The organism is Methylotenera sp. (assembly GCF_030653755.1).
Lineage (GTDB): Bacteria > Pseudomonadota > Gammaproteobacteria > Burkholderiales > Methylophilaceae > Methylotenera.
The window spans coordinates 1-107,673 of record NZ_JAURYU010000049.1; the positions used below are offsets into that span (position 1 = coordinate 1).

Here is a 107,673-nt window from a genome sequence, read left to right on the forward strand (position 1 = left end):
CCGTCGACTTTAACGAACTCGAATTCAACCTGATCACCAATCTTTACTGTGTCCAGCAGAGCCTTGCCAGCAACGTTAAAAAACATGGTCATACCAGGCCATTTAAGCTCCGGAACAGCGTCATGCTTCAATTTAACCTTGCTTAATGCACTGTCCATGGCAACGACTTCACCTTTTGCTGAATAACTCTTTTGATTATCTGTAGCCTGATGGTGTGCATCGTTGGCGTAGACTGGAGCAGCAGCGATACTCAATACCGCAACGAACATACAAATTAATAACTTTTTCATTTCTTTGATCCTTTAATGTTTGATTGAATCTGGGCGGGACGTTGCCCGCCCGATTCACAAATTAATGCTTGTGTGTATTGTCAGTTCCTTTGGACATACAGTCCATTTCACCTGACCCTTTAGACATGCCACCCATATTCATCATCATGTGATGCTCGTCCATCATCTGGCTCATCATTTCATCCATGAGTTTCTGATGCTCGCTCATCCATTCTTCATGTTCCTGCATGGTCATGCCTGACTTCGGTTTCATAGCCTGCATTTTGCCCATGTTGTCATGCATCATTTTCATGTGTTCGCCCATAAGTTTTTTACGCTCATCGCCTTTGGCGGCCTCAGCTGCTTTAAGCTTCTGCTTGGCTTGCATAACTTTTTGAGTCATCTGCCTTTGAAATTCATCCTGCGCAGCAATCGCGGACACAGATAGAAAGCTGATGCTACAGACAGCAAGTGTTGCAATCATTTTGTAAATGGTTTGATTCTTCATGATAAATACTCCTAGACAATTTATAGTCACTGCAATTGCATAGAGGTGGTTCAGCAGTCGTGCGCGGTTATGTATAGGCGTAAACAGCCATACGCTAGACCTCGAACGGATATAAAACCACCGCCGGGAATACGTGCCGAAGAAATAGAAGTGTGTTGGGTACGATCAAGTACTCAGATAAGCATCTGAGTTCGAGAGCCGTTTAAAACAAGACGACCTTCGGCACTATGCGAAGGTTTGTCTGGGGGGATGAAAAAGTGAGGGTGGAACGGTATCCGGAACTTCAGATATATCGGTGGAGTACATAGGTAATGCACCACTAAATTCCAGAGGGGTGTTAAATGGAATAATTGCCTGTGCTACGCTTAAATGGCAGGGCAGGCATTTGTCACATGTTACATTTTTAGCTGGTTTTGCACTGTCATGGTGATCGCAGTGAGCCATATCATCCATATTGCTCATGTCAGCATTCACCTGCATTTGCTGGGTATCATGCATCTGACAATTAGGCATAGCTACTGCTGCCATGCCTTCTACAGGGAGGCATATCAGCATAATGAATAGCGTAATGAATTTAATTATTTTGGACTTCACGGATCAATTTTACGCTTAAAAAAAACTCTTTGCAATTACTTGAACGTACTATGTATGATAAAAAATAGAAATGATAATTGGAACTCATTTTGAAAACGTTATTGATATTCGCATTTTTACTGGCTTTGTCCGGTTGTAGCAGCATTCCAAGTGGTGGTCGCGACAATTGGATAGGACATACCGAATCGGGAGAAGCTTCTTTCTACGCTGATAAATTTCAGAATCGAAAAACTGCTAGCGGAGAGCGGTATAACCATAGTTTAAAAACAGCGGCTCATAACAAAATCCCTTTCGGTTCAAGCGTAAAGGTAACGAACAAGAATAATGGCAAAAGCGTCGTTGTAAAAGTAAATGATCGTGGCCAATTCGCAAAAGGCCGAGTTATTGATCTTTCAAAATCTGCATTTATTAGTATTGGCAACCCATCTTCTGGTGTGATAAACGTTAGTATAGAAGTTGTTCAGTAGCACATGACGATTCCTTCATGCGTGACGCCGCTTCGCGGCACAGCTTAATTCAGACATTGAACGTCCGCTTTGGGCTGTGATCACAGTCGGTTAGCTTCTATAGTTGACCGTCAGCTTTGCGGATTTATCTGTCATTTGAATATGAGATATACACAGCAATTTCGGAGTTACGTATTTATTAAAATGATCTGCCAAAAAATAGTGATGCATTGCTCGAAAGTTACGTATTTTCTGACGTAACATTAAATTCTAGTCAAATTTGAATGGCTCTAAACCGTGACATCAAGTTACGTATTTATTCTCGTGAAATAAATCAACCTTAACTAGATTACAAAATAGTAAGTCATTGAGTTTGTCAGTTAATTCATACAAAAAGCCTTAGTGGTTACACTAAGGCTTTTTTATTTACATGCTTAACGCCAACTCAAGATGAGCCCAACACCTCACTACAAATGCACTACATGATGAATCGCACGGATATGGAGTTGTAGGATATGGATGTAAAAACTTATTATCTTCAATCCCGTCCTCATATCGTATTGATAGATACGATATGAGGCACAAGGGCATTAGTAAAATCACCCCTTCAAACTTTTACTTACCACCTCAAACACATCGTTAGAAAGCTTCGGGGTATCCATAATGGCTTGCAAGGCTTCTTTCATATACACCTGTAGTGCAGGGGTATAACGTTTCCATTCGCGCAATGGTACAACCTGACGTGCGGCAATTTGTGGGTTAATTTCATTTAGCTCAATAATGACATCCCTTAACAAGGCATAACCTTGGCCGCTTGGGTCATGAAACTTCACAGGGTTATTGATGGCGAATGCTGAGTACAGCGAGCGCACGCGATTAGGATTTTTAATATTAAAGTCTGGATGTTGACGTAGCTTGGCAAAGTCATCGAATATTTCACTTCTGTTCGCAATCGCCTGCAGTGAAAACCATTTATCCACTACTAATGGATAGTCTTTAAATCGGCGATAGAAATCAGCAAAGACCACCTCCCGCTCGGCTTGGGCGCTGTCTGATAAACAAGATAACGCTGCGACAATATCGGTCATGTTGTCCGCTTGGTCATAATGCGCTTTGGCACGTGTAGCACAGCCTGTGCCGTTACTCACAGTCAACAATTCAAGCACTGTATTTTGCAGCGCTCTGCGCCCCATCGCCTCTGGTGAGATAGAAAACTCACCCGTGTTTCGATTCTCTTCATATAAACGCACAAGCGCGTCTTTATGTGTACGCTTAATTGCTTTAAGTATATGTGTACGTGCTTGATCTATGGCAGCAGGATCAATCACTGCTTGCGTTTGTGATATCACCGCAATTGCAGGTAAAGTAAGGGCCCGCGCCAGCAATGCTTTGTCGCTTTTCCCACCAAGACCTTGGCTAATAATGACACCAAAGTCGTCCACATATTGAGAGATATCGGCTTCATTATCTGCCATCACGCGCTCAATATTGCGCAGTGCTAGCGTTTGACCTGCCTCCCACTTATTGAAGCCATCGGTATCTTTTAACTGTAATAGACGAAGGTCATCATCGCTCAGGTCTGTGATTAATTTCACAGGGGCAGAAAAGCCGCGCAAAATAGACGGCACTGGGCGTGTATTGACATCGTTGAAAGTGAAACTTTGCTCACGTTCGGTCAACTCAAGAATTTTTGTTGCGTGCGTTTCAACCCCCTCTTGACTCAACAACCCAACCGCAACGGGAATATGTAATGGCTTTTTATCGGTTTGCCCTGAGGTGTCAGCCTGAGATTGTTTCAGTGTAAGCGTGAATGTCTGTTCCGCCAGATTGTACTGACTTCTCACTTTTAAAGTGGGCGTACCTGCCTGCTTGTACCATAAAAAGAATTGGGACATATCGCGCCCAGATGCATCGGCCATGCATTGCACAAAATCATCACAGGTAACAGCGTGCCCATCATAACGCTCAAAATAAAGATCGGTCGCTTTGCGGAATGTATCTTGTCCCAGCAACGTATGTTGCATGCGGATAATTTCCGCCCCTTTTTCATACACGGTTTTAGTGTAAAAATTGCTAATCTCAATAAACTGATCTGGCTGCACTGAATGCGCAAGCGGGCTAGCATCTTCTGAAAACTGCAAGCGACGTAGAGAGTTCACATCATCAATACGCTGCACAGCACGCGAGTTCATGTCTGCACTAAACTCCTGATCTCTAAACACGGTAAAGCCTTCTTTAAGAGAGAGTTGAAACCAGTCGCGGCAAGTGACGCGATTTCCCGTCCAATTATGAAAATACTCATGCGCAACTACGCCCTCAACACTCATAAAATCTGAATCGGTTGCGGTTTCTTGATGGGCAAGCACTAGCGCTGTATTAAAGATATTAAGTGAGGTGTTTTCCATTGCGCCCATATTGAAGTCATTCACGGCGACGATATTGAACAAATCAAGTTCATACTCACGGCCGTATTTCTCCTCATCCCATTTCATGGATTTTTTAAGCGATTGCATGGCATGATCGCACTGTTTTTCATCACCAGCGCGAACGTAAATATGCAGATCAACATGGCGCCCAGACATGGTCTTGAACGAATCTTCGATTCTGACAAGGTCACCAGCAACTAAAGCGAAAAGGTAACAAGGTTTTGGGAATGGGTCATTCCAAACCGTAAAGTGGCGCCCGCTCGCAAGCTCGCCTGAATCGGTTAAATTGCCGTTAGATAACAGTACTGGATAATTACTTTTATCCCCCTCAATGCGCACAGTAAATGTGCTTAGCACATCGGGTCTATCTTGAAAGAAAGTAATACGGCGAAAACCTTCAGCTTCGCATTGAGTGCAATAGGTTCCCTGAGACTTATACAGCCCTTCCAGCGCAGTATTAGAAGCTGGATCAATTTCCGAACGAATCGTCAAAGTAAACTTATCACCCGCATCGGTGATTGTCATTTTATTGTCAGCCACTTTGTAGCTATGAAATGGAATATTATCAATCTCAACAGAAATAATCGTTTGATCTTGTCCATTTAAAACGAGAACTGTTGAGTCGCTATCTGGGTTTTTAATATATTGCACCTCTGATTGCACGATTGTTTTGTCTTCTAGCAATTCAAAAGAGAGATTAACGTGTGCTACTTTATAGGGAGCAGGCGTATAGTCTTTTAGGTAAATAGTCTTGGGCGTCACGCTAGTTTCTGGGCTCATCATCAAAAATCTCTTTTAATTATTGTTCTGTTACTCAACAGTATAAATAGATTGTATTTAAGTTGAATAGTTTTATAAACGTATGTTTAAAATTGGATAGCATTTATATTTAAAGTTTAGGCTAAAAACAGATGAAACCATCACGTCAAAAATAGGCTTACTTCTTACGCTTTATAAATGGACTAAAAATGGGTGAGTCTGAATCTTTCACAGCACATTAATTTTTTAACTAACCAAAAACTAAAAATCTGTTAAAATACGCAACTATGTTGCAAAGACTATTCATTCACTTAACGCTTATCCTTGTATTTGCTTTCACGCAGATAGGCGTTGCTACGCATGAAATCAGTCACATCACTGATAGCACCAAGCATTCGCAGAATGATGAAAACTCGCAACAAAAAAACACGGCTGCCGAACAATGTGCGCAATGTATTAGTTATGCAAAAATCGCCAGTGGTTTATTGTCAGCCATTCTGACAGCACAAATCAACCAGACTAATTTAGCTTCAACGCTGAGCCAGCACATACCTTTTCAACAATATTCATCAAGCCCCTACGCAGCAAGAGCCCCACCTCAAATAACGAGCATTTAATTTAAAAATCACAGCAGACTTAATATCGCCTGCTGGTTACTCGTTTTAATTTTTGAGGTTATCAATATGCATTACTCCCCTAATGTACAAGTGCTTAACACATTTGTGTTTAGACCTATATTTATTGCTGTAGCAATGACACTTGCATCACCATCCATGGCAGCAGACGCCAATACGGCGATAGACCTACCAACCGTGCCAGTAACAGGCAACCCTTTAGGCGTCAGTTCTGACGAGTTAGTGGTGCCAGTATCAGTGCTTAGCGGACGCGAGCTATCGCTGAAACGCGAAAGCACATTGGGTGAAACACTTAACGGTATTCCTGGGGTCAGTGCGACACAATTTGGCCCCAATGCATCACGCCCAGTGATTCGTGGATTAGATGGCGAACGCGTACGCATTATGCAAAACGGGGTAGGCATTTTAGATGCATCAAGCTTAAGCTTCGACCATGCGGTAGGTATCGACCCACTCATTATCGAACAAATAGATGTAGTTCGTGGGCCAGCAGCATTACTATATGGTGGCAGTGCAATGGGCGGCGTGGTCAATGCGATTGACCATCGCATCCCTAAAGAACAGTTAAACGGTGTGACTGGTCGTGCTGAAACAAGATTTGGCGGTCCAGACAACACTCGCAATGGTGCAGCAGTCATTGATATCGGCAACGGACAAATTGCGATTCATGCCGACGCATACACCAGAAAAACCAGCGATTTAGATATTCCAGGTTATGCGGTATCTCGCAGAAAAAGCGAACAACCTGACGGCCCAGCCCGTGAAAACCGCGGAAAACTAGTCAACAGCAGTGCTGACGGTGACGGCGGCGCGCTAGGTGCAGCTTTAACCTTTGATAATGGTTATATTGGCGCTTCTTTTTCTACCTTGAACAATAATTACGGTGTTGTTGCAGAAGAAGATGTTCGTATCGACATGCAAAGTGATAGATGGGATATCGCGAGCGAATTCACAGACTTAGGTGGCCTCATTAACCGCGTTAAATTTCGCATTGCCCATACCAACTACGAACATCGTGAATTAGAAGATGGTGAAGTAGGCACCACTTTCAAAAACAGAGGCTTGGAAAGTAGCATTGAGTTAGGCCACAGCCCGATTGGACAGTTAAATGGCGTAGTAGGCTATCAATTTAGCAATACCAATTTCGAAGCATTAGGCGATGAAGCCTTTGTACCTAGCGTCAACACACAAAACCAAGCGGCCTATATTTATGAAGAATTAGCCATCAATCAACATAAAATAACTTTTGGCGGACGCTTAGGTCACACGACGGTGGACGCCAAAGATAGTGCCAATTTTGGCGTAGGTCAGAAAAACAGCTTTAATCCAAATAGCTTTGCACTAGGCGGCTTATACAACATAGATAGCAATTGGTCACTTACGGGCAACTTATCGCATAACGAACGTGCGCCAAGTTATTTTGAGCTGTATGCTAACGGTGCTCACGTAGCCACTGGTCAATTTGAAGTAGGTAACGCTGACTTTAAGAAAGAACGCTCAAAAGGCATTGATGCTCAATTACGTTGGAAGGATGCAAAAAACTCATTCAGTATCGGCACTTATTACACAAGGTTTAGCAATTTTATCGGGCTTTTTGAAACAGGCAATGAGATTGATGTTGACGGCGAGTTTTTACCTGAAGCACAGTTCAGAGCAGTTCCCGCTACATTTAAAGGCTTAGAAGCTGAAGCTAAACTTAGCATGACAGATCATCTAAACTTGAACTTACTGGGCGACTACGTGCATGCTAAAGACAAACGTAATAATGAGTATTTACCTAGAATCGCACCATTGCGCATAGGTGCAGGACTACATTACCAACACAACAGTATTGGTGCAAGATTAGATGTACTCAAAGCATTTGGACAAGACAGAACCGCTGAGAATGAATTAAAAACTGATGGTTACACCAATGTCAGCGCACTAGTGTCTTACAAACTACCAACTAAATTGAATTTAGAGTTATTTGCAAAAGCCAATAACTTGCTTAACCAAGAAATTCGCGAGCATACATCGTTCCTAAAGGATATCTCGATGCAAGGTCAACGATCCATATTGTTTGGACTACGTGGGGATTTCTAGTCAACTTTAGCACACCATAAAAGCGCAAACATAATCTAAATTTTTATCACTTATGTTTGCGCTTCTTTAATTGATTAAGCAAATAGTACCAAACCCCAAACCACCGCCACAATCAGCAAGGCAATAAATACCGCAGCACTACCAATGTCTTTAGCCTGCTTTGCAAGCGCATGATGCTCAGTAGATGTATGATCCACCGCCGCCTCAATCGCAGAGTTAAGCAACTCAACAATTAATACCAACAGCACACTGGCAATCAACAAAGCTTGCTCAACTGGACTCTTGCCCAAATACACAGCAAGCGGCACCAAAACAATCGCCAGAAAAACCTCTTGGCGGAAAGCATCTTCGTGCACAAAAGCCGCTTTAAAGCCCTCAAGCGAATATCCAAATGCATTAATCAATCGACGGATACCAGTTTTACCCTTAAAAGGGCTGGTGGCTAAATGCTTTGAAGCTTGCGAGTGGTCTTTAGGCTTACTTGAAGGTGTTAACATCATAGACTTTCTAAAAAATTGATCATGTAACATTAAATTGTTAATAGTTTAATGCATAGATTTTAACATGCGCTATCATAACGGTTTAAGCAATCACGATTAGATTAAACAAAGGACAATCATGGCACGTACTGTTAATTGTATTAAATTGGGTAAAGAGGCAGATGGATTGGATTTCCCTCCATACCCAGGTGAGTTAGGAAAACGTATCTACATGAGTGTATCAAAAGAAGCTTGGGCCGTATGGTTAAAGCAACAAACTATGCTCGTGAATGAAAATCGCCTGAGTTTAGCAGACCCCTCAGCACGCAAATACTTAACAGAGCAAACTGAAAAATACTTTTTTGGTGACGGCGCTGATACAGCAAGTGGATACGTACCACCGAAAGATTAACGACACCAGATGGTTCGTGATGGTTTCGTACAACGCTCCCATCACTTAAACCCATAAAAAACGCCAGTCAATGACTGGCGTTTTTTGCCTCACCAATGCGCTAGCATCCAAACCCTCTACCGCTAAATTGGTTAGCCACTAACAAACGTCCCAAGAGAACCTGCCTCGTTATTTTCTACCCATTTCCGAATACGATTTGCATCACCAATTCTTGTAAGCTTGCCTGCTGAGTCTAACAACACAATAATGACTGGCTGACCTGAAATATCAGCTTGCATCACCAAACAGCGGCCAGCTTCATTAATAAAACCCGTTTTTGATAGACCAATATCCCACTTACCCCCACGAACTAAAGCATTCGTATTGACAAAGCTAAGCGGGTTCTGACGTCCATACAATGTAATTTCATGAGACGGTAGCGTACTTACCTGACGGATTTCAGGATAGTGATAAGCAGCATCCACCATTTTCACAAGGTCTTCAGCGGTGGATATATTATTGCTATCCAAACCTGTTGCATCAACAAACCTTGTCGAATTCATGCCCAATAATCTTGCTTTTTGGTTCATCGCTTTTACAAATGCATGAGCACCACCAGGGTAATTACGGCCTAAAGCTGAAGCAGCTCTATTTTCTGAGGCCATTAAAGCTAATTGCAACAACTCACCACGCGTCAACATTGTGCCAATACTTAATCTTGAAGTGGTGTGCTTAAGATAATCTACATCTTCATCAGAAATATAAAGCAAATCATCCATTGGCAAATGCGCATCCAACATCACCATCGCAGTCATCAACTTAGTCACCGAGGCAATTGGGGTTGGTAAATGAGTGTTTTTAGCAAACAACACCTCACCCGTCAGCTGGTTAATCACCAATGCTTTGGCTGAGGCTAATTGTAATGGAGTTGTACCGTCATAATGATCAACGGAAGCAATCGGTTTGCGAGCAGGCAAGCGAGTTTTGACTCGAGTAGAATTAGGCTTATATTTGACAGTACTATATTTGTTTGAAGACTTCGTCTGCTTATGATTTTTTTCAGTCGCGGCGCCAACGGCTACTGGGGCCAAGCTAAGCGCCAAGCTGACGTAGAGCAGAATAAATTTTCGCATTGTGGTTTTCATAATAGCTTATATCTCATAGAGTTACAGCACAATACTATATAAAAACTTTAGCTTTGTCATCATTATTTTTTATGATATTTCAGTTATCTATTACAGCGATTAAAAATAAATCAATTTCAACGCAATTTACGTTAAAATTTGAACCAATATCAATTAAAAAATCATAGAGTCACTAGCATGCAAACACCACAATCTTTGTTATTCAGCCCTCAACATTTGTGGATAAAATCTACAGCAGATGGCCTATGGGAAGCTGGAATTACCGATTATGCACAAAACCTACTTGGTGACATTGTATTTGTTGAAGCGCCGACTGCAGGCACTCGCTTAACCGCGGAGCAACCATGCGGACTAGTCGAGTCAGTCAAAACTGGCTCAGATTTACATGCTTTGATTAATGGAGAGGTGGTTGAGGTGAATCAATCAGTCGTTGACTCACCTGAACAAATTAACGACAACCCTTATAAAGCTTGGATATTTAAGTTTAAAGCTGACAAAGACACCGATACGGAAAAGCTATTATCTGCTGAAGCTTATGAAGTGCTAATTAAATCTTAATATTTAATCTAACCAACTTAATGTCTATTATTACAAGTGGATTACTCGTGATGTATCCATGCCGAATTGGACATAGCGTGACAACTTAAAGCTAAGAAAATTAGGGTGTAGAGAACACCAAGCGCACAGAATCAACCACTTTCCCAATTTCAGCCCTGATATTAGAAGCTAATTCACGCTCTAATCTTGGCATCTCCACTGACAGCACCTCCAGTACTTTATTGACCAAAGCCTGCTCTGTACTAGGCAACTCTGCATTTAAGCCCTGTATAAACTCATTTTTAGCGCGCTCTGCGAGTGCAACAAAGTCTGTTTTTAGCGTTGCTGTTAACTGATTAGACAGCTCTTCATAAAGCGCAGGGAAGGTATCTCCCAGTTTCTGCTGTAGTGCTTGCTGAGACTGCAACTGAATCGCATCCAAATAAATACTTAACTCAGACTGCGTGTGTTGCGTAAGCTCTTTATAAATACCAGCCAACTCCTGCGCCAAACTGGCTTTATGCTGCGCAAGTAGATCCTCATGAAGTCGCGAGATTTTATCCTGTAACTCATGTGTAGCATTTTCAACCGTCGTTTTTTCTAAATTTTGCAATGATGCCTGTAACTCATCGGTTAAAGTCTGCTCAAGTTTAGGCAATTTAGCGGTTAAGTTTTGCTGCACATCAATCACCACTTGCGATTGCATTTGCGTTAAGCTTTGTGCCAAATCCGCCTTAATGATATCTACATTGGCGTGCACCATCTTTGGTATTTCTGTTGCAAAATCAGCGCGTGTTCTATCCACAAAAACAGATGTTTGCTCCATGATTGCTTGCTTCGCATTCATCAGTTCCACATCTATTTGGTCTTTCAACGTCAGCTCTGCGTCTTGTTGCGACTGTAAAACTTGCTGAATAAATTGATTATTCTGCTGCGTTAATTCACTCAGTACATCTGCCTGAATTACTTCTATACTAGCTGACTGATTTGGCAAATGCTCTAGCAATGCTTGTCGCACATTTTCTTTAATCTTTTGCGCAATTGACGCCTCTACTTCACTCACGATTTGTGGCCTGATTTCGGCTGCAATCGCTGCAATTAAATCTGGTGTGACATTAAATGTACTAGCCAAAGCCTGCGCTGGCAAAGCATGTACCTCTGTTAACAGTGGAATATCATCATGTTCTTGCATGTAATTTAATGTCCTCTCACCCACACTTATTCGCTAGCAATTAAGCAGCAGATTCATCAGTCGACTTAATCTGGTAGCCGCGATCTCGATAAAACTTATACCGAGCTCTGGCAGAAGCTTTATCTTCTTCATCCACACCAACCAGCTCAACCAAATACTTAAATCGACTGAAAAATGGCGGATGCTCTACTTTTAAGTTAATCAAAATATCATCTTGCAAAAGCTGCTCTCCATCTTTATCCAAAACAATCGAGACATCATGCTGCTCAGGCGCCCCTGAACGAGCACTCGGCAAAAAGCTAGTCGCCGAATGCTGCCAAAGCCGATCCTGAATGCGCATAGACATTGCATCATCTGGGGTAAAAATAGTGAGCTTACGTCCTTTAACAACAGCTCTACTACAAATATCTGCAACTTTGGCCAACTTGTCTGGGACGTTAAAAAAGAACTCTACTTTAGTCATGTTTAAGGGTTATGTTTTAATATTTTGCATTGATCGACAATTAGCGCTTCTAACGTGTGCGGCCAACTAAAAACTCCGTCAACATAGGCACTGGGCGACCAGTACCACCTTTTTCCTTACCTGATTTCCACGCGGTACCAGCGATATCCAAATGCGCCCAATCATACTTTTTAGCAAAGCGAGACAAGAAGCAAGCCGCAGTGATACTACCTGCCGCACGACCACCAATGTTCGCGATATCAGCAAAATTGCTATCCAATAGTGGCTGATACTCATCCCACATTGGCATATGCCATGCACGATCCAACGCTTGCTCACCCGCCTGCAACAGTTCTTTAGCTAAGCTATCGTTATTACTGAATAAACCAGTCGCATGGTGACCCAATGCAATCACACATGCACCTGTCAGCGTTGCAATGTCCACCACTGCACTTGGCTCAAAGCGTTCTGCATAAGTGAGCGCATCACATAAGATCAAGCGGCCTTCTGCATCGGTGTTTAGCACCTCAATAGTTAAACCTGACATGCTTGTGAGTACATCACCTGGCCTTATTGCACGGCCGTCTGGCATATTCTCACAGGTTGGAATCACACCGATGACATTCAACGGCAAATCCATTTCTGCGATTGTTTTGAACAAGCCGAGCACCGTCGCGGCACCACACATATCGTATTTCATCTCATCCATTTCAGCACCAGGCTTCAATGAGATACCGCCAGTATCAAAGGTAATCCCTTTGCCAACCAGCACGACAGGCTTTTGATCTTTATTACCTTTTAGGTGTTGCAATACAATTAACTTAGGCGGCTCTTCACTACCTTGCGCAACGCCTAGGAACGATCCCATGCCTAATTTTTGCATAGCTTCCCGCTCAAGCACTTCAACACCTAATCCGTAAGTTTTAGCCAATGCCTGTGCTTGCTCTGCAAGATAAGTTGGCGTGCAAACATTAGGGGGTAAATTACCTAAGTCTTTAGTCAGACTGACACCAGCCCCAATCGCTTTGCCATCTACCAAGCCAGATTTAGCCTCATTGAGGTCAGCAACATCTGCAATTTGGATACTAAATGCTTTAACACCTTTTTTCGGCTCTTTTTCTTCTACCGCATCTTTTTTACGTTTAATCGCATCAAAACGATAAGTGGCATCTAAGCTTGTTTCTACAAGATGCGATACTTTTTTACGTGTTGTCATTTCACCAACAGGTAAGCCAGCTAACATCGTCAGCACATCATCTGCACTGATTGCGCTCAGGGCTTTTACAGACGCCCGCACCGCTTTACAGTATTGTTTTTCACTAAATTCAGCTTTTTTGCCTAAGCCCACCAACAAAACACGATCAGCTTGTACACTTGGCACTTGATGTAGCATCAAAGTTGATTCTAGCTTACCTTCTAAATCACCATGCTTAAGCACTTTACTCACATAACCATCTGACAACGCATCTATTGATTGTGCAGCATCTGACAACTCACGCCCCTCATACACACCAACAACAACACAATTATGATGCTGTTTTTCCGCTGCGCTCGTTTTTATGCTAAATTCCATAGTATTACATCCTTGATATTGTTGTGATTACATTAAATTATTTGCCGAAAATGCAGATTCAGCGCCGCATTAAAAGTTAACTACTCTACAATAGAGTTTTAAAAATCAGCATAAATTCAATCAAATATTAATTAAATCATCAATCATGTTAAGTTTGATTAAATTATCGCGTGTTTTACACGTAATTCATAGTCGTAAATAAATTGGTTTTCAGTGCATCTTATGCTTTTTAGGCTCTCATTAATAAAAGAATTAATTTCAACGGCAGCAGGAGCCTTCCTGATTTTAATTGGAATCGTTATCGCTCAGCGTGCTGGACACCTTGTGCGCCTTGCTGCCAAAGGAATTCTGCCTAACGATGCCATCACCACCATGCTAGGTTTTAACATGGTGAAATTTCTGCCCATGGTGCTCTCACTCGCATTGTTTTTAGCTGTATTAATGACACTATCACGCTGGTATCGCGATTCAGAAATGGTGATTTGGTTTAGTGGCGGCCTCAGCATTAACTACTGGATTCGCCCAGTACTCACATTTATTTTCCCAGTCATTCTGCTTATTTTGACACTTAGTCTTTTTGTAATGCCATGGGCGACCAGTAAAGGCGAACTCTACCGAACGCAACTTGAATCCCGCGATGATCTGGCAACCATTAGCCCTGGTGTATTTAAAGAATCGGGCAATGGAGAACGGGTATTTTTTATGGAAAGTTTTGACGAACTAGGCAATGTCGTCAAAAACATTTTTGTGCAAACATTACAGCATCAAAAACTAGGCGTGATTGTTGCTGCCGAGGGTAGCCGCTACACTGAGAAAAACGGCGATAACTTTGTGCTGATGGAAAATGGGAAACGTTACGAAGGCTCAAGAGGTAGCGCAGAGTTTTCGACAACTGCTTTTGAGAAGTACGCTATTCGCATTGAAGCGAATGAAGCAAAAGAAAGACCTCCAAGTACACAATCAAAACCGACACAGGAGTTATTTACATCTCACAACAAAACTAACAATGCAGAATTACAATGGCGTATTGCAATCCCAATCTCCGCATTGATTTTATGCTTACTTGCCATTCCATTAAGTGCTTTAGACCCACGAGCAGGGCGCTCTGCGAATTTTGTACTTGCATTAATCATTTACATCATTTATAACAATCTGTTGAGCATTTTTCAGGCTTGGGTAGCTCAAGGGAAACTTAACACCCTTATCGGCTTATGGCCAGTGCACTTTTTCTTTTTAGTGCTAACCATTTACATGTTCTACCGACGCGGTCGCCAATTACCGATACTGCCAAGCTTGCTTTCAATGCAATGGCTAAAAAAACCCCCTCAATCGGCTTTATCAAGTTAGCCAGTTCCCTTTTATGAAAATCATTACCCGTTATTTACTCAAGGAAATCACTGTCAATGTGTTGCTCATTACATTAGCGCTCATTGCTATGTTCTCTTTCTTTGACCTAGTGCAAGAGCTTGAAAGTCTAGGCCAGGGCAGTTATGGCCTAGGTAAAGTGATACTGTTTGTGATGCTCAGCGCACCTGGCCATGTGTATGATGTGATGCCAGTCGCTGTACTTGTTGGCTGTATGTACAGCCTAGGGCAACTTGCACGACACTCTGAGCTAGTCGTATTAAGAGTAAGCGGCATTTCGCTTTATAGCCTTGCCACTACGCTACTAAAAGTAGGCTTGATATTTACACTCATCACGTTTCTTATTGGCGAGCTTATTACCCCATTCAGTGAAAAAACAGCACAGCGTCTACGTATCAGAGCGACTGACTCTGTGATTGTGCAAGACTTTATGTCTGGCCTATGGGTCAAAGATGGGCGTAGCTTTGTTAACGTAGAAGAAGTGTTAGCAGATACAACCTTATTGAACATTCATATTTATGAGTTCGATGATAAGTTCAACCTACGCACCGTGAGCCACGCAGAAAAAGGGCTATTTGAAGATGAACAATGGCATTTAAAATCTGTGTCACAAACGCACTTTGAAAAAGACAATAACTACGTAAAACATCTTGATAAGGCGACATGGCGCTCGCTTATTCGTCCAGAATTATTGAATGTTTTATTGGTGCTCCCCGAAAAAATGTCTGCCTGGGATTTATACGCGTACATTGATCATTTATCGATTAACAAACAAAAAACAACCCGCTATAAAATGGCCTTGTGGGCAAAACTGGTTTATCCACTTGCCAGCCTTGTCATGGTCATTCTTGCGCTCCCATTTGCATTTATTCAGCAACGTGCAACAGGCGCCAGCACAAAAATATTTATCGGTATCATGCTTGGGGTTTTGTACCAGATTCTTAACCGAACCTTTGTTCATCTGGGCTTATTAAACGACTGGGCACCTGCATTTAGCGCGATTACACCAACAGCACTATTCCTGCTGGCTGGTCTGGTAATGCTGCGTCATGTCGACCGCAGGTAGGCAAAGGTCATCATGCCCTATCAAATCTCGAGGGGCTGGATTGCTAATTTTAAGCAATGATGATCTTGCACTTAAGCAATCGATCATGCAAAAACAATCGATTTTTATCGACCAGTGCCCATAAAAAACCTAGCCCAAATAGCACTAAGCTTAAACTGGCTAACACATAGCGCACCAACGCCATCTGGATAGAGAGTGACGCATTACTTTGAGAAACCATCTTTAAATGCCAGGATTGCATAGCCAGCGTCTGGCCAGTTTTAGTCCAACACCAGACATAGTAGGCGCCTAGAATCGTACACAAGAACATTTGTTGCGACAAGCGCTTGATTCCTTCTGTCGCATCTCCAAATACGCCATAAAACAACCCTGCAAACACAATGCACAATGCAACAATGGTAAGTAGCTCATAGACCAAGCACGCCAATAGTTTAAGTAAACTTGGTAAGTGGTCTTTTGACAAAGGGATGGGGTGTTTTTGAGGGCTCATACAATGATTATCTCAGCACTATTTTTTACAAAAATAGTGCTAAATCTTTAATGCAAGTCTGCGTCAGTATAGGCATCTGGAGATTCAGCACGCAACCTAGCACGCTCTGACTCAGACAGCTGTTGATATTCTAGCCACTTCTTGCGCAGCTCGCTTTTCTTATCTGCGGATAAAGCATTAAATTGCTGATGCCTTTTTCGTGCATTTTCACGCTCATAAGGGGTCATTCGACTCCAATTAGTCAGGCGTTTCTTTACTAACGCCTGCTTTTCCGCACTCATCTTTGGATAGTCACCAGCAATGTCCAGCATTTTCTCGCGTTGCCACGGACGTAACGTATCCCACTCAGAGGCTAGCGGATTTAACACTTGTCGTTGTGCATCATTCAACTCTGCCCACGTCACATCAGCCGCTTTCACGACTGAAATGCCACAAATAAGTAACACACACACACAAATTAAATTTTTAGACCTCAATTGGTATCCAGCCATGCAGTAAATCCCTTGTCTGCGTATGCTTCAGGTGGCAAATCAGAGGCCAGCAAGAAAGCATCGCTATTTTCTATTTGATGATTAACACTAAACTGTTGTACAGCGAAAAAGGTTAACAACATTACACACACCACCAATAAGGTAGAAAAAATGCGATGCTGTTCAAAATAATGCCCGAAATGCCCACCAAACCACTGCAACGTATTCCCATTTTGGTGCAATCTATGGTTACCTGCTAACTGTGCTTCCTGGCCCACTAGCCTGCCTATCGCCAAACTGCGTGCCTCGGCTAAGCGCGCTGAATGCTCATCAGATAGCTTCTGAGCGCGACTATCCAGCAAATCAACGATATTGCGCGCTATTTGATCTTCAACATTTGCATCTAAAGATATTTGTTGATCTGTATGACTATTATTGTCGTGTCTATTTTTATCGGTTTTCATTGCTCGCTCCAATTTTTTCGAGCCATTATCTAGGTCCATTTAATGTAGCGTTAGATAAGCCCAGCTTATCTAAACCTTGCTTACGTAGCTCCAGAGCCAAGGCATGCACGGCTCGTGAGCAATGCGTTTTAACGCTACCATCTGAGCATCCCATGATTTCTGCTGTCTCTGCTACGTCCATTTCCTCCCAATAACGCAACACAAATGCTTCGCGTTGACGTGCTGGTAGTTTTTCTAAAGCACGTTCGATTAATGCGATGGTTTGACTACTTGCAATTTGAACTGAAGGCTCCTCACTATCATCGCCCACGTCTATTGTATCAAGGGGATCACGGTCTTCATTGTCATCAGCACTGCCGCCGAATGATGATAAAAGTGTCGTCCATAGATTACGCACTTTTTGCCGACGCCAATAATCGCGCATCGTATTTTGTAAAATACGTTGAAACAGCATGGGAAACTCTGAAGCTGGTTGAGCACCATATTTGTCGGCAAGCTTCATCATGGCATCTTGCACAATATCAAGCGCAGCATGATCATCTCTAACCGCGTAAGCAGTCTGCTTAAATGCACGTCGCTCTATCGCTGCGAGAAAGTCAGAGAGTTCCTTGGGTGTTGCCATGTTAAAAATTAAACGCCATATTGAGATTGATATTTTATACTGTTACACAAATAACATGCTTTAATTGAGTAGCATACTCAGGGGCACAGTATATCAGGTTTATATTTTCAGCTGAATTTGCAACTTAACGGCGCTAAGGCTTAGCTTTCAACGGTAATGTATAAGCAAGTTAGTTCGTTAGCAAAAAATCATCAAGATAACGTTATTAATCAAATTGGCATTAATGTCAGGTCGCTTAGCATTGAGTAAACTTACGCTGATTAAAAATCAAACGAACCCAGCGCTTTTAGTTACAATCTATATTTATTATTTACATACGAGCATCTTTAGATTATGTGGAAGTTAATTTTTTTGGGTATCGTCATTTGGTTAATTATTAAGTTGGCTAAGTATGCGTTAAAAGCCAATCAGAATAATTCCCCAGAGGTTAAAAGTTCGGAAGAAGCTAATATCGAAAATATGGTGGAATGTGATCAGTGCCATGTGCACTTGCCACGCTCAGAGGCCTTTTTGGTAGATGGTAAATTTTACTGCACAAAAGCGCATATTAAATCGGATGCACCCTAGCTAAGATGTCCTCTCAATTTTAAAATTCATACCAATCTAATAAAACATCAATGGCCGATAATACGCTATTTCAAAATCTTACTGCGCAGAGCGAACTATCCCTCCAAGCGCGTACGATTCGTATTATTAATGTTTTTAGGTTCCTATTAAGCTTAACATTTGTACTTTTCTCCTTATATACAGGTCAGGAGAACTGGGGTGACAATCAAGCAGCATCCTTGTTCTTTAGCCTTTCCTTAGCATACTCACTTTTCAGTCTAACCTTACTAATTGTTGCGCCGCTAAAGTCTTCCGCACTGGTCTTTTTTAATCCAGTACAAATCATTATTGATATATTTTTTATTATTTTAATTATGCATGCGATGGGCGGCATACAAAGCGGCTTAGGCCTATTGCTCATTATCACCATTGTTACAGCTAGCTTGGTTAGCAACGGTCGGCTAGCGTTATTTTATGCCGCCATTGCAACGATTGGTTTATTGCTTGAGCAAAGCTATCAAATAGCAAAATGGGACTTGCCAATTTCAGTCTACAGCCAGCCTGCCATGCTGAGCTTAAGTTGCTTTGCTACCGCTTGGCTGGGATATAGCTTTGCTAAACGAATCATGCAGAGTGAAGCACTTGCTTCCGCACGTGGTGTCGATCTAGAGAATCTAGCCCAAGTTAACGCACTGATTACGGAAGAAATGCAGGATGGTGTCATTGTCATTGATCAGTCTTTGAATATCCGCCACTACAATTCACAAGCAATATCGCTACTCGCCTTAACCAAAAATAATAGCGATGAATCGTTTCAATTGAGTGGTGATGTTACGGAAATAGGTCAATTATTTGCACGCTGGATGCATGCAGAAAGCATCAATGAGAATCTCATTATTTCTATTAATAATAAAGAGTTAAAACTAAGATTCGAACCAATTAACCAGGAAAATCGCCTTCATGGCGCCGTTGTATTTATTCAGGACTGGAGCCTAATGCAGTCAGCCGCACAGCAATCTAAGCTGGCAGCTTTAGGAAGGCTGACCGCTAACATCGCCCATGAAATACGCAATCCACTTAGTGCGATTAGCCATGCTAACCAGTTATTGCAGGAAGAAAATTTTAGTCCGCAGAATAAGCGCATGTTAGAAATTGTTGCGGACAATATTCAACGCATCGACCAAATTATTAAAGACGTACTAGAACTTAATCGTCGCGACCGCACTAACCAAGAGAAATTGCCCCTTAACCAATTCATTCTTGATTTTTACACGCAATTTTGTGCTGTAGAAAAGATACCCCCTTCACATTTTCAAATGTCATCATTTAAAGACTCATTATTTGTTACCTATGACCAACGCCATTTAATGCAGATTCTATGGAATTTGTGTAAAAATGGCTGGGAACATAGCCATAAACAAATGGGCAGCTTAAAGTTAAGTTGTACAAAAAATGGACGCGCTGGTTTAAACTTAGAGGTTATCGATGATGGTGAAGGTGTTGCAGAAGAAAATCGCAACAAGCTCTTTGAGCCTTTTTACACAACCAAGACAACAGGGAATGGTTTAGGCCTTTATATTTCACGCGAGCTTGCCGAAGCTAACGGTTCGCGCCTAAGCTACCAGAAGCTAGATTCAGGTAGTGCATTTATACTTCAATTACAAACGATCAACTAATACCACAATCTATTAAGGGCCATATTTTAGTATGCAACAAAGACCTAGCTGCTTAATTGTTGATGACGAAACAGATATCCGTGAACTACTAGCCATGACACTAGAGCGCATGGATGTTGAAACATACAGTGCTAGTAGCTTTGAAGAAGCTAAGACCATGCTCAAACTACGCACTTATGCCTTATGCCTAACCGACATGCAAATGCCGAACGGTACCGGTCTAGACCTTGTTAATTATATTAATGAATTTCACCTAGGCTTGCCAGTTGCTGTCATCACCGCTCACGCAAGTGCTGACAATGCTGTTTGTGCGCTCAAAGCTGGCGCTTTTGACTACCTCGCCAAACCGATATCACTCAAACAACTACGCCCCGTCATTGAGTCTGCGCTTAAGCTAAGCGCAGGGTCTGGTCAAATTACACCCAATACCTTAGAAATGATTGGTAATTCTGAGCCAATTCAACATGTGCGTAATATGATTGCTAAAGTATCACGTAGCCAGGCCCCTGTTTACATCAGTGGCGAATCTGGCAGTGGTAAAGAATTAGCAGCCAAACTGATTCATCAAAACAGTTCACGTGTTGATGGTGCGTTTATCGCCGTCAATTGTGGGGCAATTCCTGAAAATTTAATGGAAAGTGAGTTCTTCGGATATAAAAAAGGCGCTTTCACAGGTGCAAATCAAGATAAAGAAGGGTTATTCCAAGCCGCCAATGGCGGGACACTCTTTTTAGATGAAGTTGCTGACTTACCGCTTGCGATGCAGGTAAAGCTACTAAGAGCGATTCAAGAAAAAAAAGTACGAATGGTAGGTGGTACCAACGAAGATGCTGTGGATGTACGCATCATTAGTGCAACGCATAAGAACTTAACGGAGATGATGGATGCTGGTCAATTTAGGAAAGACTTGTATTACCGTCTGAACGTGATTCAACTCAAAATGCCAGCGCTACGTGATCGCCCAACAGATATCCCGTTACTCACCGAAATGTTACTCAACAAACTTTGTCAGGCTCAACATATTGCAACCCCTAAGATTGATACCAAAGCTCAGGAATACATTTCAAGCCTAACGTTTTCGGGCAATGTACGTGAACTAGAAAACATGTTGGAACGTGCGCTTGCATTATGTGATGGCCAAACCATTAACGTTGAGGACGTGCTGACTGATGGCAGCACACATACAGAGGGCAATGCTTCACGTGCGGTGTTTGACAGCAGTCATTCTGGTGAAGTCAATCTAACTGATTACCTTGAAGAGGTAGAAAAAAAGGCAATTATTCAAGCGCTGGATAAAACCAATAACAACAAAACTGCGGCGGCTAAACTGCTCGGCGTCACCTTTCGGACATTACGTTATCGACTTGCGAAACTAGGCCTCTCAAAGGACAGTGATATAGATGATTTAGCTGATCCTGAAGATCAAAATAACTAGCAATCCGCAGAACTAAAGATCAATAGAACTAATTCTAACTTTAGCAAATCACACAGCTGATGCTGTGGTATTTATTCACAGCATCATCAATCAAAAGCTTAAGCGAATACTAGCACCAGATAAGTCACATAAATGGCACCATTGACTAACAAGTGCCAAACACGCAAACCACCTTTATGTACCAAATAGCGTAGCCACATCGCAGCAATAAGTGTTAATACAATCCCTAGCAATACCTCACGACGTGGCACCCAAGGCGTGAGCATGATACCGATTGCTGGTAATAATGTACCCTGAAACACCATTGCACCTGTAATATTACCAAAGGCCAGTGTGTCCTTACCTTTGCGTATCCATAAAATACTATTTACTTTTTCAGGGAGCTCAGTCGCTATGGGAATAATCAATAGAGAGAGTAACAAGGCTGAAATACCAAGTAATTGAGATGCATCTTCTACGCCATGAATAAAGCCTTTAGCACCGCCTACTAGTAATGCTAAACCCAAAAACAATTGTAATGAGATGACTACCATATTGTTTGGAAGTCCTAGCTTGCATAAAAACATATAGCCACCAGCCTCAGTAGCGTGTCCTTCTTCAACCAGTGATTTTGATGCGCGCAACGTCAACATGACATAAACAAAGTAAATCATCACCATGCAAAAGCCCAAGCCATAACGAACAACGGCTAGGCTATGTGGTACAAACATGGCAATAGCAGCAAAACTAAATGCAATAATGAAAAAGTTAAGGTCACGCGCAAGCCCAGTACGCTCAGGTCTTAAATGTCCATGTGTACCTCTGCGGTGCCAAACTGACACAGCCATGAGGCAAATAGAAAGCGTTGCTAACATCAACGGCGCACCCAAAATAGCACCTACACCTATCTCTTCATTGGTCGCTGCATTTTGCGTACCTGCTAGCAATGCTAGTAAAGGCACAGAAGTTTCTGGCAGTGCTGTGCCTACCGCCGCAAATAGAGAACCCGTCACGCCTTCTGAAATACCTAATTTTTCACCTAAATGTTCAAGCGCATTGGTAAATACCTCTGCGGCAATCAAAATCACAATTAGCATCACTAACAACTCTAAAAATACCATGTTGGCTTTCTCTAATTCTAAGTATTACTTCATTAATGTTGGCATTTTAAACTGAACTCAGCATAAAATTAGCAATCATGGAAAATTACGTTATCAATAATGATGGTTTCGTGGCGCAAGCGCAGCAAATTGCGTCGCCTAATTTTGACGCACGACCAGAAGAAGAGGTCAGCTTAGTTGTGATTCACAACATCAGCCTACCTCCTAGCCAATATGGAGGTAATGGCATTATTGAGCTATTTACCAATCAACTTAACCCCGATGAACACCCTTATTATGCTGGCATTTATACACAGAAAGTGTCCGCACACTTTCTGATTAGACGTGACGGTACATTAATACAGTTTGTATCGTGCCTGAATAGAGCTTGGCATGCTGGCAAATCCAGCTGGCAATCACGTGAACGTTGTAACGATTTCTCGGTCGGAATAGAGCTTGAGGGGTCTGACTATGAAGCTTTTGACGAAGCGCAGTACCAAACCCTCAATAAATTAGTGGCTTGCCTTAACAGTAGCTATCCGATTCAAGCTATAGTAGGGCATTCAGATATTGCGCCAGACCGAAAAACTGACCCTGGCCCATATTTTGACTGGCAAAAATTAACACACCATCATCATTAAAAATTACCAATTTATGCAAAGAATTTTTAGCCTGACTTTATTAACCTTGTTCTCTAGCATACTCTTCGGCTGTGGGGCAAGCGATGAAAATGCGCAAGCACCTAATAAAAATGGACCAAAGCCTACATTAGTAACGGTTGCATCAGTCCAAGACGCACCTGTTGAAATAACGGAAGAGGGAATCGGCTCGCTGGAAGGCTTAGTCGACCCCACGCTTAAAGCAGAGGTTGCCGCACGTATCATTAAAGTATTTGTCAGCCCAGGTGATACGGTAAAACAAGGGCAACTTATCGCGACACTAGACCCTACAGCTTTTAATTTACAAGAGCGAGAAGCGCAGGCTGAGGTGGCACGGATTGAAGCACTTCTGAACAATCAGTCAAAAACTGTTGCTAGAAATCAAGCCTTAGTCGATAAAAAGTTTATCTCACAAAATGCTGTTGATACCAGCTTGGCTGATCAAAGTGTACTTAAAGAGCAGTTGGTTGCAGCCAAAGCACGCATCAATACGATTCGTAACAGCACTGGAAAAACAAGAATCTTTGCACCCACGGATGGTGTAGTGGAAAATAAGATTGTAGACACTGGCGAGTACGTGAATGTTGGAGATCCGATAGTACAAATCATTTCAAATAAACTATTGCGTGCTTATATTCCTTTTCCAGAGCGTGTCGGCACACAGTTAAAAGCAGGCTTAAAACTAAGACTCACCACACCTACAAGCAACACCGCTGTTGAAACCGTCATTCGTGAACTTAAGCCATTAATTACGGCAAGTAATCGTACAATTATTGCAATTGCTGACGTGAAAAATGTAGCAGGATGGCAAGCTGGCGCTAGCGTCAATGCCAGTGTCATTTTGGCAGAGCGCGCTTCTGCAATCATGATACCTGAGCAAAGCGTGGTATTACGCCCAGCTGGGCAAGTCGTCTACGTTGTAAAAGACAACATCGCTCATCAGGTAATTGTTACAACAGGTTTACGGAAAAATGGCTTAGTTGAAGTGACTGATGGTATCAGTGAGAACGATGTCGTTGCTGTAGATGGTGCAGGCTTCTTAACCGATCAGGCAGAGGTCAAAATTGCCAGTAAACCATAACAATATCACCATAAATATTGATACTTTTACCCCATGACGCTACCTGAACTCTCTATTAAACGCCATGTGCTTGCCTGGATGTTATCTGGCGTCATCGTGCTATTCGGCATTATCTCGTATAACCGTATTGGTGTAGATCGCCTCCCTGCGATTGATTTCCCAATTATTATGGTAACGACTACATTACGTGGCGCTAACCCTGACGTCGTTGACACCAGCATCACGAGTATTATTGAATCTGCTATCAACACCACACCTGGCATTGAACATATTCAGTCATCTTCTTCTCCTGGTGTTTCTAGCATTAGCATCACATTCTCTTTAGACAAAGATATTGATGTTGCTTATAACGAAGTACAAGCTAAAGTAAATCAGGTGTTACGACGCTTACCCAACGACACCGACCCGCCATCAGTGCAAAAAGTGGATACCAATGCTGCCGCTGTGATTTGGCTAGCCCTAAGCGGTGACCGCACCATCCAGCAGCTCAACCTGTACGCAAATAATGTGTTAAAGAAGAAATTTGAAACCATTAACGGCGTAGGCGAAGTCTCTATCGGTGGACGTCGTGATCGTGTGATTCGTATTAATGTAAGCCCCGAACGTATGGCCGCTTACAAGCTTGCAGCATCGGACTTAATCAGCGCATTTAACCGCGAGCATATTCAATTACCAGGTGGGTTTTTAGTAAGCTCACAGGCGGAGCAGCTATTAAAGCTAGACCTTGAGTTTCATGACATTAACGATTTATCCAATTTAATTATCACCACTAAAGACGGCGTGCCAATTCGGCTAAAAGATGTGGCCGATGTCGAAGATGGCCTCACCGACAACCGCCAAATTGCCCGATACAATGGCAAGCCTACTGTCGGCTTAGGGATGGTTAAGATTGCCAATGCCAATACGGTTGAGATTATTAAAGAAGTAGAGCGCAGGCTAGAACAAGATATTCGCCCCAACCTGCCACCTGGCCTCAACCTAGAAATCTCGACCAATGATTCTATCTTTATTAATCAAATGGTCGCATCACTCAAAGAGCACTTAGTTGAAGGTACTTTATTTGCCGCCTTAATTGTGCTGATTTTCATGCGCTCGTTCAGTTCCACCCTCATGATTTGCCTAGAGATACCAGTATCACTATTAGGTGCAATCGCAGTGATGTATTTTGCAGGCTACACCTTCAACAGCATGACCTTACTTGCACTACTACTGCTGATTGGCGTGGTGGTCGATGATGCAATTGTGGTACGTGAAAGTATTCTGCGGCATATGTCGGGAGAGGTGGGTGAGGTACTAAGCCCTGCTGACCTAAAGAACCCTAGTAAAGTGGCATTATTCCGCTCTCAGGCCACCAAGAATGGTAGTAACGAAGTCGTGTTTGCTGTACTGGCATCATCATTATCACTGGTATGTATATTTGCACCTGTGATTTTCATGAACGGTGTGATCGGGATGTTCTTTAAATCTTTTGCGGTTGTTGTGACATTTGGTGTACTCGTTTCGCTATTCGTTTCACTCACACTGACACCTATGCTTTGCTCGCGCTACTTAAGCGTCACGCATAAGGAGAATGCTGCATACCGCGTCACTGGGCGCGGGTTGGACTATTTAGATACACAATATAAAAAGCTACTAAAGGTAACACTGAATCATCGGGGGGTTGTGCTCATATTCACCGCAGTATTTGTGGTGGTATCAGGTTATCTATCCCTTAAATATGTAGAAAAAGACTTTGTGCCAGAGTCAGATGAAAGCAGCTTTAGTATCAGCCTAAAAACACCATTAGGCTCTAGCATTGATTACACCGATTCTAGACTCCAGATGGTTGAAGCGATATTAAAAAATCATCCTGATGAGGTAGATAGCTACTTTTCATCGATAGGCACAGGCTCGCGCGGTCAAGTCAATGAGGGACGAGTTAACGTACGCCTAAAACCCAAAGAGTTGAGAGTAAAAAGCCAGCAAGCGTTAATCAAAGAAATTAAAGTTGAACTCGATCAGATTCCTGGCGCACGTGCACTACCTGCACCCGCATCAGTGGTGCGTGGGCAACGTTCTGAGAAACTCCAGTTCAATTTAACAGGCAACAACCTGCAAGAACTGGGACGAATATCTAAGTTATTGCAACAATCACTGGGCAATAATCCAGAAATGGGTAGGGTCGACTTAGACGTACAGCTAGATTTACCACAGCTCAATGTAGAAATTGATCGTGCACGTGCCGCAACACTAGGGCTCAATGCACAAGAGATTGCTTCGGCGGTCAGCCTATATGCTGGTGGCGTTAATGTTGCAAAATACAATGAAGCCTCAGGTGATGGGCAACGCTATGACGTGCGTATTAAAGCCGCCGAAGGGGATTTAACTAACATCACTGATTTAAGTAAAATTTACCTGAGAAGTGAAGGTGGTGAGTTAGTGCGCCTTGATGCCGTTGCGAAATTTAATCAGGAACTTGGTCCTGCCGTGATTGGTCGCTATGACCTGCAATATGCAGTTAATTTTTATGCTAACCCCAATATGCCACTGGGTGAAGCCGTTGATTTAGTAAAAACAACAGCAGCCACTATCGTACCGCCTGAGTACACCCTAAAACTCACAGGCCAGGCGGAGGAATTTGGTAAGACGTTTAAAAATATACAGTTTGTATTTCTACTTGCCTTTGTTTTACTGTACATGGTGTTAGCAAGCCAGTTCAACTCATTCGTTCAGCCTTTACTTGTGATGCTGGCACAACCACTGGCCATTATCGGTGGCCTGATTGCATTGCTTATCTCAGGAGACAGCCTCAACATGTATTCGATGATTGGCTTGGTTCTGCTCATAGGCTTGGTGGCCAAAAATTCGATTCTCTTGGTAGATTTAACCAATCAGCTGTTAGATAAAGTAAGAGAAAGTGGTGAAGTGATTAACAAAATGCGTATTAATGCAGCACTGAGCGAAGCTTGCCCTGTGCGTCTGCGTCCAGTATTAATGACTTCTCTCACCATCATCTTAGCGTTACTGCCTGCTGCAATGGGCTTGGGTGCTGGCTCTGAAACAAACAAGCCGCTATCTGTTGCCATCATCGGCGGCATGATTTCATCCACACTACTCACTTTGGTGGTTGTCCCAGCTGCCTATTCCTTGCTCATCGGCTGGATCAGCCAGCGCAACTCTGGCCACCACAATACAGAGCAAAATTCTTAAAGACAGTAAAATTGCTGGCACCGCTGTCTTAATTTAATTCGCCATGCAAGCATAAATCTATCATATAAATTATCATTAATTAGCGACTTTTATCTTTACCATTCAATAAGTTGAATGCTACTATTTGACCGCCATTTGTATTACTTGCTTATGAAAGTGATCGGTTTAATCAAAAGATTAAGCATGTGTCCATATAAAAAATAACCAATAAGGGAGCATCAATGTCAAATCGTCAAACGCCTGTTGTATTCACAGGCAGAGCAGGTGAGTACTTTGGTATTTGGATTGTCAACTTACTATTGTCCATCGTCACTTTAGGGATTTATTCCGCATGGGCAAAGGTACGTCGAATTAAATATTTCTATAACAACACACTGATTGACGGTGTGGGTTTTGATTATCATGCAAGTCCGATTGCGATTCTTAAAGGGCGCATCATCGCAGTGATACTGTTTGTACTTTATCAAGTACTTGCTGGTTTTAGCCCAATCGCAGCAGTTATTCTATTGATCGCATTTTTATTTGCTTTACCTTGGATTGTGATACGCGGACTAACATTTAATGCGCGTAACGCTAGCCATCGTGGTTTAAGGTTTGACTTTGATGGCAGCTACCTTCAGGCAGCCCTCGCATTTATTGTGTATCCAGTTTTAGTGGTCATCACATTAGGGCTTGCTTTACCGTTTGTTGCACAACGCGTTAATCAATTTGCATTTAATCACCACAAGTTCGGCCTGAGCCGCTTCCAGATGCAAGCCTTAGTAAAAGACTTTTACATGGTTTATCTGAAACTAGCCGCTGTTATATTGGCGATTAGTTTAGCCATCTATTTAGGCATTAGTAGCTTAGTCAGCAGTGACAAACATGGCACTGTCGGCGTTAAGCAACAACAGCAGTTACTACAAGCACATACCAATATGGCAGGCGCTGGCTTTGTCAAAGTAGCTGATACTGGTGAAACACCAGTAGAGGAATATGCCAATGAAGCATATGTAGCAGAGGACCAGTCTACAACAGACTTCCTCAAAGACTTGAGCCCAGAGGATCGGGCTGAATTTGAGGCGCAAATGCAAGCATACGAAGCACAAATCCAAGAGGCTGAATCCAAAGCGGGTGAAAGTGTTAAAAAAGAAAATCCGATTGAGAAAATGTTTGGCCCGTATGCTGCAATGCTAGGGCCTATGATATATGCTATTTTTCTGGGTATCGCCTTACTTTATATGTCCATGATTTTCTTAATCACCGCTTACATAAAATCCAGAATTACCAACCTTATCTGGAACAACACTTCGCTTGAACATATTTCGTTTAACAGCAATCTACGCATGCGCGACTTAGTATGGTTGTATTTCTCCAATACGATTATTCTTTTCCTAACATTAGGTTTAGCAACTCCTTGGGCACAAATCAGAATGGCACGTTATCGGGCTGAGCGCTTAGCATTAACAGGCGAAACAGACTGGGATAAATTTGTGGGTGAGAAAAAAGAAATGTCACGCGCTATGGGCGAAGAAATTGCCGAGATGTTTGATGTAGACCTTTCCTTTGGTTAATTCGCAATACATGCAATTTGATGCAGACTATTATGATGGCATCAGCCCTCGCGCTCAGCGGGTGCTGGTGACTATCGCTGATAATGCATTTACTTTTAGTACAACTACGAGTAGCAGTGACAATGCCCCTCACATTTTTTACATATCAGATTGCCACATTCAAGCCAAGCTTGGAAGAGGTAAACGGCTTATCGATTTACCTGATGGAGGCCGACTAGAAACTGACTTTCAAGATTTAGAACATCATCTACCGAAAAAGTCGGCACATTTATGTTGGCGCGCAATCCACTATGCAGAATCACACCTGTTTATAGTCATCTTTGCACTAATTGGAATCGTGCTATCAAGCTTATTGCTATTGAAATACGGTGTGCCAGTCGCGGCAAAATTTGCGGCGTTAGCAACACCGCCAAGCATTGAAAAAGATCTAGGCAAACAAACACTTGAAGCTTTAGACCATCAAAAACTAGGCTATTTCACCGCATCAGAACTCTCTGATGCAAAAAAATCAGCAATCCAAGAAGCATTGAAAGATTTATGTTTAAAAACTGGTGATTGCCCAAACTACCAGCTTAACTTTAGAAAAAGTCCTACCATTGGCGCTAATGCATTTGCATTACCTGGTGGTTATTTAATCATGACAGATGAATTAGTGGCGCTAGCGAAAGATAACAATGAAATTATTGCAGTGCTGGCTCATGAGCTAGGCCACGTAAAAGGCCGTCATGCGTTAAGACAAACGTTACAAGGCACCATCTCGGGCATTATCGTCATCGCTATCACGGGCGATGTAAGTAGCATTGCCGCTGGCCTACCAGCAATAATGCTCAACATGAGCTACTCGCGTGACTTAGAACTTGATGCAGACCACTATGCACTACAGTCACTCAAAACGGCATGCATTCCAACCCAGTCGTTTGCCACTTTGTTACTAAAACTAGAAAAAAGTCACGGTAGTGCAGCCGCACCTGAAATGATTTCATCGCATCCGAATACCAAACAGCGGATTATGCCGTTTTTGAGCAAACCGCATCAGCAGTGTCTATCTTAATCTCTTAGGCCTTTACTCTCAGGCAATGAAGAGGCGACAGCAGCGAGTTTTAAAGCTGCGTTATCCTGTAGCACCTTATTTGTAAGCTCACAGGTTTTGGTCGCCACCTCAAACCCCATCAGTAAGGCACAAAATAAATGATCATGACTTAGCGGATAATCTTTTAATGGTTTAATCTGGTCAATATTGAAATCAAAATGTTTCCCCATCCACACAATTGCAGGGATGTGCGTTTGCTCTTTAGGGGCAATCATGTACGGTGCAGCATGCAGATACATACCATGCTCTCCCAGTGATTCACCATGGTCACTCGTGTATACCATCGCCGTTTCGTACTCACCATCATATTGCTTCAGGAAGTCAATCACCTTTGATAAAAAGTAATCTGTATACAAAATCGCGTTATCGTATGCATTATCTATTTCTTGCTGGCTACAATTTCTCAGTTCATTGCTTTTGCATGCAGGCTTAAATCGCTCGAACGCTTTAGGGTATCGACGATAATATTCAGGACCATGATTCCCCATCTGATGCAGCACAATTAAAATATCTTTGTCAGACTTAGATTTAATATAGGCATCTAAACCACCCAACATACCAATATCTCTGCATTCAGAATCACACGCGGTATTCATGGTTGGGCTTTTAAAATTTTCATAGCGCATCCGTGTTGCCACACCTTTGGAGTCAGAGTTATTATCGCGCCATAAAATCTCGACGCCATTTCGTTGAAGCACATCCAGTGCATTTTCCATATGTAAGGCTTTATCTCGGCTGAAGTCTTTGCGGTTTAATATAGAGAACATGCATGGCACAGACTCTCCAGTAGAGGTACCGCATGAAGAAACATTGCTAAAGCTGACCACATTTTGTTTTTTAAGCGCAGGGTTAGTTTCTTTTGCATAGCCATTCAGTGAAAAACGATCTGCCCGTGCAGTCTCGCCAACCACTAATATGATCAGTTCATTTTTATGTTTAGGTTCAGTCTCAAATGCATCCATCGCCACAGGTGTTAGACTGGTCAGCTGCTCAGTGGTGATATGCTCTTTAATGTATTTAAGTAAAGAATAAGAAAAATAAGTAGGATTAAGGTAAGCCCTTGTGATTTTATGCTCACGTATAAAAGACGCGTACCCTGCAGAGAAAGGCACACTCACCACCAACATCGTCATAATGCAAAGTAACAATATGGTGAGTTTAGACTTTAACTCTGATCGCACATCATGAACAACTGGTGCATATTTTAGGATGATCCAAGCGGGTAAAACACCAAAAATAAATAGCCTAATGAACAGATTAGCATTCAGTAATCCTAAAAATTCTTGGGTGTCTGTTTGTGCAATATTGTCAATCATCACAGTATCGATAATCACACTGTACTGATCCATATAATAAGCAGCGAGTGACGCTGTAATAAGGTACAGCGCCATCAGCCATTTTGCTGATTCTCCGTGACAAATCAGTAGAAAGAATGCCACGTTTGCCATCGTAAAAAATACGCTAACTGACAATATAAATAGCATATTGTCTAAACTAGGTGGGTAAATTTCAAGAAAATGACGGAAGAATGAATAATTCCCCGTCAACATGATAAATAATGAAACCAGAACGATGGTACGATTTTGTGCAGTAAAAATTTTTGTCATTAGTATTTGGAATTAGGCCTAAAAATAGTCAGCATTTATTGCTCACACCCTTTAAGGCAATTCACATGCCACCGTCATATTGATATGACGTAACAAATACACGCAATACTGCTTATCTGATAATTATCAATTGGTTGCTTACCATTACATTCCAATTTAAAAAAATTCCTCCACACGATATCAATCACAAGCCCTGCATCATTTGCAGTATGAAGACCTGATTTTCACAAAAGTTGCAGGAAAACCTCTGCAATTTTTGTGAAGCGCTTATACGCCAGTTAGATAAAAAGTATTCATTGTATTTTCAAAACCTAGCCACTGGTTTCATTGATACTCGCAATCAACTGTTTCTAATCATAATTTACATACCCACCTTACCTTCCATTCGTTAATCGAAATTGATGGCACATACATTGCGTTATCTAAAATATTTACGTATCAGGATTAAGCAATGCCACTCGAGTTTTCTAGTAAATATAACGATCAACATGCAATACAGTATTTTGATAAACATCAGGATGGTATTTGGCGCAAGCTCTCAAATTGGCGTGACCACCAAATTGCAAGTGCTGCATTACGAGCAGCTGGCAACCCTCTGGAAGTGTTAGATGTGCCATGTGGTACGGGGCGATTTTGGGATGTGTTGATGGAACATCCAGACCGTAAGGTCTATGCTTGCGATTATAGCCAGAGCATGATCAATACAGGACTAATGAAACGCGATATCAACATTACTAAAAGAATTAAAACGCTAAACGGCTCTGCTTTCGACTTACCAGTACCAGATCAATCTGTTGATAATATTTTTTGCATCCGCTTTATTCATCATTTAGGTCAATCAGAAGATAGGTTAAAGCTATTAAGAGAGTTTCAGCGCGTTACTAGAGATAGCGTCATTATCTCAATGTGGGTAGATGGCAACATCAAAGCAGCAACACGTCAGGCGCTTGAAAAAAGACGTCCACAACGTGCATACCAAAATCGCTTTGTTATTCCTGCAAAAACCATTGAAGCAGAGTTTTCCCAAGCGGGATTTGAGATTGTCGAACAAATCGACTTCTTAAAGTACTACCATATGTGGCGGACATATGTATTAAGAAAGACCAAGTAGTAACATAGCATCCATTATAAATACCTGATTAATACAATAAGCCGATGTTATGTATTCGTATTTAGCGACTTAGGTGTTTGTAGTGTCATTTTTTGCACGACCAAGCTGCCCACAATATCGCCCTGCACATTAACGGTGGTGCGCAAAGTATCTAATAAGCGGTCAATAGGTAGCAAAATCGCAATAGCTTCCGCTGGCAATCCAACAGATTGCAGGACTAGCACCATCGTCACCATTCCAGCGCTTGGAATGCCAGGTGCTCCCATTGCAGCAATCATCGCTGTAAAAAACACAATCAATTGCTGCACAAAGCTCAATTCTATTCCCACTAGATTAGCGATAAATAACGCAGCAATCGCTTCATACAAAGCGGTACCATCCATATTAATGGTTGCGCCTAGTGGAAGCACAAAGCCAGCAATTTCTGGTTTTACGTTTAGCTGTTGCGTGGCACAACGCATACTGACAGGCAATGTCGCTGCACTTGAGCTTGTTGCAAATGCTGTTAACAATGCCTCACGGTTACCACGAAGTAACCACCAAGGTGATTTTCGTGTGAATAGATATAACACTAAGGGCAACACAAGAAAACCATGTAACAACAAAACACCTACGACCACCACAACAAACTTGGCTAAGGTGGTCAGTATCATGACATCTTGCACTGCGATTAATTTAATCAATAGGGCCATAATGCCTAACGGTGCTAAATACATAACCCAGCGCACTATTAACATCGTCACATCTAAAGCCTCTTGCAGCAATGTACGTAAATGATTAAAACGCTCACCGCCTATCACTAATGCAATGCCCAAAATAAGCGCAAACATCACCACCGCTAACACATTCCCTTGGGCTAATGCCGCAAATGGATTCACAAATAAGCCATGTAAAAACTGTGCAAAGAATTCAGGCAATGGAAGTTGTTTAGCCTCAAAATTTTGCATAGCATCTGCAAACATGGTGATTTGCAAGCCGCTACCAGGCTTAAAGTAATTGGCAGCAAGCAAAGCCAGTGTAATCGCTATCATCATCGTCCCAACGAAGTAAATAAGCGTACTTATCCATACCCGATGCATTTGATGATGTTGACGTAAGTTAGCAATGCCCACTGAAATAGAACAAAATACTAGTGGAATTAAAATCATTTTGAGTAAATCAATAAACAGCGTACCTAGTAGGCCTGAAGTATAAAGCCCACCCTGCACAAGTTGGTGCTGAGGGCCTAATGTCTGAAAATAAAACCCCAAAGCAACGCCAATAATGGCTGCAAATAATATCTGGAGATTGAGGCTAGGTAATTTCATCGAACAAGGCCTTTGTAAAATGCATACAGATATTAAACAACACTAAACTTACAGAGCGTTTAGAAACGATCCTATTCTATAAAAAGCCCACTACTGTAGAAAGCATTGGTAATTATCTGGTTTGAAATTGAGTAGCAGCATGCAATTTCTATCCACAAAACGCAGATTAATGATTGATTAAAGTAGCGCTTGCGGCTGCTGAATAACAAAAAGGTAAGGTTTTTTAAACCTTACCTTTACTTTTTTACGCTTTCACTGCTTTTGTTTTTGCCACACTAGTTTTTACTGCTTTTGGCTTAACCGCTTTAGGCTCATTTTTAGCAGCGGTCTTTTTAACCTTCGCTTTTACAGGCGCATCTTCTATGGCGCTTATTTCAATCACACTTTCTGGCGCCACCATCACATCAGCTGTTTCTTCTACTGCATTTTCCTCAACTGGCGCAGTGGTGTTAGCAACACTTGCAATATCTAGCTTCTCAAAAACCGCGGCAAAAAATCCGTCTGTTTGATGTAAGTGCGGTAATAACTTCAAGTAGTCTCCAGTATCAAGTTCAATTTGATACTGCGCTAAAATCTCTGCGGCATTCACTAACTTAAAGTCAGGGTGTGATGCTAAGAACTGCTCCGCAATTTTCTCATTCTCGTCTCGTAACAAACTACAAGTTGCATAAATCAAACGCCCGCCCACTTTAGTCAGCTTAGCTGCGCGCGCTAAAATATTGGTTTGTTTAACATTAAGCTCGGCAACATCTTGTGGCGTTTGGCGCCACTTAAGATCAGGGTTCCGACGCAGGGTGCCTAGACCACTGCAAGGCGCATCCACCAGCACGCGGTCAAACTTACCATTTAAGCGTTTTAGTTTAGGATCAGTTTCGCTACTAATCACTTGTGCGTTCAGGTTGCTTAAACCTGAGCGTTTTAAGCGTTGCCCTAAATTATGCAAACGCTTTTCAGACACATCAAATGCATACAAACGGCCAGTATTACGCATGAGCGCACCAATCGCTAAGGTCTTGCCGCCAGCACCCGCACAGAAATCTGCCACCATCATGCCACGTTTAGCTGCAACCAAATGTGCCAATAACTGGCTACCTTCATCTTGCACTTCAATCTTGCCTTCAGTAAACAAAACGTGACGGCCAATATTCAAACGATTGGGCATACGAAGGCCAATCGGTGAGTAAGGGGTTTTAGTCACATTCATTTCGCCTGAGGTATTTTCAGCAATAAATTTTGCCATCACTTCGTCACGCGTGCCTTTAATCGTATTCACACGCAAATCCAGCGTTGCTTGCTCATGCATGCTACGTGCAATCGTTAACGCCTCAGCCTCACCATATTGTGCAACTAGCTTGTCCCACAGCCAGTCACGCACGTCAGCTTGCACCGCCAAAGGTAAATTATCTGTAGACTTGGCTTTAATGAGATGTGCCCATTCTTTTTGCTGCTCGCTCAACATTGGCTCTAACTCACGAATACTCATGCCTTGTACGCGCAATAGCCAAGCTAAAATCAACTTACGTGCATCATCTGGGTCATTTTCATCGTTAGCTGTCACCGTGCTTAAGAAGCGCAAGCGACGCAAAACGCCATAAACACTTTCAGCCACAAATGCACGCTCTTTGGTACCTAAATCACGATTATTACGGAAAAATTCACTTAACTTCGCATCAGCAGGGCTACTAAAAGTTAGTAGATTAGATAAAACGATTGCAGCTTGCCGAATTAAATTAGGCGTCATATTGATTCTCTTTGTGTTGTTTTCTGTTGTTACTTAAAATGTTGTTTCTTAGTGATATAGCTACTTAGTTATTAGTTGCTTGGTATATGAGTTACTTAAGTACATAGTGCAGTCATTATGCTCACTATTCGATACGCAATTGCGTTATGGTTTGCTCTAGCTTATGACCGTCATCATCAATCATCACTATACGTACTGGCACATAATAATGCTCTGTTGCCAACCAAAGCTCTTTGGATTCTGAGCCATCGTTCTCTGTCGATGCTAAATGCAGGGTTTTATACTTCACGCCCGCACCATCAATGGGTTTTTGCTCAGGGTTCACTTTATACTGATACTGCTTTAGCCTCTTACCTGTTGTGAGTGGCACAGTAATTGTGTTTTTTAACGATGCCCGCATAAACATAAATTGGTAAGCGTAGCTCGCTAAATCCTGAGTACCTGCTTTAAGTTCAGCCGTTTCCTGCCTACCCTTAACCGTCATCACTAGGCTACGCTTTGACCAGTCAAAATCGGCTAATAATGATTTCTTTTTTTGGTTACCTTGGTGTAATTCAAAATGCGTGGGCTGCAAACCTTTTGCTGTGATTACACCAACGCTACTTAACTTACGCTCGCCTAGTAAGGCGTAAACACCTAGCCCTTTAGTTGTACTTTCTACTGTGTAGGCATTTTTAGTAATGACAAACAGCTCATGCACATTAGCAAATGGCTCACCATTTTTAGTCACTTCATAAGTAGCCTGAATACGTTTAGGCAAAGGGGTGACTGAAACAGCCTCTTTAGAGGCTTTCGGTTTAGAGAAAGCAACTTGCGGGGTAAGCGCTATGGCACCAATTAACAAACTAAACAATAAGCTCCATGCTTTGATTCGATTCATCACTAAAATTCCTTAATTTTAAGACACATCACGCTCAACGCATCAGACCTACTTTTGCTATACAAAATTTTTGTTATACCACAAGTCGCTTTTTCTAAAATTGGTTAAATCGCCATGTAGACTAAACCACAATTGTTGGCGCTTCACCTGCATTTTGTGCACGAATGTGACCGATTTCAAACACTGTCTCACCCGCAGCTTCTAGTAATGCTTTAGCAGCCGCAGCGTCTTCTTTCGCCATGATAATTGCCATACCAATACCGCAGTTGAACGTTTTATACATTTCGCTCGGCACGATATTGCCTTGTGCTTGCAGCCATTGGAACAACGGTGGCAATTCCCAGCCAGATGCTTTAATTTCAGCCGTTAAGCCTTCTGGCAATACACGTGGGATATTCTCGGTAATACCGCCACCTGTAATGTGCGCCATGCCTTTTACTGACATTGCTTCAATCAGTTTTAACAAAGATTTCACATAAATACGGGTTGGTGCCATGACCACATCTTTGAATTTTCTACCGTGAAAGTCAGACTCAAAATCAATGCCTGATTTCTCAATCAATTTACGAATCAGTGAGTAGCCGTTTGAGTGTGCGCCACTTGAAGCCAAGCCTAACACCACGTCACCTGCGGCAATAGTCGTACCGTTAATCAAATTAGCTTTATCTACACAGCCTACTGCAAAGCCTGCCAAATCGTACTCACCCGCAGGGTACATGCCTGGCATTTCTGCAGTTTCACCGCCAACTAATGCGCAGCCAGATTGCTCACAGCCTTCAGCAATGCCTTTAATCACTTGTGCCGCAACACCAACTTCTAATTTACCGCATGCGAAATAATCTAAGAAGAACAGTGGTTCAGCGCCTTGCACCAAAATATCATTCACGCTCATTGCCACCAAGTCGATACCTACGGTATCGTGCTTGTTTAGCTCAAACGCTAACTTAAGCTTTGTGCCTACGCCATCAGTGCCTGATACTAAAATCGGCTCGTTAAATTTCTTCGGCACGGCAAACAGTGAGCCAAAACCACCAATACCACCTAGCACTTCTGGGCGCATCGTACGTTTGGCAAACGGTTTAATTTGTTCAACTAACGCATCGCCCGCTTCAATATCAACACCAGCATCGCGGTAGCTAATTGAAGTTTTATCTGAATTATTGGCGCTCAAGGGGGTTCTCGCTTTCTACAAAAAGTGTGTTCTATCGTTATAATGTTATTTTAACCGAAATGCTTAGTTATCTGAAATGTTGAAAGCCTGAAAACACAGGCTTTTCCAAATCAGCCCCACTTTACTGAAAGCGCAGAATGAACAAACACACAAATACCGTTTGGCTGGTGGCTGTTTTATCGGTTTTCGGCCTTATTTATCTGCTGGGTCCAATACTTACGCCTTTTTTAATTGCGGCAATATTGGCGTATATCGCCAACCCATTGGTCAACAAAATTGAAGCCCTTCAATTAGGCGGCGATCAAAGCAAATTTTCATTTAAACCAAGTCGTAGCATTGCCACATTACTGGTACTTTTGTTGTTGCTAGCAGTTCTAGTCATCATTATATTAATCATGATTCCGTTATTGCAGCATGAGTTTGTACAAATTTCACAAAAAATTCCCGTGTATTTAAATGCGGCCAAAACAAACCTTGAACCTTGGTTACAAAAGAATTTTGGCGTCAGTACCGACATTGACCCAGCACAGATTCAAGCCATACTGACTGAAAACTGGAAAACAACAGGAAACTTTGCCAAAAACATTGCACTTAGCTTAAGCGATCACGGCATGGCGGTGATTGGTTGGCTCGGCAACCTGATACTTATTCCACTGGTGCTATTTTATTTGCTGCTGGATTGGAACATCTTCATGCAGAAAATAAGTGCATTACTGCCACGGCAACTCATTGCCAAAACACAAGAAATTGCCAACGAGATTGACGCTGTGCTGGCTGAGTTTTTACGTGGGCAACTCACCGTGATGGTATTAATGAGCATATTTTACGCTACTGGCTTATGGATGGCGGGGCTAGAGTTTGCACTGCCTATCGGCATATTATCTGGCTTGCTAGGTTTTATTCCATACTTAGGCTTTGGTTTAGGCTTAACATTAGCTGTGATTGCTGGTGTTTTACAATTCGGCAATTTCGCGGACCTTATGCCAATGTTAGTGGTATTTGGCTTGGGGCAACTGCTTGAGAGCATGGCACTTACCCCGTGGCTAGTAGGGGATCGTATCGGCCTTCACCCGCTTGTTGTGATTTTTGCACTAATGGCTGGTGGCCAGTTATTTGGCTTTGCTGGAGTACTACTAGCACTGCCAGTATCAGCAGCAATTGCCGTTGGTTTTAGACACGCAAAACAACAATATCTTAGCAGTAGCTTTTACCTAGGTTAACCGCATGAACAGCACGGATCTTCATTACAAATCTCCGACCAAGCAATTATTGCTCGACATTCAACCTTTGGCACCGCCAACGTTGGATAACTTCATCGTAGGCCAGAACGCTGAAGCACTGCACAGTCTTAAGCAAGCACTTACACACGCAGAAGAAGCCCGCTTTATTTACTTATGGGGAGCACAGGGCAGTGGGAAATCACACTTATTGCAAGCATGCCAACGCATTGCGGCACAATCTGGCTTACCTCTATTTATTGCAGATGACACACACATTTTAAATGAAGATGCACAAATCGCACTGTTTGATCAGTTCAACCAACTGAGGGCTTCTGGCGGCATCCTTATTTCAAGCGGCATTGCAGCGCCCACACAAATGAACCTGCGTGATGACTTAGCTACTAGACTTGCATGGGGATTGGTTTACCAGCTGCATCCACTTACCGATGAAGAAAAAGCCCAAGCACTTAAAACACATGCAAAAGAGCGTGGCATGAAATTGCCAGACGAGGTGGTTGATTATTGCCTACGCTACCTGCGTCGTGATTTACCTACATTGATGGCTGTATTAGATGCACTAGATGTTTGGTCGCTGACTGAGAAGAAGCCTGTGACCGTGCCTATGCTAAAAAAATTATTACAATTGAATCTTGAAACTTAAGTCTCATGGATATTATATAGCAGGCGATTATCAGCGCTTTATCGCTTAATCCAATCTCCTGTAAAATCTCACTATTGGCAGATAAACACTCCCCTTATTAAAGTGACCACATATGTTACGCATTACTGAAGTCAAACTCCCGATTGAAAACGCACAATCGCTTATCCACCAAGCAGATGAAATTAAAGCAGCATTGCTTAAGCGTTTAGAAATTCCAGAAAGTGATTTGATTCACTTCGATATATTTAAACGTGGCGTAGACGCACGTAAATCGCATGCAATTTTATATGTGTACAGCCTTGATGTAGAAGTCAAAAATGAAGAAAAAATATTAGCGAAGTATCGCAAAGACGCGCACATTAAACCTGCGCCTGACACCAGTTATCAGTATGTTGCGACAACTGTATCTACACCCGAATTAAGACCTGTCATTGTGGGTTTTGGTCCAGCAGGCATCTTTGCTGCACTAATCTTGGCGCAATCGGGTTTTAAACCGATTGTATTAGAGCGTGGAAAAGAAGTACGTAAGCGTACGCAGGACACATGGGGTCTATGGCGTAAAAGTACACTTAACCCAGAATCTAACGTGCAGTTTGGTGAGGGTGGTGCTGGCACTTTCTCAGACGGTAAGCTTTACAGCCAAATCAAGGACCCCAAACATTATGGTCGCAAGGTAATTCAGGAGTTTGTGAAAGCAGGCGCACCAGAAGAAATTATGTATGTAAGCCACCCGCATATCGGCACATTCCGTTTAGTGGGAATGGTTGAAGAAATGCGCAAAACGATTACTGAATTAGGCGGTGAAATTCGATTCGAGAGTCGTGTTGACGATATTGAAATTGAAAACAACCAAGTGAAAGCCGTCGTATTGCAAACAGGTGAGCGCCTTGCAACCAATCACTTGGTGTTAGCGGTAGGCCATAGTGCGCGTGACACGTTTGAAATGGTATATAAACGTGGCATTTATATTGAGGCCAAACCATTCTCAATTGGCTTCCGGATCGAGCACCCACAATCTCTCATCGATAAGGCACGATACGGCAAGAGCTACAGTGAGGACTTACTGACAAAGCTTGGCGCAGCCGATTACAAACTCGTGCATCATGCGAAAAATGGCCGTTCGGTTTACAGTTTCTGTATGTGCCCTGGCGGCACGGTAGTTGCCGCGGCATCTGAGCCTAACCGTGTAGTAACTAACGGCATGAGCCAATATAGCCGCAATGAACGCAATGCCAATGCGGGGATTGTGGTCGGCATTACGCCTGAGCAAGACTATCCAGACCATCCGCTCGCTGGCATGGAGCTACAGCGCCAATTAGAAAGTCAGGCGTTTATCGCAGGTGGTAGTAATTACAATGCGCCTGGACAGTTAATTGGCGACTTTTTACTTAACCAGCCATCTACTCAGTTTGGTGAAGTGACACCTTCTTACAAACCAGGTGTACATCTCACCAATTTGGCATCTGTACTGCCAGAGTATGTAATTACCGCTATCCGTGAGGCTATCCCTGAGTTTGCTAAGCAAGTAAAAGGTTTTGATTTGGCTGACGGTGTACTGACAGGCGTTGAAACACGCACCTCTAGCCCTATCCGTATTAAACGTGACGATGACTCACTGCAAAGTATCAACACCAAGGGCTTATACCCATGTGGTGAAGGTGCAGGCTATGCTGGGGGGATTTTATCAGCAGGAGTTGATGGTATTAAAGTGGCTGAGGCTGTAGCGCTTAGCCTCTCTGATAGTTCTAGCTAATCCAAACTCAAAACCTACTCACCAATAAATATTTGAGTACATTTTCATATTAACCTAGCCACTTTCATACACAACAATTTGAGCGTACACTGGATTTCCTGACTTTTCAGTTAAGGTCGCTTATATAGGAGCTACATGATGAAAGCAAACATTGGTGGAATCGACCGCACAGTAAGAATTGTTGCAGGACTTGCGTTAATCGCATGGGTATTATTTGCAAATGGTCCAGTTTGGGCTTGGATTGGTGTTGTACCGCTAGCAACGGGACTTATTAACTTTTGCCCTGCTTATGGTTTACTTGGCATTAGTACCTGCAAAACCAAAAACTAATAAAAAAGGCGGCTTAGAGCCGCCTTTTTACTGTGACTTATTTTATTGCCTAATCAAATAATCAAATGCACCAAGTGAAGCTTTTGCACCTTCACCCATTGCAATAATGATTTGTTTGTATGGTGTAGTTGTCACATCGCCAGCAGCAAACACGCCAGGTAGCGATGTTGCATTGTGATGATTCACTTCAATTTCACCATATTTACTCAAGTTCAACGTACCTTTTAACCAATCACTATTTGGTACTAAGCCAATCTGCACAAACACACCATCTAACGCTAAGTGCTTAGACTCACCAGTGACACGATCTGTATAGGTCAGCCCGTTCATTTTTGTACCATCGCCAGTTACTTCTGTGGTTTGCGCACTGGTAATAATGGTCACGTTACTTAATGAACGTAGTTTTTTCTGCAATACAGCATCGGCTTTTAACTCAGTATCAAATTGCAATAATGTCACATGCCCAACAAAATTAGCTAAATCGATAGCAGCTTCCACGCCTGAGTTACCACCACCAACTACAGCAACAGGCTTGCCCTTAAACAATGGTCCATCGCAGTGTGGGCAGTAAGCAACCCCTTTACCGCGATACTCTTTTTCACCTGGTACGTTCAGCTCGCGCCAACGCGCACCAGTGGCAAGAATCACCGCTTTGCTTCTTAAGGTTGCGCCACTTTCCAACTTCAACTCGATTAAATCATCGTTTTTATTACCGTGTTTACCTGGCTCGGTTAATGAAACAGCACGCTGTAAATTCATGATGTCTACATCATAGCTTTTGACATGCTCTTCCAATGCCATCACTAGTTTTGGCCCTTCGGTTTCTTTCACTGAAATAAAGTTTTCAATACCAAGCGTATCCATCACTTGACCACCAAAACGCTCTGCCACTATGCCTGTACGTATGCCTTTACGTGCGGCATAAATGGCTGCTGACGCACCCGCTGGGCCACCACCTACCACCAAGACATCAAAAGGGGCTTGGGCATCTAATTTTTTCGCCTCACGCGCAACTGCACCAACATCAATTTTTGGCAAAATCTCGTCCAACTCCATACGACCCGCACCAAACACTTCACCATTTAAGTAAATGGTTGGCACAGACATAATGTCTCTAGCTTTTACTTCATCTTGATATAGCGCACCATCAATCATCACATGTGTAATGTTAGGATTAATCACCGCCATCATATTCATGGCTTGCACGACATCTGGACAATTATGGCAGCTAAGCGAGATATAAGTCTCGAAATGGAAGCTACCTTCAATTGCTGCGATTTGTGCGATCTTTTCAGCCTCTAGCTTCATCGGATGACCACCCGTGTGAAGTAATGCTAATACTAAAGAGGTAAATTCATGGCCCATTGGAATACCAGCAAATCGCACCCCTACCGCTTTATTTGCCTCGGTATGTGTTGCACCACGTTTTACAGCGAATGAAGGTTTACGCGCGTCATCTTCCATGGTCAGTGTAATTTTGTCCGACATGCTCGCGATTTCTTCCAACAGTTCGTGCATCTCTTGCGCTGCTGGTGTTTCATCTAATGATGCAGCCAATACGATAGGCTCACGCAACATCTGTAAATAGGTTTGCAATTGGGTTTTAATACCAGTTTCTAATGCCATGATTGCTCTCTTCTTTAAATTCTTATCTGCCTGTGACTTAACACAAGCATCTTTACCTAAAATAAAGGCATTATCTTTTGAATAATGCCCTTGTTATTTCACTGCGCTAAGAGATGTTTGCTCGTTAGCGCAGCATTACCTTGCCTAATACAATTACACCTTACCGACCAGATTAAATCTTACCTACAAGGTCTAATGATGGTGTTAATGTTTTAGCGCCTTCTTGCCATTTAGCCGGGCAAACTTGGCCTGGGTTAGCCGCTGTAAATTGTGCAGCTTTCAATTTACGTAGTGTTTCTTTTACATCACGAGCGATTTCGTTGCTGTGTACTTCAACAGTTTTAATCACGCCTTCTGGGTTGATCACGAAAGTACCGCGTAATGCTAGACCTTCTTCATCGATATGCACGTCAAATGCGCGTGTCAATTGGTGTGTTGGGTCACCCACTAATGGGAATTGTGCTTTACCAACTGCTGGTGATGTTTCGTGCCAAACTTTGTGTGAGAAGTGTGTATCTGTTGTCACGATGTACACTTCAGCACCTGCTTTTTGGAACTCTGGGTAGTTATCTGCAGCATCTTCAACTTCTGTAGGGCAGTTAAATGTAAATGCAGCTGGCATAAAAATAACAACTGACCATTTACCTTTCATGCTTTCATCAGAAACTTCAACGAATTTACCGTTATGAAAAGCCTGTGCCTTGAATGGTTGTACTTGTGTATTGATTAATGACATTGTTCTTTCCTATCTAATCGTTAAAAGAGTGGTTTAAAAAAGCTATAAATTCAAGATTTGAATTATAGAGGGTTAAAATAATAAATCCAATATATCATATAAATGATATTGATAAGTATTATTTATCAACAGATCATGCAGACTAAGCTCGATATACTGATTTATAAACAAACATCCTAAACTGAATTGAGATGCTTTGCCATCTCAAGCTTGTGTCACTGCAATACTTTGCGTGGCCGTTTCACCCAAATTATCATGCCATGTCACTTCAACAAGATCGCCTAGCTTGGCACCTTTTAATCTAAAGGTAAGATATGGATTTTTAGCAATCCCTGTGCCCCATTGCGCCTCTATGACGAGCTGACCATTTAAAGTAGCAGTCAATAACTGTACGAAATGCGCAGGGACTAGCTGATCAAAGTCGTTTTTTCTACGCCCCGTCTCCATTGGGTGGCTCATCAACACTTTAACCTCAGTGTAGTCACCTTTAAGCTGAGCGCGCATTTTCATGCTTTTATCCATGCTGACTCCTTTTCACATCGCCAAATTACGCTTACAGGCAAGTTATAAAAACCACAAATAGACTACAGCGCTAAATCTGGCAATCACTGGTTACCATAAGCGAACTAGCCACAGCCATTTTCCAACACCGTAATGTTTTTAGCATGCGTAAAATACTGATTACCCACTTTAACCACCACTTTTAAATCAGAAGTCTCGGCCATTTTGATACGCGTTACCACAAACGGCTCAGCACCATGACTAAACATAAAATTAGCGATGAGCGGGGTTGGATTGTTCTCCACCAAAATAGCAATCGCCTCAGTACCGTTAATATTGCTTCTCACCTCAACCTGTACAACAGCGCCATTCTCCGCACGTTCTGGCGCAACAATCAGAATGTCGCTACTTGGTATTTCCTCACTAACATTCAAGTGTTGCGTTACATCCTCAATTTTCACAGCTTCAAAAGCAGGGCGATTCCACAGTGCTGCCAATACTTTGATAGGCGCTAACGCAACCAAAGTGAGTATTCCCAATAAGAAACTTCTACGTTGCATAATACCTCCTAAGATTTAGGCTTTTTATTATCGCCCATCATTAGCCTTAGCTGCCTTAAACGCGCTTCAACAATAGATTGCTGATAAAAATCACCGTCATTGGCTTTTGCGGCTAAATCCATTTGTTCAATGGCGCGAGCAAGATCATATTTCCGATAATAGGCCTCACTCTGCGCTTGGTGGCTAAGCAAAGCTTTATTTTGCATATTGTAAGCCTTAGCTAATAAGTCATACATATAAGCATCATCAGGATAAAAACCCTGCTTCATTTTAATTAGTTGAATCGCTTGAGTGGCTTGTTTTGTGGCAAGGTAATGTTCTGCATACCCATGAATTAAGGCGCGGTTATCTGGAAAAGCCTGCAATCCAGACGCATATTTCTCGGCTGCCTCGATAGGCTTATTTCTGGCCACTTCAAGCCGCGCTGCTAAATTTTCTATCATAGGGTGGGATGACGCATTTTTCTTAAGCCAAGCCAGCTCGTATTCGACTTCTGTCCATGCGCTCTTTCGCAATAAAGCGACTGCTAAACCATAATGCTCGGCGGCAACATTTGCATAACGTTGTTCACTAATATTTTGCTTAAACAAATCAATCGCTACTTGAGGAACGCCCAGCATCGCGCGTAACTTCGCTTTCACATATTGGAACTCAAGACCATCTGCTACCTGTTTATATGGCATTTGCTCAACACGATTAGTGACATCAGCAATCCGCTCAGAAGTCAGTGGATGGGTACGTAAAAAACTAGGTGCGCCACCCTCGGTGAAACGAGAACCGCGCTGTAAAGTTTTAAAGAACTGTGGCATCGCCCTCACATCAAAACCACCAGAATCTAATATCTGCAAACCAATACGATCCGCTTCACGCTCATAATCACGGGTGTAATCCAATTGGTTTTGCACACCGATAGCAGATGCTGTGGTCATAGCACCTGAGGCCAACTGCGGGTTAGATCTTGCGACCAGTAAAGCCAAAGCAATACCTGCTAAGTTCTTAAACGTGTCATATTTTTGCGAGGCAAGCATTCGTGCTAAATGTCTTTGTGTAACGTGACCTATTTCGTGACCAAGCACACTCGCAAGTTCCGACTCAGTATTGGAAGCCAGAATCAAACCTGTATGCACACCGATTACACCACCTGGCATGGCAAACGCGTTAATTGAAGGATCTTGCACCACAAAGAAATTAAACTTTTGTCGCTTTTCTGGCCCATTTTCCACCAAGCGTGCGCCTAGGCTTTGCAGGTAGTCAGAGACTTCCGCATCACTTAGCACATCATCACTGACGGCAACCTGACGCATAATCTGCTCTGCGATTTCCTGCTCTTGCAATGGCGACATTACCGTTGCTGATACATCGCCTAAGTCTGGCAATTCATTTGCAAGCGCTTGATGTGTGAATACGAGTGAAGCAGCTACTAGTGTAGTGGCAACTACCGAGGTCGAAACTATTGGCGTCGAGACCAGTGAAGTCGGAATAATTGAAGCAACTAATAATATAATGGGGGATAAATTTAATTTCATTATTACTATGATAACGTTTGCAGTCGAATGTTTCATAATACTGCGTAAATTATACCGCACCAACCTAAGCAATTTTTACACTTAAATCCAACACGCTGAGAATGACAATATGACAAACCCACTTACCCACTTTGATCAAAACGGTCAGGCCCATATGGTTGATATCGGCGAAAAAGCCGAAACACACCGTATAGCAGTTGCAACAGGGTACATTAGCATGCTGCCTTCAACGCTAGCACTTATCCAATCTGGAAGCAGTAAAAAAGGGGATGTACTTGGTATTGCCAGAATCGCCGCGATTCAGGCCGCAAAAAAAACATCTGACCTTATCCCGCTGTGCCACCCGATTTCACTCACGCGCATTGCCGTTAGTTTTGATGTAAATGAAACATCGTCTAGCATCAGCTGCTCAGTTACCACCGAAACTTACGGAAAAACTGGCGTAGAAATGGAAGCACTAACCGCAGTAAGCGCTTGCCTACTCACCATTTACGATATGTGCAAAGCGGTGGATCGCGGAATGACTATCTCAGAGATTAAGCTACTAGAAAAACACGGTGGGAAATCTGGTGATTGGTTAGCAAACAACTAGCCTATTACAATCTCAGTATATTTTTCGCATGATTACATTTTGATAACAGTCCAATATGTAATCACAGAGCTTAGCCATTGATGACTAGTTTTTCAAAACTCTCAACATCTGTAGGCCTGCTAAAATAATAACCTTGGAAATAATCACAGCCAAAACTTCTTAACAGCTCGTATTGCTCAACCTGCTCAACACCTTCAGCGACGATATCGCAATGGATGGTCTTACCAACGGCAAGTATCATTTGAATAATCGCTGCATCATTTGAATCTGTCAGTACATCATGCACAAAGGATTGATCAATTTTAATTTGGGTGACTGGCAACTTTTTGAGATAGACCAATGATGAGTGCCCAATCCCAAAATCATCCAGAGAGATTCTGACACCCATCTGCTTCAATACTTTCATCTTATTGATCACATCATCAATATTATCAATCACGGCCGTTTCGGTAAGCTCTAACTTAAGCTGGTCTGGATTAATCGCGGTATTCGCTAATATTTCACGCAACTCTTGTACAAAGTTGATATATAAAAACTGCTTCGCACTAATGTTAACTGACAGCTTGATTTGACTTAATATTGGGTCTGATTCCCATACTTTCAGTTGCTGGCATGCCTGTGCCAATACCCAATGTCCTATCTTAATAATGTGATTCGTCTTTTCTGCAATCGGTATAAACTCGACAGGACTCACATTACCAAGCGTTGGGTGGCTCCATCGCAATAACACTTCAGCCGCAACCACTTGCTTATCCACATTAACAATCGGCTGGTAGTTAAAATATAGCTCATGATTAACAAGTGCCACTGAAAGCGCGGACTCTAACGCAAAGTTTTTTTCTATGCTTTCTTGCGTTAATTGATCATAAAATCGATACGTGTTACCACCACTTTCTTTAGATAAGTACATCGCAGTGTCTGCATGCCTCAAATGATCTTCAAAAGTCAGTTGATGGTCATTAAACAAGGTAATGCCGATGCTGGCACTGGTAGCAAATTCAAACAAACTTAAATAATAATTTTTATTAAGCTCCGCCAAAAGCTTCTGGGCAACCTCGCTCACCTGTTGATAAGCGACTGTTGCACTGGAGTCTAAGTTCTCTAATATCACCACAAACTCATCTCCACTGAGTCTTGCAACGGTATCTCCAGACCTCACCGTATTCTGTATTCTTTTAGCCACTTCTATCAGCAACTGATCGCCTACATCATGGCCTTTGGTGTCATTGAGTGTTTTAAATTTATCTAAATCAATAAACAATAAACCACAGTAAGTGCCTACCCGTTGCGCAATTAAAATCGCATGCTGATAACGATCAATCAACAAACGTCTATTAGGCAAAGCCGTCAGCGCATCATAATAGGCAAAGTTCTCGATCTCCTGCCTAGCTTTTTTCTGTTCAGAAATATCACGTATAAATCCAGTGACCAACCACAAATCAGCATCTCTTAAAGCAGTTAGCGTTAACTCTATCGGAAACTCACCACCATCTGCACGCATTGCAACCATTTCAATGCGTTGGTTAAAAATATGCTTAACACCAGACTTAACATATTGCTGGTGCCCCGCATGATGGGCAGTTCGGTATCTTTCGGGAATAATCAATTCCGACATCGGCTTCCCTAAGACGTCTTCCTTTTTATACCCAAAAATACGCTCTGCTGCTGGATTAAACTCAACCAACAGGCCTGCTGCATCAATCGTTAAAATGGCATCGAATGCCCCATTAATCACAGCGCGTAGCTTCTTATCGTGTTTTTGTATGGTCTTAAGTGCTAAATTTCGCTCAGCTTGCAAGGCAGAAATTAACAACATGGTCACCACCAATGCCACCATAAAGGTCCACAGTGAGAAGACTCCTTCACTTATATTATGACTATAAAAATTACCAGTACCCTGCGAAGTAAGCCATACAGCAATGCTGGATAAGATAATGACAAAGAAAGACCCGCCGACAATACCAAAGCTCATTGAAGCCCATATGAGCATGGGCAAAATCACAAACATAGATAAAATAAATTGTTTATTTAAATCAGGAACCGAACTCACGATAATGAGCTCAATGCACACAAACAAAACAATCCATGCCAGCAACTGGTGGCACTTATCATCACAAGAGAATGTGCCTTTTCTACCGATATTGAGTACTAAGGGCAGCGCTAATAAAACACCTAAGCTATCGCCTAGCCACCAAATAAACCAAATATTGAAAAGATTTCCCTCATTTGCTAACCCAGTGAAATATAAGCTAGATATAGCGCCTGTGGCACAAACCAACATGCCAATCATCGCCACCAATATCATCAGTAGAATATCTTTTTGTTTATATAAATGATGATTAAAATGGAATTTGCGCAGGAGATATGCTGAGAGCATAGGGCCTAGCGTGTTTGTAACAGCGATTAACACACTTGTTAAAGAAGGTAACACGGTAAGCTCTATCGCAAATGATGCAATAAAAACTGCGGGGATACAGATGCGTCCCCAGCGCATAATGGCACCCACAGCAATTCCTGTAGGGAGCCACATCAAGGTAGCCATAGACTCTTTATAAGGCACCATCAGCCCAAGTTTGGCTGTTACAAAATAAGCCAGTGCCACTAAAACAAAAGTCATCAACTTTGTTTTAAAAGTTGATGACCGATATTGAGTGGCAATGTTTTTCATCACATGCTCTTAGCTGACATCAAGTCCATCTTGTACCAACTCTGCGGCACGCAACACTGCACGCGCTTTGTTCTGTGTTTCCATCCATTCACTTGCTGGAACAGAGTCAGCCACAATACCAGCACCCGCTTGCACATAAAGCATATTGTTTTTGATCACACCAGTTCGAATAGCAATCGCCACACCCATGTCACCATTAAAACCTAAGTAACCCACCGCACCTGCATAAATGCCACGTTTGCTTGGCTCTAACTCATCGATAATTTCCATCGCACGTACTTTAGGCGCACCACTGACTGTGCCAGCAGGGAACGTTGCTTTAATGACGTCAATCGCATCCATTCCTGGTTTCAGCTTACCTTCTACATTACTCACAATATGCATCACATGAGAGTAACGCTCTATCATCATATTGTCAGTCACACGAACAGAGCCAGTCACGGCAACTCGACCCACATCATTGCGCCCAAGGTCCATTAATTGCACATGCTCGGCACGCTCTTTAGGGTCAGCCAACAACTCTTCAGCCAGTGCAATATCCTGTTCACGAGTTTTGCCGCGCGGTCGTGTGCCAGCAATTGGACGTGCTGTCACCGTACCATTCTCAAGGCGCACTAAAATCTCAGGTGACGCACCTACCACATGGTGATCGCCCATATCGTAGTAAAACATATAAGGTGATGGATTCAAGCTACGTAACGCACGGTAAAGCGATAACGGTGGTGCTAAAAATTGCTGTGACATGCGCTGCGACAACACTACCTGCATAATATCGCCGTCTAAAATGTACTGCTGAGCACGCTTAACTGCTGCTTTAAAATTATCTTCACCAAATTCTGAAGTCGCCACAGTTTTATCAGTAGCAATTGATTTTGGAATCGTGACAGTATTTCTTAATTTTTGCACTAACTCACTCAAGCGCTGTTTAGCTTGTTCATACGCACCAGCCTCAGCTGAATCTGCGTAAACAATAAAGTAAAGTTTACCGCTTAAATTATCAACCACCGCCAATTGCTCAGACACCATCAATAAAACATCCGGGACATTGATCGCATCAGGTTTTACAGCATCAGCTAATCGCCTCTCAATATAACGGACGGTTTCATATCCAAAATAACCAGCTAAACCACCAGTAAACCTTGGTAAACCTTCGTAAGGTGGTGTTTTAAAGCGCGCTTGGAAACTTTTTACGAAGTCTAATGGATTTGTATCCTCTACCGACTCCACCACCCTGTCGCCATCTAATACCTGTACTTTTCTACCGTGCGCAACAATACGCGTTTTTGCAGGCAGTCCAATAATTGAATAACGACCAAAACGCTCTCCACCCTGCACAGACTCAAGCAAGTATGAAAATGGCTGATTTGCCAGTTTTAAATAGAGTGATAACGGTGTATCGAGATCTGCAAAGGTTTCAAGTACTAGGGGAATGCGGTTGTAGCCTTGTGCTGCCAAGGCGTTAAATTCATCTTGATTAATCGTGTTTAACATAAACTTCCTAAAACTTTATCATCGTGTTCTTTAAAGTGGAGCAGCTTAATCACCTATGATTGACGCTGCTGCATGACTATTTAATTAGCTTTGCCAAGAGCATCGCCAACTGAAAGGGCCACTAAGAATCTGATTGTAAAAATGATCGTCTGTTACGTTCATCATATTTGAAGTTATGTATTAGTAAGAGATTACTAGGTTAATAAATTAAGTAAATCGGGTAAATCAGCAATCGTGGCATCCACCATACGCTCGTCAATTACTCTACCTTGATTATATCCATAAGGTACGGTGACAATATAACATCCTGCGGCATGCGCTGCTACAACATCTGTTTCAGAATCGCCCACCAGCATAGACTCAGCTTCCAGCACGTTAAATGTTTTGCAGATATGATGCAATTGCATCGGGCTAGGTTTCTTTTTTGGCAAAGTATCACCAGAAACAACTACATCAAAAAAATCTGCCAACCCTGTCGCATCGAGCAAGGGGTGCGTGAATCTTTCGGGTTTGTTTGTCACACATGCTAACTTAAAACCTTTACCCTTTAAGTGGCTTAAGGTTTCTAGCACACCCTCATACGGTTGGCTACGTGTGACATTATTAGCATAATGCTCAAAAAATAAAGCTTGTGCATCATGAAGCAAATCATCATCAGGTTCAACACCTGACTCACTCATCACACATCGCTTAATCAGCATTTGCGCACCCTCACCAATATAACGCTCTATCTGTATTGGCGATTTGTTTGGCAAATCTAACGAATCCAACATTTGATTCGCCGCAAAAGCAATTTCTGGCGCAGTGTTAACTAATGTGCCATCAAGATCAAACATGATGGCTTTGACATTAAACCCCATGGCGATTTACTTTATTTCAAATTTACGATGGATTAAAACACAGCCATCCAATCGCCTAGCGCCATAAATAATGTCACTAAGCGATTAATTGGCTGTATTTATTTTACAGTAGCCAAAGATGCGCGCATTTCAGCCACAACAGTGTTGTAACGGTTTGCATCAGTATCTTTAGGTGAGCCAAAAATCGCTGAACCAGCCACAAATGTATCCGCGCCAGCACGTGCAATTTCTGCAATGTTTTGTGCGTTTACGCCACCATCTACTTCAAGCCAAATTTGACGGCCTGTTTTTTCGTAGTATGCATCGATTCTAGCGCGTGCTAATTTTAGTTTTTCCAATGTTTCAGGAATAAATTTCTGACCACCGAAACCAGGGTTCACTGACATCAGTAAAATCATATCTACTTTGTCCATCACATGATCAAGGTAGCTTAATGAAGTAGCAGGGTTGAACACCAAGCCTGATTTACAACCTAAATCACGCACCATCGCCAAACTACGGTCAATATGCTCTGAAGCTTCTGGGTGAAAAGTAATGATGTTTGCACCAGCTTTTGCAAAGTCAGGAATAATACGGTCAACTGGTTTAACCATTAAATGCACATCAATCAACGCTCCTACTTTTTTTGCAGTTTCGCGAATTGCATCACACACCAATGGGCCAATGGTTAAGTTAGGCACGTAATGGTTGTCCATTACGTCAAAATGCACGATATCTGTGCCTGAGGTAATCACATCTTCAATCTCTTGACCAAGTTTGGCAAAGTTCGCAGAAAGAATACTTGGGGCAATTCTAAAAGTTTTATCCATGGCAATATCCGTCAAATTAAATTTATTAATCAGTTTAAAGCGTTATTTTAACCTTATTTCACACTAATAAGATGATGCTTCTTGCTTAAGATAGGCCAATCCCTCAAAATTACACTTATGCAGTTATATGTTATAGGCGTGAACCACACAACCGCCCCCATCCAAATCCGCGAGCATGTTGCTTTTAACAGCGATCATCTTGGTAGCGCCCTGCGCGATCTCACCATGAATAACGCTTCCGAAGCTGCGATTTTGTCTACCTGTAACCGCACAGAACTTTATTGCAGCACAGATGATCCGCAAAAAGCACTGGCTTGGTTATCGCAATATCACAAAATTGAAGCAAACGAGATCGCCCCCTACATTTACACTCTGCCAGATGATGAAGCCGTTAAACATGCGTTTAGAGTGGCTTCTGGCTTAGATAGCATGGTGTTAGGCGAGCCACAAATTCTTGGTCAATTTAAGCAATCGGTTAAAATTGCACAGGATGCAGGCACCTTAGGCACACTATTACATAAGTTATTTCAACGCACGTTTGAAGTCGCTAAAGAAGTGCGCACCAATACAGATATTGGTGCTAATTCTATTTCAATGGCAGCAGCGGCAGTCAAGCTCTCTCAGCGTATTTTTGGTGACATTAGCGAACAAAAAGTACTATTTATTGGCGCTGGAGAAATGATAGAACTTTGTGCAGACCATTTTGCCGCACAAAAGCCAAAGAGCATTACGATTGCCAACCGTAGCATTGAACGCGGCTCAACGCTTGCGCAAAAAATTAATGGCGAAGCGATTTTACTCAACGACCTGCCTACATACTTTGCAAACTTTGATATCGTCATCACTTCAACAGCAAGCACCTTACCCATTATCGGCTTAGGCATGGTAGAAAGCGCCATTAGAACACGCCGCCACCGTCCGATTTTCATGGTGGACTTAGCTGTACCGCGCGATATTGAACCTGAGGTGGCAGAGCTGGACGACGTATTTTTATATACTGTCGATGACTTAGCGCAAGTGGTGTCTGATGGCATTGAAAACAGGCAAACGGCAGCAGTTGAAGCAGAAATAATTGTCGCGACGCGTGTTGAAAACTTTATGCAGTGGTTTAAAAAGCGCGATGCAGTGCCCACCATCAAAGCCCTGCGCGACCAAGCCGAGCATATGCGTAAATCTGAACTGGAAAAAGCGTTAAAACTACTACAAAAAGGTGAGCGCCCTGAAAAAGCCTTAGAGGCACTTAGCGTGGCACTCACCAACAAGTTTCTTCATGCCCCTAGCCATGCACTGAATAAAACACATGGCGACGAGCATGCGAAGCTCGAAGAAATTTTAAAAGATTTATATCAAATTAAAAGTTAAGCCGTATTACTTATTCCAATTCTAAATCATTCGTGCCTAGGCGACGAGGCGAAGACAGTGCTGTAGCACGGCGAGCCGAAGACAACAACGACACGAATGATTTAGAATTGGAATTAAGCAATAAAACCTTGAGAAACACATAATGAAACCAAGCATGATTACCAAACTCGCCAACTTGAGCGAGCGCCTAGATGAAATTGACCGTTTGATGAGCAGTGAGGGCATCACTAACGATATGGACAATTATCGCAAACTCACACGAGAACATGCCGAAATCACGCCTATCGTAGAGCAATATCGTGCCTTTGTGCAGGCTGAAGCTGACATCAGTGAAGCGCAAACCATGCTGAGCGACCCAGAGATGAAAGCGTTTGCTCAAGAAGAAATTGAAACGGGCAAAGCAAAACTAGAAGCCATTGAAGCTGCGTTACAAACATTGTTACTACCTAAAGACCCTAATGATGAGAAAAATATCTTCTTAGAAATCCGCGCAGGTACAGGTGGTGATGAGTCAGGTTTATTTGCTGGCGATCTTTACCGCATGTACTCTCGCTATGCAGAACGCCAAGGCTGGAAAGTTGAAGTCATGTCTGCCAACGAAGGCGAAATGGGCGGCTACAAAGAAATTATCGCCAAAATTGAAGGCTACGGCGCTTACTCAAAACTGAAGTTTGAGAGTGGCGGTCACCGTGTACAACGTGTACCTGACACCGAAACCCAAGGTCGTATTCATACTAGCGCATGTACGGTAGCTGTATTACCAGAGGCTGATGAAATTAACGACGTAGCCATCAACCCTGCGGATGTGCGTATCGACACCTTCCGCGCGAGTGGTGCAGGCGGGCAACACATTAACAAAACCGATTCAGCCGTACGCCTAACGCACGCCCCTACAGGCATTGTGGTGGAATGCCAAGAAGGCCGCAGCCAACATGCGAACAAGGCGCAAGCATTTGCCGTATTGGCCGCACGCATCAAAGCCAAACAAGTGGACGAGCAACAAAGTAAAATCGCTAGCGAGCGTAAAAGCTTAATCGGTAGTGGTGACCGCTCAGAGCGCATTCGCACCTACAATTACCCACAAGGCCGTATTACCGACCACCGCATCAACCTGACCTTATACAAAATTGATGCGATTACAGAAGGTGATATGGATGAGTTGATTGGCGCATTGTCAGCAGAGCATCAGGCTGACTTACTAGCCAGCTTAGGCGACGACAACTAATTGACGCGGACTGTACGCACCGCTTGGATAGAAGCGCAGCAACGCATCATTGAGCAGCTATCGCTAGAGGCTAATGAGGCGAAGTTTGAAGCGCAACTGTTACTACAAAACGCGTTAAACGTTAATCGTGCTTGGTTAATAGCGCACGAGAGTGACGCACTACAAGACAATGTAAAGGCTAGCTTCGAATCCCTACTTGCGCGCAGACTACTAGGTGAACCAATTGCCTATATATTTGGTTACCGTGAATTTTTTGGTCTGAATTTAATTGTGTCGCCTGACACACTCATCCCACGGCCAGATACTGAAACTTTAGTAGAAGCTGCCTTAAATAGAATCCCCACCGATGTACGCTATTCAGTGCTAGATTTAGGCACAGGAACGGGTGCAGTCGCACTGGCAATCGCCAAACATCGCCCAGAAGCACAAGTGATGGCAATTGACGCATCAAGCACAGCACTGGACATTGCCAAGCGCAACGCGACACAATTAGCACTCACAAATATTGATTTGCGCTTGAGTAACTGGTTCTCAGCACTGGAAGGTGAAAGATTTCATCTGATTGTCAGCAACCCACCCTACATTGAGCAGCATGACACACACCTCACGCAAGGGGATTTAAGATTTGAACCCATATCAGCACTAGCCTCTGGTGCAGATGGCCTTGATGACATTCGGGAAATCATAGATAACTGCCTATTACACATGCAACCCCAAGGCTGGCTGATGTTAGAACATGGCTATAACCAAGCACATTTAGTGACAGACCTAATGGCACAGACTGGACTGGTGGCGATAGAAACCATTGAGGATTTTGGTGGCAACAATCGCGTAACCATCGGTAAAAATCCACTCATCGTGAGCACCCATTGGGACTAACGCTACCTGAACCAAGTCGTAACGCTTTTGTCAGATACTGAACGTAACATTGTCGGAGAGCGCTCAATGCCAGAAGCAAATCAACTCATACTAATCGCTTACACTAGCGTTGCAACGCACCAAATGTCGCACGACGAATTATTAGCACTTCTTAATCACGCACGCACCTGCAACCAAAGTCAAGGCATCACCGGTATGTTGCTCTATATGGATGATTGCTTCTTTCAAGTACTGGAAGGTGAAGAGCAGTTAGTGGATGATTTATATGACAAAATATGCCTAGACCAACGAAACCACCACGTTGTTAAACTTATTAGAGAGCCCATTACTGAGCGTAGCTTTACAGAATGGACCATGAGTTACGAACATGTATCTCGTGAAGACATGGCATCCTTCACGGGACTCACTGACTACCTTGACCAAGATCACCCAGGCTTTAACGGCATGGCTACAAGTCGCGCACGCAAACTCATTGAGTCATTTAAGCACGGGCAATGGCATCGCCATGACTTAACCCAACAAAAATTTATACACATCGGCACATAGCGCATAAGCAACATCAACATTTGCAGTTGCTCATAGTATAATCACCGCATGTCTGAAAATAACTCTATCGGCATTGTTGCCCCAAAAACTGCATCGTTTAGCGAACCGCTTGTCCTAAAAAGTGGCGCAGTACTCACGCAATTTGACCTTGTTTACGAAACCTACGGCACATTAAATGCCGACAAGTCCAATGCAGTTCTGATTTGCCATGCACTCTCAGGTACACATCATGTCGCTGGCAAATACTCAGAACAAGACAAATACCCAGGCTGGTGGGACAACTTAATTGGCCCCAATAAACCACTTGATACCAAGAAATTTTTCGTCATCGGCGTTAATAATTTAGGCGGCTGTCATGGTAGCTCTGGTCCTGTCAGCACCAATCCAGCAACTGGTAAACCATGGGGGTCCGCTTTCCCGATTGTCACAGTGGAAGATTGGGTAAACTCCCAAGCACGCTTATTGGATTACCTAGGCATCACTCAACTAGCGGCTGTGATTGGCGGCAGCTTAGGTGGCATGCAAGCATTGCAATGGACTATCGCTTACCCTGACCGCGTACGCCACGCGCTGGTCATTGCCTCTGCACCCAACCTCACCGCACAAAATATGGCATTTAATGAGGTTGCACGCCAGGCCATTATTACAGACCCGGAATTTCATGGTGGCGACTATTACGAACATGGCGTGGTACCTCGTCGCGGCTTGCGTATTGCGCGTATGCTTGGTCACATCACTTACTTGAGCGATGACGCCATGGGTGAGAAATTTGGCCGCAAACTTAAGGATAACATCAAATATAGCTTTGATGTTGAGTTTGAAATGGAGTCTTACTTGCGTTACCAAGGCGATAAATTCGCTGGCGAGTTTGATGCCAACACGTATTTGCGCATGACGCGCGCATTAGATTATTACGACCCTGCGCTTGCTTTTGGTGGTGACCTCAGTAAAACACTGAGCCAAACCAAAGCAAAATTTCTAGTACTGTCATTCACTAGCGATTGGCGCTTTTCACCTGCACGTTCACGCGAAATTGTGAAAGCGTTACTCGATAACGAAAGCACGGTCAGCTACGCAGAGGTAACCGCAGCACATGGCCATGATGCCTTTTTAATGCCTGACGCACATTACCACGCTATTTTGCGTACTTATTTAAGCAATATTGAAGTTGGTGGCAACCATGCAGAATAATGTAAATATTACAAAAAATGTTGCGCAATACCGTCAAGATTTTGCGATTATCGCAAATTGGGTGAAGTTTGGCTCTAAAGTGCTTGATTTAGGGTGTGGGGACGGTGAATTATTGCAATTTTTACATAGCGCACTTGAAACTAAAGGGTATGGCGTAGAAAAAAACGATGCCAATCTACTTGCTTGTATTGCAAACGGCACAAACGTCATCCAAATGGACCTTGAAGATGGTCTGTCAGGCTTTGAAGATCAGTCATTTAACACCGTGATTCTTTCGCAAACGTTGCAAGCCATGCACAATACTGAAGAAATTGTATTGGAGATGCTGCGCGTCGGTAAGGAAATTATCGTCACATTCCCAAACTTCGGCTACTGGCGCAACCGCATGCAAATTACGGCAGGGCGCATGCCAGTCTCTAAAGCGTTACCATACCAATGGTATGACACGCCCAATGTACACCTTTGCACCATTAATGATTTTGACGAATTTTGCCATCATCACAATATTGAAATATTAGAACGTCGCGTGATTACAGATGGCAAAGAAGTGAACTTCATGCCCAACCTGCTTGGTAGCCTAGCAATGTACCGCTTAAAATCCAAGTAATGACTTTGCAAACAATAGCACCACCCACCATCAGAGAATCACTTATGAGCAAAAAAATGCTCATCTGTGTATTTACAGGCTTTAGCTCGGGGCTACCTCTCTTCATACTCATCAGCCTACTACCAGCTTGGCTACGTTCTGAAGGGGTAGATCTTAAGTCAATTGGTCTGTTTGCATTAATCAGCCTGCCATTTACATGGAAATTTCTGTGGGCACCGCTGTTTGACCGCTTCACCCCACCACTCGGTCGCCGCCGCGGCTGGCTGGTCATCTGGCAAGTATTATTACTATTATCGATCCCAGCTTTTGGTGCATTTAACCCAAAGTTTGACATTTGGAGCATTGCATACCTAGCCACGGTTGTGGCCTTCTTTAGTGCATGCCAAGACATTGTATTGGATGCCTACCGACGAGAGTTACTAATAGATGCTGAGCTAGGCCTTGGTAATGCCGTGCATGTAAATGCATATAAAATTGCAGGCTTAGTACCAGGCTCGCTATCACTGATTCTTGCAGACCACATGCCATGGAGTAGCGTGTTTATCATCACGGCACTATTTATGTTGCCAGGCCTCGTTATGACGTTATTAGTCAAAGAACCTGCCTTAAGATACGGCGCACCAAAAACTTTACGTGCTGCGATTGTAGAACCATTCAAAGAGTTTATTGAGCGTAACGGACTAAAATCCGCTCTATTCATCTTGGCGTTTATTTTTCTATATAAGTTAGGGGATAGCATGACCACCGCGCTGGCAACCCCATTTTATTTAGACATGGGTTACAGCAAAACTGAAATCGGCTTAATCGCCAAGAATGCAGGCTTATGGCCCAGTGTGCTAGGTGGCCTAATCGGTGGTCTGTGGATGATCAAGCTTGGTATCAACAAATCGCTATGGGTATTCGGTGCAGTGCAGATGGTCGCTATCTTAGGCTTTGCTTGGCTTGCGGATGCAGCAACCAACCCTACATTATTCAGCTCATTTTTTGAGTTACAAATCTTCGGTGCCAGCTTTGCCTTACAAGAACGTTTAGTGTGGCTAGCAATGGTCATTGGAGTAGAGGCACTGGGCGTAGGGCTAGGCACTGCCGCTTTTGTTGCCTATATTGCTAAAACTACGCACCCACTTTATACCGCCACCCAATTCGCATTGTTTACCAGCTTGGCAGCAGTACCGCGTACATTTGCCAATGCCGCAACAGGCTACATGGTAGAGAGCATGGGATGGCGAGACTTCTTTATTCTGTGCTTTTTGATTGCCATCCCTGGCATGGCGCTCTTATTAAAAATAGCACCATGGAATGAAACTGCAAAAGACATCCAATATAACAACTAAACGCTATTGATATTCCACAATTAAGGGTGCATGGTCACTAAAGCGCTCATCTTTATAGATGCTACTGCTAACAGCTTTATTCGCAAAATCAGTTGTCGCAATCTGATAATCAATACGCCAACCCACGTTTTTAGCCCACGCCTGTCCGCGATTGCTCCACCATGTATAACACGCATCGGTAGTTTCTGGGTGTAACTTACGGTACACATCCACCCAGCCAACATCATCAAACAACGCAGTCAGCCAAGCACGCTCCTCAGGCAAAAATCCTGAGTTTTTGCGATTACCTTTATAGTTTTTAAGATCAATTTCTTGATGCGCGATATTCCAATCACCACAAATCACCACATCACGCCCACTATCTTTAAGCATTTTCAGGTGTAGCATGAAGCGCTCCATCACACTAAACTTAAAGGCTTGGCGCTCCTCCCCACTTGAGCCAGAAGGCAAATATAGCGACACCACACTTAAATTGCCAAATCTTGCCTCGATATAACGCCCTTCTCTATCAATATCAGCAATACCCAAGCCTACTATAATGCTATCTGGCTGCGTTTTTGAGTAGATACCTACACCGCTATAACCTTTTTTCTCTGCGTAATGAAAATAGCCAAAATAGCCATCTGGATTGAGCATTTCATCGCTCATATCGCCAACTTGCGCTTTGATTTCTTGCATACACACGATGTCTGCATCTTGTTTTTTTAACCATGCATACAGACCTTTATTGGTTGCGGAGCGAATGCCATTTAAATTTAACGATATAATCTTCAAAACTTAATTCCAAATAATGAACAGAAGCTATTATGACTCAATCACTCGATCAATTCAGGCAAGATTTTATCGCATTTGCGATTCAAAAAGAGGTTTTAAAATTTGGTGAATTTAAAACCAAAGCAGGGCGACTAAGCCCTTACTTTTTTAATGCTGGTTTATTTAATGACGGTGAAAGCCTGATGAAGCTAGGCGAATTTTACGCTAAGGCCATTAAAAACTCTGGTATTGAATTTGACATGCTATTTGGCCCAGCCTACAAGGGCATTACATTAGCGGCAAGTATTGCGATTGCACTTGCCAAAGATGGTCACAATGTACCCTATGCATACAACCGCAAGGAAGCCAAAGATCACGGTGAAGGCGGTGTCATTGTAGGGAGCCCACTTAAGGGTCGAGTTCTCATCATCGATGATGTAATTTCAGCAGGCACGTCAGTACGTGAATCTGTTGAACTCATCAATGCCAGCGGCGCCAGTGCTTGTGGCGTGGCAATTGCTATCGACAGGCAGGAGAAAGGCCTAGGCGAGCTTTCAGCAGTACAGGAAGTGATCAACACCAACAAAATACCCGTGTGCGCTATTGCTAATCTAAATGATTTATTGACTTATTTACATGACAAAACTGAGATGGCGCAAAATTTGCATGCAGTTGAAGCGTATCGACAAAAATATGGTGTCATTTAGTTAACTATAGAAAATTTGCTACAACATGCTTCCTGATCAACTGGATTCATAGCTAATGTAACAACCAGAAAGGTTACCCACATCAACATGGCAAGATTGTTTGAACCGTTACAAAAGCCAATCTTATCGGCTTCAGCAGCAACCAATCCGCTTGCCACCAGTGTGATGTGGACATTAGGACTATGCCTAATGCTGTGTTCAATCCAATATGCACAAGCCGAGAGTTCAGGCCGCATATTAAAATGGAAAGATGAAAAAGGAGTCACTCATTATGGTGACTCCATCCCCACCCAATACATCAACCGTGAAAGCTCTCTAATTAACCGTCAGGGCATCACCGTTAAACACAATAAGCCAGCCGCAACTCAAGACAATACAGTTGAGCTTGCAAAAATAGAATACGCCAAATCTGAACAAGCTAAAAAAGATAAAGCATTACTTGGGGCATTTACTAACGTCAACGAAATTGACCTAGCACTGGAGCGTAATATTCAGCTAGATAAAATTGCACTAGAGAATTTACAGCAAGAAAAAGCTAATCATCAAAAAAATCTTATTGCAAAAGAGACAATGGCGGCCAGCTTTGAAAAAAGAAAGAAAGTGACGCCTAAAGAGCTGAAAGCTGATATTGCAAACGAGCAAGAGCAGATTGCTAGCTTAGATGAAAAAATAGCAGCACGAAATACAGCGATTAGCGCCACTCGAAAACGTTTTGATGAAGATAAAAAACGCTACCTCTTACTTAAGAGTCAGCCTGGTAAAGAAACGCCATAAATTACGAAGTAAACTTTCGTTTAATAATTGCTCACAATCAAACCCGTAAATCTAAATTACCAGCCTAAAATTAAAAAAGCCTTATGGGTCACCGCAAGGCTTTTATCTTAAGACTCTCTATTTAATTACTTACAAAAACTAAACTGACATCAGTGTTAGGGTTTAAGCACCTAGCTTTTTCTTCAACACTTCATTCACTTGAGCAGGGTTGGCTTTACCTTTTGAGGCTTTCATGGCTTGGCCGACTAAAGCGTTAAAAGCTTTTTCTTTGCCTGCCTTAAACTCTTCTACCATTGCGGCATTGGCCGCCAACACTTCATCAATAATCGCTTCTATTGCACCAGTATCTGATACTTGTTTTAAGCCTTTTGCGTCAATAATGGCATCAACCTCACCTTCGCCATTCCACATCGCCTCAAACACTTGTTTGGCAGCATTGTTTGAAATAGTGTTGTCTGCAATACGTTTTAGCAGGCTTGCCAAACTCACTGAACTGACAGGTGACTCAGCTAGTGATTTTTCTTCAGCATTTAGTTTTGCGGAAATAGCACCCATTACCCAATTGGCGGCTGGTTTTGCTTCTGCACCCGCATCAACGGTTTCTACAAAATACTGAGCTAGCTCACGGCTTGCTGTCAGGCTTGCGGCATCGTAGCTGGTTAAGCCAAATTGCGTTTCAAACCTTAACTTCATGGCCTCTGGCAATTCTGGCATTTGCGCTTGTACGCGGGTTTTATCTGCTTCTGTAATTTCTAATGGCAACAAATCAGGGTCAGGGAAGTAGCGATAGTCGTTCGCTTCTTCTTTACTGCGCATGGCGCGTGTTTCGCCTGTGTCTGGGTTAAACAATACGGTTGCTTGCTGGATGGTTCCACCATCTTCCAGAGTTTCAATCTGCCAGCGAGTTTCGTACTCAATCGCCTGTTGCATAAACTTGAATGAGTTCAGGTTTTTAATTTCACGACGTGTGCCTAATTTTTCAGTACCTTTTGGTCGCACTGATACGTTAACGTCACATCTAAAACTACCTTCTTGCATATTGCCATCGCAAATACCAATCCATTGTACTAACTCATGCAGTTTTTTTGCATAGGCGACTGCTTCAGCCGCTGAGCGCATGTCTGGTTCTGTCACAATCTCTAACAATGGCGTACCTGCACGGTTAAGATCAATACCACTCATACCTTCAACCGCACCATGCACAGATTTACCAGCGTCTTCTTCTAAATGTGCACGCGTGATGTTAATCACTTTTTCATAAGCAGCATTTTTGCCAACGGCTGGCACTTGTATCGTGACGGCACCTTTGCCCACTACTGGTAGCTCATACTGGCTGATTTGGTAGCCTTTTGGCAAGTCTGGATAAAAGTAGTTTTTACGCGCGAACACAGAGCGCGGGGCAATTTCTGCATTAACGGCCAAACCAAACTTAATCGCGCAATTAACCGCTTCTTTATTCAACACAGGCAACACGCCTGGCAAGGCAATACTCACTTCACACGCTTGCGTGTTAGGCTCTGCACCATAAGTGGTAGAAGCCCCTGAGAAAATTTTAGTATTTGTTCTAAGTTGGGTATGCGTTTCCAACCCAATGACGACTTCCCATTCCATTATGCGCTTCCTTCTGGCTTATCCAAGGTTGGTGCTTGAGCATGCCAATCTGTCACTTGTTGATACTGATGCGCCACGTTCAACATACGCGCCTCATCAAAATAGTTACCAATAATCTGCAAGCCTACTGGCAATGGCTTACCATCTGCACTTGTAGCAAAACCAGCAGGAACGCTCATGCCAGGCAGACCAGCCAAATTAACCGCTATCGTATACAAGTCCTCTAAGTACATAGCTACTGGATCATCAGCCTTTTGACCCGCTTTAAATGCAGTAGATGGAGCGGTTGGTCCCATAATCACATCACATTTTTTGAAAGCTTCTTCAAAGTCTTGTGCGATTAAACGTCGAATCTGCTGCGCTTTGAGGTAATATGCATCGTAATAACCAGCACTTAACACATAAGTACCAATTAAAATGCGGCGCTTAACTTCTGCACCAAACCCCTCAGCACGGCTCTTACAATACATATCCATCAAATCAGTATATTCTGACGCTCGGTGACCATAACGCACACCGTCGTAGCGTGATAAATTGCTTGATGCCTCAGCAGGTGCTAATACATAGTAGACTGGTATAGAAAGACTAGAGTGAGGTAGTGATATTTCAATAAGTTCTGCTCCTAGTTCCTGATACTTTTGAATAGCCTTTTCAATTGGATCTTTTGTCGACGGATCTATTCCAATATCAAAAAATTCTTTCGGCAAGCCAACTCTTAAACCTTGTAACGGCTTATTCAAATCACGGGTGTAATCTTCTTTTTCACGATTCAAACTTGTTGAATCACGCTCATCAAAACCAGCCATCACATTCATCATCAAGGCACAGTCTTCAGCAGACTTAGCCATTGGGCCTGCTTGATCCAAGCTAGAGGCAAAAGCAATCATACCGTAGCGTGAAACCACACCATAGGTCGGCTTTAAGCCAGTAAAGCCACATAAAGAAGCTGGTTGGCGAATTGAGCCGCCAGTATCTGTTCCAGTAGCCGCAGCACATAAACGCGCAGCTACTGCTGCCGCACTGCCGCCACTACTGCCGCCAGGTACGCGGCTGAAATCCCAAGGATTTTTTACACCGCCAAAATAACTGGTTTCGTTAGATGAACCCATCGCGAACTCATCCATATTGGTTTTACCCAAATTCACCGCGCCAGCATGATCAAACTGCGTAATCACGTGCGCATCGTATGGTGCGATAAAGTTTTCCAACATTTTTGAACCACAAGTGGTTTTCCAACCTTGTGCGCAGAAAATATCTTTTTGTGCGATAGGAATACCTGTGAGCGCAGTTGCATTGCCAGCCGCGATGCGTACATCCGCCGCCTTAGCTTGGGCAAGCGTTCTATCATGGTCTAATGAAATGTAAGCATTAATCTCTGGGTTATACGCATCAATCCTGTTCAGAAAAGTTTGCGTGAGTTCTACGCTAGAAATTTCTTTATTAGCCAACATTTGGGCTAATGTTTTTAAGCTACTGTTGATCATATTGCGATTACTCGATTACTTTAGGGACAAGATAAAGACCGCCATCCACTGCGCGCGCGTCGGAGCCATTGCCAACTGCTGGCGAGATTTTTTGAAATGCCTCACGCTGATTGGTTTTAGTCACCACATCATCTCGCAACCGTTGCACCACGTCTTGAGAATGTGACATCGGCACAATGCCGTCAGTATTCACCGCTTGCATTTGCTCGATTAGGCCTAAAATCCCAGTCAGTTTTGACAAAGTTGCATTAGCGTCACTATCACTCACCTCAATACGGGCAAGATGCGCTATTTTTTTTATATCTTCAGTACTAAGTGCCATACTTCTAATAATCCGAAATGGTTAGTTGAGTGGGTAGGTTAAACACCTATTTTTCAATATTTTGTTTGTCAATTTAAGGACTGTGTAAGTAATACGATTGCCATTAGGCTTACGTCATACTCTTAAAACTATCCTTATGCACCTTAATTTTCTAATGCATCTTAATTTTCAACAAGATATACGGTATTATAACCTGATTTTACGTGCGCCTTAATCGTGCCAGTGACGATTACCAAAGGATTAGTCAAGTAAACGGTATTAAACAAGCTCCACACCACAGGAAAAACATAATGTTCGGTTCTATTAGTAGTTATTTTTCAAATGATCTTGCCATTGACCTAGGCACAGCAAACACCCTTATTTACTCGCGCGGCAAAGGTATCGTACTTGATGAGCCATCAGTCGTTGCTATCCGTCTAGAAGGCGGCCCTAATGGCAAAAAAATCCTTCTAGCCGTTGGTGCTGAAGCCAAAGGTATGCTGGGTCGAGCGCCTGCCAATATTCAAGCCATTCGCCCAATGAAAGATGGCGTGATTGCAGACTTCACCATTACAGAGCAAATGCTCAAGTATTTTATTCGCCGCGTGCATGATTCACGGTGGTTTGCGCCAAGCCCGCGCATTATCATCTGTGTGCCAGTGGGTTCTACCCAAGTAGAGCGTCGTGCTATTAAAGAGTCTGCTGAGCGCGCTGGTGCTAAGCAAGTATTCTTAATTGAAGAACCAATGGCGGCGGCTATTGGCGCAGATATGCCAGTATCAGAAGCAACAGGCTCTATGGTGGTGGATATCGGTGGCGGTACTACGGAAGTCGGCGTTATCTCACTTGGCGGTATCGTTTATGCTAAATCAGAGCGTGTTGGTGGCGATAAATTTGACCAAGCGATTATCGATTACATTCGCCGCAATTACGGCATGCAAATTTCAGAACCAACCGCTGAAGCCATCAAGAAGAAAATTGGCTCTGCATTCCCAGGCTCAACCGTACTTGAAATGGAAGTGACGGGGCGCAACCTTGCAGAAGGTTTGCCACGTAAGTTTACGATTTCAAGCAATGAAATTCTTGAAGCACTCACCGAGCCACTCAACGCAATCGTAGGTGCAGTAAAATCAGCGCTTGAGCAAACGCCGCCAGAGCTAGGTGCGGACATCGCAGAAAAAGGCATGGTGCTAACAGGTGGCGGCGCACTGTTAAGAGATTTAGATCGTCTACTCATTGAAGAAACTGGCTTACCAGTCATTGTGGCAGAAGACCCACTAACCTGTGTAGCCCGCGGATGCGGCCGTGCACTGGAGGAAATGGATAGACTAGGCAGCATATTTGCCTACGAATAACCAAAGACTCACCCCAAAGCTAGGCATGCTAAACATGGTCAACACTGCATCTGACTATGCATAAGCATGTTTTGACTTTTGGTTTAAGTGAAATAATCAGGATAGGCCGTATTGACACGGCCTATCGCTTATCTACTAAATAGCACTAAAGTTTGGAATTAGAATAAACCATAATGGCTGGCTATCATCAAAATCTGGATCAACAACAAGCCCCAGCTTTTTTTGCGCGCGGTCCTAGCCCTCTTGCGCGGTTAGCCTTTTTTACCGCACTGTCATTAGCACTGATGGCAACAGATTCTCGATTGCAATATTTAAGCAGCATGCGCGAGCACTTAATGGTTGTGTTACAGCCCTTGCAGCTTATTGCCAATGCGCCCTCCATGTTTTACGAATCAACAAATGAATATTTTTCTACGCACCACCGTTTACTCAGTGAAAATCAGCTACTCAGAAAGCAAGCACTAACTCAGGCAATTCCATTGCAAAAGATGAAAGCGCTAGAACTTGAAAATAGTAATTTGCGCCAATTACTAGACGCCAATCAATCACTAGAAGAGTTTAGCCAGCTTGGCGAAATACTACACGTTGGCCGCGATCCTTTTACAAAAAAAATAGTCGTCAATCGCGGGAGCGTTCATCATGTTATGGATGGTGCTGCAGTCGTTGATGCAAAAGGTGTGATTGGACAAGTGACTCGTACTTATCCAGTAAGCAGTGAAGTCACGCTAATTACTGACAAATCGCTTACCATTCCCATTCAAATAGAGCGCAATGGATTACGCGCAATTGCGTTTGGGCATGGCCGTGATAACACCTTAGACCTACCTTTCTTACCCGCAAATGTAGATATAAAACCCGGTGATAAGCTAATTACGTCTGGTATCGATGGCATTTATCCTAAAGGTCTTGCTGTAGCCACAGTGACAGACATTCAAACCACACAAGATTCTCCATTTGCGAGGATTGTTTGCGTGCCTACTGGGGGCATTGAAAATCATAAACAAGTGTTACTCGTTAGCATCTCACCTACAGGAAGTACTATTAAACCTGACATCTCAAACAACCCAAGTAAACCGAGCACATCAAGCCAGCAACCAATCAATACTAGCGCCAATAATGCTAAACCGAAAGCAACAAGTTCTGGCGTAATGAATGAATCAAATCAACTAAAAAAAATAACAAATGAAGTGCCAGCAACAACAGTTGCTCCTAGCACCCCAAACAAACCTCATGCACAAGACTAAGTTAAAATCCATCTACTTATCATTGTTAGTCGCATTCATATGTCTGCTACTACCTTGGTCAGGCTTTGCCCTTAAGTTACGCCCAGACTTTGTACTGCTAGTGATTATCTTCTGGATACTTCGCGCCCCGAATAGATGCAACATTGGCACAGCTTGGTTTATAGGGTTATGGGTAGACTTAGCTACTGGCGGCGTCTTTGGGCAGCACGCACTTGCTTATACGGTGACCACTTTTGTAGCAGTTATCTATCAGCGCCGCTTAGTATTATTTAGCAATTCACAGCAATTAGTTTATGTATTGTTACTACTCGTCATCTCGCAACTGACTTTACTCACAGTCAAAACCTTTGAAGGCAGTGAATCATTAGGCTGGGCCTATTTCTTACCTAGCATCACTGGTGTCATTTTATGGCAAATTGCCGTTGCCCTCGGTTTAAACACCAGCAGACCTTCACGCAGCAAATGATGTAAGTATGGTTGCTGAACTCAAAAACTATATTCATGAGCAATATTATTTTAGGCTACGCCTAGGTGTCGCAGGTTTACTTGTACTTAGCTTGTTTGCATTGCTGGCGTCTCGCTTTTACTATCTGCAAATAATACAGTACAACCACTATCAAACATTAGCAGAAAACAATCGCATTTCACTTGTCCCTACTATTCCTAATCGTGGGTTGATTTTAGATAAAAACGGCGTTGTACTTGCACACAACTTTTTTGTTTACACGCTAGAGATCACACCCGCTAAAGTAAAAAATCTCGAAAATACAATTACTGAACTGGGACAGCTCATTGAAGTTAGCACATTAGATAAAAAGCGTTTTAAAAAATTCAGAGAGCAAAGTCATAGCTTTGAAAGTGCACCAATACGTACCCACCTCAATGAAATTGAGGCTGCAAAATTTGCAGTTAATCATTACCGCTTTCCTGGGGTTGAGATTAAATCTCGACTGTTCAGACATTATCCGCTGGGCAAGCTTGGCTCGCATATGGTGGGCTACATCGGGCGCATTAATGACAAAGATATTGAGAACCTTAAAGAAGATGGCGTTTACTCCAACTACAAAGGCTCAGACCACATCGGCAAAAGTGGCTTAGAGCAATTTTATGAGCAACAATTACACGGCGTTACTGGCTTCCAGCAAGTTGAAATTGATGCTGATGGCCATGCGGTGCGGGTGCTATCAAGCAACGCACCTGTTCCAGGCGATAATCTGATTCTTTCTGCTGATAGCAAACTACAGGAAATCGCAGAAACTGCTTTTGGTGAGCGACGCGGGGCAATGGTTGCCATTAATCCAAAAACAGGTGAAGTATTAACCTATGTCAGCCAGCCAACGTTTAATCCCAACTTGTTTGTAGATGGTATTGATACTGAAAACTGGAAGCTGCTCAATGAGTCTTTAGATAAGCCATTAATTAATCGTCCACTTCGTGGCATTTACCCACCAGGCTCTACATTTAAACCTTTCGTGGCGCTGGCAGGGCTAGAAGCAGGAAAACGCAATCCGCCTTTTGCGATTCAGGATCCAGGGTTTTTCATGCTGCCAGGCAGTCGCCATCGCTACCGCGACTGGAAGCCCAGCGGCCACGGCATCGTTGATATGCAAAGAGCGATTACCATTTCTTGCGATACCTTTTTCTATGGCTTAGCCATGGAGCTAGGGATAGAAAGACTCACCTCATTTGTACGCCATTTTGGGTTTGGCAGAAGATCTGACATTGACATTAAAGGTGAAATCGAAGGTTTATTGCCCACACCAGAATGGAAGATGCGCCGTTACAAGCAACCATGGTATCCAGGTGAAACTGTCATTGTTGGTATCGGTCAAGGCTACACGCTCACTACACCACTACAGTTAGCCCAAGCCACTGCAATTTTGGCGAACAATGGCGTTGCGATGAAACCACATTTAGTGACTAAAATTCAAAATGGCTTAACAGGTAAGCAGGAATTTATCCCTAGTGTCGTACAAGACCGTATTGAGTTAAACCCTGATAATATTGAGATTGTAAAACGTGGCATGATAGATGTCACTTTACCAGGTGGCACCGCAGCTAGCGTAGGCGCCAACTCTGGTTATTCAATTGCTGCAAAAACGGGTACCGCTCAGGTCATTGGCATTAAGCAAAATGAAAAATATAACGAGCATGCCATTAATGAGCGCCATCGTGACCATGCTTTATTTATTGCTTTCGCGCCAGCTGAAGACCCAACGATCGCGCTTGCTGTGATTGTTGAAAACGGCGGACATGGCGGCTCAGCAGCAGGTCCTATTGCAAGAAAAGTCATGGATTATTACCTATTAGGAAAGCTACCTGCTGTCGAACCTACTATTGTGGCGAAACCACCACCTGCAAACGCTACGGGCACAGCGATAACAACTGAAGAAGAATTCCATGATTAGCAGAATCTTTCATTTTCTATTCAAGCATTTCGACTCATTCTTAATGGCTTGTCTGTTTTTTTCGTTGTTATTAAGTTTATTTGTACTATACAGTGCATCTGGAGAAGATTTTTCACGCATTTATGCACAAGGCATTAATGTTACAGTTGCACTGGGTGTAATGTGGTTAGCTGCTAATATTTCCCCATTAAATTTGGAACGTGCAGCGCGCCCACTTTACGTCCTTGGTCTATTGTTACTGATTAGTGTTGCACTGTTTGGCACGATCAGCCATGGTGCACGCCGCTGGTTAAATCTAGGTTTCATGCAGATACAGCCTTCAGAGCTAATGAGAATAGCTGTGCCGATGATGCTTGCTTGGTACTTTGCCAGCAGAGAAGGTAAACCTAGCCCCAGTAATTTTGTTGTTGGTGGTGTGTTGCTGGCTATTCCAGTCGCGCTCATCATGAAACAGCCAGACTTAGGCACCTCCTTGCTAATTACGTCCTCTGGCTTTTATGTATTATTTCTTGCTGGCTTAAGTTGGCGATTTTTGTTGGTTGCATCAATATCACTGCTCGCACTCATGCCTGTTTTTTGGACCTTACTACATGACTACCAAAGAAAACGTATTGAAATTCTGTTTGACCCAACCCAAGATCCCTTAGGCGCTGGCTACCATACGATTCAGGCGATTATTGCTATTGGATCAGGAGGCAGTGCAGGCAAAGGTTGGCTTAATGGCACACAAACACAGCTGGATTTTTTACCAGAACGGACTACGGACTTTATTTTTGCTGTATTTAGTGAAGAATTCGGCTTTTTAGGCAATATGTTACTGCTTACTTTATTTAGTCTGATTATCGCGCGTGGATTAGTCATTGCCTCGCAAGCACAAAACACTTTCTCTAGGCTATTAGCTGGCAGTATCACACTCAACTTTTTCTCATATGCGTTTGTAAACATGGGGATGGTAAGCGGTATCTTACCTGTAGTTGGTGTACCATTGCCGTTGATTAGTTATGGTGGCACCTCACTGGTGACACTCTACCTAGGTTTTGGCATACTCATGAGTATTCACACGCATAAAAAACTCGTTGCAACCTAGTTACTCGCATTGCAAAGGAGGAATTGAATGATTATTTTCCAAAAGGGCTTCATTATTCTATGGCTGTTATTGTTAGCTGGTTGCGCCAGCACATCCACTACAAAGCCTGAATCACCAAGCACCAAAAGCACACCAATAAATCAACCTAAGGAATCCAGCAACAAGGGTGCCTATTATTTGGATGATGGTCCTGGGGATGATACATCTATTGATATTGCCAGCATTCCAGATGCTCAGCCTAGAGCAGAGAAACCACTGGTCAGCACCAGCAAACCCTACCAAGCGTTGGGTCAGAAATATATTCCCATGAAGACCTATGCGCCATATACCAAGCAAGGTGTTGCGTCGTGGTATGGGAAGCGCTATCACGGTAGAAAAACCTCTAGCGGTGAAACATATGATATGTATGGTATGTCAGCTGCGCATACCACCCTGCCAATTCCTAGCTATGTCAAAGTAGTTAACCCTGCGAATGGGCGTGAAGTTGTGGTTCGCGTCAATGACAGAGGGCCTTTTAAGCATGATCGACTAATTGATTTATCTTACGCAGCTGCTTATAAATTAGGTTTAGTCGCTCAAGGTAGCGGCTTGGTAATGGTCACTGCGATTGATACCAGTCCAGAAGCTTTAAAGAAAGCAGCCAAAACTAATGTTGCAACAGTTGAACCAATCACCAGCACAGCCAATCTCACTGATGTTACTAGCTTACCGAACACTAGTAACGGATTGATTTCAGAATCAGCCTCTACAAAAGAAATATCGCCTTCTGGCTATTATGTACAGGTAGGCGCTTTCAAGAACGAGACCAACGGCGAGCTGTTACAAAAGAAAATTCTGAACCTTGACCTTGCGGGTAATGCTGCCGTCACTAACGTGTATAATAATGGCTTACATCGCGTCAGGTTAGGTCCCTTTGGAACTAAAAGAGAGGCCGACATTCACGCAAACAAAGTACGAAGCAAGCTCAATATCTCAGCCATTGTTACCAATCAGTAAATCTAACCATTGAATCTCATGCATATCATCAAAAATTACACTTTATCGCGCATTATTGCTACAACTTCTTTTGCGATTACTTTGGCTACCGCCTCTTTTACAAACTTAGCTTATGCTGGTGCAGCACAAATCGCACCGCCACCAAGTTTAGCGGTTAAAGCCTATTTACTTAAAGACTTCAATAACAACCAAACTATTGCACAGCATAATGCTAGCATGCGTGTGGAGCCAGCCTCACTCACAAAAATAATGACCGCCTACTTAACATTTAAAGCTGTTAAAAATGGTCATTTACAACTGAACCAAACGCTACCTATTAGCGAGCAAGCATGGAAAACTGAAGGCTCAAGAATGTTTATTGAACCTAATAAGCCAGCAACCGTCGATGAGCTTCTGCATGGCTTAATTATTGTGTCAGGTAATGATGCGTCGATTACATTAGCAGAGGGAATCGCGAGCACAGAACAACAATTTGCACTCATGATGAACAAAGAAGCGCAACGCTTGGGCATGAAAAATACGCATTACATGAATGCAACAGGATTACCAGACCCTCAACACTACACCACGGCAGAAGACTTAGCCACTTTGGCCACTGCACTGATTCGTGACTTTCCAGAAGAATACAAACGCTTATACTCAGTTAAAGAATATACCTACAACAATATTAAACAAGCAAACCGCAACCGCCTTTTATGGTTAGACCCTAACGTGGATGGCATGAAAACTGGCCATACTAAATCAGCAGGATATTGTTTAATTTCAACGGCAAAACGCGACAACACACGTCATATTGCAGTGATACTAGGCGCACCAACTGATGCCGCCCGTGCAACCGAAAGCCAAAAACTATTGAACTACGGGTTTCAATTTTTTGACTCAACTTTAGTGTACAAAAAAGGCCAGCAAGTGAGCAAGCTGAAAGTCTGGAAAGGCGATACCAACGAAATCATATCGACCGTTGCTAGTGACCTTTACTTAACACTACCAAAAGGTGAGTACGCTAACATTAAAGCGATTATTTCTAGCACCCAGCCACTTATTGCGCCTATCAAAAAAGGACAAGTGATTGGCCAGGTGAAATTTGTACTCAACGGCAAAACCATCAGCGAGCGCTCATTAGTCGCCAATAAATCTGTTGCAGTAGCAGGATTATTTGGTCGCGCTTGGGACTCTATTAAATTAATGATGCAATAAACATAACCAAATTAAACGCTATTTTAAAATGACTGATATTGATTCTCAGGCAACACCGCCACTTATTGAGTTCCCTTGTTGCTTTCCTATTAAAGTGATGGGCGAAACACAAGAAATATTTTCAACGACGATGATTGCGTTGATTCAAACTATTGTCCCAAGCTTTAATGCTGAACATATCGAAATGCGTGCTAGTGCTAATGGTAAATATATCAGCCTGACCTGCTCTGTTGATGTCGTTTCACAAGCTCAGCTTGATGATATTTATCGCTTATTAACATCTCACCCTTTAGTGAAATACACGCTTTAACATACTCACCTGCTTGTGATGTTAAACAATATTATTGTTAGAAATTTAGGCATTACCTCATTTGAAGCAACATGTGAGGCGATGCAACAATTCACAGCTGCTAGAGGTGGTGATTCTGCCGATGAAATTTGGCTCACTGAACACCCGCCAGTTTACTCACTAGGACTCAACCGCAAGCAGGTAGCCCCACCTTCCCGCGATGACATTGCCATCGTCAATACCGATCGTGGTGGCAAAATCACCTATCACGGGCCTGGGCAAGTCATTGTGTATGTTTTAATAGACCTATCAAGACGTAATCTTAATATACGTAGTTTAGTCAGCTTGCTAGAAAATACAGTGATAGAATTACTGGCACAATACAATGTCAGCGCAGTGGCAAAAAAAGATGCACCTGGTGTTTATGTGAACATAGAAAATTCACATGAGGCCAAAATAGCCTCATTGGGGTTACGTGTTAAAAATAATTGCTGCTATCACGGCTTGAGCCTTAATATAGACATGGATTTAAGCCCATTTAGTGCGATTGACCCATGTGGCTACAAGGGGCTGGCTGTGACACAGACCAAAGACCTTGGCATTAATGCCAATCTACAAACCATTGGTGAGCAACTTGTAGCAATGCTGACCAGCAAACTAGAGCATTTGCATGACGAATCTAACCACTAACAAAACACCTACGCCAAAAGTTGCTGGGGTGAAAGAAATTGACGCGGCAAAAACGTCGCGCATTCCGATTAAAATCATTCCACAGCCGATTCAGCGCAAACCTGAGTGGATACGCATGAAAGCACCTGATGGCGTACGCTATCAAGAGATTAAACGTGTATTGCGTGAGAATAATCTGCACACCGTTTGTGAAGAAGCCAGTTGCCCCAATATCGGTGAATGCTTTAGTAGTGGTACTGCAACCTTTATGATTCTGGGTGATATTTGCACACGCCGCTGTCCATTTTGCGATGTCGCACACGGCAAACCGCTACCCCCAGATATTAATGAACCAGAAAACCTGGCAAAAACGATTGCACAGATGCGGCTCAATTATGTAGTGATTACCAGCGTAGATCGTGACGATTTACTAGATGGTGGTGCACAGCATTTTGTTGACTGTATTCAAGCCGTACGTGCGCACTCACCTAATATCAGAATAGAAATTCTAGTCCCAGACTTTCGTGGTCGCTTAGATGTCGCACTGGAGATTCTACGCAAAGCACCGCCTGATGTGATGAACCACAATCTTGAAACCATTCCTAGACTGTACAAACAAGCGAGGCCAGGTTCTGACTATCAGAACTCGTTAAACCTATTAAAAGTATTTAATGAAATGTATCCGCACATCCCTACTAAATCTGGCTTGATGTTAGGTTTGGGTGAAACTGATGAGGAAATTTTAGCAGTGATGCAAGATTTACGGGCACACAATGTCAGCATGCTTACGCTCGGACAATATTTACAGCCTAGTGTGCATCATTTACCTGTGATGCGTTATGTTGAACCCCATATTTTTGAATCTTTAAAACAAAAAGCAGACGCGATGGGCTTTAATAATAAAGCTAGCGGCCCCATGGTAAGAATTAGCAATCATGCTGATGCACAGGCACACCAAGTCATTACTTAAACGGCACTGTATCAGCAATAGATTACCTCTAAATAACCGCGTTAAAGTTTAAAAAAGGAAAATATGGTTCCGCATTTAACAACAGCACTTAATGGCCCACTTTTATCGCTAGAAAAAAGCATGTTGGATGCCATGCCCAAAATTGAGCATTGGTTTCGCACACAATGGTTAGACCATGCAGCACCATTCTATGCTTCTGTTGATTTACGTAATGCAGGTTTTAAATTAGCGCCAGTAGACACGAACTTATTTCCAGGTGGTTTTAATAATCTTAATCCTGACTTTCTACATCTAAGTGTACAGGCAGCGATGGTCGCAGTTGAAAAAGTCTGTCCAGAGGCGAGCCGCTTACTGATTATTCCTGAGAATCATACCCGCAATACTTATTATCTACGTAACGTAGTTGAGCTCGCGAATATTTTAAAACAGGCCGGGATGGATGTAAGAATTGGTTCAATTTCTCCAGAAATCACCGAACCTACCTTACTAGAAACACATGATGGCCAGCCGCTATTACTAGAGCCTGTGGTACGCGAAGGCAATCGTATCAAGCTACCCGCATCTAAACTTGGTGATACCAATCTAAGTCCATTTGATAGCTGTGCGATTCTGCTAAATAATGATTTATCTGGCGGCATTCCTGATATTCTCAAGGATTTGGAACAGGACTTGATTCCACCGTTATATGCTGGTTGGAGTACGCGCAGAAAATCACAGCATTTTTCTGCCTACAACCGCGTTGCAAGTGAGTTCTCAGCGTTGCTTAACATTGATGAGTGGTTACTCAACCCATATTTCGAAACTTGCGGCGAAATTGACTTTAATGACCGCACTGGTGAAGACTGCCTAGCCGCTAAAGTGGAATCATTACTTGAAAAAATTAAAATCAAATACGCAGAATACGGCGTATCTCAAGAGCCGTTCGTGATTGTAAAAGCCAACGCAGGCACTTATGGCATGGGCATTATGACGGTAAAATCACCTGACGATGTACGCGGTTTAAACCGCAAGGCGCGTAACAAAATGTCAGTGATTAAAGAAGGTTTAGAAGTCACTGAAGTGATTATTCAAGAAGGTGTTTACACATTTGAGAGTATCAACGATGCAGTTGCAGAACCTGTTGTCTATATGATGGATCACTTTGTGATTGGTGGCTTCTACCGTGTACATACTGGCCGTGGTGTCGATGAAAACTTGAATGCTCCAGGCTCACACTTTGTACCTTTAGCTTTTGAGAAACCTTGTACATTACCAGACTGCGCAGGTGCGCCTGATGCTACCCCTAACCGTTTTTACGCTTATGGTGTAGTAGCACGCTTAGCATTACTCGCTGCTGCGATTGAGCTACAAGAACAAGACCCTTTAAATCAATAAAGCCTGCACATGAAATTAGTATTTATTCTGGACCCGCTTAAAAGTTTAAATAGCGATAAAGATACTAGCCTCGCCATTATGCGAGATGCTAGTCAGCGCGGTCACGAGCTATTTGTGAGCTTACAACACGATATTTTTCTGCGTGGTGAACAAGCCAGAATAAATGTTCAAAAGTTTAACTTTTCTGGTGAAAGCTATACTACTTCTGAAAAATCAGAGTTCGCCCCCAGTAATTTTGATGCAATTATCATGCGTAAAGACCCTCCTTTTGATAACGAGTATCTTTACAGCACCTATTTACTAGAAATAGCAGCTAAGCAGGGTGCTCGCGTATTTAATAATCCTGTAGCAATTCGTGGTTGGAATGAAAAGCTCTCAGTCACACGCTTCCCACAATTTGCACCTGAATTTTTAGTTACCTCCAATCAAACACTCATTCGTGATTTCCTAAATCAACATAAAGATATTGTCGTGAAACCCTTAGATGGCATGGGTGGCAGTAGTATTTTTAGGCTAACGTTGCAAGACCCTAACATCAGTGTGATATTGGAAACCATTACCGAGTTTGGTACCCGTACTATCATGGCACAACGCTATCTACCAGCCATTGTGCAAGGAGATAAGCGCATTATTGTCATTAATGGTGAACCATTACCATATGCACTTGCACGGATTCCAATGGCTGGTGAAACCCGTGGTAACTTAGCCGCGGGAGGTACTGGGGTCGCCCAGGCACTTACGAGTCGAGACCGTGATATTGCAACTACCGTAGGAAAAGTACTTAAGCAAGAAGGCCTATTTTTAGTGGGTTTAGACATCATTGGTGAGCACCTGACAGAAATCAACGTCACAAGCCCTACTGGCATGGTCGAAATTGCAAAGCAAACCGATTGCAATCCAGCCAGCATTTTTATTAATGCGCTAGAGCTACAGTGCCAATAAATGCGTAGGAAATTGAGCATCGTATTGATTGTAGCGACATGCTGCATTGCAATATTAGGATTCATCGCTTACAACAAACCACCACTCTATCACAGCCAAAGCTATGTATTTGGTACGCTGGTTGATATCAGTATTTATGGCGAACCAGAAGACCGTGCGAAGTATCTTTCAAATGAAATCATACAAGATTTTCAGCACTTGCATCATCAACTACACGCTTGGAAGCCAGCCTCTGGCAACCAAATCAGTGAAATAGGTACGCTTAACTTAGCATTCGCCTCGCAGAGAAAGCCATTAAACATCAGCCCACTTATGGTAGAAATTCTGCAAGATGCTACTAAGCTATCAAAAAAATCTCATGGTTTATTTAACCCAACCATTGGTCATTTAATCGGCACATGGGGGTTTCAGGCAGATGAGTTTGCCGCAACCAGTATCGATAATCAAAAAATTGCAGCATTAATCAAAGCCAATCCAACGATGGATGATATTGTTATTGCAAACAACACAGCCTACAGCACAAACAGCAGCGTTAAGCTTGATTTAGGCGGCTATGCAAAAGGTTATGCGTTAGATAGGGCTGTACGCTACTTACGCAAGCAACATGTTAAGCATGCGCTCATCAACATAGGTGGCAATATCATCGCCCTTGGTCAGCATGGGGATAAGCCTTGGCGGGTCGGGATACAGCACCCGCGCAAACCTTCTGCAATAGCCACGCTTGATTTACTTGATGGCTGGGCGATTGGCACTTCTGGTGATTATCAACGTTATTTCATGTTAGATGGTAAACGTTATTGCCACATTATTGATCCGCGCACTGGCTATCCAGTAGATCATACGCAAGCAGTAACAGTATTAATTCCTCCGCAAGCACCACACCATTCGCAAGCTGGCGTACTTTCTGATGTTGCATCAAAACCCATTTTTATTGAGCCTGCAGAAAACAAATCAAAAATCGCAGATGCGATGGGTATAAAATACTTGATGGTAATTAATCAGTCATCTCAAGTATTTGTCACCCAAGAAATGCAAAATAAACTCACTTGGCTGAATCAGGACTTTAAGAAGCGAGCGCATGTTCAACCTACTACGCAACATTAAAGCTAAAACAAGGATTATGCTTACTGGTGATTGGCTAATTGTGATTGCCAGTAGCGTGTTAGTTATCTTTTTGTTTCAACACCTATGGTCACATGAGCATGCAACAACGGTCCAAATCCGCCTAGGTGATACTGTTTATGGCACCTACAGCCTTAATCAACAGCGTGATATTCATGTCAAAGGAACACTCGGCAACGCCACAATCAGCATCATAAACGGCAAAGCCAGATTTTCTCAATCTCCATGCCATAATCAATACTGTGTACACCAAGGATGGCTGTCACGGTCAGGTCAAGCTGCCATTTGCCTACCCAATCAGCTTAGTTTAGAACTCATTGGCGAAACAAAACACTACGACTCACTCAATTATTAGTATAAGAATAGTAGTATACAAATAGCGCAACAATCTCACATAAACGATTATATGCAGATTAACACCACCATCAACGACCATCGCATCGCCAAGCTTGCTGCATTTGCTATTGCGTTACATATGCTGGAGGCGGTAATTCCATCCCCCTTACCAGGTGTTAAACCAGGTATCGCAAACATTGTGACCTTATATGTGTTATTTAAATATGACTTTGCCAGTGCCGCATGGGTAAGCATACTCCGTGTATTTGCCAGTAGCCTTTTATTAGGTCAGTTTCTATCACCCACCTTTATACTGAGCTTAGCTGGCGCATTATTAAGCTTAGGTGTGCTGTGGATATGTATGCACTTACCTAGGAAATACTTCGGTGCGGTATCATTAAGTATACTAGCTGCTTTTGCACACATTGCTGGGCAATTGATGATTGTAAGGCTATGGCTGATTCCACACACCAGCATTGCCTATTTAATTCCTATTTTTGCACTAGCAGCACTATTTTTTGGGGTAATCAACGGGCTGATTACACACCAATTACTTAATAGCAGTTTGGAAACAAAATTAGAAAACAAAACGGACTCAGCGTCATCAACTGCAACATAATTTATAACAAGTAATATGAAACTGAGCACCTTAAAATCACACATTACCGATAATAAATCGCTGTTAATTGCAGCCTTTATTTCTTTGGTTTTGCATACATTTTTGCTCAGTGGTTACTCAATATCACTTCCGTCAGATATTAAAAATATCACATCCATTCATGTACGCTTGGTAAAAGTACTACCAGAAAAAAAGCCAACTCAACCCACCGCCACACAAGCCCACCAAAATTCAATAGCACCAAATCCTAAAGTTCCTAATAATGAGGTACCAAAACCAGATGTAGAAGTGCCTGAGCACTCATTGAATAGCGAGAACACCAGCACATCCCCTGATATTCCAACCAATATAGAAACCACTACAGAACCCACCAATTCAAGCCTAAAGGAAAAACTACTAGCAGAAGACACGACAGAAAACACAACGACTGCTGAGACGGATAGTAGTGTCAATACAGACATGACTAACCCTTACACATTCGTACATAGTGAATTTGAAGTAACACGTGGTGGTGACTCAGGCATACTGGGGATTGCCTACATTACATTTAATATGGACTCAAGAAAAAACACTTATCAGTTAACGAGCATTACCGAACCTAAAGGACTCGCTTCGATTTTTTTAAGTAAACTGGAGCAATATAGTGAAGGTAACGTTGATGAAAAAGGATTAAAACCTAGCTATTACGCATATGAATTCGGGGCGAACAGTGGAAAGAACCAGTATGCACATTTGCTCTGGTCTGATGGTGTGATTGAAATGACTAGCAATAAAGGGAAGAAATCAGAACCATTACCTGAAGGTACTCAAGACTTTTTAAGTTTTATGTACCAGTTTATGTTTACGCCACCACTCAACGTCATGCAAATCACCATGACTAATGGCAAATATTTACGCACGTACACTTACAGCTTTGAAGGTGAGGAAACGATTAGCACTAAACTAGGTGACCTCAAAACGCTACATTTATTAAAAAGTGGCGAAAACCAAGAGAAAACGGAAGTATGGCTCGCTTTAGATTATCAAAACATTCCTGTCAGAATACGTAAAACGGAGAAAGATGGCGCGGTGCTAGAGCAAACAGTGACGACCATCTCAACCACACGCCCCGAGTAAGACCCTTTAATAATGCCTACTACTTTAGCACCACAAACATCATACTGCGCTCACACCATACAATCTCTAAAAAATCCATCACTGTTGCAACAGCAGCGGTCAATCATAGCGAAGGTCGGTTCGCGGTCACTGACCGCTCCTACAAAAAAAAAGATCACCGCATCCCTAGCACTTTATAGCTACTCCACTAAATAACCCTATGGTCACCTAGTCATTCCGTGCTTTCGCATGTGAGCCAGTAAGACAAAATGATCAGTTTTTAAGGTTAAAGTTGCTTCGAGTAAAACTCTCTATACCTATTTTTATAAAATCATGTAGAAGATAAAGCGCTTATTAGAGATTTAGCTCTCTCCAAATAGATCTATGTTTTTGGAAACCTGTACCAGTTCCTGTAAACGGCACGTCTAATATTTGAGGTGTAGGGTTATCTGCCGTTACAATTGAAACTTTTGGTTTGCCATCAATATAAACCACATTAAACCCGACAGTTGGCGCATTAGTTCTTAACGAGACGATATTAGCACCTAAATTATTAACAGCTGTACCAGTTTCATAATCCAAGAAAGTTAGCCAGCCATATCCAGCGGGCTGGCAAGCAGAGGAAGTTGGCACTGTCGTTGGTACAAGCAAAGTGCCTAATACTAGTTGTGACGGCACGTTCTGACGCTCACCTTGATCTGGGAGGTCTATGTACCAACCCAAACCAGAACCAAAGTCTACAGCGTTACTGGTTCCGCTCTTACGTGTATCAAAGCTGTCGGGCACTATTGTTTGCTCAACTAAGACAGACCGAGGATCAACTAATGTAGCGCTTGCATTGTCATCTTTAATTGCATACAAGGTTTGCTGGCTTGTATCAGTGAGGTCACTCACCTCAAGATATTTACCAGTGCCCACAAACACTACCCGTTTATTTTTAATCGTACCGAGCTCTGGGCTAGTTGTAATTGCTTGCGCACCTGATGCTTCAAGTTTAGCAAACAACAACTTACTATTATCCGCAAGATTAAACCGCCATAGGTTGCCTAATAAATCGCCACCATACACATAAGTAGCGGTGTTGTTTTTTTCTGGATCATCAGCATAGGCACTGATTTCTGCTAAGCCACTTGGCAATGAAGTACTGCCTACACCCGTTGGTATTTCAGAAACTTTAGTGCCAGATATCGCATTTAATACGTACAAATACCCTTTTCCATCCCCCCCATTATAAAGCGCAGGATTATTAGGCTTAAACTTAGTATCTGGGAGTGAGTAAAAAGCACTGTTATCTGGAATATTGTTATAGCCAGAAGTCACTAATACCACCCATGTCCCATCTGATTTCTTAGTGATAATAGGCGTTCCATAAGTATAACCAAGGTTTGGCTCGTCAACCGCATCAAACTCCCATAAAAGAGTAGGACTCGTCGGATTAGTAATATCGAGTGCGTAGTAACCACGCCCACCGCCGTTTAAACCTGCGACCAATATCGTTCTCCAAGCGCCGCCGTCATATACATCAGAAATGACAGGATCACCATTCACATAATAACTATGCTTATTCCCATAAGCACTATCTGCCAATTTCCACATATTTGGGATCACCATACTTGGTACGTAAGCCCACAGCTCTTGTAAAGAGCCTGCATCAAACGCATGCAACATGCCATCATTGGCGCCCATAAAAACGGTTTTGGTCCTAGTTGCTTGTGCTTCTTTAAATGCAGAGTAGCCTGTATCAGCGTATTTAAAGGTTGGCTTGCCCACAAACGCTGGCTTAGAATCAACCGCATCACCTAGCACTGCTTGGCGTTTACGGAACAGTTTATTTTCTGGATCTGCTGCATTTTCATCATAACCAGTTTGACCACGTAAATAATTGACAAGGCGCTCTGAAGTAAAATTTGCTTTCTGTTCAGATGTTAATGTGGGCCATTGGGTTAAATTCGCTGCTAGAAAAGTAGCACCAAAGGTATTTGCCAGGCCTGCAGAGGAAATGGCGCCTAAGGTAAAGTCGGTCAATGCACCCCCACTATTCATATAAATTTTGCGTGTATCAGCTGTATTGGCGACTTTGTCTTTTAAAGTGCCTACACAAGCTACTGGTAAAGATACGCTACAATCAGTGCCCACCAAAGTTCCACTACAAGCAAGGGGACTAGTCACGCTTGGTGTCACACAGTTGTATGCACCACTGCCATCTGGCACAACGGAGGACGGACTAATACATGTCGCAGAAGTGACAACATCCTCTACACATGCTGATGCTGCCTGACTCACAGCACCCGTCACAAGATCAATACTTCGTTTTTCAAGATTACCTATCCAATAACCAGAGGTATAACTCGCTACATAGGCATTGTTATCTCCAGTGACAGGGTTTAACGTACTTGTCGCGGCTGCAGAGCCCGCACCTAGCTTGACTTCAATAGAGGCCAATGCTTCTTTTAATTGCGATACTAAGTCAGTAGGATTTTTAGCACTGAAATAGGTGCCTCCGCCGTTTACGGCGGCATGCCAAAGATCATCAATACGCTCAGGACCAGTATTGGCAATTGGATCTGGCCAATTCTTGATGCCATTTTTAATATCAGTAAAGTCACCGGAGGTCGCTATTTTATAATCTGAGGTGTAAGACAACACACCATCAACTCCCATACCCAAAGTAAGCGTCACCATGTTTTGTTTTTGATTAGCGGTTGAAGGCGCCGGAGACTGGCAAATATTTTCACCTTTTGCTCCAGTACAATTTCCTAAATCAACCGTACGAATATCTGTATCAAAGTAATATTTAGCAACGTCAGCTAATGTATTTTCTACAGCCGGGCTACCTTCTCGCATTGGCCTAGGCGTATTGTTTGCCGCACTATCTAAATTACCCACGTTAGTGTTATCCAGTCCTAAAGGCCCTCCGGCATAAGTACTCGTTTCATCGCCAGTGTTCCAATAACCATCTGTCGTTAATAGTGTAAAATTTTGCTGGCATTCATATTGAATTGGGTCTGTGAAAACACCTCGTTTTGCGACTGTTTCATTAGCATAAATACGCCCTGCTTTCGATAACGAACCTCTAAGTGGCGTGTTTCTATCAGCTGGTGCAGCAAAGAACATACTGTACCAAGCCGCTTTTTGCGCAGTGTTAAAGGTGTCAAAATTAAGCATTTGCGCAGACCGAGTAGATGTTGTCATAAAGCCTAAACGATAATCCTCTGTCACATCTTTAAAGGCAATACTGGCAGAAGTTTTCATGGCTTGCCCACGCGTGCCATAATAAGTATGCCAATTTGCGTAATTGGTCATTTCTTCAACATAAGTACATGTAGCACCAGCGCAATCGGTACGGCTAGCCGCCTTAACTGTTGAACCAGGTAAAGTATAGCTGTTCAAGGATGCAGAGATCACTACTGGTAAGGTTTTGCCAGGCACAGCATTGACAGAAAAAGCCGTTGACGTTACGTTTCTGCCACCAGATTTAATAATAACAGGCGCACTTGTAATATTGGCAGTGGCAGCAGTTGGTGAAGCATATACCGTGACAACGCTACCCGATACTGTTGAAAAATAGCCTCTTGCAGTACAACTACCTGTCAATGCATAGGTACAATTGTTGATATTGGTTGAAATCGCAGAAGCTAAATTATTATTATTATTTAAACTTGCGGTCGTAGCAGAAAGAATTTGTGCACCACCTACGGTCACTGATGAAACACTCGTTGACCCACCTGAGCCGTTGGCAACACTAATAGTGGCCACCCGAGCACTTGGCATTCTCAAATTAGTAAAGCCAGTTAAATTGGTTGCCTGACAACTGTTAGCTGCTGGTGTAGCTGCCCCAGCGTTGCCTGATGTGTTACACCAGCGCACTGTGGCGGGGTAAGGATAGGTAGCACTAGGTGCAGATTGCGCATTACACACTTTAAGATCACGCTTGGTGCAATACTCACCCGCAACTACATGAAAATAAATAGAATCTGTTTCTAAATTTTTAGTCCCTGTAGGGTAGCCCGAACCAGTGTAGGCATTATTTTTCACTTGGCGCCAATTTGGCTTAGTCGCTGTACTAGCACCAGTAGCTGTGGCTTGCCCAATTTGGCTAGGATACTGACTCGTGTTTAACCCAGATGAATCAAAAAAAACAGGGGGTAAATAGCTGACACTAGGATTATAGGCAACAGTGTTATAACTGGCATTTCTGAATTGAGAGTCATTGCTACTATTGGCCCAATCAGGCATGTAATCCCAGCTCATACTACCAGAGTCATCCAGAACAAATAATAGATTAGGCTGTATGGTGATGGTAGGACTATTTGCCAAAGGTATTGTGGCAAGATCCAGCGGTGATGTTACTGGTGCAGATATAGCCACTTGCGGCAGTAGGAGATTGAAAATAAAAGCGATGGCCGCTACCAAACGACTCCATACCTGCATGTATTTCTGATGATATCGTTGCATCGCTAACTCCTAATAGACATATGTCTGGGTATAACTAACCGTGTTTTTAACCCCAGCGACACGTGTTGTGATACGGTAAATCGGGCTTTGCTGCGTATTAATGATGGCACCGCCTCCATCTGAAGGCACCACCTTATTACTGCCTTTGCCTATTTCAGGATCGCCCAGCAAACATATATTATTAGCTGGCGCGACGGTGTCTCTACACATGCGTTGAATAATAAAACGTATGTTATTGCCACTACTGGTTTCAGTGCCGCCAACAATTCCGTCACCACTAGCAACTGCGGCGGTAGCCCACGTTGCATCGGCTTTAAGTACAGTCGGCAAATCTAAATCTGGAGAACCTTCCTCTGGCAAAAATGTGGCGTAATAACCTTGCGCCAATTTATCAGTATAAAGATTCTCTGGGTTAGCAACTGCCTGTGCTTCTAACCAATTTAAAGCAGTTTCTACGCCACGATCAGATGAAACTAGTGCAGTGTGTTTCAGCGCCATATTGCCTGCAATAATAGTATTAGTATCCACTGATCGAATAAGTGCAACTGCCGCAAGTGACATCACAACCAACGCAATCAAAGCGACAAACAACACCACACCTTGTTGCTTGAAAGATTGAAGGGTTTGAGTCTTCATAACACATCCTTAGACCAAAGCATATTACGTAATGGAATAATCGTTTCAAATGTCTTATACCGATATTTTTGCCAACTATCTATCGCTGATAAATCAATCGTGGGTGCTGCATCAAAATCAGTATCATCCCAAGCACAAGGCCCATTATTCGCCACACCTTTGGTCGTCGTACACTGGGCCGTCACGTCATCTTTTTCTAATAAATCATTCCGCGCCACCACTACAATACGTAGGGCTTTAATTCTATTTCGGTCAACGATGGAAGGCGCCGCCCAAGTACCAGTCGCATTGACCCAATTCACCACCTGATTACTGTTGGCTACAGCAGATACACCATATTGGGCTTGCATATTCACAATTTCCGATACAATCGGCACGCCATCTAAAGTAAGCTGATTATTGATAACCTCATATCGGTAATCACGCCAATCGCCCATACAGGCTATTTTTGCACCAATAGCAATTGGCGCACCTGCGGGAGTAGCACCGATTAAACTAATATTTTGCAATGTGTCTGGATCTCCGTTGGCGTCAGCAATACGTGTCATACGGCACAATGGCCCTTGGCTAATTAAGACAATGTCATTGTCCTTGCAGCCGATATTGTTCTCGGCAGCTAAGCCTGCAGATGCTGTTGCATTAGCTGCATTAACAATCTTGACAGGCACTGCCCCCATGGCTGTTTGGCTATAACGTGCTGTGATTACATCGCTAACGCCATCAGCGCTACCACCATCTTCAATCACTAACGGGAATATATCAAGGTCGGGCGTTGCTGGGTCATCATCATGGTCAAAGACTGGCGATGGGTCACAGTTAAGAGAGGCATTATCTTCATCGGCACTTGGCATAGGCAAACCATAGCCTGCCATTTGTACATCACGCTGAATGTGATGTAGCGCGATACTACCATTGGTTTGTGCATCTGCCGTACCTGAAGTGCTGCGTTTCTGGCCCTCAAATGCTGAAAATACCTGCATAATCACCAGGCTGGCAATTAAGCCTATTACCAAACCTACCATTAACTCGACTAAGCTAAAACCAGATTGGCTCAAACCTGATTGGCGCAAGTGGTAATAAGATAAGTATTTTTTTTGTAGTTTCATCTTAAATACCTTTAAATTAGATACCTTCTATCCGCGCATTAGTACTGTAGGTGTGTTCTTCTTCACCTGGCAATTGCCAGCTTACAGTAACCGTCACAACACGCTCTGGCGAAATAGCAACAGTGCGCGTACCATTAGGTAATAAATTTGAGATATCGGTATCAACCTCAATATAATCTGCAAGGCCAGTACCTACCCATATCAAACCAAGACGTTGCTGTGCAATAAAAGTGGCTTCTGCTCTGTATTTAGCATCTGACGTATTTTTAACTAGGACACCCTGTAAACCTGCTAAAGCCAAAATTCCCATAGAGAAGATCACGATGGCAATCATAGACTCAAGCAAAGCGATGCCTTGCTGCGTTTTAAATTTAAGGTTGGTCACGTTCAAAAGTGAGCGCCTACTTCTCATTAATTGATTTTGTTTAGCCATTTAAATACCTCAAGCAGGACATTTTCGTGGATCACTGTCCGACAAACCAGTATACGGATCACACATTTTGCCTGCACCACCAGCATCAATCAAAATTCGCAAATCCCGACTATCTGATCCGTTCATCGATGTATTATCAATATCAAGCTGAGTAAACGGATCTTCTGGTGCACCTTCCAACTCAGATCGAACACGCCCTAAACTTGTAAAAACTAAAATAGTAGAGCCTACTGGCGTTGCTGTCACGGAGATGCTTGCTGAAGAGCCTTCTGCTATGCTCCGCGCTTCAATCGGGTCTGGACAATCCGCTGTAACGTTTACGCAACCAATTGTCCATGCAGAGCCCGCCCCAATTTCAAATTTAACATCTGCATTACGTTTTAACGCTTCAACTCTTGCCTTTTGTAACCCAGAGTTAATTGAATCTGCTGCATTTCTGATTCTGGTATTTTCAATCCAAATCGTATAACTTGGCAGTGCAAATGCCGCAAGAATACCAATGACAGATACTGCAACCATCAGCTCGACCAAGCTAAAACCACCAAAATGACTCATTTTAGCCCGTCGTATTTGACGCCTATTTGTGCGTAAGGCTAGCATGAGCCACTCTTGCTCGTTAACCAACAGCCTGTACCCGTAGTACCATCGTAGATAGAAGATTTAGTATTGTCTTGATTAATACTGAACTCAAAGCTACTCATATCACCAGCGCCCTCTGCTGTTAACGTATAAGTAGTAGCGTCAGAGTCACAGGTGATTGTAAAGTTTTGGGTATTTGCAGGACATGGACCATCAGCATAGGTGCGATTATCTTGAAAATACTGCTCCATTTTCACCCTGCCATCAGCTAAAGCGGACGGCGCTTCTGCTGCTTTGGCTTTTTTCACATAATCGGTATATGCTGGTAACGCTATGCTAGCTAAAATGCCAATAATCGCGACCACAATCATAATCTCTACCAAAGTAAAACCTTTAGTAAAGCCTTTTGATATTGCCGTGCGGCTAGATTGGATTACTTTTGAGTTAACCATTCCAATTCCCCTTTTACTTAAAATGTATCATGCTACTGACAACAGCCCATGTCTATCAGCAACCGACAGTCGGTAAATTTCACAGAACAAACGGTTACTAATATCTTTTTACAACATGAGCTTATCATTATTAAGCTTAATAAATGATAGAATAAGACACATTATTAAACGCGATATTAAATGTTTAGATAATTGATTTTATCTGAAACATCTCACAAAATACTATGAAGCCACTTACAAAAAAACTGATGTTGCTTTTGATTGCCCAGCTAATTTTGGTAGGTTGCGGCACTAAAGGCCCGCTCTACATTCCTGAACAGGCGTACCCTCAGCCAGCCACATCGAATAAATAAATCGCTAACTTTCCACCTCCTTACCGTTAAGACATTACTGTGAATACTTTTACGCTTAAAAATAACGTGTTACATGCCGAAAATGTAGCCCTTACCCAAATTGCAGAGAACTTTGGTTCGCCTTGTTACGTTTATTCCAGATCCGCACTTAGCCAAGCTTTTGAACGCTTTAGCGCTGGTTTTAAAGACGCCAACCACTTAGTTTGCTTTGCGGTAAAGTCTAACCCTAGCCTTGCGATCTTAAATTTATTTGCAAAACTTGGCGCGGGTTTTGACATCGTTTCTGGTGGCGAACTGGCAAGAGTAATTGCTGCGGGTGGTGACCCTAAAAAGGTCGTTTTTTCTGGGGTAGGTAAAACTGCTGACGAAATGCGAGCTGCCTTAGAAGCTGGGATTTTTTGTTTTAACGTAGAGTCTGCCAGTGAATTAGTGCGCTTGAACGACGTAGCTACCTATATGGGGAAAATAGCACCCGTATCATTACGTGTAAATCCGAATGTAGATGCGAAAACACACCCATATATTTCAACAGGCTTAAAAAATAATAAATTTGGTGTGGCATATGAAGATGCACTGGATATTTATTTACAGGCCGCTGAAATGACTAATATTGCGATTCACGGTGTGGATTGCCATATTGGCTCGCAAATTACCGAGTTATCACCGTTTTTAGATGCTTTTGACCGTGTGCTTGCACTGGTAGATGCATTGGCTGAAAACAATATTCATATCCAACATATCGACCTTGGCGGCGGTATCGGCATTTGCTATAACGACGAAACACCACCAGAGTTTACGGCTTATGCAAAAGCAATGCGCGAGAAACTAGGTGGTCGCAATGTGAAACTGGTATTTGAGCCTGGCCGTGCTTTAGTCGGCAATGCTGGTGTTTTACTCACTAAAGTTGAGTATTTAAAACAAACAGAAACCAAAAACTTCGCAATTGTAGATGCGGCCATGAATGATCTGATGCGCCCAGCACTTTACGATGCTTACCACGACATTAAAGCGGTTAAGCCACGCGCTGAAGAGGCTGTAAATTACGAAATAGTAGGCCCAGTATGTGAAAGTGGTGACTTTTTGGGGCATGACAGAGCGCTGTCATTGCAAGAGGGTGACTTGTTGGCGATTATGTCGGCAGGTGCTTATGGCATGAGTATGTCAAGCAACTACAATACCAGACCACGTGCCGCAGAAGTGATGGTGGACAATGACCAATGTCACTTAATTAGAAAACGCGAGCAAATTGCAGATTTATTTGCGGGTGAAAATATACTGCCAAATAGTTAGGTTTCAGTTGATGACTTGCAGGAGCGGTCATTTTGCGTGTGAACGGACATGCCCTTTACAGGTAACCGCCAAAACTGGCTTATCTGTAGGAGCGGTCATTGACCGCGAAAGCAATGCTGAATGTTCACCTAACATTTCAATCATCCAATAATGTAGCTAATTGAAAGGCTTTGTTCGCGGCTACTAGCCGCTCCTACATACGACTTTGCAAGTGCTTTGACATGTGAATAGTGCAGTTTACTGCGCATATTCCATGGGCAAGCCAAATGCTGGCTTAGCACTTAGAAAATCGGAGTGCCTGTGGTACATGCGAGCTTTCAAGTACTCTTACTTGAGAATGCAACAGTTTACGGCAGATGTTTGATGGGGTAAGCAAAATAAAAAAGCGAAGATTAATCTTCGCTTTTTTATTAGCCAATCTTAATTCACTAGACGTTATTAATCAAAAATAACCGTTTTGTTTGCATACAACAAAATACGGTTTTCAATGTGCCAGCGTACCGCCTTTGATAGCACAACACGCTCTAAGTCTCGACCTTTTTGAATCAAATCTTCTACTTGATCGCGATGTGAAATTCGGTCAATACCTTGCTCAATAATGGGACCTTCATCCAGCACTTCTGTTACATAGTGGCTGGTTGCACCAATCAGCTTAACACCTCGCTCAAATGCACGGTGGTAAGGGCGCGCTCCAATAAAGGCCGGTAAGAAAGAGTGATGGATATTAATAATACGTTGTGGGTAGCGTGACACAAAGTCTGGCGATAAAATCTGCATGTAGCGAGCTAGTACGATTAAATCAATGTTGTAATCCGCAAATAGCTTAAATTGTGCGGCTTCGGCCTGAGGTTTATTGTCTTTATTGACTTCAATATGATGAAAGTCAATCCCATAAAATTTAACGAGCGCTTCGGTATCGCGATGATTACTAATCACCAGTGGAATTTCGCAGGCCAACTCACCGCTTTTATGACGATGCAACAAATCAGCTAAGCAATGGTCATACTGCGATACCATGATGGCAACGCGCGTTTTATGTTGCGACAATTTGAGCTGCCATTGCATGCTGAACTTGCTTGCGACTTCCGAAAATGTTTGATTAAAGCTCGCTTCATCTAAATTGAATCCTGTGAAATCCCATTCAACGCGCATTAAAAATAGATTATTTTCCGCATCCTGATGCTGGTCTGCGTGTAAAATATTAGCATTGTGCTGAAGTAAGAAATCAGCGATGGCTGCGACAATGCCTTTAGTATCTGGGCAAGTAATCAGTAGGGTTGCAGTATTTTTCATAGTAAAAATTGATAGTCCAGTTTAGCCAATCTTGGGCGATGCCGATGTACTGGAAATATTTTTAAAGTTAATGATTTAAAAAATGCAATTATACCTGATGCGCTCAGCGCTTGATGTAATTTGAATGTAGATGAAATATGAACCCTGAACCAAACAACCTGAAACACCAAACTTTAGCTGAGAAGGCTGCTAGCGATGCCTCTATCCTGCTGGCTAATCCTCGTGGCTTTTGTGCGGGTGTGGACCGTGCCATTATTATCGTAGAGCAAGCGCTAGATAAATTTGGCGCACCTATTTATGTTCGGCATGAAGTTGTGCATAACAAATTTGTGGTCGATGAACTACGTGCTAAAGGTGCGATATTTGTTGAGGAGTTAGACGAGATTCCTACTGGTAGCATTGTGATTTTTAGCGCACATGGCGTCTCTAAAGCGGTGCGAGCCGAGGCTGAGTCACGCGGGCTGACTGCTTATGATGCAACCTGTCCACTGGTAACGAAGGTGCATATTGAAGTTGAAAAAATGCGCAAAGCTGGCATGGAAATCGTGATGATTGGACATAAAGGCCACCCTGAAGTTGAAGGGACAATGGGGCAAGTCGAACAAACTAACACTGAAAACAATCAAGCAAGCAGTATAGGGATGTACTTAGTAGAAACGCCAGAAGATGTTGCCTCTTTAACAGTGAAAGACCCTGCCAAGTTAGCCTATGTGACACAAACAACGCTGTCAATGGATGATGCTGCTTTAGTGATCAATGCGCTAAAAGCGAAGTTTCCGCAGATTAACGCGCCTAAAAGCGATGACATCTGCTATGCCACACAAAATCGGCAGGATGCAGTGAAGATCATGGCTCAAGATTGTGACCTTGTGATCATTGTAGGCTCACCTAACAGCTCAAACTCTAACCGCCTACGTGAGGTAGCCAAGAATCAAGGCGTTGAGGCCTACATGGTGGATAACGCGAGTTATTTAAAATCAGAGTGGTTAGTTAACAAGAAAAAAATTGGCGTATCGGCTGGTGCTTCTGCCCCTGAGGTATTAGTGAAAGAAGTGATTGCGCAATTGCAAAATTTTGGTATAGGTAATGTGCAGGAGCTACAAGGTGTGGTTGAAAGCGTAGTATTTCAACTGCCAAAAAATCTGACAAGCGCTGCCAAAACTAATTCAGCTAAATCGACTTCTAATTAATTTAATTAACATCAACTTTGAAAACGTACAAAACACCTATTTCTGCACTTGTGCTGATTCATACGCCTGATTTAAAAGTGCTGATTATGGAACGTGCTGATAGGGCTGGGTTCTGGCAATCGGTCACTGGCAGTATTGAAGGTGATGAAACACCATACCACGCAGCTGTTAGAGAAGTCGCTGAAGAAACAGGTTTAGATGCGACTCAATACACTTTGGAAGACTGGCAAGTGTCTAATGTGTATGAAATTTATCCTCATTGGCGCCATCGCTATGCTCCTGGTGTCACTGAAAACCGCGAACACTTATTTGGCTTAGTGCTACCTAGTCCTTTGCCCGTTACACTTGCTCCTGACGAACATTTACAATACGAATGGGTCGATTGGCGTGAGGCTGCAAAACGGGTGTTTTCATGGACAAATGTAGATGCATTAAAAAGATTAGGTGAACGACATCAATTAACGTTATAAAATATACGCTTTAGCGTGCGCACTTTTAGAAAATACTATGTCTATTGCAACCATACCAGCCGCCCCAATTAAATTTGAAAAATTTCAAGCCGCAGATGATGCTGACTGTCAGCGCCGCATCATTGCCGCCAAAGAAAAATTAGGGAAACGCCTTGTGATTTTAGGGCATCACTATCAACATGAAAGTGTGTATCGTCATGCCGATTACACGGGTGATTCGCTCAAACTTTCACGTTACACTGAAAACTTAGACGCCGAGTATATTGTGTTTCTAGGTGTGCACTTTATGGCTGAAGTTGCGGACATCTTAAGCCGCCCAGAGCAAATCGCGATTCTGCCTGACCTAGCGGCAGGTTGCTCAATGGCGGACATGGCTAACCTTGCTAAAGTTGAGCGTAGCTATCGTGAGCTGAATAAAGTACTTAATTTTGATGAGCAAATCACGCCGATTACCTACATTAACTCTGCCGCCGATCTTAAAGCGTTTTGCGGTGAGCATGGTGGCATTGTGTGTACCAGCACCAACGCCCCGAAAATTCTAGAATGGGGATTTGCACAACGTGAAAAAGTGCTGTTCTTCCCTGACCAAAACCTAGGTCGCTGGAGTGGCTACAAAATGGGTATCCCGTTAGAGCAAATGCCAGTGTGGGACCCTGACCAACCGTTAGGCGGCTTAACTGTAGAACAAATCAAGAATGCGAAGATTTTGTTGTGGAAAGGACATTGTGCTGTGCATCAAATGTTCCGTCTGCAAAATATCACTAAATTTCGCGAAGAACACCCTGATGGATTTGTGATTTCACACCCAGAAGCACCGTTTGAAGTTTGCCAGCACTCTGACTATGTAGGATCTACTGAATATATTTTAAAAACGATTAGCGACGCACCTGCCAACACAAAATGGCTAGTGGGTACTGAGTTAAACTTAGTGAATCGTCTAGCAGAACAAATGAAACCAGAAGGTAAACTTGTACAGTTTATGAGCCATGTGGTATGTGAATGCTCTACGATGGCGCGTATTGACCCGCAACACTTAGCTTGGGTGTTGGAAAATTTGGTAGAAGGTAAAGTAGTAAATCAAATTAAAGTGCCAGCGCATGAAGCAAAACTAGCAAAACTGACCTTAGATCGAATGCTAGCTGCTTCTTAATAGCCATATTGTAATTTGAATTTAAAGGGATTAAATGAGCTGTCCATTATGCGACCCCACACCCCATGAAATATTATGGCTAGATGATTTTTGCCGTGTAGTTTTGCTTAACGATGAAGATTACCCAGCCTATTGTCGCGTAGAGTTACTAAATCATATTAAAGAAATGACTGATTTAGCACCGCAAGACCGTGCGCGCATGATGAAAGTAGTATTTGCGGTAGAAACTGCATTAAGGGAAGCACTCAACCCTGACAAAATCAATTTAGCCAGCTTAGGTAATAAAACCCCACATATTCATTGGCACGTGATTCCGCGTTTTGAACATGACAAACATTTCCCGAACTCACATTGGGGTGAAGCCATGCGTGAAAGTAACACATCATTGCTTGATGCAAAAACGAAACAGGCGCTCGCCGACAACATGAGCACGCTAATTGAATGTGCACTTAAGCCGAGCTAAATTATCCCAGAAGATTAACGATTTTGAGTGGTTTTCCAGTTCTTGTAAATTAAACCAATAATCGCTTAACCACCTGACCATTGATTAAGTGGCTTTCTATAATTTCATCAATATCATCGTTATCTACAAACGTGTACCAAACCGCTTGAGGGTAAACTACCATGACTGGGCCGTCGTTACAGCGGTCTAAACAGCCAGCACGATTAACCCGCACTTTACCTTCACCGTTCAAATTTAGTTTTTTAACACGCGACTTCATGTGATCAAAAGCCTGCTCTGCGCCATTGTCCATACAGCAGGCTGCACCGCCTTCGCGCTGATTTAAGCAGAAAAATACGTGATGTTCGAAATAGTTTTTCATAGTTTTCTCATATCAATTCTTAAGGCTAAGACGGATTTTTGTATTTCCAGTCCAAGAAAATCTATTAAAATTTTAATTTCTACTAGGTATTTAAGCGCAGACAGTACGCATAATACGGCAAGCAAAAATAACAGAAATCAAAAAGATAATGACTTTTACTCTGTAGCCAAGCTTTCTTCTTTGGTAAACGTCCATGTTCTGGTAATGCTCAGCACATCTATTTCTTTACGCACATCGTCAGGAAATCTCGCATAAGGTGCACCTAACTCAACAATATGTTTAGCGGCCGCATCCAGCACTTTGTGCCCAGAACTACGATTAATCTCTATAGACTCAATACTGCCATCGGCTTTAATTGACACCGTCAATTGTAGCTGGCCATACAGTTTTAAATTCTTTGCAGCTTCTGGATAATTAAGATTACCAATCTTCTCTACCTTTTGTCGCCATGCTTCTACATACAACGCATAGCGATATTCCTGAGCGCGCCCACCAACAAATTTACGTTTTGGTCTTTTCTGATATTCATCCTGTTGCTTAGCAATTAACGCTTCTAAACGATCCATCTCCAATGCAGCAGCAGTGATATCTTGAATATTGATTTTCTTACTTTGGCTTTCCTGAGGAGCAGTATCAGCTTCAGTTGCTTTGGCCTTTTGTACTTGTTGAGACTCTACAGTGTGCTTTGCTTCAAGCTGGGTCATTAAGGCTTGCGCTTGCCTTTCTAATGCAGCAACATTTTTTTGTGCTTGCGTCTCTTCTGATTGCTCATCGGCGGCCTTAACACTCTGTTTAGCATTAACCACTGGCTTAAGCGTCACATCTGCCTTTTGCTGCTTTAATGCAGGCAAGGCCGTTTTCATTTTTCGGTCTAAATCAGTATTACCACCACGATCTAAATTTGCTTGTGCGTACACCTCAGTGTTTTCAGGTTTCGCCTTAGTTTTTGTATTCACCAACACAACTTCTAATACTGGTAACTTATCGCTGAATTTCTTAAGTTCTGGCTCAAAATGAATACTAAGAATCACCAAATGCACCAGCAAAGAGATACTGAGCGCAATAGACATCACACTCATTGATTTGATTTTTACAATGAGTGAGACCGATGGATTTAACGCTGCTTTTACGGGTTGTTTTGCCAAATGTTTAAACTTCTTTTAATTCGTCGAGTAGTTTTTGGTGAATACCGCCAAAACCACCATTACTCATGACCAATATATGATCTCCAGTTTTTGCTACTTGCTTAATGGCAAGAATCAACTGCGTCAGATCATCATACACCTGTGTTTTGCTTGCGATTGGTGCAAGTGCCGCGCCAGCATCCCAACCTAAGTTTGCTTGATAACAGAAAACCAGATCAGCTTGTTGTAGGCTAGCAGGTAACGCATTTTTCATCACTCCTAGCTTCATAGTATTAGAACGTGGCTCTAATACTGCCAAGATACGTGCAGCCCCCACTTTTGCACGTAATCCAGCAATGGTGGTTTCAATGGCGGTTGGGTGGTGTGCAAAATCATCATACACAACTACGCCTCGACTTTCGCCACGCACTTCCATGCGGCGTTTCACGTTCTTAAATGCGGTTAAGGCAGCAATACTGACCTCAACAGTAACGCCCGCATGTCGTGCAGCAGCAATGCTAGCTAGTGCATTCATCCGATTGTGCTCGCCTAACAGACCCCAAGCAACGTGTCCTTGCATTTGACCTTTGTAAACAACATCAAAGCTACCATCACCTTGTGCATTGATCGCTTGCCAGTCGTCATCAGTGCCAAACTTCTCTACAAGAGTCCAGCAACCTTTATCAAGCACACGTTGCAAACTGGCTTCTTTACCATTGGCAACCACCAAGCCTTGTTGCGGCACAGTTCTAACCAAGTGGTGAAACTGTTTTTCAATCGCATTTAAATCTTCAAAAATATCCGCGTGGTCAAACTCAAGATTGTTCAGTACCGCAGTACGTGGGCGGTAATGCACAAACTTGGAACGCTTATCAAAAAATGCGGTGTCATATTCGTCCGCTTCAATCACAAAAAAAGGTGATATGCTATTTTTGTCTTGTACTGGCACTTGTGGCAAACGTGCTGATACTGAGAAGTTTTCAGGTACCCCGCCAATTAAAAATCCAGGTGCCAAACCTGCATATTCCAATATCCACGCCAACATCGAGCTTGTTGTGGTTTTACCATGCGTACCAGCTACTGCTAGCACCCACATACCTTGGAGTACGTTCTCAGCCAGCCACTGTGGGCCTGAAATATAGGGTAAGCCTTGATTTAAAATCGCCTCCATCAAGGGATTGCCACGCGAGACTACATTACCAATGACATAAATATCTGGGTTGAGCGCTGTTTGTGACGGATCGAACCCTTCAATCAGCTGAACCCCTTGCGCTTCTAGCTGCGTGCTCATTGGGGGGTAAACATTAGCGTCACAGCCTGTGACTTTATGGCCTGCAGCTTTAGCCAACACCGCAATACCACCCATGAATGTACCGCAGATACCTAATATATGAATATGCATAAATTCTTTTTTAACTTGATTCTAAACGATGAAATTGCCGAGATTAAGCTAGATTCGGCGCTAACCAACGCTCTAAATAGTCTTTAGTTAACCCTCTGCGTTCTGCCATCTCCAGCAACTGATCTGTGCCAATTTTATCCACACTGAAATACTTACTTTCTGGATGCGCAAAATAGAAACCTGAAACCGCAGCGCCTGGTGACATTGCAAATGATTCTGTCAATGCCATACCGATGGCCTCAGCTTGCAACAACTTAAACATGTCTGGTTTAACTGTATGGTCAGGGCAAGCAGGGTAACCTGGTGCAGGACGGATGCCTTGATACTGTTCTTTAATGAGTGCTTCTTTACTTAGGCTCTCGTTCGGCGCATAACCCCAGAAATCAATACGTACGCGCTCATGCATGTACTCGGCAAACGCTTCAGCCAGTCTGTCTGCCAAGGCTTTAAGCATGATGCTACTGTAGTCGTCATGCGCATCTTCAAATTTTTTCTCATGCTTCTCAATGCCTAAGCCAGCCGTCACTGCGAACAAACCGATGTAGTCTGGCGTACCTTTAGGTGCAATGAAATCCGCTAAACATTGGTTAGGGCGGGCGATACCGTCAATGACAGGTTTTACGGTTTGCTGACGCATACCGTAATAGCTAAACGCAACCTGCTCACGCGTTTCATCGGTATAGATTTCAATATCGTCATCATTCACTCTGTTTGCAGGATGCAAAGCAACGACACCGTTAGCAGTCAGCCAGCGACCATCAATGATTTTTTTCAGCATGGCTTGCGCATCGCTGAATACCTTAGTCGCCGCATCGCCGACCACTTCATCTTTTAAAATAGCCGGATAAAAACCTGCCAGATCCCAAGTCTGGAAGAATGGCGTCCAATCAATATATTGCGCAATGATGCTCAAGTCTGCATTTTTGATTTCGCGACGGCCGATAAATTTAGGTTTCACTGGTGCATGCTCACCTGCAAACGAAAGATCGGCCTTATTGGCGCGCGCCTCAGCGATAGTCAACATCGGCGTGCCTTTTTTATTGGCATGCTGCGTACGCGCTTTTTCGTAGTCTGCCTGAATCTCTGCCAAATAAGCGCCGCGTGTTTCTGGTGTGAGTAAGTTTTGCATCACAGTCACTGAGCGTGAAGCATCTGCTACGTAAACAATTGGGCCATCGTAATGCGGGGCAATCTTCACCGCAGTATGCGCACGTGAAGTAGTTGCACCTCCAATTAACAGCGGCATTTGCTGGCCTTGAAAATAGGGGTCGCGTTGCATTTCACGCGCGACGTGCGCCATTTCTTCTAGCGAAGGTGTAATCAGACCAGACAAGCCAATGATGTCAGCATTTTCAGCCTTTGCCATCGCTAGAATCTCAGAGGCAGGCACCATCACGCCCATGTTCACTACTTCAAAATTATTGCATTGCAATACTACGGATACGATGTTTTTGCCGATGTCATGCACATCGCCTTTTACCGTTGCGATGACCATTTTGCCTTTAGGTTTGGCCACGATACCAGTACGTGCCTCATCTGCAGCTTTTTCAGCTTCAATAAAAGGAATGAGATGCGCCACAGCAGATTTCATCACGCGCGCGGATTTCACCACTTGCGGTAAGAACATTTTGCCCTGACCGAACAAATCGCCAACGACATTCATGCCATCCATGAGCGGGCCTTCAATCACATGAATCGGTCTGCCGCCAGCCGCTGCGACCTTTTGCCTAGCCTCTTCGGTATCTTCGACAATGAACTCAGTAATACCATGCACCATAGCGTGGCTCAGGCGCTTTTCGACAGGGACTGGGTTTTCAGCCTTACCCCGCCACTCAAGCGTTGCCGCTTCTTTTTTACCACCCGCCACTAGTGTGCCTGCAATCTCAATCATGCGCTCAGTAGCTGCTAGAGGATTATTTGGGTCAACCACACGGTTAAGCACCACATCCTCAACGCGTTCTTTGAGTTCCGCAGGTAAATCGTCATACACACCCATCATGCCAGCGTTGACGATACCCATGGTCATACCAGCTTTGATGGCATGATATAAAAACACGGTGTGAATTGCTTCGCGCGCGGGGTCGTTACCCCTGAAACTGAAACTCACGTTGGATACGCCACCTGAAATCTTGGCATACGGCAGATGCTGTTTGATCCAATGTGTCGCGTTGATAAAATCAACCGCGTAGTTGTTATGCTCTTCAATACCAGTCGCAATGGCAAAAATATTCGGGTCAAAAATGATGTCTTCTGGTGGGAAGTCCAGCTCTTTTACTAGCAAATCATAAGCACGTTTACAAATTTCAATCTTACGTTCAAAGGTATCAGCCTGACCTTTTTCGTCAAACGCCATCACGATTGCTGCTGCTCCGTAGCGCTTGCATAAATTGGCTTGACGGATGAACTCCTCTTCGCCTTCTTTCATGGAAATCGAGTTGACAATGGCTTTACCCTGCACGCATTTCAAACCTGCCTCAATCACTGACCATTTACTAGAGTCAATCATGATAGGCACACGGGCGATATCTGGCTCAGAAGCGATTAGATTCAGGAAGTGCGTCATGGCTTTGATGGCGTCCAGCATGCCTTCATCCATGTTAATGTCGATGACTTGTGCACCGTTTTCTACCTGCTGGCGCGCTACCGTGAGCGCTTCATCATATTGCTCATTGATAATCAGCCGCGCAAAGGCTTTTGAGCCAGTGACATTCGTACGCTCGCCTACATTCACAAATAGCGATTCATCATCGACAACGAAAGGCTCTAAGCCAGATAATTTAAGCGTACGTGGCAACACTGGTAGCTGACGTGGTGGTAAATCTTTAATTTCGTTATAAATCGCATTGATATGTGCAGGCGTTGTGCCACAGCACCCACCTGCAATATTGATAAATCCGCTATCCGCAAACTCTTTTACCAAACTTGAGGTCACGTCAGGCGTTTCATCAAAACCCGTGTCAGACATAGGATTTGGTAAACCTGCATTTGGGTAAATACACACAAAAGTATCTGCAATCGAAGATAGCTCTTCTACGTAAGGGCGCATTAAAGTTGCGCCTAATGCGCAATTTAAGCCGATAGTGAGCGGTTTAGCATGGCGTACAGAATGCCAAAATGCAGTGACCGTTTGGCCAGACAAAATACGGCCTGATGCATCTGTCACCGTACCAGAAATCATGATAGGCAGTGTATGGCCCACCTCTTCAAAATATGCATCAATCGCAAACAATGCAGCTTTGCAGTTAAGCGTATCAAAAATGGTTTCTACCATTAATATATCTGCACCTCCTTCTACCAGTGCACGCGTCTGCTCTAAGTAAGCATTTACCAACTGATCAAAATTCACATTACGTGCGGCGGGGTCGTTCACGTCTGGCGAGATAGAGGCAGTTTTTGGTGTAGGCCCTAGCGCGCCAGCCACAAAACGAGGCTTATCTGAGGTGCTGTATTTGGCACAAGCAGCCTTTGCTAACTTAGCAGCCTCTACGTTCATTTCATACACCAGATGTGCCATATGGTAGTCATCTTGCGCGACGGCCGTGGCTCCAAAAGTGTTGGTTTCAATGATGTCTGCGCCAGCCGCTAGGTACTTTTCGTGAATCTCTTGAATAATGGCGGGCTGTGTTAAGGTCAATAATTCATTATTACCTTTGACAAACAACTCACGCTCACCCGCTGGCGATTTAAAGTCAACAAAACGCTCGCCACGATAGTCCGCTTCTGTCAGCTTATATTGCTGAATCATTGTCCCCATCGCACCATCTAAAATCATGATGCGCTGTGCTAGTAAAGCACGTAATTGGGTTTCTATCGGAGATATTGTTAAATGAGCCATGAAAATCAGTCGTTAAAAATTTTCTCAATTTTATCATGCAAGTATGAGGTTGCTATATCTAGTTCTATACTTCAGCCGCGTCTATATTGCATAGCCTCTGCGATGTGGGCTGGTTTAATATCAACATCGCCAGCTAAATCGGCAATACTACGGGCAACTTTTAAGATACGATGATAGGCACGTGCTGATAAATTAAGACGTGATATCGCAGTTTTTAATAAGGTTAAACCAGCTGCGTCGGGCTGACAGTACTCATCTATTTCTGAGCTACCTAAGGCAAAATTAGCTTTACTTTGACGTTGTAGCTGTATATCACGCGCTTTTTCAACTCTGGCACGAATAGCTTCACTAGGCTCTGCATCGGCAGCACGAGTAAGCTCATCCTCTTTTAAGGCCGCTACTTCTATATGTAAATCTATACGGTCTAATAGTGGACCTGAGATTTTGCCTTTATACCGAGTAACCTGATCTGGTGTACAACGACACTTATTGTTGAAATGCCCTAAATACCCACAAGGGCAAGGATTCATGGCAGCAATTAACTGAAATTGCGCTGGAAAATCCGCCTGACGCGCCGCTCGCGAAATAGTGATATGGCCACTCTCCAAAGGCTCACGTAATACCTCCAACACTTTGCGGTCGAATTCTGGCAATTCGTCTAAGAACAAAACGCCACGGTGCGCCAATGAAATCTCACCTGGGCGAGGAATGCCTCCTCCACCAACCAACGCCACTCCCGAAGCTGTGTGATGAGGAGATCTAAACGGGCGCCGCTTCCAATGTTCAACCTTATAATTGCCGTTAAGTGATTGCAGCGCAGCAGATTCAAGCGCCTCATCTTCAGCCATACTGGGCAATATGCCAACAAAGCGACTTGCCAACATACTTTTACCTGTGCCAGGTGGGCCGCTCATAATCACGCTATGTCCGCCTGCTGCTGCAATTTCTAAAGCACGTTTAGGTCCGGACTGCCCTTTTACTTCACTAAAATCAGGATAAATAATGGGCTGTGCTTGGCGATGTGCATCCAGTTGCACCAATAAAGTGCGTCCACTTAAATGCGCGCACACTTCTAGCAATGTTCTTGCAGGGTAAATGATGGCATCATTCACCAATGCGGCTTCTACTGCACTTTCGGTAGGCAAAATAAAGGCACGTCCACTTTGATATGACTTATAAGTCATGGCTAATGCACCACGAACAGCGCGCAACTCACCAGTTAGTGCCAATTCACCAGCAAACTCATATTTAGACAAAGGATCAGTTGGAATCTGACCGCTGGCCGCAAGAATACCTAATGCGATAGGCAAATCATAGCGCCCACTCTCTTTGGGCAAGTCTGCTGGTGCTAAATTCACGGTAATGCGTCGCGCGGGAAACTCGAACTGTGCTGTTTGTAAAGCCGCTCGCACGCGGTCTTTACTCTCTTTAACCTCCGCTTCAGGCAAGCCAACAATCGTAAAGCTGGGTAAGCCATTTGCAAGATGCACTTCTACCACAACCTGTGGCGCATCCATACCTGTCAGCGCGCGACTATACAACACGGCCAAACTCATCAAGTTTACTTCCCTTCCAATTCAGCCAACCTTGCTTCTAATAAATCCAGCTTTTCTCGGGTATGACGTAGTACCTCGGCTTGCACCTCAAACTCCTCGCGCGTCACAAGCTCCATTTTGGTGAATGCGCTCTTTAATAGTGCATTTAAGTTTTTCTCTACATCGGCCAAAGGTGAACTTGCCACTACCTCTTTGATTTTATTAGATATTTCATTAATTTTATGGGTATCTAGCATATTAAATCCTCTATAAATTTAGCTTAGTTTAGCAGATTATTTACGAGCATTACATAAATACAACAATCAGACAATTTAATATCCTATTGATTTTAAACATATTTATTTCTGGCACGCCATTTGCTTTAACAAAATCGTGTATTTTTTAGATAACACTTTTTTATTTGGAGTTAATAGCATGCGTAAATCATTACTATCACTAGCAGTTTTAAGTGCTCTCGCTGTACCGTCATTCGTATCTGCTGAAGAAGTAGCAGCAGCTGCACCAGCTGAAGCAAAATCAGCATGGACAGCATCTTCTAACGTTGGCTTTGTGTCCAACTACTATACTCGTGGTATTTCACAATCATGGCATAAACCAGCTGTTCAAGGTGGTATCGATTTTGAGCACACTAGCGGCTTCTACGCTGGCGTATGGGGCTCATCTGTAACACCAAATACATTCCCTGACGCATCTGCAGAACTAGATGCCTACTTTGGTTACAACGGTGAAATCTCGGCAATCGAAGGCTTAGGCTACACTGTGGGTGCTATTGGTTACTTTTACCCAGGTGGTGATTGGAAAAAATGTACTGCATGTACAAAAGCTGATGGTACTACACCAAACAGTGGCGGCCGTTGGGATACTTATGAGGCAAACTTTGGCTTATCTTACAAATGGATCAGTGCTAAAGCTTCTGTGACTTTAGGTGACTGGTTCGGTGCTGAAAAAGGTACTGGTTTTGAAGGTGGCTCAAGTGGTACAACCTATATTGAATTAAACGCCGCTTATCCATTACCATGGTACGACTTAACACTTGTTGGTCACGTTGGTCGTTTAGACGTTTCAACAAAATTAGCAGATGGTCTTCAAGGTGATGGTGGCAGAAGCCCAGACTACACAGACTATAAAGTGGGTTTAAGTAAATCATTCAGCTTTGCCAACTCTGAAGGCTGGGATGCTGGTCTTTACTACGTAGGTGCTTCAGACAATGGTTACTGGGGAAAAAGAGGTTTTGGTGGTCCAAGCTTTAACGGAAGCACAGAACGTAAAGACTTGTCAGACAACCGTTGGATTGTTTCTTTAAGCCGTTCATTCTAATATATCTCAATGTGCGGGTTCAGGTTTTATTGCTGAACCCGTTCTATCAACTTGGAGAAAAATATGAAATTTGTATCCGCAATTATCAAGCCTTTTAAGCTTGACGAGGTGCGTGAAGCACTTTCAATCATCGGTGTACAGGGTATTACTGTCACCGAAGTGAAAGGGTTTGGACGCCAAAAAGGTCACACTGAGCTATATCGTGGCGCTGAGTACGTCGTAGACTTTTTACCGAAAGTTAAATTAGAAGTCGCGATTAAAGATGAGTTACTAGACCAAGTTGTAGATGCCATTGAAAAATCAGCAGCTACAGGCAAGATTGGTGATGGTAAGATTTTTATCTTTAATCTAGAAGAAGTCTACCGCATTCGCACCGGTGAAACCGGTGTAGAAGCGCTATAAGGGGATCATAATGAAGAAATTACTCTCGATGTTTGCACTGGTTGCTGCGCTTGGTTTAGGTTACAGCAGCACTACGTACGCAGAAGATGTTGTAGTAACAACTGACGTAGTCGCTACAGAAGAAGCTGCTCCAGTAGCTACAGAGGCTGCTCCAGTAGCTGAAGTAGCGGCCGAATTAGCAGTTGCAGAAGAAGCGCCAGAGACACTTGATGCTGGCAACACAGCTTGGATGGTAATGGCAACAATTTTAGTATTGTTGATGATTATTCCTGGTTTAGCATTATTTTACGGTGGCTTAGTGCGCACCAAAAATATGCTATCAGTATTAATGCAAGTGTTTGTGATTACTGCCATGGTATCTGTTATTTGGGCAGTGTATGGTTACAGCTTTGCATTTACAGATGGTGGTAGCTTGAATGGGTATATCGGTGGCGGAAGCAAAATCTTCTTAGCTGGCATTACGCCTGATTCATTAAGTGGCTCAATTCCTGAGTATGTGTTCTTAACATTCCAACTGACTTTTGCAGCAATCACACCAGCTTTGATTGTTGGCGGCTTTGCTGAGCGTATGAAGTTCTCTGCTGTACTAGCATTTGTTGCACTTTGGGTAACTTTTGTATACCTTCCAGTTGCACATATGGTATGGGGTGGTGGCGTACTTGCTGATTTAGGCGCAAAAGACTTTGCTGGTGGCACTGTAGTTCATATCAACGCAGGTATTGCTGCATTGGTTGGCGCGGTCTTACTTGGCAAACGTATCGGTTACGGTAAAGAGTCTATGACACCTCATAGCATGGTAATGACAATGATTGGTGCATCATTACTATGGGTAGGTTGGTTTGGTTTCAACGTTGGTAGCGAACTTGCTGCGGACGGTACTGCTGGTTTAGCATTAATCAACACTCAACTAGCGACAGCTGCTGCTGTCATGGCTTGGATATTCATTGAGTGGTTAGCACGTGGTAAACCTTCAATGTTGGGTGGTGCTTCAGGCGCTGTAGCTGGTTTAGTTGCAATCACACCAGCATGTGGCTTTATCGGCCCGATGGGTGCAATCGTACTAGGCTTTGTAGCTAGCTTGGTGAGCTTCTGGGCAGTGACTAGCCTAAAAAGTAAACTTGGTTATGATGACTCACTCGACGTTTTCGGTATCCACGGTGTTGCAGGTATCATCGGTGCAATCGGTACTGGCATATTTATGAGTACTAGCCTTGGTGGTGTAGGTTACGACGAAGGTGTAACAATGTCGAGCCAAGTAACAACACAAGCAATTGCTGTAGGTGTGACAATCTTGTGGGCTGGCGTAGTAAGCTTCATCCTTTACAAAGTAGTTGATGTATTAATCGGTCTACGTGTTTCAGAAGAATCAGAGCGTGAAGGCTTAGATACAACAGAACATGGCGAACGTGCTTATCATATGTAATTGAATGGTTAGCTAATGAAAAAAAGGGGGTACATATGTACCCCCTTTTTTTACGTTGCAATTCAAGGTTGAATCCGCCAAGTATTTGAAATTGGCATCATGTTATTTGCTAGTGCTGGATTTTTCTGCATAACATCTATCTACTAGCATCGGAATTATTGATGATGGGCATGCAGACCACTCTATTTGGCCCAATTAAATATGCTCATTTACCGCAATACTTAAACGAGTATGAAATACTAGGTGGTAAAAGCATGGCAGAAATAGGGAGCTTTGTTGCGATTCTACTTTGGCAAATAGTTGGGTCGTGCCTTGCTATTATTGCAGTCTCTTGGTTTTGATTTTTATAGCACAACGCTACTCGCGCAATTCCCTAATTTTGCAAAAAAAATATTGCATGGCGATGAAAGCGTATTCATTTTATTACTTTCTATTTTCTCATTGGGTATTGGTATAGGCTCGCTCATGTGTGAAAAGCTATCTAAAGGAAAAG

At 43.0% G+C, this 107,673-nt stretch carries 100 protein-coding genes and 1 pseudogene; 56 read left to right on the forward strand and 45 right to left on the reverse strand.

Annotation, left to right across the window (positions count from 1 at the left end; translation table 11 throughout):
* The 3 genes from Q7U33_RS10450 to Q7U33_RS10460 all read right to left on the reverse strand — a co-directional run.
* Positions 1-290 (reverse strand): copper-binding protein (locus tag Q7U33_RS10450; RefSeq protein ID WP_304860599.1); only part of this gene is annotated, 290 nt, incomplete at its 3' end.
* Between the two features lie 61 nt (positions 291-351).
* Entirely contained in the window at positions 352-777 is a 426-nt protein-coding gene (locus tag Q7U33_RS10455; protein WP_019896654.1) for a hypothetical protein, read from the reverse strand.
* 225 nt (positions 778-1,002) lie between these two features.
* On the reverse strand, positions 1,003-1,332 hold the full coding sequence (locus Q7U33_RS10460) for a hypothetical protein (RefSeq protein ID WP_304860604.1): 330 nt from the start codon (positions 1,330-1,332) through the stop codon (positions 1,003-1,005).
* A 128-nt stretch (positions 1,333-1,460) separates the two neighbouring features.
* Between Q7U33_RS10460 and Q7U33_RS10465 the strand changes: the two genes are divergently transcribed.
* Positions 1,461-1,838: a septal ring lytic transglycosylase RlpA family protein gene (locus Q7U33_RS10465; RefSeq protein ID WP_135276574.1), complete on the forward strand. Its 378-nt coding sequence runs from the start codon at positions 1,461-1,463 to the stop codon at positions 1,836-1,838.
* A gap of 578 nt (positions 1,839-2,416) precedes the next feature.
* Here Q7U33_RS10465 and pepN read toward each other — a convergent pair.
* Positions 2,417-5,023, reverse strand: a complete 2,607-nt coding sequence (gene pepN / locus Q7U33_RS10470) for an aminopeptidase N (RefSeq protein ID WP_304860813.1) — start codon at positions 5,021-5,023, stop codon at positions 2,417-2,419.
* A gap of 266 nt (positions 5,024-5,289) precedes the next feature.
* Between pepN and Q7U33_RS10475 the strand changes: the two genes are divergently transcribed.
* A complete protein-coding gene (locus Q7U33_RS10475) occupies positions 5,290-5,619 on the forward strand; it encodes a hypothetical protein (RefSeq protein WP_304860609.1) in 330 nt (109 codons plus the stop codon).
* 66 nt (positions 5,620-5,685) lie between these two features.
* Positions 5,686-7,719: a TonB-dependent receptor gene (locus Q7U33_RS10480; protein WP_304860611.1), complete on the forward strand. Its 2,034-nt coding sequence runs from the start codon at positions 5,686-5,688 to the stop codon at positions 7,717-7,719.
* A gap of 74 nt (positions 7,720-7,793) precedes the next feature.
* On the opposite strand, the gene Q7U33_RS10485 is transcribed toward Q7U33_RS10480, so the two are convergent.
* The gene (locus tag Q7U33_RS10485; protein WP_304860817.1) at positions 7,794-8,216 is read right to left on the reverse strand and encodes a diacylglycerol kinase; all 423 of its coding nucleotides are present in this window, start codon (positions 8,214-8,216) and stop codon (positions 7,794-7,796) included.
* Positions 8,217-8,337: 121 nt separating this feature from the next.
* On the opposite strand from Q7U33_RS10485, the gene Q7U33_RS10490 reads away from it, so the two are divergent.
* The gene (locus tag Q7U33_RS10490) at positions 8,338-8,610 is read left to right on the forward strand and encodes an oxidative damage protection protein (RefSeq protein ID WP_036301035.1); all 273 of its coding nucleotides are present in this window, start codon (positions 8,338-8,340) and stop codon (positions 8,608-8,610) included.
* Between the two features lie 131 nt (positions 8,611-8,741).
* Here Q7U33_RS10490 and pbpG read toward each other — a convergent pair whose 3' ends face one another.
* Positions 8,742-9,734: a D-alanyl-D-alanine endopeptidase gene (gene pbpG, locus Q7U33_RS10495; RefSeq protein WP_304860615.1), complete on the reverse strand. Its 993-nt coding sequence runs from the start codon at positions 9,732-9,734 to the stop codon at positions 8,742-8,744.
* 177 nt (positions 9,735-9,911) lie between these two features.
* On the opposite strand from pbpG, the gene gcvH reads away from it, so the two are divergent.
* A complete protein-coding gene (gcvH, locus tag Q7U33_RS10500) occupies positions 9,912-10,292 on the forward strand; it encodes a glycine cleavage system protein GcvH (RefSeq protein WP_304860618.1) in 381 nt (126 codons plus the stop codon).
* 100 nt (positions 10,293-10,392) lie between these two features.
* Here gcvH and Q7U33_RS10505 read toward each other — a convergent pair whose 3' ends face one another.
* Genes Q7U33_RS10505 through Q7U33_RS10515 form a run of 3 tightly spaced genes read right to left on the reverse strand, consistent with a single transcriptional unit; the run spans position 10,393 to position 13,478 of the window.
* On the reverse strand, positions 10,393-11,463 hold the full coding sequence (locus Q7U33_RS10505) for a hypothetical protein (protein ID WP_304860621.1): 1,071 nt from the start codon (positions 11,461-11,463) through the stop codon (positions 10,393-10,395).
* A 40-nt stretch (positions 11,464-11,503) separates the two neighbouring features.
* Positions 11,504-11,926 (reverse strand): DNA polymerase III subunit chi, encoded by a 423-nt coding sequence (locus tag Q7U33_RS10510; RefSeq protein WP_304860623.1) that lies wholly within the window; start codon positions 11,924-11,926, stop codon positions 11,504-11,506.
* A 49-nt stretch (positions 11,927-11,975) separates the two neighbouring features.
* The gene (locus Q7U33_RS10515; RefSeq protein ID WP_304860625.1) at positions 11,976-13,478 is read right to left on the reverse strand and encodes a leucyl aminopeptidase; all 1,503 of its coding nucleotides are present in this window, start codon (positions 13,476-13,478) and stop codon (positions 11,976-11,978) included.
* A gap of 222 nt (positions 13,479-13,700) precedes the next feature.
* On the opposite strand from Q7U33_RS10515, the gene lptF reads away from it, so the two are divergent.
* Together lptF and lptG are read left to right on the forward strand one after the other, a co-directional pair.
* Positions 13,701-14,825, forward strand: coding sequence for an LPS export ABC transporter permease LptF (gene lptF, locus Q7U33_RS10520; protein WP_304860627.1), 1,125 nt, complete (start codon positions 13,701-13,703; stop codon positions 14,823-14,825).
* Positions 14,826-14,838: 13 nt separating this feature from the next.
* Positions 14,839-15,909, forward strand: a complete 1,071-nt coding sequence (gene lptG / locus Q7U33_RS10525; RefSeq protein WP_304860629.1) for an LPS export ABC transporter permease LptG — start codon at positions 14,839-14,841, stop codon at positions 15,907-15,909.
* 49 nt (positions 15,910-15,958) lie between these two features.
* Here the strand turns inward: lptG and Q7U33_RS10530 are convergent, their stop codons facing one another.
* Genes Q7U33_RS10530 through Q7U33_RS10545 form a run of 4 tightly spaced genes read right to left on the reverse strand, consistent with a single transcriptional unit; the run spans position 15,959 to position 17,955 of the window.
* A complete protein-coding gene (locus Q7U33_RS10530) occupies positions 15,959-16,399 on the reverse strand; it encodes an RDD family protein (protein WP_304860631.1) in 441 nt (146 codons plus the stop codon).
* Positions 16,400-16,446: 47 nt separating this feature from the next.
* A complete protein-coding gene (locus Q7U33_RS10535; RefSeq protein ID WP_304860634.1) occupies positions 16,447-16,890 on the reverse strand; it encodes a DUF3106 domain-containing protein in 444 nt (147 codons plus the stop codon).
* Complete coding sequence (locus Q7U33_RS10540; RefSeq protein ID WP_304860637.1) at positions 16,872-17,333, reverse strand: DUF3619 family protein; 462 nt, start codon at positions 17,331-17,333, stop codon at positions 16,872-16,874. Before Q7U33_RS10540 ends, Q7U33_RS10535 begins: the two co-directional genes overlap by 19 nt.
* Positions 17,334-17,358: 25 nt before the next feature.
* A complete protein-coding gene (locus tag Q7U33_RS10545) occupies positions 17,359-17,955 on the reverse strand; it encodes an RNA polymerase sigma factor (RefSeq protein WP_304860639.1) in 597 nt (198 codons plus the stop codon).
* Between the two features lie 333 nt (positions 17,956-18,288).
* Here Q7U33_RS10545 and Q7U33_RS10550 point away from each other — a divergent pair, with 333 nt between their 5' ends.
* Genes Q7U33_RS10550 through Q7U33_RS10560 form a run of 3 tightly spaced genes read left to right on the forward strand, consistent with a single transcriptional unit; the run spans position 18,289 to position 21,612 of the window.
* On the forward strand, positions 18,289-18,522 hold the full coding sequence (locus Q7U33_RS10550) for a PP0621 family protein (protein WP_304860641.1): 234 nt from the start codon (positions 18,289-18,291) through the stop codon (positions 18,520-18,522).
* Between the two features lie 50 nt (positions 18,523-18,572).
* Entirely contained in the window at positions 18,573-20,177 is a 1,605-nt protein-coding gene (locus Q7U33_RS10555; RefSeq protein ID WP_304860643.1) for a nitrogen regulation protein NR(II), read from the forward strand.
* A gap of 31 nt (positions 20,178-20,208) precedes the next feature.
* Positions 20,209-21,612, forward strand: coding sequence for a sigma-54 dependent transcriptional regulator (locus tag Q7U33_RS10560; protein WP_304860645.1), 1,404 nt, complete (start codon positions 20,209-20,211; stop codon positions 21,610-21,612).
* 98 nt (positions 21,613-21,710) lie between these two features.
* Here Q7U33_RS10560 and Q7U33_RS10565 read toward each other — a convergent pair whose 3' ends face one another.
* Positions 21,711-22,712 (reverse strand): sodium:calcium antiporter, encoded by a 1,002-nt coding sequence (locus Q7U33_RS10565; RefSeq protein WP_304860647.1) that lies wholly within the window; start codon positions 22,710-22,712, stop codon positions 21,711-21,713.
* Positions 22,713-22,789: 77 nt separating this feature from the next.
* Here Q7U33_RS10565 and ampD point away from each other — a divergent pair, with 77 nt between their 5' ends.
* The 5 genes from ampD (at position 22,790) to Q7U33_RS10590 (ending at position 30,224) form a co-directional block, all read left to right on the forward strand.
* Positions 22,790-23,332: a 1,6-anhydro-N-acetylmuramyl-L-alanine amidase AmpD gene (gene ampD / locus Q7U33_RS10570; protein WP_304860649.1), complete on the forward strand. Its 543-nt coding sequence runs from the start codon at positions 22,790-22,792 to the stop codon at positions 23,330-23,332.
* Between the two features lie 13 nt (positions 23,333-23,345).
* Complete coding sequence (locus Q7U33_RS10575) at positions 23,346-24,431, forward strand: efflux RND transporter periplasmic adaptor subunit (protein WP_304860651.1); 1,086 nt, start codon at positions 23,346-23,348, stop codon at positions 24,429-24,431.
* 33 nt (positions 24,432-24,464) lie between these two features.
* Positions 24,465-27,620 (forward strand): efflux RND transporter permease subunit, encoded by a 3,156-nt coding sequence (locus Q7U33_RS10580; protein WP_304860653.1) that lies wholly within the window; start codon positions 24,465-24,467, stop codon positions 27,618-27,620.
* Between the two features lie 221 nt (positions 27,621-27,841).
* Positions 27,842-29,173, forward strand: a complete 1,332-nt coding sequence (locus tag Q7U33_RS10585) for a YjgN family protein (RefSeq protein ID WP_304860655.1) — start codon at positions 27,842-27,844, stop codon at positions 29,171-29,173.
* Positions 29,174-29,183: 10 nt separating this feature from the next.
* Positions 29,184-30,224: a M48 family metallopeptidase gene (locus Q7U33_RS10590; protein WP_304860657.1), complete on the forward strand. Its 1,041-nt coding sequence runs from the start codon at positions 29,184-29,186 to the stop codon at positions 30,222-30,224.
* On the opposite strand, the gene Q7U33_RS10595 is transcribed toward Q7U33_RS10590, so the two are convergent.
* Positions 30,221-31,870, reverse strand: coding sequence for a phosphoethanolamine transferase (locus tag Q7U33_RS10595; RefSeq protein WP_304860659.1), 1,650 nt, complete (start codon positions 31,868-31,870; stop codon positions 30,221-30,223). The genes Q7U33_RS10590 and Q7U33_RS10595 overlap by 4 nt on opposite strands.
* 451 nt (positions 31,871-32,321) lie before the next feature.
* Here Q7U33_RS10595 and Q7U33_RS10600 point away from each other — a divergent pair, with 451 nt between their 5' ends.
* A complete protein-coding gene (locus Q7U33_RS10600; RefSeq protein WP_304860661.1) occupies positions 32,322-32,981 on the forward strand; it encodes a class I SAM-dependent methyltransferase in 660 nt (219 codons plus the stop codon).
* 47 nt (positions 32,982-33,028) lie between these two features.
* Here the strand turns inward: Q7U33_RS10600 and Q7U33_RS10605 are convergent, their stop codons facing one another.
* The 4 genes from Q7U33_RS10605 to purM all read right to left on the reverse strand — a co-directional run bounded on the left by Q7U33_RS10605 (position 33,029) and on the right by purM (position 38,080).
* Entirely contained in the window at positions 33,029-34,288 is a 1,260-nt protein-coding gene (locus Q7U33_RS10605; protein ID WP_304860663.1) for a dicarboxylate/amino acid:cation symporter, read from the reverse strand.
* A 244-nt stretch (positions 34,289-34,532) separates the two neighbouring features.
* Positions 34,533-36,029 carry an RsmB/NOP family class I SAM-dependent RNA methyltransferase gene (locus tag Q7U33_RS10610; protein WP_304860665.1) on the reverse strand — a complete coding sequence of 499 codons (1,497 nt, stop codon included), beginning with the start codon at positions 36,027-36,029 and terminating at the stop codon, positions 34,533-34,535.
* 124 nt (positions 36,030-36,153) lie between these two features.
* Positions 36,154-36,909, reverse strand: coding sequence for a DUF3108 domain-containing protein (locus Q7U33_RS10615; protein WP_304860667.1), 756 nt, complete (start codon positions 36,907-36,909; stop codon positions 36,154-36,156).
* Positions 36,910-37,030: 121 nt separating this feature from the next.
* Positions 37,031-38,080, reverse strand: coding sequence for a phosphoribosylformylglycinamidine cyclo-ligase (gene purM, locus Q7U33_RS10620; RefSeq protein ID WP_304860669.1), 1,050 nt, complete (start codon positions 38,078-38,080; stop codon positions 37,031-37,033).
* Between the two features lie 137 nt (positions 38,081-38,217).
* On the opposite strand from purM, the gene Q7U33_RS10625 reads away from it, so the two are divergent.
* From Q7U33_RS10625 to Q7U33_RS10640, 4 genes are all read left to right on the forward strand, one after another.
* Positions 38,218-39,300: an AI-2E family transporter gene (locus Q7U33_RS10625; protein ID WP_304860671.1), complete on the forward strand. Its 1,083-nt coding sequence runs from the start codon at positions 38,218-38,220 to the stop codon at positions 39,298-39,300.
* Between the two features lie 4 nt (positions 39,301-39,304).
* A complete protein-coding gene (locus tag Q7U33_RS10630) occupies positions 39,305-39,961 on the forward strand; it encodes a DnaA ATPase domain-containing protein (protein WP_304860674.1) in 657 nt (218 codons plus the stop codon).
* A gap of 112 nt (positions 39,962-40,073) precedes the next feature.
* A complete protein-coding gene (locus Q7U33_RS10635; RefSeq protein WP_304860676.1) occupies positions 40,074-41,714 on the forward strand; it encodes an NAD(P)/FAD-dependent oxidoreductase in 1,641 nt (546 codons plus the stop codon).
* A 138-nt stretch (positions 41,715-41,852) separates the two neighbouring features.
* Entirely contained in the window at positions 41,853-42,044 is a 192-nt protein-coding gene (locus tag Q7U33_RS10640; protein ID WP_304860820.1) for a DUF2892 domain-containing protein, read from the forward strand.
* Positions 42,045-42,086: 42 nt separating this feature from the next.
* Here the strand turns inward: Q7U33_RS10640 and ahpF are convergent, their stop codons facing one another.
* The 5 genes from ahpF to Q7U33_RS10665 form a co-directional block, all read right to left on the reverse strand.
* Positions 42,087-43,670: an alkyl hydroperoxide reductase subunit F gene (gene ahpF, locus Q7U33_RS10645; protein WP_304860679.1), complete on the reverse strand. Its 1,584-nt coding sequence runs from the start codon at positions 43,668-43,670 to the stop codon at positions 42,087-42,089.
* 172 nt (positions 43,671-43,842) lie between these two features.
* On the reverse strand, positions 43,843-44,406 hold the full coding sequence (gene ahpC / locus Q7U33_RS10650) for an alkyl hydroperoxide reductase subunit C (protein WP_304860681.1): 564 nt from the start codon (positions 44,404-44,406) through the stop codon (positions 43,843-43,845).
* Between the two features lie 204 nt (positions 44,407-44,610).
* Positions 44,611-44,928, reverse strand: a complete 318-nt coding sequence (gene soxZ / locus Q7U33_RS10655) for a thiosulfate oxidation carrier complex protein SoxZ (protein ID WP_304860684.1) — start codon at positions 44,926-44,928, stop codon at positions 44,611-44,613.
* Between the two features lie 104 nt (positions 44,929-45,032).
* A complete protein-coding gene (locus Q7U33_RS10660; protein ID WP_304860686.1) occupies positions 45,033-45,467 on the reverse strand; it encodes a thiosulfate oxidation carrier protein SoxY in 435 nt (144 codons plus the stop codon).
* Between the two features lie 8 nt (positions 45,468-45,475).
* Positions 45,476-46,993 (reverse strand): M48 family metalloprotease, encoded by a 1,518-nt coding sequence (locus Q7U33_RS10665; protein ID WP_304860688.1) that lies wholly within the window; start codon positions 46,991-46,993, stop codon positions 45,476-45,478.
* A gap of 109 nt (positions 46,994-47,102) precedes the next feature.
* Between Q7U33_RS10665 and moaC the strand changes: the two genes are divergently transcribed.
* Complete coding sequence (moaC, locus tag Q7U33_RS10670) at positions 47,103-47,585, forward strand: cyclic pyranopterin monophosphate synthase MoaC (protein ID WP_304860690.1); 483 nt, start codon at positions 47,103-47,105, stop codon at positions 47,583-47,585.
* 70 nt (positions 47,586-47,655) lie between these two features.
* Here moaC and Q7U33_RS10675 read toward each other — a convergent pair whose 3' ends face one another.
* From Q7U33_RS10675 to rpe, 4 genes are all read right to left on the reverse strand, one after another.
* Positions 47,656-50,253 (reverse strand): EAL domain-containing protein, encoded by a 2,598-nt coding sequence (locus tag Q7U33_RS10675; RefSeq protein WP_304860692.1) that lies wholly within the window; start codon positions 50,251-50,253, stop codon positions 47,656-47,658.
* Positions 50,254-50,262: 9 nt separating this feature from the next.
* Positions 50,263-51,744, reverse strand: a complete 1,482-nt coding sequence (trpE, locus tag Q7U33_RS10680) for an anthranilate synthase component I (RefSeq protein WP_304860694.1) — start codon at positions 51,742-51,744, stop codon at positions 50,263-50,265.
* Between the two features lie 194 nt (positions 51,745-51,938).
* Positions 51,939-52,604, reverse strand: coding sequence for a phosphoglycolate phosphatase (locus Q7U33_RS10685; RefSeq protein WP_304860696.1), 666 nt, complete (start codon positions 52,602-52,604; stop codon positions 51,939-51,941).
* A 98-nt stretch (positions 52,605-52,702) separates the two neighbouring features.
* Positions 52,703-53,413 carry a ribulose-phosphate 3-epimerase gene (gene rpe / locus Q7U33_RS10690; protein WP_015833176.1) on the reverse strand — a complete coding sequence of 237 codons (711 nt, stop codon included), beginning with the start codon at positions 53,411-53,413 and terminating at the stop codon, positions 52,703-52,705.
* A gap of 117 nt (positions 53,414-53,530) precedes the next feature.
* On the opposite strand from rpe, the gene hemA reads away from it, so the two are divergent.
* The 7 genes from hemA to Q7U33_RS10725 all read left to right on the forward strand — a co-directional run bounded on the left by hemA (position 53,531) and on the right by Q7U33_RS10725 (position 60,557).
* Positions 53,531-54,775: a glutamyl-tRNA reductase gene (hemA, locus tag Q7U33_RS10695; protein ID WP_304860699.1), complete on the forward strand. Its 1,245-nt coding sequence runs from the start codon at positions 53,531-53,533 to the stop codon at positions 54,773-54,775.
* 142 nt (positions 54,776-54,917) lie between these two features.
* Positions 54,918-56,000 carry a peptide chain release factor 1 gene (prfA, locus tag Q7U33_RS10700; RefSeq protein WP_304860702.1) on the forward strand — a complete coding sequence of 361 codons (1,083 nt, stop codon included), beginning with the start codon at positions 54,918-54,920 and terminating at the stop codon, positions 55,998-56,000.
* Positions 56,001-56,879 carry a peptide chain release factor N(5)-glutamine methyltransferase gene (gene prmC / locus Q7U33_RS10705; RefSeq protein WP_304860705.1) on the forward strand — a complete coding sequence of 293 codons (879 nt, stop codon included), beginning with the start codon at positions 56,001-56,003 and terminating at the stop codon, positions 56,877-56,879.
* Between the two features lie 27 nt (positions 56,880-56,906).
* Positions 56,907-57,425: a BLUF domain-containing protein gene (locus Q7U33_RS10710; RefSeq protein ID WP_304860707.1), complete on the forward strand. Its 519-nt coding sequence runs from the start codon at positions 56,907-56,909 to the stop codon at positions 57,423-57,425.
* A 48-nt stretch (positions 57,426-57,473) separates the two neighbouring features.
* Positions 57,474-58,616, forward strand: a complete 1,143-nt coding sequence (locus Q7U33_RS10715; RefSeq protein ID WP_304860710.1) for a homoserine O-acetyltransferase — start codon at positions 57,474-57,476, stop codon at positions 58,614-58,616.
* Positions 58,606-59,223, forward strand: a complete 618-nt coding sequence (gene metW / locus Q7U33_RS10720) for a methionine biosynthesis protein MetW (RefSeq protein WP_304860713.1) — start codon at positions 58,606-58,608, stop codon at positions 59,221-59,223. The genes Q7U33_RS10715 and metW overlap by 11 nt, the downstream gene beginning before the upstream one ends.
* Positions 59,224-59,267: 44 nt before the next feature.
* Entirely contained in the window at positions 59,268-60,557 is a 1,290-nt protein-coding gene (locus Q7U33_RS10725; RefSeq protein ID WP_370652006.1) for an AmpG family muropeptide MFS transporter, read from the forward strand.
* 3 nt (positions 60,558-60,560) lie between these two features.
* Here the strand turns inward: Q7U33_RS10725 and Q7U33_RS10730 are convergent, their stop codons facing one another.
* A complete protein-coding gene (locus Q7U33_RS10730; protein ID WP_304860718.1) occupies positions 60,561-61,331 on the reverse strand; it encodes an exodeoxyribonuclease III in 771 nt (256 codons plus the stop codon).
* Between the two features lie 32 nt (positions 61,332-61,363).
* On the opposite strand from Q7U33_RS10730, the gene pyrE reads away from it, so the two are divergent.
* Both pyrE and Q7U33_RS10740 read left to right on the forward strand, forming a co-directional pair.
* On the forward strand, positions 61,364-62,017 hold the full coding sequence (pyrE, locus tag Q7U33_RS10735) for an orotate phosphoribosyltransferase (RefSeq protein WP_304860720.1): 654 nt from the start codon (positions 61,364-61,366) through the stop codon (positions 62,015-62,017).
* A gap of 87 nt (positions 62,018-62,104) precedes the next feature.
* A complete protein-coding gene (locus Q7U33_RS10740; protein ID WP_304860722.1) occupies positions 62,105-62,791 on the forward strand; it encodes a DUF4124 domain-containing protein in 687 nt (228 codons plus the stop codon).
* A 162-nt stretch (positions 62,792-62,953) separates the two neighbouring features.
* Here Q7U33_RS10740 and gatB read toward each other — a convergent pair whose 3' ends face one another.
* The 3 genes from gatB to gatC are packed head-to-tail and all read right to left on the reverse strand — an operon-like array spanning position 62,954 to position 66,208.
* Positions 62,954-64,402: an Asp-tRNA(Asn)/Glu-tRNA(Gln) amidotransferase subunit GatB gene (gene gatB, locus Q7U33_RS10745; protein ID WP_304860725.1), complete on the reverse strand. Its 1,449-nt coding sequence runs from the start codon at positions 64,400-64,402 to the stop codon at positions 62,954-62,956.
* On the reverse strand, positions 64,402-65,886 hold the full coding sequence (gene gatA / locus Q7U33_RS10750; protein WP_304860728.1) for an Asp-tRNA(Asn)/Glu-tRNA(Gln) amidotransferase subunit GatA: 1,485 nt from the start codon (positions 65,884-65,886) through the stop codon (positions 64,402-64,404). Before gatA ends, gatB begins: the two co-directional genes overlap by 1 nt.
* Before the next feature lie 7 nt (positions 65,887-65,893).
* Positions 65,894-66,208, reverse strand: a complete 315-nt coding sequence (gene gatC, locus Q7U33_RS10755; protein WP_304860730.1) for an Asp-tRNA(Asn)/Glu-tRNA(Gln) amidotransferase subunit GatC — start codon at positions 66,206-66,208, stop codon at positions 65,894-65,896.
* Positions 66,209-66,498: 290 nt separating this feature from the next.
* Between gatC and Q7U33_RS10760 the strand changes: the two genes are divergently transcribed.
* The 16 genes from Q7U33_RS10760 (at position 66,499) to Q7U33_RS10835 (ending at position 81,911) form a co-directional block, all read left to right on the forward strand.
* The gene (locus tag Q7U33_RS10760; RefSeq protein WP_304860733.1) at positions 66,499-67,542 is read left to right on the forward strand and encodes a rod shape-determining protein; all 1,044 of its coding nucleotides are present in this window, start codon (positions 66,499-66,501) and stop codon (positions 67,540-67,542) included.
* 173 nt (positions 67,543-67,715) lie between these two features.
* Positions 67,716-68,786: a rod shape-determining protein MreC gene (gene mreC, locus Q7U33_RS10765; RefSeq protein ID WP_304860735.1), complete on the forward strand. Its 1,071-nt coding sequence runs from the start codon at positions 67,716-67,718 to the stop codon at positions 68,784-68,786.
* Entirely contained in the window at positions 68,773-69,252 is a 480-nt protein-coding gene (gene mreD / locus Q7U33_RS10770; RefSeq protein WP_304860737.1) for a rod shape-determining protein MreD, read from the forward strand. The genes mreC and mreD overlap by 14 nt, the downstream gene beginning before the upstream one ends.
* Positions 69,253-69,259: 7 nt before the next feature.
* Positions 69,260-71,194 (forward strand): penicillin-binding protein 2, encoded by a 1,935-nt coding sequence (mrdA, locus tag Q7U33_RS10775; protein WP_304860739.1) that lies wholly within the window; start codon positions 69,260-69,262, stop codon positions 71,192-71,194.
* The gene (gene rodA / locus Q7U33_RS10780) at positions 71,187-72,281 is read left to right on the forward strand and encodes a rod shape-determining protein RodA (RefSeq protein WP_304860741.1); all 1,095 of its coding nucleotides are present in this window, start codon (positions 71,187-71,189) and stop codon (positions 72,279-72,281) included. Before mrdA ends, rodA begins: the two co-directional genes overlap by 8 nt.
* A 27-nt stretch (positions 72,282-72,308) precedes the next feature.
* Entirely contained in the window at positions 72,309-73,277 is a 969-nt protein-coding gene (locus tag Q7U33_RS10785) for a septal ring lytic transglycosylase RlpA family protein (RefSeq protein WP_304860743.1), read from the forward strand.
* Positions 73,278-73,295: 18 nt separating this feature from the next.
* Positions 73,296-74,474 (forward strand): D-alanyl-D-alanine carboxypeptidase family protein, encoded by a 1,179-nt coding sequence (locus tag Q7U33_RS10790; protein ID WP_304860745.1) that lies wholly within the window; start codon positions 73,296-73,298, stop codon positions 74,472-74,474.
* Positions 74,475-74,502: 28 nt separating this feature from the next.
* Positions 74,503-74,784 (forward strand): YbeD family protein, encoded by a 282-nt coding sequence (locus Q7U33_RS10795; protein ID WP_304860747.1) that lies wholly within the window; start codon positions 74,503-74,505, stop codon positions 74,782-74,784.
* 18 nt (positions 74,785-74,802) lie between these two features.
* Positions 74,803-75,453, forward strand: a complete 651-nt coding sequence (gene lipB / locus Q7U33_RS10800; RefSeq protein ID WP_304860750.1) for a lipoyl(octanoyl) transferase LipB — start codon at positions 74,803-74,805, stop codon at positions 75,451-75,453.
* Positions 75,434-76,402, forward strand: coding sequence for a lipoyl synthase (gene lipA, locus Q7U33_RS10805; RefSeq protein ID WP_304860752.1), 969 nt, complete (start codon positions 75,434-75,436; stop codon positions 76,400-76,402). The genes lipB and lipA overlap by 20 nt, the downstream gene beginning before the upstream one ends.
* A gap of 63 nt (positions 76,403-76,465) precedes the next feature.
* A complete protein-coding gene (gshA, locus tag Q7U33_RS10810) occupies positions 76,466-77,776 on the forward strand; it encodes a glutamate--cysteine ligase (protein ID WP_304860755.1) in 1,311 nt (436 codons plus the stop codon).
* 9 nt (positions 77,777-77,785) lie between these two features.
* A complete protein-coding gene (gene gshB, locus Q7U33_RS10815) occupies positions 77,786-78,718 on the forward strand; it encodes a glutathione synthase (RefSeq protein WP_304860757.1) in 933 nt (310 codons plus the stop codon).
* A complete protein-coding gene (locus Q7U33_RS10820) occupies positions 78,719-79,822 on the forward strand; it encodes an FAD:protein FMN transferase (protein WP_304860759.1) in 1,104 nt (367 codons plus the stop codon).
* Entirely contained in the window at positions 79,797-80,195 is a 399-nt protein-coding gene (locus tag Q7U33_RS10825; RefSeq protein WP_304860761.1) for a NusG domain II-containing protein, read from the forward strand. Before Q7U33_RS10820 ends, Q7U33_RS10825 begins: the two co-directional genes overlap by 26 nt.
* A 51-nt stretch (positions 80,196-80,246) precedes the next feature.
* Positions 80,247-80,795 (forward strand): Gx transporter family protein, encoded by a 549-nt coding sequence (locus Q7U33_RS10830; protein ID WP_304860764.1) that lies wholly within the window; start codon positions 80,247-80,249, stop codon positions 80,793-80,795.
* Positions 80,796-80,810: 15 nt separating this feature from the next.
* The gene (locus Q7U33_RS10835) at positions 80,811-81,911 is read left to right on the forward strand and encodes a DUF3108 domain-containing protein (protein WP_304860766.1); all 1,101 of its coding nucleotides are present in this window, start codon (positions 80,811-80,813) and stop codon (positions 81,909-81,911) included.
* Between the two features lie 333 nt (positions 81,912-82,244).
* On the opposite strand, the gene Q7U33_RS10840 is transcribed toward Q7U33_RS10835, so the two are convergent.
* The 6 genes from Q7U33_RS10840 to Q7U33_RS10865 are packed head-to-tail and all read right to left on the reverse strand — an operon-like array spanning position 82,245 to position 89,551.
* The gene (locus Q7U33_RS10840) at positions 82,245-86,345 is read right to left on the reverse strand and encodes a pilus assembly protein (protein ID WP_304860768.1); all 4,101 of its coding nucleotides are present in this window, start codon (positions 86,343-86,345) and stop codon (positions 82,245-82,247) included.
* 9 nt (positions 86,346-86,354) lie between these two features.
* Positions 86,355-86,981 carry a hypothetical protein gene (locus Q7U33_RS10845; RefSeq protein WP_304860771.1) on the reverse strand — a complete coding sequence of 209 codons (627 nt, stop codon included), beginning with the start codon at positions 86,979-86,981 and terminating at the stop codon, positions 86,355-86,357.
* Positions 86,978-88,087 (reverse strand): PilW family protein, encoded by a 1,110-nt coding sequence (locus Q7U33_RS10850; protein ID WP_304860773.1) that lies wholly within the window; start codon positions 88,085-88,087, stop codon positions 86,978-86,980. The genes Q7U33_RS10845 and Q7U33_RS10850 overlap by 4 nt, the downstream gene beginning before the upstream one ends.
* A 16-nt stretch (positions 88,088-88,103) precedes the next feature.
* Positions 88,104-88,520, reverse strand: coding sequence for a prepilin-type cleavage/methylation domain-containing protein (locus tag Q7U33_RS10855; RefSeq protein ID WP_304860775.1), 417 nt, complete (start codon positions 88,518-88,520; stop codon positions 88,104-88,106).
* A 9-nt stretch (positions 88,521-88,529) separates the two neighbouring features.
* A complete protein-coding gene (locus Q7U33_RS10860; protein ID WP_304860777.1) occupies positions 88,530-89,075 on the reverse strand; it encodes a GspH/FimT family pseudopilin in 546 nt (181 codons plus the stop codon).
* 38 nt (positions 89,076-89,113) lie between these two features.
* The gene (locus Q7U33_RS10865; protein ID WP_304860779.1) at positions 89,114-89,551 is read right to left on the reverse strand and encodes a type IV pilin protein; all 438 of its coding nucleotides are present in this window, start codon (positions 89,549-89,551) and stop codon (positions 89,114-89,116) included.
* A gap of 248 nt (positions 89,552-89,799) precedes the next feature.
* Here Q7U33_RS10865 and Q7U33_RS12075 point away from each other — a divergent pair, with 248 nt between their 5' ends.
* Both Q7U33_RS12075 and lysA read left to right on the forward strand, forming a co-directional pair.
* Positions 89,800-89,904 (forward strand): lipoprotein, encoded by a 105-nt coding sequence (locus Q7U33_RS12075; protein WP_370652008.1) that lies wholly within the window; start codon positions 89,800-89,802, stop codon positions 89,902-89,904.
* 39 nt (positions 89,905-89,943) lie between these two features.
* Positions 89,944-91,194, forward strand: a complete 1,251-nt coding sequence (lysA, locus tag Q7U33_RS10870) for a diaminopimelate decarboxylase (protein WP_304860781.1) — start codon at positions 89,944-89,946, stop codon at positions 91,192-91,194.
* A gap of 438 nt (positions 91,195-91,632) precedes the next feature.
* On the opposite strand, the gene purU is transcribed toward lysA, so the two are convergent.
* The gene (purU, locus tag Q7U33_RS10875; RefSeq protein WP_304860783.1) at positions 91,633-92,487 is read right to left on the reverse strand and encodes a formyltetrahydrofolate deformylase; all 855 of its coding nucleotides are present in this window, start codon (positions 92,485-92,487) and stop codon (positions 91,633-91,635) included.
* A 137-nt stretch (positions 92,488-92,624) separates the two neighbouring features.
* Between purU and ispH the strand changes: the two genes are divergently transcribed.
* From ispH to Q7U33_RS10895, 4 genes are read left to right on the forward strand one after another with little or no spacing between them, the layout of a single operon-like run.
* Complete coding sequence (gene ispH, locus Q7U33_RS10880; protein WP_304860785.1) at positions 92,625-93,677, forward strand: 4-hydroxy-3-methylbut-2-enyl diphosphate reductase; 1,053 nt, start codon at positions 92,625-92,627, stop codon at positions 93,675-93,677.
* A 17-nt stretch (positions 93,678-93,694) separates the two neighbouring features.
* A complete protein-coding gene (nudB, locus tag Q7U33_RS10885) occupies positions 93,695-94,147 on the forward strand; it encodes a dihydroneopterin triphosphate diphosphatase (protein WP_304860787.1) in 453 nt (150 codons plus the stop codon).
* 37 nt (positions 94,148-94,184) lie between these two features.
* The gene (nadA, locus tag Q7U33_RS10890; RefSeq protein ID WP_370652007.1) at positions 94,185-95,297 is read left to right on the forward strand and encodes a quinolinate synthase NadA; all 1,113 of its coding nucleotides are present in this window, start codon (positions 94,185-94,187) and stop codon (positions 95,295-95,297) included.
* A 34-nt stretch (positions 95,298-95,331) separates the two neighbouring features.
* On the forward strand, positions 95,332-95,760 hold the full coding sequence (locus Q7U33_RS10895) for an HIT family protein (protein ID WP_304860789.1): 429 nt from the start codon (positions 95,332-95,334) through the stop codon (positions 95,758-95,760).
* Positions 95,761-95,809: 49 nt separating this feature from the next.
* On the opposite strand, the gene Q7U33_RS10900 is transcribed toward Q7U33_RS10895, so the two are convergent.
* The 6 genes from Q7U33_RS10900 to Q7U33_RS10925 form a co-directional block, all read right to left on the reverse strand.
* Complete coding sequence (locus Q7U33_RS10900; RefSeq protein ID WP_304860791.1) at positions 95,810-96,121, reverse strand: ferredoxin; 312 nt, start codon at positions 96,119-96,121, stop codon at positions 95,810-95,812.
* A gap of 155 nt (positions 96,122-96,276) precedes the next feature.
* A complete protein-coding gene (locus Q7U33_RS10905; RefSeq protein ID WP_304860794.1) occupies positions 96,277-97,266 on the reverse strand; it encodes an energy transducer TonB in 990 nt (329 codons plus the stop codon).
* A gap of 4 nt (positions 97,267-97,270) precedes the next feature.
* On the reverse strand, positions 97,271-98,647 hold the full coding sequence (gene mpl / locus Q7U33_RS10910) for a UDP-N-acetylmuramate:L-alanyl-gamma-D-glutamyl-meso-diaminopimelate ligase (protein WP_304860796.1): 1,377 nt from the start codon (positions 98,645-98,647) through the stop codon (positions 97,271-97,273).
* Between the two features lie 43 nt (positions 98,648-98,690).
* The gene (metH, locus tag Q7U33_RS10915; RefSeq protein ID WP_304860798.1) at positions 98,691-102,482 is read right to left on the reverse strand and encodes a methionine synthase; all 3,792 of its coding nucleotides are present in this window, start codon (positions 102,480-102,482) and stop codon (positions 98,691-98,693) included.
* A gap of 71 nt (positions 102,483-102,553) precedes the next feature.
* Positions 102,554-104,038: a YifB family Mg chelatase-like AAA ATPase gene (locus tag Q7U33_RS10920; RefSeq protein ID WP_304860801.1), complete on the reverse strand. Its 1,485-nt coding sequence runs from the start codon at positions 104,036-104,038 to the stop codon at positions 102,554-102,556.
* 5 nt (positions 104,039-104,043) lie between these two features.
* Positions 104,044-104,274 (reverse strand): accessory factor UbiK family protein, encoded by a 231-nt coding sequence (locus Q7U33_RS10925; protein ID WP_304860803.1) that lies wholly within the window; start codon positions 104,272-104,274, stop codon positions 104,044-104,046.
* Between the two features lie 178 nt (positions 104,275-104,452).
* On the opposite strand from Q7U33_RS10925, the gene Q7U33_RS10930 reads away from it, so the two are divergent.
* The 4 genes and pseudogenes from Q7U33_RS10930 to Q7U33_RS10945 form a co-directional block, all read left to right on the forward strand.
* A complete protein-coding gene (locus Q7U33_RS10930) occupies positions 104,453-105,355 on the forward strand; it encodes a TorF family putative porin (protein WP_304860806.1) in 903 nt (300 codons plus the stop codon).
* A gap of 63 nt (positions 105,356-105,418) precedes the next feature.
* Positions 105,419-105,757 carry a P-II family nitrogen regulator gene (locus Q7U33_RS10935; protein ID WP_015833227.1) on the forward strand — a complete coding sequence of 113 codons (339 nt, stop codon included), beginning with the start codon at positions 105,419-105,421 and terminating at the stop codon, positions 105,755-105,757.
* A 10-nt stretch (positions 105,758-105,767) separates the two neighbouring features.
* On the forward strand, positions 105,768-107,180 hold the full coding sequence (locus tag Q7U33_RS10940) for an ammonium transporter (protein ID WP_304860811.1): 1,413 nt from the start codon (positions 105,768-105,770) through the stop codon (positions 107,178-107,180).
* Positions 107,181-107,480: 300 nt separating this feature from the next.
* Positions 107,481-107,673, forward strand: a pseudogene (locus Q7U33_RS10945) (hypothetical protein); the annotation flags it as partial.

Bases quoted from the DNA above. Each gene is read 5' to 3' on its own strand.
- Q7U33_RS10685 (WP_304860696.1), bottom strand. From the start codon at position 52,604: ATGGGGTTTAATGTCAAAGCCATCATGTTTGATCTTGATGGCACATTA.
- Q7U33_RS10535 (WP_304860634.1), bottom strand. From the start codon at position 16,890: ATGGCTGGATACCAATTGAGGTCTAAAAATTTAATTTGTGTGTGTGTG.
- pbpG (WP_304860615.1), bottom strand. From the start codon at position 9,734: ATGAAAACCACAATGCGAAAATTTATTCTGCTCTACGTCAGCTTGGCG.
- Q7U33_RS10665 (WP_304860688.1), bottom strand. From the start codon at position 46,993: ATGAAATTAAATTTATCCCCCATTATATTATTAGTTGCTTCAATTATT.
- Q7U33_RS10830 (WP_304860764.1), top strand. From the start codon at position 80,247: ATGCAGATTAACACCACCATCAACGACCATCGCATCGCCAAGCTTGCT.
- Q7U33_RS10480 (WP_304860611.1), top strand. From the start codon at position 5,686: ATGCATTACTCCCCTAATGTACAAGTGCTTAACACATTTGTGTTTAGA.
- ampD (WP_304860649.1), top strand. From the start codon at position 22,790: ATGGAAAATTACGTTATCAATAATGATGGTTTCGTGGCGCAAGCGCAG.
- lptF (WP_304860627.1), top strand. From the start codon at position 13,701: ATGCTTTTTAGGCTCTCATTAATAAAAGAATTAATTTCAACGGCAGCA.
- gatC (WP_304860730.1), bottom strand. From the start codon at position 66,208: ATGGCACTTAGTACTGAAGATATAAAAAAAATAGCGCATCTTGCCCGT.
- trpE (WP_304860694.1), bottom strand. From the start codon at position 51,744: ATGTTAAACACGATTAATCAAGATGAATTTAACGCCTTGGCAGCACAA.
- Q7U33_RS10510 (WP_304860623.1), bottom strand. From the start codon at position 11,926: ATGACTAAAGTAGAGTTCTTTTTTAACGTCCCAGACAAGTTGGCCAAA.
- Q7U33_RS10640 (WP_304860820.1), top strand. From the start codon at position 41,853: ATGAAAGCAAACATTGGTGGAATCGACCGCACAGTAAGAATTGTTGCA.
- mreD (WP_304860737.1), top strand. From the start codon at position 68,773: ATGCACAAGACTAAGTTAAAATCCATCTACTTATCATTGTTAGTCGCA.
- Q7U33_RS10560 (WP_304860645.1), top strand. From the start codon at position 20,209: ATGCAACAAAGACCTAGCTGCTTAATTGTTGATGACGAAACAGATATC.
- mreC (WP_304860735.1), top strand. From the start codon at position 67,716: ATGGCTGGCTATCATCAAAATCTGGATCAACAACAAGCCCCAGCTTTT.
- Q7U33_RS10900 (WP_304860791.1), bottom strand. From the start codon at position 96,121: ATGAAAAACTATTTCGAACATCACGTATTTTTCTGCTTAAATCAGCGC.
- Q7U33_RS10575 (WP_304860651.1), top strand. From the start codon at position 23,346: ATGCAAAGAATTTTTAGCCTGACTTTATTAACCTTGTTCTCTAGCATA.
- metH (WP_304860798.1), bottom strand. From the start codon at position 102,482: ATGGCTCATTTAACAATATCTCCGATAGAAACCCAATTACGTGCTTTA.
- Q7U33_RS10515 (WP_304860625.1), bottom strand. From the start codon at position 13,478: ATGGAATTTAGCATAAAAACGAGCGCAGCGGAAAAACAGCATCATAAT.
- Q7U33_RS10565 (WP_304860647.1), bottom strand. From the start codon at position 22,712: ATGGTATTTTTAGAGTTGTTAGTGATGCTAATTGTGATTTTGATTGCC.
- Q7U33_RS10715 (WP_304860710.1), top strand. From the start codon at position 57,474: ATGTCTGAAAATAACTCTATCGGCATTGTTGCCCCAAAAACTGCATCG.
- Q7U33_RS10835 (WP_304860766.1), top strand. From the start codon at position 80,811: ATGAAACTGAGCACCTTAAAATCACACATTACCGATAATAAATCGCTG.
- Q7U33_RS10585 (WP_304860655.1), top strand. From the start codon at position 27,842: ATGTCAAATCGTCAAACGCCTGTTGTATTCACAGGCAGAGCAGGTGAG.
- Q7U33_RS10635 (WP_304860676.1), top strand. From the start codon at position 40,074: ATGTTACGCATTACTGAAGTCAAACTCCCGATTGAAAACGCACAATCG.
- gshB (WP_304860757.1), top strand. From the start codon at position 77,786: ATGAAATTAGTATTTATTCTGGACCCGCTTAAAAGTTTAAATAGCGAT.
- Q7U33_RS10605 (WP_304860663.1), bottom strand. From the start codon at position 34,288: ATGAAATTACCTAGCCTCAATCTCCAGATATTATTTGCAGCCATTATT.
- Q7U33_RS10845 (WP_304860771.1), bottom strand. From the start codon at position 86,981: ATGAAGACTCAAACCCTTCAATCTTTCAAGCAACAAGGTGTGGTGTTG.
- Q7U33_RS10920 (WP_304860801.1), bottom strand. From the start codon at position 104,038: ATGAGTTTGGCCGTGTTGTATAGTCGCGCGCTGACAGGTATGGATGCG.
- Q7U33_RS10545 (WP_304860639.1), bottom strand. From the start codon at position 17,955: ATGGCAACACCCAAGGAACTCTCTGACTTTCTCGCAGCGATAGAGCGA.
- Q7U33_RS10925 (WP_304860803.1), bottom strand. From the start codon at position 104,274: ATGCTAGATACCCATAAAATTAATGAAATATCTAATAAAATCAAAGAG.
- Q7U33_RS10540 (WP_304860637.1), bottom strand. From the start codon at position 17,333: ATGAAAACCGATAAAAATAGACACGACAATAATAGTCATACAGATCAA.
- Q7U33_RS10550 (WP_304860641.1), top strand. From the start codon at position 18,289: ATGTGGAAGTTAATTTTTTTGGGTATCGTCATTTGGTTAATTATTAAG.
- Q7U33_RS10930 (WP_304860806.1), top strand. From the start codon at position 104,453: ATGCGTAAATCATTACTATCACTAGCAGTTTTAAGTGCTCTCGCTGTA.
- moaC (WP_304860690.1), top strand. From the start codon at position 47,103: ATGACAAACCCACTTACCCACTTTGATCAAAACGGTCAGGCCCATATG.
- Q7U33_RS10785 (WP_304860743.1), top strand. From the start codon at position 72,309: ATGATTATTTTCCAAAAGGGCTTCATTATTCTATGGCTGTTATTGTTA.
- lptG (WP_304860629.1), top strand. From the start codon at position 14,839: ATGAAAATCATTACCCGTTATTTACTCAAGGAAATCACTGTCAATGTG.
- Q7U33_RS10590 (WP_304860657.1), top strand. From the start codon at position 29,184: ATGCAATTTGATGCAGACTATTATGATGGCATCAGCCCTCGCGCTCAG.
- hemA (WP_304860699.1), top strand. From the start codon at position 53,531: ATGCAGTTATATGTTATAGGCGTGAACCACACAACCGCCCCCATCCAA.
- ahpC (WP_304860681.1), bottom strand. From the start codon at position 44,406: ATGTCATTAATCAATACACAAGTACAACCATTCAAGGCACAGGCTTTT.
- Q7U33_RS10630 (WP_304860674.1), top strand. From the start codon at position 39,305: ATGAACAGCACGGATCTTCATTACAAATCTCCGACCAAGCAATTATTG.
- mrdA (WP_304860739.1), top strand. From the start codon at position 69,260: ATGGTTGCTGAACTCAAAAACTATATTCATGAGCAATATTATTTTAGG.
- Q7U33_RS10760 (WP_304860733.1), top strand. From the start codon at position 66,499: ATGTTCGGTTCTATTAGTAGTTATTTTTCAAATGATCTTGCCATTGAC.
- gcvH (WP_304860618.1), top strand. From the start codon at position 9,912: ATGCAAACACCACAATCTTTGTTATTCAGCCCTCAACATTTGTGGATA.
- soxZ (WP_304860684.1), bottom strand. From the start codon at position 44,928: ATGGATAAAAGCATGAAAATGCGCGCTCAGCTTAAAGGTGACTACACT.
- Q7U33_RS10555 (WP_304860643.1), top strand. From the start codon at position 18,573: ATGGCCGATAATACGCTATTTCAAAATCTTACTGCGCAGAGCGAACTA.
- Q7U33_RS12075 (WP_370652008.1), top strand. From the start codon at position 89,800: ATGTTGCTTTTGATTGCCCAGCTAATTTTGGTAGGTTGCGGCACTAAA.
- Q7U33_RS10940 (WP_304860811.1), top strand. From the start codon at position 105,768: ATGAAGAAATTACTCTCGATGTTTGCACTGGTTGCTGCGCTTGGTTTA.
- Q7U33_RS10610 (WP_304860665.1), bottom strand. From the start codon at position 36,029: ATGACGCCTAATTTAATTCGGCAAGCTGCAATCGTTTTATCTAATCTA.
- Q7U33_RS10675 (WP_304860692.1), bottom strand. From the start codon at position 50,253: ATGAAAAACATTGCCACTCAATATCGGTCATCAACTTTTAAAACAAAG.
- Q7U33_RS10615 (WP_304860667.1), bottom strand. From the start codon at position 36,909: ATGAATCGAATCAAAGCATGGAGCTTATTGTTTAGTTTGTTAATTGGT.
- metW (WP_304860713.1), top strand. From the start codon at position 58,606: ATGCAGAATAATGTAAATATTACAAAAAATGTTGCGCAATACCGTCAA.
- Q7U33_RS10485 (WP_304860817.1), bottom strand. From the start codon at position 8,216: ATGTTAACACCTTCAAGTAAGCCTAAAGACCACTCGCAAGCTTCAAAG.
- pyrE (WP_304860720.1), top strand. From the start codon at position 61,364: ATGACTCAATCACTCGATCAATTCAGGCAAGATTTTATCGCATTTGCG.
- mpl (WP_304860796.1), bottom strand. From the start codon at position 98,647: ATGCATATTCATATATTAGGTATCTGCGGTACATTCATGGGTGGTATT.
- Q7U33_RS10825 (WP_304860761.1), top strand. From the start codon at position 79,797: ATGTTCAACCTACTACGCAACATTAAAGCTAAAACAAGGATTATGCTT.
- Q7U33_RS10790 (WP_304860745.1), top strand. From the start codon at position 73,296: ATGCATATCATCAAAAATTACACTTTATCGCGCATTATTGCTACAACT.
- Q7U33_RS10580 (WP_304860653.1), top strand. From the start codon at position 24,465: ATGACGCTACCTGAACTCTCTATTAAACGCCATGTGCTTGCCTGGATG.
- Q7U33_RS10595 (WP_304860659.1), bottom strand. From the start codon at position 31,870: ATGACAAAAATTTTTACTGCACAAAATCGTACCATCGTTCTGGTTTCA.
- Q7U33_RS10725 (WP_370652006.1), top strand. From the start codon at position 59,268: ATGAGCAAAAAAATGCTCATCTGTGTATTTACAGGCTTTAGCTCGGGG.
- Q7U33_RS10895 (WP_304860789.1), top strand. From the start codon at position 95,332: ATGAGCTGTCCATTATGCGACCCCACACCCCATGAAATATTATGGCTA.
- Q7U33_RS10795 (WP_304860747.1), top strand. From the start codon at position 74,503: ATGACTGATATTGATTCTCAGGCAACACCGCCACTTATTGAGTTCCCT.
- Q7U33_RS10740 (WP_304860722.1), top strand. From the start codon at position 62,105: ATGGCAAGATTGTTTGAACCGTTACAAAAGCCAATCTTATCGGCTTCA.
- ahpF (WP_304860679.1), bottom strand. From the start codon at position 43,670: ATGGCATTAGAAACTGGTATTAAAACCCAATTGCAAACCTATTTACAG.
- Q7U33_RS10475 (WP_304860609.1), top strand. From the start codon at position 5,290: ATGTTGCAAAGACTATTCATTCACTTAACGCTTATCCTTGTATTTGCT.
- Q7U33_RS10865 (WP_304860779.1), bottom strand. From the start codon at position 89,551: ATGGTTAACTCAAAAGTAATCCAATCTAGCCGCACGGCAATATCAAAA.
- gatB (WP_304860725.1), bottom strand. From the start codon at position 64,402: ATGGAATGGGAAGTCGTCATTGGGTTGGAAACGCATACCCAACTTAGA.
- ispH (WP_304860785.1), top strand. From the start codon at position 92,625: ATGAACCCTGAACCAAACAACCTGAAACACCAAACTTTAGCTGAGAAG.
- pepN (WP_304860813.1), bottom strand. From the start codon at position 5,023: ATGAGCCCAGAAACTAGCGTGACGCCCAAGACTATTTACCTAAAAGAC.
- Q7U33_RS10455 (WP_019896654.1), bottom strand. From the start codon at position 777: ATGAAGAATCAAACCATTTACAAAATGATTGCAACACTTGCTGTCTGT.
- Q7U33_RS10860 (WP_304860777.1), bottom strand. From the start codon at position 89,075: ATGAGTCATTTTGGTGGTTTTAGCTTGGTCGAGCTGATGGTTGCAGTA.
- Q7U33_RS10460 (WP_304860604.1), bottom strand. From the start codon at position 1,332: ATGCTGATATGCCTCCCTGTAGAAGGCATGGCAGCAGTAGCTATGCCT.
- Q7U33_RS10625 (WP_304860671.1), top strand. From the start codon at position 38,218: ATGAACAAACACACAAATACCGTTTGGCTGGTGGCTGTTTTATCGGTT.
- lipB (WP_304860750.1), top strand. From the start codon at position 74,803: ATGTTAAACAATATTATTGTTAGAAATTTAGGCATTACCTCATTTGAA.
- purU (WP_304860783.1), bottom strand. From the start codon at position 92,487: ATGAAAAATACTGCAACCCTACTGATTACTTGCCCAGATACTAAAGGC.
- Q7U33_RS10530 (WP_304860631.1), bottom strand. From the start codon at position 16,399: ATGAGCCCTCAAAAACACCCCATCCCTTTGTCAAAAGACCACTTACCA.
- Q7U33_RS10855 (WP_304860775.1), bottom strand. From the start codon at position 88,520: ATGGCTAAACAAAATCAATTAATGAGAAGTAGGCGCTCACTTTTGAAC.
- nadA (WP_370652007.1), top strand. From the start codon at position 94,185: ATGTCTATTGCAACCATACCAGCCGCCCCAATTAAATTTGAAAAATTT.
- Q7U33_RS10600 (WP_304860661.1), top strand. From the start codon at position 32,322: ATGCCACTCGAGTTTTCTAGTAAATATAACGATCAACATGCAATACAG.
- Q7U33_RS10505 (WP_304860621.1), bottom strand. From the start codon at position 11,463: ATGCAAGAACATGATGATATTCCACTGTTAACAGAGGTACATGCTTTG.
- rodA (WP_304860741.1), top strand. From the start codon at position 71,187: ATGATTAGCAGAATCTTTCATTTTCTATTCAAGCATTTCGACTCATTC.
- prfA (WP_304860702.1), top strand. From the start codon at position 54,918: ATGAAACCAAGCATGATTACCAAACTCGCCAACTTGAGCGAGCGCCTA.
- gatA (WP_304860728.1), bottom strand. From the start codon at position 65,886: ATGATCAACAGTAGCTTAAAAACATTAGCCCAAATGTTGGCTAATAAA.
- Q7U33_RS10840 (WP_304860768.1), bottom strand. From the start codon at position 86,345: ATGCAACGATATCATCAGAAATACATGCAGGTATGGAGTCGTTTGGTA.
- Q7U33_RS10660 (WP_304860686.1), bottom strand. From the start codon at position 45,467: ATGCAACGTAGAAGTTTCTTATTGGGAATACTCACTTTGGTTGCGTTA.
- rpe (WP_015833176.1), bottom strand. From the start codon at position 53,413: ATGGATAAAACTTTTAGAATTGCCCCAAGTATTCTTTCTGCGAACTTT.
- Q7U33_RS10935 (WP_015833227.1), top strand. From the start codon at position 105,419: ATGAAATTTGTATCCGCAATTATCAAGCCTTTTAAGCTTGACGAGGTG.
- Q7U33_RS10820 (WP_304860759.1), top strand. From the start codon at position 78,719: ATGCGTAGGAAATTGAGCATCGTATTGATTGTAGCGACATGCTGCATT.
- lipA (WP_304860752.1), top strand. From the start codon at position 75,434: ATGACGAATCTAACCACTAACAAAACACCTACGCCAAAAGTTGCTGGG.
- Q7U33_RS10850 (WP_304860773.1), bottom strand. From the start codon at position 88,087: ATGAAACTACAAAAAAAATACTTATCTTATTACCACTTGCGCCAATCA.
- Q7U33_RS10490 (WP_036301035.1), top strand. From the start codon at position 8,338: ATGGCACGTACTGTTAATTGTATTAAATTGGGTAAAGAGGCAGATGGA.
- gshA (WP_304860755.1), top strand. From the start codon at position 76,466: ATGGTTCCGCATTTAACAACAGCACTTAATGGCCCACTTTTATCGCTA.